Below are 111,166 nucleotides of genomic sequence, written 5' to 3' on the forward strand. Positions count from 1 at the left end.
CCCGGCGCCGGCGCGGTGGTCGACGAGTACGTCGAGCCGCAAGGCGTGACCGAGCAGATTGTTGCGGGCGTGCTCGCTGAGGCCCTGGGCATCGACCGGGTGGGCCGCACGGATAGCTTCCTGCGCCTCGGTGGAAACTCCCTGGTCGCGGTGCGGGTGGCCGGCCTGCTCACCGACGCCATGGGCAAGCCCGTGGAGCTTCGGGATGTACTGCTGGCGGAATCCGTTGCCGATCTCGCCGTGCGGATCGAGGAGGGCGGGACCGCCACCGCCGCCGACCCGATGTCGGTCATCTACCCGATCCGCCCCGAGGGCGACCAGGCCCCGGTGTTCGCGATCCACCCGATCGTGGGTCTCGCCTGGTGCTACACCGGGCTCGGCGGCCTGCTGCCCGAGGGAGTGCCGGTCTACGGCGTGCAGTCCCCTGCCGCGTCGGAACCCGGTCTTGTGCCTCCCGCGTCGATCGACGAGCTCGCGGCGCGCTACGTGGAGGAGATCCGCAGGATCCGCCCCGAGGGGCCCTACCGCCTGCTGGGCTGGTCACTGGGTGGCGTGATCGCGCACGCGATGGCCGTGCAGCTGCAGGAGGCTGGGCAGCAGGTCGAGCTACTGGCCATGCTGGACTCCTTCGCCGGAGACGCCGGTGCCGCCGTGGAGTCCGGTGAGGTCACTGTCGCTGACGTCGTTGGAGGATTCGGAGTATCCGGAGGCGACATCGACGCCGCGGGGATCGGCTCGGTGGCAGAGCTGATCGATGCCGTGGACGGGCACGTTCCGGTTCCCCGCCAAGCGATCGAGAAGCTGATCGAGGTCGCGGAGGCATCAGCGGCAGCGATGCGCCGCTATGAGCCGCGCCAGTTCCAGGGCGATCTGATCCTCTTCACCGCCGACAAGGATCGGTCCGATCGCGATGCGGCAGCAAGGTCGTGGCAGGCGGCGATCTCGGGCGCGATATTCGCCTCGGGAGTGGACGCAACGCACTGGGAGATGACCTCCGCGCCCGTTCTCGAGATCGTCGCGAGGAAGGTCGCGGAACACCTCTGAGCGTTCCGCAAGAACAGCGGCGCCAGCGCGAGAATCGCGCTGGCACCGCTGTTCTTGCTGTTCAGGAGCACGATAACAACGCGTCGCTGGATCGTGACCTGTTCGTGCAGTGGAAGACAGCCTCCCGAGACACTGCCGCACTACTGTTCACCACAGATGGTTCACAGGCGATCCGAGCAGAAAGCGGCGAGCGGCAGGCAGTCATCATTTTCAGTGCGAGCAGGGTGCTGATCCGAGCAACAAATAGGTAGGTTAGCGAGTGGAAGACGAAGCGCGAGCGCGGCAGCGTCCTTGCCTCCAGCCTGCCCGGGGCGTGCCCGCAAACCGCGAAGCCACCAGGGAGAGGCCGGCCAGCCGCGCGAGCAATCGCCAGGATGCCAACGGAATGCTGCGCAAGGCGATCGACGGCTACGGGCTCGACGACGAGACCGTGGTGCTGCTTGCGGCTGCGGTCGAGGCGCTGCTCGATGAAGGCGCGAAGGGGCATGTGCTCGCCATGCGGCTCCGGTCCATGCTGGCCCAGCTCCTCGCCCGCGGCGCCGATGAGCCCGCGCCCGCGCACGCCCCTGGCTCGCTGACCCATGTCGTGGTGCAGCTCTTCGAGGAGCGTGCCCGGGTCCATGCTGCAGGGGAGAGCTACGATCACTCGGGCTCGCGCGCCGCGGCCTCGATGTAGCCAGCCTCGGGATGGACTCGGGTTCCTATCCGGGGTGTGATTCTAGGGCGCGCGAGACAGCGCCCGGTACTTCCGCGAGCGAGCCACATAGCTCGATCCCCTCGAGCTCATGCATGTAGTCGTCGTAGATGGCCGAGATCTTTCCGTTGGCGTTGTCGAGAGCCACGACGCGCTTTCCCATCAGGAGCCCGAGCACGGCCGCATGGAGGCGATCAGTCACGATGACGCGCCCCTTGGCTAGTTTTCGGGCAGCTCCATGGAGGAGAACGTCTGCCTGCCTATCGAAGAGGAACGGCTGCGCGCTGTTGGTGAGCTTGCGGGCCGCGTGGTTCCAGGTAGAGGCGTTGTTCGAATCCGCGAGCGTCGCGAATCATGATCGTGAGGTTCGGATGGCCGGAGTATATCTCTTGGGTGGCGCGCAAGGCATCTCCTGGTAGCCATGCCATGCTCTGTGGTAGTTGCACGATGGCCGGTCGGGAAAATCGCGGATAACCCGTTCCCGCAACTTCTGAAATATTGGCCACCTGTCTCCGAAGTTCCCACCGCCCTGGCACAGGATGGGTCCGTCGGGGACCTTCGCGCGCAGTACGTCCGCATCGTAGTTCGTGACAGTGCAGCCGTATCCGATCCTTGCGACCATGGCGCTCAATAGATTGCGTTGGCTTCGGTAGATGAGGAGATCCCCCGCATTGATGTGCTGGGGGAAGTCGACGAAGGCAACGGTGCTGCCAGCAGTGATGGCCTGCTGGTGCGCGCTGAGGCTCCGGGCACTGATCCGGGCGATCGCGTCGGCCATGGCGCTGCTGCTGGAGGTCACGGAATCACCCGCTCGTGGCGCTGGGTAGCAATATTCCCTAGGCTGAACCTCTGCCGCTCCGCGTCCCACGCTCGCACTGGAAAATGGTAGGCCAGATAGAACGCGCGCCTGAGCCACACCGCCGCGTAGTGGGCCGCTGGGACTCTGTCGTAGCCACGTTGGCGCATCGTGAGAACTGAGCCTTTCGAGTACTTCCAATAGCTTGCAGGGCTCGAGAGCATGCTTCGTCCCGAAATTCCGGCTCGCATTCCAGGGACAAGGGCGACCGTCACCCCTGCTTCGCGAAGCGCGAGTGATAGATCGACGTCCTCCCAGATCCCCGGTGTGGAGTTGACGGCCCCCTTGATGGTGTTCCAGGCTTCTTTGGTCAGGGCCATGTTGGCGCCAAAAACATTGCGCACAGTGCGATAGGAGTGCAGGAACGGGCGTGGTCAAAGCCCTTGTTGCGGGCCGGGACAAGGCCTTGCCGCTCTTCATGGATCAGGACTATCCGCTCGTCGTGCTTGGCAAGTTCTTCGACGACCGTTCCTGTTTGATCGGTGCTGTTAGTGTCGACCACGACGAGTTCTGCGATGTGATCGCCTTGGCGCTGAAGGTGCTCGATGCACCGGCGAATCGCCTCGCGCTCATTCAAGACGGGGGCAACAACACTTATTGGCTTGGGCGTAGCGGACGGTTGCGGGTGACTTCTTGCCAATGGTTGATCCAGTAGTTGGGATTTCTTGGATTGGTCGACCAAAAGCTGTGGCGATATTTCTACTTGAAAGTCGGTGAATGGCCTACAACGGATCTCGCTGGGAAGCATTGCGGTGGTCGTCCGGAACTTCGTGGACTGCTTGCAGCGTGGCGTTAGTGACAGCGAGTAGCTTCGGTGCTCTACTGGACCGATGAATCTAAGCGTTGTCGTTCCGGCGTTCAATGAGGAAGACGCCATCGAGCCATGCCTTGAAGCGCTGGTATCGCAGCGCGAGCTACCTCACGAGATCATCGTTGTCGACAACGCCTCCACCGACGGCACGGCTGCCGCGGTCAGCAGGTTCCGCGAACGCAGCCCTGTTCCGATCAAGCTCGTCCACGAGCCTGCTCCGGGGGTCGCTGCTGCACGAAACCGCGGATTCGCGGAAGTCACCGGCGAGATCATTGCCCGCATCGATGCGGATACCCGCGTCGAGCCTGAATGGTCCAGCGCGATCGTCGATTTCTTCGCCGGCAAAGGGGCTGGGTTTGACGCAGCGGTCGGACCGATCAGCAAGTACGATGCTCCGCTGCGGGGCCTCGACAGGGCCGGAATGGCACTGATCACGCGGGTAGCAACGATGCGGGGCAGCGAGAACACAGAGGTGCGCCGGGTGAACAGCCTCGTCGGCAGCAATATGGCGATCACGCCGCAGGCCTGGCGCGACATCAAGGACGACGTCAGCCTTTCCCGCGAGAAGTGGGATGACACGGATGTCTCGCTGCTCCTGGGCAAAGCGGGCAAGCAGATCGCCTTCGTGCCGGGGATGAGGGCCGGGATCTCTGGCCGCCGGGGGCGCACCTCCCGGCAGGCATTCTGGCGCTACAGCGCGAGCCTGCCGCGCACGTTGCGCATGCACGGCAGGCTGTGGGAAGCCCGGGCCAGCTGGATCACCGTGTGGATCATGCGGACGATGTACCTGCTCGTGTGGGTTCCCAATCGTGCCTATGACCCCGAGACGGAGCGGTACTCATGGTCGCGCCTGCGAACCGGTTCGGAGCACCGCGCCCACCCTGGGGGAGACGCTGCCCGCTAGAACCCTCTCGGCCCGTGGGCCCGGCGACTAGCCCGCCGCGGACCTCCGGTATCCCCGGATCGCGGGGAAAGCAAAGAGGACCACGAAGCCGCCGGACCACAGCGCGCACAACATCAGCGGTGTCATGTAGTCACCACCGGTGGCCAGCGCCCGCATGGTATCCACAGCGTGGGTGATCGGCTGGTTCTCCACGAATGGATGAGCCCAGCTGGGAAACGCATCGACCTCAGTGAATCCGGTGCTGAAGAACATGCCGATCATCATGAACAGGCTCAGGGCCGCGACGATCGCCTGGCTTGTCGTCGCCAGCGCGGCTGCGGTCGCCAATGTCGCGAACCCTATGCCGAACAGCAAGGGGATGGCTAGGAACGCGAAGAACGTCCCTACGCTCTGGAACGTCAATCCCAGTGGCAAGGCGACCGCGATGATGAGCAGCGTGGTCAGAATGATCCGGGCGCTCTCGGCGAGCAAGCGCCCCGTCAGGTCGGCTGCCCGGTGGATCGGCAGTGCCCAGTACCGGCTGAGGATTCCCTTCTCGCGCTCCTGCATCACCAGCACAACCCCGGCGAGCGCCCCCGACATCGCCGCGACCAGCGCCATCAGCGGCGCGAAGCGGAATACTGCAGCTTGCCCCGAGAAGCGCTCGATCGTGTCGCCCATCACGAGTCTGAGCATCAGCAGCATGATCGCCGGATAGATCACGGCCTGCACCATCGTGAACGGGTCCCGCGACCAGACGATCAGCAGGCGCTTCGCCATGAGCAGGCTCTGCCTCGCCCAGGACGACAACGACGACTCGGGCGCGGAATGGGAGAGCTCGGGGAAGAGAACGATGGGGGACGTGGCTGTATTCTCCACAGCGGGAGCGGTCATGGTCGGATCACTTCCTTCTCGCGCTAGCCCAGATCGCGAAGGCGGCGAACAGGACTAGCAGCCCGCCGCCCCACAATGCTGTCGGCACCATGATGTCGCGGGTCGCCTCGCCATCCGCGAGTTGCCGCAGGGCCTCGGCGAAGATCGAGACTGGCTGGTTGCGAACAAAGGGTCGCACGAACTCGGGGAAGCCGCTCTCGGGAATGAACCCGGTGGACATCATGCCGAAGATCAAGGTGGGCAGCGTCAGCGCCTGGGTGACCGCGCGCGGGTTCTCCGACCAGGTGCCGAGGCCATCCGCGGCCAGCATGAGAGCGAGGCTGACCAGCAGCGCGAGCCCGAGGAAGCCCGCGGTCTCGGCCCACGTGCCCTCGAACCGGAAGTTGACCAGGTGGCCGTAGGAGAGGGCTGCCGCCAGGGTCACTATGGAACGGACCATGTTCGCGGACATGCGGGACCAGAGCGGTACCAGTCGAGGAATGGGCATCGTGGCGAACCGCGTGGTGATGCCATCCGCCGCGTCCCTCGCAGCGCGCAATGCTGCCTGGGTCATGGTCAGTGCCACCGCGCCGAGCGCGATGAGCGGGACCACGAACTGGCCGTAGTTGTCCAGGCCGCCACCGCCGAAGTAGGTGGCGGTCTCCATCATCTTGCGCAGCGGCACATAGTAGGCCAGCGTGAATAGCGCGGGCGTCACGAGAGCGACGATGAAATCGCCATTGCGAGTCATCTCGCGCAGCGCCCGGCTGTTGAGCGCCGCCCACTGCTGCAGCTGGCTTGGTTTGGCCAGCGCGGTGCTCGATGACTCGAGCGGGATATCGATAGTACCGACCGTCATGGGCGCGCGTCCTCCTTGCTACCATGCCCGGTCAGTGAGAGGAACACATCGTCGAGCGAAGGCCGCCGCAGCGCGACATCGGCGAGCTGGATGTTCTCCATGTCGAGGCGGCGCAATACCTCGCTGAGCGTGGCCGGGCCGTCGATCGCTGGCAGCGAGAGCCGATCGGCATCGGGCTTGATCTCGGGCAGCGGCGCATCCTGTGGATAGAGGTCAGCGAGCAATGCCTGGATCTTCTGCAGATGCGTCGGGTTGAGCGGCACGACCTCGCAGTATGAACCTCCCGTCCGCTGCTTGAGCTGGTCGGCGGTGCCCTCGGCGATGACGGTGCCCTTGTCGATCACGATGATGTTGTCGCTGAGGATGTCGGCCTCCTCGAGGTACTGCGTGGTCAGCAGCACGGTGATGCCCTCGTTCTTCAACGACTTGACCAGCGACCACACCGCCTGGCGGCTCCGGGGATCGAGCCCCGTGGTGGGCTCGTCGAGGAAGACGACCTCGGGCCGGGTGACGAGTCCACAGGCGATGTCGATCCGCCTGCGCATGCCACCGGAGTAGCCGCCCACGCGGCGGTTGCCTGCATAGACGAGGTCGAATGCCTCGAGGAGCTGCTGGGCGCGGGTCTTGGAGTCTCGTCGGTTGAGCCCCATCAGCCGTCCGAACAACTGCAGGTTCTCCCGGCCGGTGAGCGTCGCGTCGAGCGCGGCGTACTGCCCGGTCAGCATGATCGAGCGGCGCACGTCGGCTGCCTGCTCGACAACATCGAATCCCGCGACCCAGGCCTTGCCGAAATCGGGTTGCTGCAACGTTGACAGCACGCTCACCATGGTGGTCTTGCCCGCGCCATTAGGGCCGAGCACCCCCAGCACGGTGCCCTTGGGCACGGAGAAACTGATGCCACTCAAGGCAGTAACGTCGCCGAAAGTCTTGACAACATCGTCGACAACCACCGCAGTCTCCGGCGATGAGCGCATCCAAACTCCTGTAAATGTCAGGTGCGGTACGGAACGGCACCCGGTTCGGGGTCGTCCTCGCACCATCACCAGGGTTTCCGGCTGGTGCACGCCTTGGTCCAACCTACCGCGCTACGCGACGGGGTTAGCCAGGGAGCGCGCTGCACAGTAATTTGATCGAACAGGCCCGGGCCAATCGTAGCCCTTTACCAACACGCTACCCGTAGAGAGCGCCGGAATCCCCGAGAAGAAAGGCAAGCATGCCCAGCGTCACACTTAATGGCATCACGCTGAACTATCGACTCCACGGCCAGGGCCCGCTGGTGCTGATGATCATGGGCACGGCAAGCCCTGGGAGGGTATGGGAGATGTACCAGGTCCCGGCCCTCGTGAGCGCCGGATTCTCCGTGGCGACCTTCGAGAACCGGGGCATAGCGCCCAGCAGCGAGTGCCCTGGGGGCTTCAGCATCGACGACATGGTGGGCGATGCCGCGGCCTTGATCGAGCATCTCGGGACCGGTCCCGCGCACGTGGTGGGAACATCGCTGGGCGCCCGGATCGCCCAGGAGCTGTGCCTGGCTCGCCCAGGCCTCGTGCGCAGCGCAGTCCTTCTCACCGCGCATGGCCGGGTCGATCCCGTCATCAAGGCGCTGTCCCGGGGCGAGGCGGAGCTGCACGATCGCGGGATCGAGCTGCCCGCCGCGTACTTCTCCGCGGTGAACGCCATCATGAACCTCTCGCCCGCGACGCTGCGCAAGGACATGGATGCGGCCGACTGGCTGGCCATCATCGAGTACTCCCATGCGCCCGCCACGGCAGGGGTGCGGGCGCAGATCGCCCTGTCGGAGTTCCCGGACCGGCTGGGGGCCTACCGCGCGATCACGACGCCGGTGCTCGCGGTCGGGTACCAGGACGACCGGCTGATACCGCCGCACCTCGCGCGGGAGGTAGCGAACGCCATACCTGGGGCGCGATACCTGGAGGTGCCGGATGCCGGGCACTACGGGGCCCTCGAGCGGCCTGATGCGGTGAACAAGATCCTCCTGGAGTGGTTGCGCGCCTCCTGAGGGCGCGAGCTGCGCTCCCACGGTCCCGGGCCTGGCTAGGCCGTTGGAAAATGCGGTACTGTCCAGCGGCGGGGAAGGGGACGTCGCTCGTCGTGGCGCGCCATCGATCCCGAGGCGAATCCGGATATTGATGACAAGGGTGGCAACCATGACCGAACCCCGTGCGCTCGCGCTGTGGAACAAGCTCAACAAGAACGTTGTCGGTCGACTTGCGTTCTCGGCGGGCGTGTGGGCGAAGGCTCCCTATTTCGTGACGGTCGTGCCCGTCGTGCGCAGCGCCGAGCCGGGCCGGGTCGTGATGTCCGCGCCGAAGTGGCCGGGCGTGCACAATCACATCGGCACGTTCCATGCGATCGCTGCGTGCAACCTCGCGGAGGCGGCCATGGGTGTCCTGATGGAGGTGACCGTGCCCTCCACGCACCAGTGGATCCCTAAGGGCATGTCGGTCGAGTACCTGCGCAAGGCGCCGTCGGGGCTGACCGCGACGGCCCAGATCGAGGTCCCGGACTTCAGCGGTATCACCGATGGGCTGGATGTCGTGGTCCCGGTGTCCCTGACCGACAAGAACGGCAACGAGGTCGTCCGTGCCGATATCACCACCTGGGTGCGGCCGCGGAGCTGACCGGCGGTGGCCGTGTTCGCGCCGAGGCGGGAGCCCTGGCCCGCGATTTGGCCACGACGAGGATTTGATGCATACTATTCGGGTTGCCTTGGCCAGGTACGAATCCGCAGGTGCCCTGCACTCGCGGTAACTTCTCGGCCTAGGCATGCCTCATGCCTGGTAGCAGGAAGCGAGCTCGCAGCGACATCACTGTCATCGCGAGAACGCCGATCGCCACTGGGAGCAATAGCAAACCAAGACCATGTGCCCACTTGGGCGCGACTGGTCCGGCATGCGGTCGCCCAGCGACCGCATGAGAAGCGAGAGGGCGACACGCCCGACCGCGTGGACCGGAGAACCATGACAGGTGAACAGCGGCGACGGATCGGCTTTGATCCTGTTGCGGGCTGCGACTTCGCATGTCATGGCCGTTTGCGCGAAGGCTAGGCAGCTTCGCGCAAGCATCGAAGGGGTGGCGGAAGCAGCCACAACATCGAAGGTGTGGTCGACAGGCCACAGCGACAGCGGCAAGAAAAGGACACAAGCGTGGCGGGACAAAAGATCCGCATCAGGCTCAAGGCCTACGACCATGAGGCGATCGACGCGTCAGCGCGAAAGATCGTCGAGACGGTGACCCGGACGGGCGCTCGGGTCGTCGGCCCGGTGCCGTTGCCGACCGAGAAGAACGTATATTGCGTCATCCGCTCGCCGCACAAGTACAAGGACTCGCGCGAGCACTTCGAGATGCGCACACACAAGCGTCTCATTGACATCCTCGACCCGACGCCGAAGACCGTCGACGCACTCATGCGCATCGACCTCCCGGCAAGCGTCGACGTCAACATTCAGTGATCGCGGCGGAGACAGGACCGATGGCTAAGCAGAATGAAGCAACGAACAAGGGCATCCTGGGCAACAAGCTCGGCATGACCCAGGTCTTCGACGACCGCAACCGGGTTGTGCCCGTGACGGTCGTCAAGGCCGGGCCATGCGTCGTCGCCGGGGTGCGGACCGAAGAGCGCGATGGCTACAACGCCGTGCAGCTCGCGTACGGGGCGATCGATCCCCGCAAGGTGAGCAAGCCGGTCGCCGGCCAGTTCACCAAGGCCGGCGCCACGCCGCGCCGTCACATCGTGGAGCTCCGCGTCGCCGATCCCTCGCAGTTCGAGATCGGCCAGGAAGTCACCGCTGATGTCTTCGCGGACGGCGCGTTCGTCGACGTGACCGGGATCAGCAAGGGCAAGGGCTACGCGGGCGTCATGAAGCGCCACGGCTTCCGCGGCCAGGGCGCCTCCCACGGCACCCAGGCAGTGCACCGCCGCCCCGGCTCGATCGGTGGCTGCGCCACGCCAGGTCGCGTGTTCAAGGGCATGCGCATGGCGGGCCGGATGGGCAATGAGAAGGTGACGACCCAGAACCTCAAGGTCCACAAGGTGGACTCCGAGGCCGGGCTGCTCCTCATCAAGGGCGCCATCCCCGGACGCAAGGGCGGGCTCGTTGTTGTGAAGACCGCAGTGAAGGGCGGCGAGTGATCATGACAAGCGCAACCAACACCGGAACGACCAAGCTGACCCTCGACGTGCGCACCCCTGACGGTGCCACGAAGGGGACCGTTGACCTGCCCGCCGAGATCTTCGACGCGCCGATCAACATGCCGCTGATGCACCAGGTAGTCATCGCGCAGCTCGCGGCGGCCCGCCAGGGCACGCACTCGACCAAGACTCGTGCCGAGGTCAGCGGTGGCGGCAAGAAGCCCTACCGCCAGAAGGGCACCGGCCGCGCGCGCCAGGGCTCGACCCGCGCCCCGCAGTTCGTCGGCGGTGGCACGGTCCACGGCCCGAAGCCACGCGACTACAGCCAGCGCACCCCCAAGAAGATGATCGCGGGCGCACTGCGCAGCGCGCTCTCCGATCGCGCGCGCAACGAGCGCATCCAGGTCGTCACCGAGCTGGTCCCCGGCCAGAAGCCCTCCACCAGGGCGGTGAAGGACCTGCTCGCCAGCCTCAGCAGCCGGAACAAGTTCCTGGTTGTTCTCGGGCGCGACGATCTGGCCGCATGGAAGAGCATTGGCAACCTTGACAATGCCCACCCCATCGCGCCCGATCAGCTCAACACCTACGACGTGCTCAACAGCGAGGACCTGATCTTCACTGTCGAGGCACTGCACACGTTCATCGCCGCCCGCACGGGTGCCAGCACAGGGGAGGAGTCGAAGTGAACGTCTCGCAGACACTCACCGATCCGCGTGACATCATCCTCGCGCCGGTGATCTCCGAGAAGTCCTACGGACTGATCGAGGAGGCGACCTACACCTTCCTGGTGCATCCCGATGCGAACAAGACGCAGATCAAGATCGCCATCGAGAAGATCTTTGGCGTCAAGGTCGTCAGCGTGAACACCGCCAATCGCCAGGGCAAGCGCAAGCGCACCCGCCTCGGCTTCGGCAAGCGAAAGAACACCAAGCGGGCCTTCGTCACCCTGACGGCCGACAGCAAGCCCATCGAGCTCTTCGGAGGTCCGGTCGTCTAGCGCGCAGCTCGACAATCGGAACTGACGAAACAAAGAGGACGAGAGACTCATGGCAATCCGCAAGTACAAGCCCACATCCCCGGGCCGCCGGGGATCGAGTGTGGCTGACTTCTCCGAGATCACCCGATCCACCCCAGAGAAGTCCCTGATCAAGCCGCTGCATGGTCATGGAGGCCGCAACGCGCACGGACGCATCACCACCCGCCACAAGGGTGGTGGCCACAAGCGCGCCTACCGTGTCATCGATTTCCGCCGCGCGGACAAGGATGGCGTCAACGCCAAGGTCGCGCACATCGAGTACGACCCCAACCGCACTGCGCGCATCGCGCTGCTGCACTACCTCGACGGTGAGAAGCGCTACATCATCGCTCCCGCCAAGCTCAAGCAGGGCGACATCGTCGAATCAGGACCAGGTGCCGACATCAAGCCCGGCAACAACCTGCCGCTGCGCAACATCCCCACGGGTACCGTTGTGCACGCAATCGAGCTCCGCCCCGGTGGCGGCGCGAAGATCGCCCGCAGCGCAGGCTCCTCGGTCCAGCTCGTCGCCAAGGACGGCCCCGACGCGCAGCTGCGCATGCCATCCGGCGAGATCCGCAACGTCGATGCGCGATGCCGCGCTTCGGTCGGCGAGGTCGGCAATGCCGAGCACGCCAACATCAACTGGGGCAAGGCTGGCCGAATGCGATGGAAGGGCAAGCGCCCGACCGTCCGAGGCGTCGTCATGAACCCGGTAGACCACCCACACGGTGGTGGCGAGGGCAAGACCAGCGGTGGGCGCCACCCGGTCAGCCCATGGGGCAAGCCCGAAGGGCGGACCCGTCGTCGCAAGGAGAGCGATCGCCTGATCGTTCGTCGTCGCCGCACAGGCAAGAAGCGCTAGGAGGGAGTGAAAGATGCCGCGCAGCCTAAAGAAGGGCCCGTTCGTCGATGACCACCTCCTCGCAAAGGTGGACGTACAGAACGAAAAGGGTACCAAGCAGGTCATCAAGACCTGGTCCCGTCGCTCGACCATCCGTCCAGACTTCATCGGACACACGTTTGCCGTCCACGATGGTCGCAAGCACGTCCCGGTGTTCGTCTCGGAGAACATGGTTGGCCACAAGCTCGGAGAGTTCGCGCCGACCCGGACGTTCAAGAGCCACATCAAGGAAGACCGGAAGAGCAAGCGCCGATGAGCAACAACAACACCGCGACCGCGAACCCGACCGCTCGGGCGACGGCTCGCTACGTGCGCGTGACACCGATGAAGGCCCGGCGAGTCGTCGACCTCATCCGTGGCCGTGACGCTGCTGACGCACTCGCCGTGCTGAAGTTCGCGCCCCAGGCCGCCAGCGAGCCGGTCGCGAAGGTGCTCGCTAGCGCAGTAGCCAACGCCGAGAACAACCTGAGCCTTGATCCACGCACCCTGGTGGTCTCCGAGGCCTACGTCAACGAGGGCCCCACCCTGAAGCGGTTCCAGCCGCGTGCCCAGGGCCGGGCCTTCCGGATCCGCAAGCGCACCAGCCACATCACCATCGTTGTGGAGAGCCTGCCGTCCAAGGCCGAAGGAAACCGTAACCGCCGGAAGGGAGCTCAGTAGTGGGCCAGAAGATCAACCCGCACGGCTTCCGCCTCGGCATCACCACCGACTGGAAGTCGCGCTGGTACGCCGACAAGCAGTACGCCGAGTACGTCAAGGAAGATGTCGCGATCCGCAAGCTCCTCAAGTCGGGGCTCGAGCGCGCTGGCATCTCCAAGGTCGAGATCGAGCGCACTCGTGACCGCGTCCGCGTCGACATCCACACCGCGCGCCCCGGCATCGTGATCGGTCGCCGCGGAACCGAGGCCGACCGCATCCGCGCCCAGCTCGAGAAGCTGACCAGCAAGCAGGTCCAGCTCAACATCCTCGAGGTCAAGAACGCTGATGCCGACGCGCAGCTCGTCGCTCAGGGAATCGCGGAGCAGCTGTCCAACCGCGTCGCGTTCCGTCGTGCCATGCGCAAGGCGATCCAGTCCGCGATGCGCAATCCCAGCGTCAAGGGCATCCGGGTGCAGTGCTCGGGCCGCCTTGGCGGCGCGGAGATGTCCCGCTCGGAGTTCTACCGCGAGGGCCGCGTGCCCCTGCACACCCTCCGTGCCGACATCGACTACGGCCTGCACGAGGCGAAGACCACCTTCGGCCGCATCGGCGTGAAGGTCTGGATCTACAAGGGCGATGTTGTTGGCGGACGCCGCGAGGCCGACGTCGTCATCCCCGGCAGCGATGACCGCCGGCCCCGTCGCGAGCGTCCCGCACGTCCCCGCCGCAGCGGGGGAGCGGGCAGCGCGCCTGACGCGGGCAAGCAGACCGCCGATGCCACCGCGACGGCCACAGCCGCAGCGGGCGAGCAGAACAAGGAGGCCTGACGATGTTGATCCCACGTAGGGTGAAGCACCGCAAGCAGCACAAGCCGAAGCGTACCGGCCTCGCCAAGGGCGGCACCCAGGTCGTGTTCGGTGACTACGGTATCCAGGCCCTCGAGCCCGCTGACCTCACGAACAGGCAGATCGAGTCCGCGCGTATCGCCATCAACCGGCACATCCGCCGTGGCGGTCGCGTCTGGATCAACGTCTTCCCGGACCGGCCACTCACCAAGAAGCCAGCCGAGACCCGCATGGGTTCCGGCAAGGGTTCTCCCGAGTGGTGGGTCGCGAACATCAAGCCAGGTCGCGTGATGTTCGAAATGACTTACCCCAACGAGGAGGTGGCTCGCGAGGCCCTGCGCCGCGCGATCCACAAGCTCCCCATGAAATGCAGGATCGTGACGAGGGAGGGACAGTTCTGATGGCTACCGGGACAAAAGCCTCAGAGCTTCGTGAACTCAACCAGGAAGAGCTCGTTGAGCGGCTCCGCGAAGCTAAGGAAGAGCTCTTCAACCTGCGTTTCCAGATGGCAACCGGCCAGCTCGACAACAACCGCCGACTGGGCACGGTGCGCAAGGAGATCGCGCGGATCTACACCGTGCTCCGCGAGCGCGAGCTCGGACTTGCCGCCGGACCAGAGGCCGACACGGCTGGTGACGCAGCATGAGTGAGGACAAGGCAGTGGAAGCAACCGCCGCAGAAGCACAGCAGGAGCGCAACCAGCGCAAGACGCGCATCGGTTACGTCGTCTCCGACAAGATGCAGAAGACCATCGTCGTGGAGCTCGAGGATCGCGTAAAGCACCCTCTCTACGGTAAGGTCATCCGGCGCACCAGCAGGGTAAAGGCCCACGATGAGCAGGGGACCGCCGGCATCGGCGACCGCGTGCTCCTCATGGAGACCCGCCCGCTGTCCGCCACCAAGCGCTGGCGCCTCGTGGAGATCCTCGAGAAGGCCAAGTGATGTATCGGCGGGTCCCCGTGGACAACACGGGGGCCCGCCGTGGACCAGGCGTGCACAGGTCGGAAATCTGGCACGCATCAATCCAGGTTCAGGAGTGAACAACAGTGATCCAGCAGGAATCGCGACTCCGCGTCGCCGATAACACCGGGGCCAGGGAAATCCTGTGCATCCGTGTGCTCGGTGGCTCGGGTCGCCGCTACGCGGGGATCGGCGACGTCATCGTCGCCACCGTGAAGGAAGCCATCCCCGGCGGCAACGTCAAGCGTGGTGACGTGGTCAAGGCCGTCATCGTCCGCACCAGCAAGGAGCGGCGGCGCTCCGACGGCTCGTACATCCGGTTCGACGAGAACGCGGCCGTGATCCTCAAGAACGCCACGGACCCCCGCGGCACGCGCATCTTTGGCCCGGTCGGCCGCGAGCTCCGCGACAAGAAGTTCATGAAGATCGTCTCGCTGGCGCCGGAGGTGCTGTGATGAAGGTACGCAAGGGCGACACAGTCCTGGTCGTGTCCGGCAAGGACAAGGGAGCCAAGGGCAAGGTCATCGAGGCCTACCCGAAGCGCCAGAAGGTCCTCGTCGAGGGCGTCAACCGGATGAAGAAGCACACTCCCATCTCCGCCAACCAGCGGGGCGCGCAGTCCGGCGGCATCGTGACCCAGGAAGCGCCGATCCATGTCTCCAACGTCATGGTCATCGATGCGGACGGAAGCCCCTCCCGCATCGGCTACCGGCGTGACGAGGAGTCCGGCAAGAAGGTCCGGATCTCCCGCAAGACCGGGAAGGACATCTGAACATGACCTCTGTGGAGAACAAGATCCAGCCGCGCCTCAAGACCCGCTACCGGGCAGAGATCCGCGATGCTCTCAACCAGCAGTTCGACTACGCCAACGTCATGCAGATCCCCGGCGTCGTCAAGGTCGTCGTCAACATGGGCGTCGGTGACGCGGCGCGCGACGGCAAGCTCATCAACGGCGCCGTCCGCGACCTCGCGCTGATCACCGGGCAGAAGCCCGAGGTCCGCAAGGCGCGCAAGTCGATCGCTCAGTTCAAGCTCCGCGAGGGCATGCCCATCGGTGCGCGCGCGACGCTGCGCGGCGACCGCATGTGGGAGTTCCTCGATCGGCTGGTCACTATCGCGCTGCCCCGCATCCGCGACTTCCGTGGCCTGTCGCCGAAGCAGTTCGACGGCAACGGCAACTACACCTTCGGTCTCAACGAGCAGTCCATGTTCCACGAGATCGACATCGACTCCATCGATCGTCCCCGCGGCATGAACATCACCGTGGTCACGACGGCCACCAACGATGAGGAAGGGCGCGCGCTCCTGCGCCAGCTCGGCTTCCCGTTCAAGGAAAACTGATACCGCATGATGCGCAGGGGCTCCGGCCCGGGCGCGCATAGGGCCTCGCGGTGATCCTCGGGGCGGCGAGAGCCGCCCCGAGGATCCACAAGGCTTATTCCTCATCACTTATCCACTTCCACTTCGCCGTAGGCCCAGAGGGAACCGCAGCGAGAAAGGTGAACAGGTCACCTCCATGACCATGACCGATCCGGTCGCAGACATGCTGACACGTCTGCGCAACGCAAACTCGGCATTCCACGAAACCGTGGCCATGCCGCATTCCAAGCTCAAGGCGAACATCGCCGAGATCCTCAAGCGCGAGGGCTACATCGCTGACTACCGGAGCGAGCCTGCTCGCATCGGCCAGACCCTCGTGCTCGAGCTGAAGTTCGGCCCGAGCCGGGAGCGCTCCATCGCGGGCCTCCGTCGCGTGTCCAAGCCAGGGCTGCGCGTGTACGCGAAGTCCACCAACCTGCCGAAGGTGCTGGGCGGCCTGGGCGTGGCGATCATCTCCACGTCCTCGGGCCTGGTCACCGACCGTCAGGCTGCGACTCAAAAGGTAGGCGGGGAAGTCCTCGCCTACGTCTGGTGAGGGAGGCCACGTCATGTCACGCATTGGAAAGCACCCAGTTCCCGTCCCCTCCGGCGTCGATGTCACCATCGATGGCCAGGACGTCGTAGTCAAGGGCCCCAAGGGGACCCTGTCGCTCAGCGTCAGCCAGCCGATCTCGGTGGCGCGCGGCGAGAACGGCACCATCGAGGTCTCGCGCCCCGATGAGGAGCGCAAGAGCCGCTCCCTGCACGGCCTGTCCCGCACCTTGATCAAGAACATGGTCGTGGGCGCCACCGAGGGCTACACCGCCAACATGGAGATCCATGGTGTCGGTTACCGCGTGCAGCAGAAGGGCCAGAACCTCGAGTTCGCGCTCGGCTACAGCCACCCGGTCCCGATCGAGGCTCCCGAGGGCATCACGTTCAAGGTCGAGACCCCCACCAAGTTCTCGATCTCCGGCATCGACAAGCAGCAGGTCGGGCAGATCGCCGCGAACATCCGCCGCTTGCGTCGCCCCGATCCCTACAAGGGCAAGGGAATCCGCTACGCCGGCGAGCAGATCCGTCGCAAGGAAGGAAAGACGGGTAAGTGACCATGAGCCAGACAACGAGTTCACCATCCGACAAGCCCATCAAGCGCACCCCGCTTGGCACCGACGCCTCCACCCAGCGGCGCATCTCCCGGGCACGCCGTCACTTCCGGCTCCGCAAGAAGGTCTCCGGCACGCCGGACCGGCCTCGCCTCGCTGTGCACCGCTCCGCGCGGCACATCCACGTCCAGGTCATCAACGACATCGACGGCCGCACCCTGGCCGCGGCCTCCAGCATGGAGGCAGATGTCCGCGCGATCGAGGGCGACAAGTCAGCACGAAGCGCCAAGGTTGGTGCCCTCATCGCTGAGCGCGCCAAGGAAGCCGGCATCGACGCTGTGGTGTTCGATCGCGGTGGCCACGACTACCACGGCAGGATTGCCGCGCTAGCCGACGCAGCACGTGAAGGTGGCCTGAACTTCTGATGATGACCACCACCAGCAACACCCCAGAACGTACGAACGGAAGGAAAGCCTGATGCCGGGACGTGGTCGGCGCGACGGCGGAAGCGGACCCGCCGGAACCAACAACCCAAGCGGTGGGGACAACGAACGCCGCGACCGCCGCGATCGCCGCGATAACAGCCGCGGTGGCGCAGCGGCGGAGAAGTCCAACCACCTCGAGCGCGTGGTCACCATCAACCGCGTCGCCAAGGTCGTCAAGGGCGGACGGCGGTTCAGCTTCACCGCGCTCGTCGTCGTCGGTGACGGCAACGGCGTCGTCGGAGTGGGCTACGGCAAGGCCAAGGAAGTTCCCGCGGCCATCCAGAAGGGCGTCGAGGAAGCGCGCAAGAACTTCTTCCGCGTTCCCCTCATCGGCGGCACCATCACTCACCCCGTCCAGGGAGAGGCCGCTGCGGGAGTCGTCCTGCTGCGTCCTGCCAGCCCTGGTACCGGTGTGATCGCTGGTGGCGCGGTGCGCGCGGTCCTCGAGTGCGCGGGCATCCACGACATCCTGTCCAAGTCGCTTGGCAGCGACAACGCCATCAACGTCGTGCACGCGACCGTTGCCGCGCTCAAGCAGCTGCAGCGTCCCGAGGAAGTCGCTGCTCGCCGCGGCCTCCCCATCGAGGACGTTGCTCCTGCTGGCATGCTCCGTGCACGCGCAGCGCAGGAGGCATAGCAATGGCCGAACTGAAGATCACCCAGGTGCGCAGCACCATCGGTGCCAACCACAAGCAGCGCGAGAGCATCCGCACGCTCGGTCTCAAGCGGATCCGCCACTCGGTCGTCCGCGAGGACAGCCCGCAGGTCAAGGGTCTTGTCCATCGGGTGCGGCACCTCGTCACCGTTGAGGAGGTCTAGGACCCATGACCATCAAACTGCACCATCTTCGTCCCGCCGAAGGGTCGAAGAAGGACAAGATGCGCGTCGGTCGCGGCGAAGGCTCCAAGGGCAAGACCGCGGGCCGTGGCACCAAGGGCACCAAGGCGCGCAAGCAGGTTCCCGTGACCTTCGAGGGCGGGCAGATGCCGCTGCACATGCGGCTGCCCAAGCTGAAGGGCTTCAAGAACCGCTTCCGCACCGAGTACCAGCCCGTCAACGTCGGTGACATCGCGCGCCTCTTCCCCGAGGGCGGCGCCATTGGTGTCGACGATCTCGTCAATGCCGGGCTCGTCCGCAAGAACGAGCTCGTCAAGGTTCTCGGCGAGGGCGACCTTGCGGTGGCCGTTCAGGTCACCGCGAACAAGTTCTCTGGCTCCGCCAAGGAGAAGATCACCGCAGCTGGTGGCACCGCTACCGAGCTGTGACGGTCGAGAAACCGCACTGCATGCCCGAGAGGCCGTGAAGGATATTCCTTGACGGCCTCTCGGCGTGTCCGTGCCTGGCGCCACCCCATCGGGCCAGCGCGGTGCACGGCCTCGCGCGTCCGGGGGGAGATCCCCGGAAGCTGTTAGAGTTGACCAGAATCGACAGGCCAAGCCGGACTTGTGCCTGCCCTATCCCGCCAAGCCAGGAGGATCGTTGCTCTCCGCCTTCGTAACGGCCATCAGGACACCAGACCTGAGGCGGAAGATTCTCTTCACGCTGTGGATCATTGTCCTCTATCGCCTCGGCGCACAGGTCCCGTCCCCGGGCGTGGACTTCGCCAACATCAGGGTCTGCGTCGAGCAGGCCACCGGAGGGGACGCGGCGGGACTGTACTCGCTCGTCAACCTGTTCTCCGGTGGCGCGCTGCTCCAGCTATCGGTCTTCGCGATCGGCGTGATCCCCTACATCACCGCCAGCATCATCGTGCAGCTGTTGACCGTGGTGATCCCCAAGTTCGAGCAGCTGCGCAAGGAAGGCCCTTCCGGGCAGGCCAAGATGACGCAGTACACGCGCTATCTCTCCGTCGCGCTCGCGCTGCTGCAGGCCACCGGCATCGCCGCGCTCGCCCGGAGCGGGCAGCTCCTCCAGTGCGAGCTGCCCATCATCGCGGACGACAGCGTCTTCGGCCTCTTCGTGCTGGTGCTCACCATGACCGCGGGCGCCACGCTGCTCATGTGGTTCGGCGAGCTCGTCACCGAGAAGGGCATCGGCAATGGCATGTCCTTGCTGATCTTCGCCGGCATCGCAGCAATGCTGCCGGTGGAGGGCCGCAACATCCTGCAGAGCCGCGGTGGGGTCACCTTCACGCTGGTCTGCATCGCGGCAGCGGTCATCATCACGGGCGTCGTCTTCGTCGAGCAGGGCCAGCGCCGCATCCCGGTGCAGTACGCCAAGCGCATGGTGGGTCGTCGCATGTATGGCGGTACCTCGACCTATCTGCCGCTGAAGGTCAACCAGGCCGGCGTCATCCCAGTGATCTTCGCGTCCTCGCTGCTGTACATGCCGTTCCTTGTCGTCCAGCTCACTGTGGGCGAGGATGAGCCGCCGGTGTGGCAGCGATTCATGACCGAGCACCTGATGAATCCGAGCAGCCCGGTCTACATCGTCGTGTACTTCGCGCTGATCATGTTCTTCACGTTCTTCTACGTGTCGATCACCTTCAACCCGGAGGACCGGGCCGAGGAGATGAAGAAGTACGGCGGCTTCATCCCTGGGATCCGCCCGGGCCGCCCGACCGCGGAATACTTGCAGTACGTGCTCAACCGCATCACCCTCCCTGGCTCGATCTACCTCGGTACGATTGCAGTCTTGCCGAACGTGTTCCTCAATGCGGGCAGTGGTGGCGACTTGCAGAGCATTCCATTCGGTGGCTCCGCTGTCCTCATCATGGTCGTCGTGGCGCTCGATACGGTGAGGCAGATCGAAAGCCAGTTGATGCAGCGAAACTACGAAGGGTTCTTGAAGTGAGAATTGTCCTGCTAGGCCCCCCCGGAGCGGGCAAGGGAACGCAAGCCGCCATCCTGTCCGAGAAGCTCGGAGTGCCGCATATCTCCACAGGTGATCTGTTCCGCGCGAACATCGGCCAGGGGACCCCGCTCGGGCTCGAGGCCAAGGCCTACACCGATTCGGGCAAGCTGGTCCCCAGCGATATCACCAACCGGATGGTCGAGCAGCGCATTGAGGAGCCGGATGCGGCCAACGGGTTCCTCCTCGATGGCTACCCCCGCACCGTGGACCAGGCCGAGGCGCTCGAGCGCATCCTCGCCGACCATGGCACCAAGCTCGACGCTGTTGTCTCCTTCGTCGTCGATGAGGAGGTCGTTGTCGCACGGATGCTCGAGCGCGGCCGCGCCGATGACAACGAGGACGTCATCCGGACCCGCCTGCACGTGTACCGCGATGAGACCGCGCCGCTGCTCGAGCACTACGCCGATATCGTCAAGACGGTCGATGGCATCGGCGAGATCGAGGAGATCAACGCTCGCGCGCTGAAGGCACTTGGCAAGTGATCGCGTGAGGCTGCGGCGACGCAAGGTCGTGCCGTTCCGCACGGCCGGCGAGCTCGAGGCAATGGAGGCGGCGGGCGCTGTTGTAGGTCGCGCGCTCGTCGCCGTCCGCGCGGCTGCCCGGCCGGGCGTGACGACCCAGGAGCTCAATGAGGTCGCGGACACCGTGATCCGCGAGGCCGGAGCCGTGCCTTCCTTCCTCGGCTACCACGGCTTCACCGGATCGATCTGCGCATCCGTCAATGAAGAGGTCGTCCACGGGATCCCGGGGGAGCGCGTGCTCAAGCCCGGCGACCTCGTGTCGATCGATTGCGGCGCGATCCTCGACGGTTGGCACGGGGACTCCGCCTGGACCTTCGGCGTGGGCGAGCTCGCGAAGCAGGACGCGGACCTCAGTGAGGCTACTCGGCTCACGCTCGAAGCAGGCATGGCTGCCATGGTGCCCGGCAACAAGCTCACGGATGTCTCCCACGCGCTCGAGCTTGGCACGCGCGCGATGGAGCGCAAGCACGGCCGCCACTACGGCATCGTTGATGGCTATGGCGGCCACGCCATCGGGCGCGAGATGCACCTCGACCCGTTCCTGCCCAACGAGGGACCGGGAGGGAAGGGGCCCGAGCTGGTGGTCGGATCGGTGCTCGCGATCGAGCCGATGCTTACTCTGGGGACCGTCGATACCCTTGTCCTTGATGATGACTGGACGGTCGTGACCGCGGATGGCACGCGCGCTGCCCATTGGGAGCACTCCGTAGCGGTGACCGAGGACGGCCCGCGGATCCTTACCAAGCGCCCCGAATAGGCGGTCGCAAGGCCTGCCGACGCTGGTCGTGAGTGCTTCCCCGTGGCCAGGATTTTGATGTGTGACGAACTGTTGCGTACTATTGTCCGTTGGTGCCTCGCGCACTGTCGAAGATCGCACAACTAGGTAGACGAATGGGCCGGGGTGAGCTCTGCCCGGGAACGCGGAGGATATGGCTAAGAAAGACGGCGCCATCGAGGTCGAGGGGCGTGTGATCGAACCACTTCCCAACGCGATGTTCCGCGTGGAGCTCGAGAACGGTCACAAGGTACTCGCGCACATCAGCGGGAAGATGCGCCAGCACTACATCAGGATCCTCCCCGAGGACCGTGTCGTGGTGGAGCTTTCTCCCTACGACCTGTCGCGGGGACGGATCGTCTACCGCTACAAGTAGCTTCCGGCGATCCAGCGGAGCAGTCCGCTGGATGCGGGTCGGAATTCCCGCACGCCCTCGTCGTCACGGCCTCGCGGCCGGAACGTCCTGGGCATGCGGGCACCAATGAAGAAGGCCTCCCAGCACCACGTGCCTGATACGCGGGCACGCTCCCCCGGTACGGAGGCCGGGGCCTGGTCTCCATCCATTCGGGTGGCTGACCGGGACGGGCTGGGAGAAGACCTCCGCGACCGAGAGGAAAACGCCGCATGGCACGGCTCGTAGGCGTCGATCTACCGCGCGACAAGCGCATGGAGATCGCGCTCACCTATATCTACGGCATTGGCCGTACGAGCTCGCAGAAGATCCTGGAGGGAACCGGCATCAGCCCGGACCTGCGCACCAAGGATCTCACTGATGAGCACATCGCAACTCTCCGCGAGTACATCGAGCGGGAGTTCAAGATCGAGGGCGATCTGCGCCGCGAGGTGCAGGCAAGCATTCGCCGCAAGATGGAGATCGGCTGCTACCAGGGGCTTCGTCACCGGCGCGGCCTTCCGGTCCGCGGTCAGCGCACCAAGACCAACGCGCGCACCCGGAAGGGTCCCAAGAAGACGATCGCCGGCAAGAAGAAGGCAAGGTAAGACATGCCCCCCAAGTCACGAGTCACCGGCGGCAAGAAGGGCCACAAGACCCGCCGCCGCGAAAAGAAGAACATCGCGCACGGACACGCTCACATCAAGAGCACGTTCAACAACACCATCGTGTCCATCACCGATCCCATGGGCAACGTTGTGTCCTGGGCCTCGTCGGGCCACGTCGGGTTCAAGGGCTCCCGCAAGTCCACCCCGTTCGCCGCGCAGCTCGCTGCGGAGAATGCTGCCCGCAAGGCGCAGGAGCACGGCATGAAGAAGGTCGACGTGTTCGTCAAGGGCCCCGGATCCGGCCGTGAGACCGCGATCCGCTCGCTGCAGGCAGCGGGCCTCGAGGTCGGGACGATCTCCGATGTCACTCCGCAGCCGCACAACGGCTGCCGTCCGCCCAAGCGCCGCCGGGTCTAGCAGGAAAGGGAAGGTCAGAAAATGGCACGTTATACCGGTCCTGTAACCCGCAAGTCGCGTCGGCTCAGGGTGGATCTTGTTGGTGGCGACCAGGCGTTCGAGCGTCGCCCGTACCCGCCCGGCCAGCATGGCCGCGCGCGGATCAAGGAGAGCGAGTACCTGCTCCAGCTGCAGGAGAAGCAGAAGGCACGCTTCACCTACGGTGTGATGGAGAAGCAGTTCCGCCGCTACTACCAGGAAGCAGTGCGCAAGTCCGGCAAGACCGGCGAGAACCTGCTGCGCATCCTGGAGACCCGCCTCGACAGCGTCGTGTACCGCGCAGGATTCGCGCGTACCCGCCGCCAGGCGCGCCAGCTCGTGACCCACGGTCACTTCCTGGTGAACAACCAGCGCGTGGACGTTCCGAGCTACCGCGTCTCGCAGTACGACATCATCGATGTTCGTCCGCAGTCGCGGGAGACCGTTCCGTTCCAGCTCGCCAAGGAACTCATCGCCGAGCGCCAGGCCCCGGCCTGGATGCAGGTTGTCCCGTCGCGTCTTCGCATCCTGGTCCACAAGGAACCTGATCGCGAGCAGATCGATGTGGCCCTGCAGGAACAGCTCATCGTCGAGTACTACTCGAAGTAATCACTGCCGAGGGTGCCCGGTCATCGGGCACCCTCGCTTCCCCGTCGCTGGCATCAAATAGCGGATGCCCTAGGAGGACTACGCACACATGCTCATCTCACAGCGCCCCGAGCTCGACGAAGAATTCGTTGCCGAGAACCGCTCGCGATTCGTCATCGAGCCTCTCGAGCCGGGCTTCGGCTACACCCTCGGCAACTCGCTGCGTCGTACGCTGCTCTCGTCCATTCCGGGCGCGGCCGTCACGAGCATCCGGATCGAGGGCGTGCTCCACGAGTTCACCACGGTTCCCGGGGTCAAGGAAGATGTCACCGAGATCATCCTGAACCTGAAGAACCTCGTGGTCAGCTCCGAGGAGGACGAGCCAGTCACGATGTACGTGCGCAAGCAGGGACCCGGCGCGGTCACTGCTGGCGATATCGTCCCGCCGGCCGGGGTCGAGGTGCACAACCCCGACCTGCACATCGCGACGCTGAATGACAAGGGCCACCTGGAGATCGAGCTGATCGTCGAGCGCGGACGCGGCTACGTGCCCGCGCTGCAGAACAAGCTCACCGGAGCCGAGATCGGCCGCATCCCGATGGATGCCATCTACTCGCCCGTGCTCAAGGTGACCTACAAGGTCGAGGCAACACGTGTGGAGCAGCGCACCGACTTCGACAGGCTCGTCGTCGACGTCGAGACGAAGAACTCCATTAGCCCCCGCGATGCCGTTGCCTCCGCAGGCACGACACTCGTGGAGCTGTTCGGCCTGTGCCGCGAGCTCAACATCGAGTCCGAAGGCATCGAGATCGGCCCCTCCCCGCAGGAAGCCGACCACATCGCCGCCTACGCGATGCCGATCGAGCAGCTCGACCTGACCGTGCGTTCGTACAACTGCCTCAAGCGCGAGGGCGTCCACACCGTGGGCGAGCTCGTCAGTCGTACCGAGTCAGACCTCCTTGACATCCGCAACTTTGGCCAGAAGTCCATTGACGAGGTCAAGGTCAAGCTCCACACCCTCGGCCTGTCCCTCAAGGACAGCCCCGGACCGTTCGACCCGTCCGCAGTGCAAGGCTACGACGCGGCGACCGGAACGTGGAGCGACAGCGACGCCGACGGTGACTACACCGAGCAGGACTACGTCGAACCGGAAACCGAACAGCTTTAATCACACCTTTCACCCGGCCTTGGTGGACATGCCAGGACGGGCGATCCCAGAGGAGCATCACCATGCCCAAGCCCACCAAGGGGCCGCGCCTTGGCGGCTCTGCGTCGCATCAGAAGCTGATGCTGGCGAACCTCGCCACGTCACTGTTCGAGCACGGCCGCATCACGACCACCGAGGCCAAGGCTCGTCGGCTTCGCCCGCTCGCCGAGAAGCTCGTCACCCACGCCAGGAAGGGTGACCTGCACAACCGTCGCGAGGTCCTCAAGACCATCCGCGACAAGGACGTCGTCCACAAGCTCTTCGCCGAGATCGGTCCCCACTTCGCCGAGCGCGAGGGCGGCTACACCCGCATCGTCAAGACGCTGCCGCGCAAGGGCGACAACGCCCCCATGGCCGTGATCGAGCTGATCCAGGAGCAGACCGTCACCTCCGAGGCTGACCGCGCCCGCCGCGTCGCTGCCTCGCAGGCCGCTGCCCCTGCCGCGGCGGAGTCTCCCGCCGAGGAAGCCGCTACCGAGGAGAACCCGGTGGCCGAGGTTGTTGACTCCGCTAGCGATGCCGCGGAGGACAACGCCGAGGACATCGTCGACGCAGTGGAGGACCAGAACGCCACTGCCGCCGATGCCACCGAAGCCGATGAGGCCAAGAAAGACTGACCTGCATGTCATCTGGCACGCACCAGGACGCAGAGCCCGCCAGCCCCACTGGGGACGGCGGGCTCTCGCCTATCACCCGGATCCGGCTCGGCGTCGCCTATGACGGCACCGATTTTTCCGGCTGGGCACCACAACGGGACCAGCGCACCGTCGCCGGGGTCATCGAGGATGCGCTCAGCACGATCCACCGGACGCCCGTCGTGCTCACCTGCGCTGGACGGACCGACGCGGGAGTGCACGCCACCGGCCAGGTCGCCCACGCTGACCTGCCCACCGAGAAGCTGCCAGATGAACCCGCGAGGCTCGTGCGGCGGCTAGCACGCATGCTGCCCCGCGACGTTCGCGTCACCAGCATCACGACCGCGCCGGACGGCTTCGACGCCAGGTTCTCCGCCCTGCGCCGCCACTACGTGTATCGCATCACTACCGCGCCGCATGGAGCGAGCCCCCTGGCGCGCGATGTCCTCGCCTGGCCCCGCGAACTCGATACTGCGCTCATTGCCGAAGCTGCGAGCAGCCTCGAGGGCCTGCACGACTTCGCCGCGTTCTGCCGGCGCAGGGAGGGCGCGACCACGGTGCGGCACCTGCAGCGCCTCGAATGGCGCCACGTCGCGCCGCAGCACCACGAGGTGCACGTCACCGCGGATGCGTTCTGCTGGTCGATGGTGCGCAGCCTCGTCGGTGCGCTCCTCGCGGTGGGGGAAGCGCGGCGCGACCCCTCCTGGGCGACGGGCCTCCTCGAGCTCCGGGAACGCTCGAGCTCCGTGGCCGTGGCGCCAGCGCACGGGCTGACGCTCGTGGGCGTGGACTATCCCCCCGATAGCGAGATGCGGGCGCGCGCGGAGCTCACCCGGCAGGCGCGGGAGCCGCTCGGGCGCCGATGCTGCGAGTGACGTAGTCCGTTTCCTCCGGGATCGCCACCGCCGTGAGATCGACATGGCGGGAGCCCACCACCAAGCGCAAGCGCTGGGGTGCTTGCGGTGACTGCACGAGGTGCACGTCAGGCTCGCCCAGTGCTTCCGCCGCGCTGTCCTGCCGCGCGGTGTCATCCACAGCGACGATCGCGGTACCCACAGGGGGAGTGGCCGCGGCATCGAGGCCATCGAGGACGAGGAGCAGCGGGTCGCTCGGGCGAGGCTCCCGCCACTCCTGGTCGGCGAACCCGATTTGGCCCGCGGGCCCCAGGCCGACGAGAGCCTGCCATGAATGGGGGCGATCGGTGGCGATGCGTACCTGCGCGCCGGTGGCGGCGGACCGAAGAACGACCTGCTGGGCGAGCGAGAACTGGCCCGTCACGCGCACATGGGTCCCGGTGCGGGAAGCCACCGGGATGCTGATGGCACGGTCATGCTGGTCGACGCCGATGAGCTGCCCGCAGCCGGTCACGGGCACGCGCAGCGCGGCGAGGTCGGCGCGGTTGGCGTGCATGATCCCGTCGCGGCCGACGATGTCCTTCGCGGAGTAGCCGCTGCCGGGTACGAGCGCGAGGGCGGCGAGCGGGCGCTGGCCCACGGTCGAGATGGTCCTGGGGAACCGGGGCATGCCGTCAGCGGGCATGGCGTGGCCGACGACCCCGTAGATCTCGAAGAGCGGGCTTCCCGCAGCGGGATTGCTGGTCGGCTCGCTGGGGCACAGCGAGAGCGCTAGGGCGGAGTCGATGGCGGCGGGCTGCCAGGCGCGCAGCAGGTGGTCGGTGGTGAGGGCGCCGGGCTGGATGCCCGCCGTGCGGTTGATCGGCTCAAGATCGGAGCGCAGCCCTGCGAGGGAGGTGCCCGTGCAGCGCACGGTGCCGAGGCCCTCGGCGCGCAGCATCCGCTGCAGGCGCCGTGCGGCGATGTCCAGTGCCTGCCTGGTGCCGCGCGCGCCACCGCCCCGGCGCGCGACGGCATCGCGCTGCGCGAACGGATCGAGCCGCAGCACGATCCATGCACGGCGCTGCGCGGCGACGGGCAGCGCGCTCAGGATGCGGGAGTAGGCGGTGCCGAGCGGATGGCCGGGGGCGCTGGAGCTTCCACGGACGATGATGTCGATGCCGCTCAGCGCGATGTCGTACTGGATCAGCGCATCAGCGAGCACCGCGAGCGGGACCGGGGCGGCTCCGGCGTGGGATCCGGGGCTCGCCGCAGTGGGCGAAAGTGGCGCGCTGGTGATCTCGAGCGCCGCGCATGCGTCCCCGCCCGGGTAGAGCACCACGTCGTGGCCGAGCAGCGTCGGCGCCTCGGGGCTCGTGGGTCGCTGGCCGACCAGCAGGGACAGCCAGGTGGTGATGTGGCGGCCGCGCGCTCGCAGGAGCAGCAGGGCAGTGGTCAGCGCAGCAGCGATCGCGATGGCGAGTGGTGGCCCGCCAAGCAGGAGCCCTGCCGCAGCGACGGCGAGGGCACTGGCTTGGGCCAGGATGATCGTATCGATCGGCCATCGTTGCATGGCGCGCTTGATGATGGAATCCATTATCCCCCCGGTAAATGCATCGTGTGGCGGGGCGCGCGTCGTGCTAGTTGTTCCGGATCGGATCCGCATGCGCGAACCCGTAATGGAAATTCGCCCCCCAGCGATCTATTATCAGGAGCGCGCGCCCTCACGGGGGAATTATCGGGGGTCGCGCATGATTCGCGCAAGTCCAGGGGGGAATTATGGCGGGTCACGTGACCACGCGTACGCAAGTGAGTGGTTATCGATTTCATCTCAAGCGGATGGATCACGCGCTGGTCCGCGGTGATGCACGGATGCTGGCCGACCCCATCCGATCGCAGAACCGCGCGCTCGGAGTCGGGCTGGTCCTCGCGGTGCTCGGCATCGCGGCGTGCGGAGTCCTCGCCGTGCTCAATCCGCTCGACAGGCTGACGGGCTCGCTGATCGTCGTGGGCCGGGATACCCAAGGCGTCTACGTGCGGATCGATGAGGCGTTCCATCCGGTGACCAACCTCGCTTCGGCCCGCCTCGCCGTGGGCGAGCCAGCGGAGGCCGCGGTGATCAACGAGGACGAGCTCGCCGAGCATCCTCGTGGCCCGCTGCTCGGCATCCTCGGGGTGCCGGCGGTGCGCGCGGCCAACTCGGGCGGGGAAGCCTGGGCGGTGTGCGACACCACGACCGGCAAAGGAAGCGCCTCAGTGGCGCGTACCTCGGTCATCGTCGGCGCCGCGGACCAGGCGATGGTCCAGCACGGCACGCGGCATGCGGTTCTCGTGCGGGCCGATGGGAAGGACTACCTCGTGCATTCGGGTCGCCGATCCCTCGTGGATCTCCGCGACCGGGAGGTCGTTCTCGCGCTCGGCCTCGACGGGGCGAGGCCACGCGTGATCAGCGCGGCGCTGCTCGCCAGCATCCCCGAGGCGCCACCGCTCGCCTCGCCCGAGATCGAGGAGCGGGGAGGGCAGCCTGGCTTTGGCGTGGCGGGACGCAAGGTCGGGGAGGTGTTCAAGGTGCATCAAGCAGGGCAGACGCAGTACCACCTCGTGCTGCGCGACGGCGTGCAGCAGATCGGGGAGGCGGTGGCTGACATGGTGCGGTTCACGGATTCCCTGGGGGCGGGCGCGATCCCGGTATTGACGCCCGATGTGCTGAGCGGGCTGCCCTCGGCGCGAGGGATCCCGGTCGAGGACTATCCGCGGTCCGCGCCGGAGCTTGTCGACGGCGATGACGTGCTGTGCGCTGTGTGGTCGGTGGGGACCGAGGGCGACCGCGCGCGGATCGTCTCGGGCGCCGAGGTCCCGGTCGCTGCCGGCGCGACGATGATCGCGCGCGTCGGCGCGGCTGAGCCCGGACAGCTCCGTGCCGACGAGGTCTATGTGCCGCCGGGCGCGGGGCGATATGTCTACCCCGTTGTCGCGGCGGGCAGCGAGCTTCCCCACGGCGCGCGGGCCGCTTTGCCGCACTATGTGGCCGATACCGGTGTTCGGTACGGCATTCCCACCGCGGCGGACGCGGACGCTCTCGGCGTGGAGGTCGAGCCCTCCCCGGTGCCGTGGACCGTGCTGCGCCTCCTTGAGCCAGGCCCCGCTCTGTCGCGGGCGAACGCGTTGATGGCGCATGGCAGTGTTCCTGCCGCGACCGTGCGATAGGCGCGGGGGACGGCGCGCGAGAATTGCCGGCCGGGATGATTCCTGGTCGGCAATTCTTGCATTGAGCTTTCATTGCCCGCGTTCCTCAGGAATGGCGAGGGAACCAGGCATCTGTTTATCGGCTCTAGCGGGGCATGCCGCGTATTGATCGAATCCGGGCGAGCCTATTCGCGGCGCCGCCCAGTGACCAGAAGCGCGATCGTGGTAGCCATGGCAAGGCCGAAAGCAACGACCACAGCAATGGTTGCGGCCAGGCCATCGGCATCACCGCTCATGCGCGGGGCGTCGATGGGCTGGGCAGCCTTTCCTGGATACGCGGCCTTGTCGACCGCGGGCGACAGGGCGCCGGGGCCGGCGGTGACGGCCGCGACAGGATCCACGATCCCGTGCCCGAGGGTCGGGTTCCATCCCTCGGCGGGCGCGTGCGCGGTCGCCACGATGCGTTCGACCACCTCGCGCGCCGAGAGCTCGGGGAACCGTTCCCGGACCAACGCCGCGGTGCCAGCCACGAAGGGCGCCGCGTAGCTGGTCCCCGCGATCCTGGAGAGCTGCACGGCGCCCGTCTCGTCCTGGTGGGCGAGCGCATCGGCGAGGCTGTCGGAAGCTGGGTCGAGGGAGACGATGCCGGTTCCGGGCGCAGCGATGTCCACCCAGGGCCCATTGAGGGTGAACTCCGCGGGCGCGCCGCGGGCATCGACAGCCGCGACACTCAGCACAAGATCGTCATACCACGCCGGTGTGGCGATGGTGAGGGGAGCATCCCAGTCCGGCAGGCCACCATCGCGCGGGCTCGCGCCAGGGTTCTGCCGGCACATCCCCTGTGCCGCAGCATTGCCCGCAGCCGCGACGACCACCACATCCCTGGTTTCGACGGCGTAGCGCAGCGCGGCCCCAAGCGATCGGTCCTCGAGGGCCAGGCGTGCCGGGACGCAGGCCACCTCCGAGATATTGATGACGGTGGCACCGAGGTCAGCGGCGCGCCGCACGGCCATGGCGAGGGTCGTCACGGTGCCCGTGGAGTTCTCGGACTGGTAGCTGTTCTCGTCGGCGCGGGCGGACTGCCCGAACTTGAGGCTGGACTGGCGGATCGACAGGATCCGGGCGTCGGGCGCGACCCCCGAGAAAGCGTCGGTCGGGCTGCTGGTCGCCGCGATGATCCCAGCGACGAGCGTGCCATGCGCATCGCAGTCCGAGGTGCCATCCCCGGTGCCCACGAAATCACCGCCCGCGATCAGGCCCGGTAGGCGCGGATGCGGGGCGACGCCGGTGTCGATGACCGCGACGACCTGGCCGCGGCCACGGGCGAACGGCCACGCGGTCTCGTAGCGGAGCGACTGGGCTGCCTGGGGCACGGCGGCGGGATCGAGCTCCTCGCTCGCAGCTCCCGCCGTGCACGCTTGGCGCTGCGTGGTCGGCTCGAGCGGAGCAGCAGGCCCGCCCGGTGGCAGGAACGTGTCATCGATCGGCGGCGGCTGTGCCGCCACGGTGCTGGTGCCGGCGATGAGCGCGAGCCCGAGGGCGGCGAGGCAGGCGCTGAGCCTGCCGCGGGTTGCTGGCGAGGACGTCATCACAGGCCCCGGACGTAGCTGAACAGCTCGAGTGCCCATAGCCCGGTGGGGACGGCCAGCGCGAGCATGAGGTATTCCAGCAGCTCGACGAGGCGGTACTGCACGGGCGTGTAGGTTCCCCCGGGCAGCACGACACCCACGATGAATGTGCCGAGCAGCATGGCGAGCGCCACCGCGACCGTGGCGGGGGCGGGCACCAGCGGGGACCACGCCGCCCCCAGCATCGCGGCGGTGGCCACCACGGCGCCGGTGCTCGCGATGATCACGGCCGGCGCGGTGCGCGCGATCCCGCGGCCGCGCAGCAGGAACGCGGCTGCGATCACGGCGAGCAGCGCGAGCACCGCGTACCCGTGCGGATCGTCGGTGGTGGCGAGGTGGATGGCCGTCACGGTGGCAGCGCCGCCGCTGAGCACGAGCACCGCGGCAAGCAGGCCGTCGAGGTAGCGGTAGGCGACCACGGTTCGGCTCTCGACCTCGGCCGTAGCCGTGGCGGGATCACTTGTCGGCCCCGGCGCCTCGCCTGCTGGGTCCGCCAGCGACAGAGACATCCCGGGCGAGGGCACCGGCGGCAGCGGCAGCCGGGCCAGCGCCACGGCGAGGCGCGGGGCGAGGGCCGCGGCGAACGGGCTGGCGGCGAGAAAAGCCATCGCGGCGTGGACCGGGGTCATCGGGGCCACCATCAGCATGATCGTGCCGAGCGCGACGACCACCGCGATGGTCGCGAGCGAGGTGTGGAGGTGCGCGGTCTCCGGGGACCGGCGGGCCGCGAGGACCATCAGGCACAGCGTGTAGATCGCGACGACGAGCGCGTGGGGAGCGCCGGGGCCGCCAGGGATGAACTGCCCGAGCACCCCCGTTGCCAGCGGGACCGTCGCGATGAGCAGGCTTGTTGTCGCCCAGGGCGAGCGGGCGGGCCTGCCCAGCAGGGCGAGGGTGATCAGCGCGGGAATCGCGAGCAGCACGATGCTGGCGAGCGCGAGGTGCGTTCCCGCGGGCGCGCGCAGCATCGTCACGGCGGCCACGAGGGCGGTGAGGACGAGCAGGAGGCAGGTGATGGGCTGGGCCCGGCCGGTGGCCCACAGCGACGATTGGCTGCTCGAGTAGCTCGCGACCGCGTCGATGACATCGTCGGAGAGCACTGCTGGTGGCGCTTGCTCGGCGGGGCTGAGCAGGAGCAGCTCACCGTTGCGGATGCCCAGGCGCCCGAGCGAGTGGTTGAGGTCGAGCGGCTCGCCACCGATGCGCGCGACGGTCCATCCTGGGCCGGGTTGCCGCGCGCTCTCCGTGCTGGCGGCAGTGAGCTCGACGAGCCGTGGCATGAGCAGGATCAGCGGAACGGCATCGGGCAGGGCGATGTCGATCTGCCGCGTGGGCGAGACCACGCAGATGTGGCACAGCGATGGCGCGTCGCTGGAATCAAGATCGTCGTGCAACAGATCGTTCACGCGAGTTCCCCCCGGAATTCGTGGTGCTTGATAGCGCCGCGAGCGGGCCACCGAGCGTGCTTGTGCTGGTGCGCTTCCCGGTTCCCATGCCGGGGGCGCGAAGAGGTCGCGGGCACTGGGATTCCCCCATCGTCAGTGCTCGGCCCCTTCCCAGTATGTGCTGGATCGAGGAGTTTGAAAAGTCGTAGCCAGGGTTCGCGATGCTAGAGTGCTGGTGCATCCTGGGTCTTCCCGGGAGCGATCTGGCGCGGTGCAGGCTTGCCGCGCCACGTGCCCGCTTGGGGGAGTGGGGCACGTAAAGACCTGTTCACAGGGGGGAAACGCGATGAGCGTCGTGCATGTCGTTCGTGGTCGCCGAAGCGAGGCGCCACTCATGCCGGGTGGTGAGCTCGGCCTCAGTACTCCGCCGGAGCTGCCCCGGTCGATACCCGGGAACATGGTGCAGAAGCTGCTGCCCGTGGTGATGATCCTCGCGATGATCGGCATGGTGGCGCTCATGTTCACCTCGGGCATGGCGCGCAACCCGATGATGCTGATGTTCCCGGTCATGATGGCGGTATCGATGGTCGGGATGCTCGCGAGCACGGGCGGGCGCGGCGGCACGAGCACCGCGGAGCTCAACGAGCAGCGCAAGGACTACCTCCGCTATCTCGGTGACACCCGCTCCGATGTGCTGGAGGCCGCTGCCCGGCAGCGCGCGGCCGTCGAGTGGCATCACCCCGCGCCCGACGCGCTGTGGTGCCTCGCGGGAAGCGGCCGCATGTGGGAGCGCTCCGTCGATGATGACGAGTACCTCTCCGCGCGCATCGGTATCGGCGCGCAGCGCCTCGCGCTGTCCCTGGTACCACCGGAGACCGGCCCCACCGAGGATCTCGAGCCCATCTCGGTCATCGCGCTGCGTCGATTCGTCCGAACCCATTCCATCGTGCCGGACCTGCCGATCGCCCTCTCCATGCGGGGGTTCGCCGCCATCACCATGCGCGGCACCGCAGGCAGTGGCAATGATGGCGCGCGCGCCGTCGTCCGGGCGCTCGCGTGCCAGCTCGCTGTGTTCCACGGCCCCGACGACCTGCGCGTGGTGGTCATCTGCAGTGATACCGAGCTGCCCGGGTGGGAGTGGGCCAAGTGGCTGCCCCACACCGAGCATCCGCGCCGCCGCGACATCGCCGGTCCCGAGCGGATGATCTATCCCAGCCTGCACGACGCCTCGGCGCGGCTCGCTCCGCTCCTCGAGGGCCGATCACGGTTCGTGCGCGGGGCCCCGGCGACCGCGGGCCAGCCGCACGTGCTGATCATGATCGATGGTGGCATCGTTGACGGCGACGAGCCGCTCGTCGCCGGTGATGGCGTCGACGGGGTGACCATCATCGACCTCGACGGCGCAGCGGCCGCCCTCTCCGATCGCCGCGGGATCTCGCTGCTCGTGGAGGGCGGAAAGATCGGTGCCGAGGGCGCGGCGGGGCCCGAGATGTTCGCCCGCGCCGACCAGCTAGGGCTCGGCGTGGCGCGCATGACCTCGATGGCGCTGTCGCCTTATCGCATCGCGGCGCCCGGCACGGTGAGCAGCACGCGGGATCCCTCGGCCGCGGGAATGCCGGACTGGGCCACCATGATCGGTGCCGGGGATGTTGCCCGCTTCGATCCCGCCGCCCTGTGGCGGCCGCGGCGGGGGCGCGAGCGCCTGCGCGTGCCGGTGGGGCATGCCGAGGACGGCAGCGTCATCGAGATCGACCTGAAGGAATCCGCGGAGAACGGCATGGGCCCGCACGGCTTGTGCGTCGGCGCCACAGGATCCGGCAAGTCGGAATTCCTCCGCACCCTCGTCCTGGGACTGATCGCCACGCATTCCCCCGAGGCGCTCAACCTCGTCCTCGTCGACTTCAAGGGCGGTGCCACGTTCCTCGGCCTCGAAGGCGCTCCGCATGTCGCCGCCATCATCACCAACCTCGCCGACGAGATCACCATGGTCGACCGGATGCGCGATGCGCTCGAGGGCGAGATGAATCGCCGGCAGCAGGTGCTGCGCTCGGCGGGCAACTTCGCCAGCGTCGCCGAGTACGAGCGTGCCCGGCACAGCGGGGCCGCGCTCGAACCGATGCCAGCGTTGTTCATCGTCGTCGACGAGTTCTCCGAGCTGCTCAGCCAGAAGCCCGACTTCGCCGACCTCTTCGTGATGATCGGCAGGCTCGGGCGATCGCTGCACATGCATCTGCTGCTCGCCAGCCAGCGGCTCGAGGAAGGCCGGCTGCGGGGCCTCGAGAGCCACCTGTCCTACCGGATCGGCCTGAAGACGTTCTCCGCGCAGGAGTCGCGCTCGGTGCTCGGCGTCCCCGATGCCTACCACCTGCCACCCGTGCCCGGCGCCGGCTACCTCAAGGTCGATTCCGCGGATCCGCTGCGCTTCAACGCCTCCTACGTGTCCGGCGGCTATGTGCCGCCCGCCACGACCGAGCACATCGCGGTCGCGAGCGGAACAGGGGAACTGCGCGTGGTCCCGTTCACCGCGAGGCCGTCCGAGCCGGAGCCATCGCTGCAGAGAGCAGAGGCCCCCGCGCGGCCGCGCCCCGAGCCGACCGCGATGCAACGCACCGTGCTCGACCTAGTGCTTTCCGCTGTCCGTGGTCGCGGGCCGCGCGCCCACGAGGTGTGGCTGCCCCCGCTGAACACTTCCCCGACGGTGGGGCAGCTCGTCCCGCCCGCCCAGCGCATCCCGCTCGAGGGCACCGCGGGTGGCCCGCTGCGCGTGCCCATCGGCATCATCGATCGCCCCTATGACCAGCGGCGCGACCCACTCGTCATCGACGTCTCGTCCGGACAGGGAAACATCGTTGTCGTGGGCGGCCCGCAGAGCGGCAAGTCCACGACGATCCGCACCATCATCATGGCCCTCGCCGCGACGCATTCGCCGCGCGAGGCGCAGTTCTACTGCCTGGACTTCGGTGGCGGCTCGCTGGCCGGTCTCGCCCAGTTGCCGCATGTCGGCACCGTCGCGAGCAGGCTGGAACCCGACCGGATCCGCCGCACCGTCGCCGAGGTCACCACCGTGATGCGGCACCGCGAGAAGCTGTTCCAGCGGATCGGCATCTCCTCGATGACCGAGTACCGCCGCGCCCGCAACCAGCAGCGCGACACCGACTGGCACAGCGTCGATGACGCGCCGTTCGGAGATGTGTTCCTCGTCGTCGACGGCTGGCAGACCATCCGCCAGGAGTTCGAGGAGCTCGAGGCAGCGATCGGGGCGCTCGCCACGCAGGGACTGTCCTTCGGCGTGCATGTCATTGCCAGCGCCTCCCGGTGGACCGACTTCCGGGCCGGGACCAAGGACCAGCTCGGCACGCGCATCGAGCTGCGGCTCGGCGACGCCAACGATTCAGAGATGAACCGCAAGGCCGCCATGCTCGTGCCCGAGGGGCAGCCTGGTCGCGGCATCACCAAGGAGGGCCTGCACATGCTGATCGCGGTGCCCACGTTCCTTCCCCCGGCGGACCCGCGCGACCTCACCGATGGCGTCGGCGCAGCGGTGCGGGAACTGCGCGAGCGGGCGGGCGACCAGGCTGCTCCACCGGTGCGGATGCTGCCCGCCCAGTTCGCCCGGACCGAGCTCGACCTGCAAGCGCGCGCGAGCAACCCGCTCTCGATCCCGATCGGCATCAACGAGGCAGAGCTGCGCACCGTCTCGGTGGACTTCTCCTCGCAGTCGCACCTCGTGGTGTTCGCCGATTCCGAATCCGGCAAGACCGCCCTCCTGCGCTCGATCTGCGAGGGCATCATGGAGCGCAACACCCCCCAGCAGGCAAAGATCCTGCTCGCGGACTTCCGGCGCACCATGCTCGGGGTGGTCGAGACGAACCATCTGGCCGGATACGCGGTGTCGGCCGCGAACCTGCAGGACCTGATCGCTGAGCTCGGCGCGTTCCTGCGTGATCGCCTGCCCGGGCCGGGCACGACCCAGCAGCAGCTACGGGAGCGCTCGTGGTGGTCCGGCCCGGAGGTATTCGTCATCGTCGACGACTACGATCTCGTCGCGACGAACGGCGGCAATCCGCTGTCGGGCCTGCTCGATTTGCTTCCCCAGGCGAAGGACGTGGGCCTGCACCTGATCATCGCCCGGCGCACCGGCGGCGCCTCGCGGGCATTGTTCGAGCCCGTCATGGCCTCGCTGCGCGATCTGAGCCCGATGGGGCTGGTCATGAACGGCAGCCGCGACGAGGGGGCGTTGATCGGCTCGGTGCGGCCCAGCGAGCAGCCCCCGGGCCGCGGCGTGCTGGTCACGCGGACGGGCGGCGAGCAGCGGGTCCAGCTCGCATGGATGCCGCCGCTGTGACGGATCCCGGGATCGTCGCGGGCCAGCGCTGCATCGTGATCGGGCCCGGGCGCATCGCCTGGCGGGAGCATGGCAGGATCGTGCAGCGCCCGGCCGTGGTGAGCTTGCGCGGCGGCACCCTCGTGGTCGGCGCCGAGCGAGAGATCGAGGGCGTCCCGGGCGCAGTGCTGACCGAGGCCGAGCTGCTGGACTCGGAGCCCGACCCGTTCGAGTTCCTCGACGACCCGGTGCTGGCGTTCTCCACGGGGGCCATACCGATGCCAATGGTCATCGATGCGCTCGCGCGGCACGCCCGGCTCGATGCCGGAGAGCCGACGGAAACCCTGGTCATCGTGCATCCGACGTGGTGGCCACCGGCGCATCGCCGTGCCCTTGCTGCGGTGATGCGCCGCTACGCCGGCACAGTTCAGCTCGTGAGCACCGCGGTGGCGTGCGCGGCCGCGCACGCGCGGCGCTACCCGGGCCAGGATCGTCTAGTGGTGATCGAGCAGGATCCGGTCCGGCGCGTGGAGACGATCCTCGGCATCGGCGAGTTCCCGCCACGAGTTCTCGCGACGAGCATCAACGATCCGGACGCCGAGTTGGACCGCGCAGACGGGGCGGAGCCGCGGGTGGATGCCTCGGTGGCGGCGATGGACGAATGCCTGCTCGATGGCGCTGCTGGCCTGCTGCCCGGGATCCCGCTGCCGCGTCCACCGGCAGCGTGGGGCAGCGAGGCCAGCGATGCACCGCCGGGGCGGCCGGAGCAACCGCGGTCTTGGGCGCGCGGGCTGCCCGGCGCCACCGCGGTCGTGCTCCTCGGCGGTGCCTTGCTGGTTGCTGGCTTGCTACTGACCGCCATGCTCGGCGGCAGTGATGCCCACGCGCCAGGCTCCGCGCCCGCTGCCCACGCGCCAGGCTCCGCGATTCCCGCCCCGGAGCAGCCATCCGGGCATGGCGCCGAGGCCACCATCGGCGATCTTGTGATCCCCATGCCCGCGGGCTGGGGCATGGGCTGGAGCGATTTCGCGGACGCGCGGGATCCTGACGGGTTCCTGGCGGAGCTGCTGCCCTACGACCACGCTGATGAGCGGCGGATCCTCATCGCGCGGCGCGGCCCAGCCTCCGGTGGCGAGCAGCCCGGGATCGCTGCGGCGGTAGCGCGGCTGGTGGAGGCTGACCCGCGGCTCGCCATGGCCCCGGTGGCCGGGACCGCCGCGGAGGCTGCATACCGGGAGGAGCTCGTGGGAGCGAGCGGTGCCCTGCGGGGCAGCGTGGCGTGGTTCGTCATCCTGGTCGGCGGCAAGCAGGCCAATATCGGGTGCGAGTCGCGGGCGGCGGCCACCACGGGGGAGGGCACGTTCCCGGAATGCCTGGAAGTCCTCGGGGCGGTCCGGGCCGCGGGCTGACGCCATGGCATCACTGCATGTGACGCAGCTCACAAAGCAGTATCAATGCTGTTCAGGGCATGCTTCCTCGTCGGCGAGGGCGGCGCGGGCAGCTTTTTCGCAGGTTTTTACGCCCGGGCGGAACCAAACCGGGATCCGTCGCGTCAGACATTAGCGAACCCGGAGTATGCGACCGCGGCAGTGCTTGGGCCCGGTATCGATCACGCCGGGTCCATCGGAACTAGGGGAGGGAACCCATGAGCAACAACTTGACGACCACCACCGCGGACATGAACGCCGCTGCCAACCATGTCAAGCAGGTCAGCGAGGACGTGAGCGCCCAGCTCAATGCCCTTCACGCCAAGATCGCCAACGTCGAGGGGGCATGGCGGGGACAGGCCAAGGGGGCGTTCGGCTCGCTCATCAGCCGCTGGGACACCGAAGCGGTCAAGCTCAACAACGCGCTCTCGGCGATCAGCGATGCCATCCGCGAGAGCGGTCGCAAGTACGAGGGTGCCGAGGTCGCCAACGCGAGCTCGCTCAACAACGTCGGCGGTCTCCTCAACATGTCCTAGGCGCGGGGATCACCCGGGGCCGACCGCGCCCCGCCCTGCCGTGAACCACCTCTGCGACCTCACTTAAGGAAGAACGTCATGTCTGATCAGATCAAGTACAACTTCGGGCAGATCGAGGCGCTCCGCGCCGACCTCGCGGCCTCCGCGGCCAACCTCGATAGCACCCTCAACGATCTCAAGGGGTATGTGTCGAGCCTCGCCGCCTCCTGGGACAGCAACGCCTCGGCGAACTACCAGGCGCAGCAGCGCCGCTGGGACGATGCCGCGCTGAACCTCAAGCTCATCCTCGATGCGGTCGGCCGGGCCGTGGGCGAGGGCAACGACCAGATGCGGGACGCCGAGCGTGCCGCCGCGCAGCAGTGGGCCTGACTCCCCGGTAGCGGCCCGCTGCCAGCAGCCCCGATGGAAGGAGAGGCCCATCGGGGCTGCTTTCATATTTGACCAGCGGAAACAATTCGCGGTAAGGTGCCTCTTCGGCATGTAGCACAGACAGGTCCCCGGGTCTCAACCGGCCGCCGGGTTCGGCCCCGCTACACCGCCTGGCCGGCAGCAATACGAATAAGACGAGGTAGAACCGTGCCTACGTACAGCCCCAAGGCTGGCGACGTCTCGCGCACCTGGTACGTCATTGACGCTACCGACCTGGTGCTCGGGCGGCTCGCAGTCCAGGCCGCGAACATTCTCCGCGGCAAGCACAAGCCCACATTCGCCCCGAACTTCGACGGTGGTGACTACGTCATCATCGTCAACGCCGACAAGGTCGCCCTCACCGGCAACAAGCGCGAGAGCAAGCGGATCTACCGCCACTCCGGCTTCCCCGGTGGCCTGAAGTCCCGCACCATCGGCGAGGCGCTCGCGACCCGCCCCGAGCGTGTGGGGGAGAAGGCCATCGTCGGCATGATCCCGAAGAACAAGCTGGGCAGCCAGATCGCGACGAAGCTCAAGGTCTACGCGGGCCCCGAGCATCCGCACTCCGGCCAGAACCCCATCCCGTTCGAGATCAAGCAGGTGGCCCAGTGACCACACCGGAGGAGCAGGACGTGACCACGCCTGAATACGAGAACGTCGACGAAGGCATCGTCGCCGAGGAGTCCGCGGAGATGGTCGTGACCGAGGACGTCGCCGAGGATCTCGCCGACGCCGGTTTCACCCCCGAGTCCGAGCCGGAGGCCGCGGCCCCCATCATCCTTGACCGCCCCGTGCAGACCGTGGGCCGGCGCAAGGAAGCCGTCGTCCGGGTGCGCCTGAGCCCCGGTGACGGCCAGTTCACGCTGAACGGACGCAGCCTGGAGGAGTACTTCCCCAACAAGGTGCACCAGCAGCTCATCAAGGCGCCACTGGTGCTCGTCGAGCGTGATGGCGCGTTCAACATCCACGCCCGCCTCCACGGCGGCGGCCCCTCGGGCCAGGCAGGCGCCCTGCGCCTCGCCATCGCTCGCGCCCTGATCGACGTCACCCCGGATGACCGGCCCGCCCTGAAGAAGGCTGGCTTCCTCACCCGTGACGCGCGTGCCACCGAGCGCAAGAAGTACGGCCTGAAGAAGGCCCGCAAGGCGCCTCAGTACTCGAAGCGCTGATCCAGCGGTGCGTGCGGCTTGCTAGTGCCGTACGCGATCGCGAGCAGGCCCGGACCACACAGGTCCGGGCCTGCTCCCGTTTGGCGAGCCCCCTGCGTCGGCCAGCCGCGTCCAGGCGGGCCGTGTAACCGCGCCGTGGTGGAGCCCAACCGGCCCAGATAATGCGATAGTTGACGTCGACGACGTGGAAGGGAAGTGAACGGGCGGATGAGTCGACTATTCGGAACCGACGGAGTGCGGGGGCTCGCCAACGCTGATCTCACCGTGGAGCTCGCCGTATCAGTGGCCAGCGCCGCCGCCGGAATCCTCGCGCGCGGCGCGGAAGCCACCTCCGGCGCGCGGTCGATCGCCATCGTGGGACGCGATCCCCGCGCCAGCGGCGAGATGCTCGAGGCTGCCGTCACCGCGGGACTCACCGCAGCGGGCGTGGATGTGGTGCGCGTCGGTGTGCTGCCCACCCCTGCGGTGGCCTACTTGACCGCGGAATACGATGCCGCGCTGGGCATCATGATCTCTGCCTCGCACAATCCCATGCCGGACAACGGCATCAAGCTCTTCGGGCCCGGCGGGCACAAGCTGCCTGACGATATCGAGGACCAGATCGAGACCGCCATGGCCGAGGGCACGATCGAGCGGCCCACCGGCGGGCTTATTGGTCGCGTCACCGATGCGCCCGACGCGGAGGATCGCTACATCGCGCATCTCGCCACCACGATCTCCACGCGCCTCGAGGGCATCACGGTCGTGGTCGATTGCGCGCACGGCGCCGCGTCGAGCACCGCGCCCGCCGCGTACGCCGCCGCCGGTGCCACCGTTATCGCGATCAACAACGAGCCCACCGGGCTGAACATCAACGACGGCTGCGGCTCCACCCACTTGACGATGCTCCAGGACGCCGTCGTGCAGCACCAGGCCGATATCGGGCTCGCCCACGACGGGGACGCTGACCGCTGCCTGGCCGTGGATGGCCACGGCCACATCGTCGATGGCGATGCAATCATGGCAGTGCTCGCCATGGCGATGCGCGACGCGGGCGAGCTCAAGGAGGACACCCTCGTTGCGACGGTGATGAGCAATCTCGGTCTGCACATCGCCATGCAGGGCGAGGGCATCACCGTTCGCACCACGGCCGTGGGTGACCGCTACGTGCTCGAGGAGCTCAAGTCCGGTGACTACAGCCTCGGCGGCGAGCAATCCGGCCACATCGTTATGCCTGGCCACGGCACCACGGGCGATGGCCTCCTCACCGGCCTGCGCCTGATGGCCCGCATAGCCGAGACGGGCAAGCCCCTCAGCGAGCTCGCCGGGGTCATGGAGATCCTTCCGCAGGTCCTGATCAACGTGCGCGTCCGCGACAAGAACGCCGCAACGCGCGACATCCTCGTCCAGGCCGCTGTGGCAGACGCCGAGCAGGACCTCGGTGAGCGCGGGAGGGTCCTGCTGCGCCCCTCGGGCACCGAGCAACTCGTTCGCGTCATGGTGGAATCGACCACGGCAGAGCACGCGCAGCGCGTCGCGGAGCAGCTCGCGGAGGTTGTTTCCAGCGTGTAGGCCTGGGGGCGCGCTCGCGCCGGGCCTGGGCTGGCCCGCGCCGGGCCTGGGCTGGCCGCACGTTCGCGCCGGGCCCGGGCCTTGCCTGGCCGCACGTTAGCGCCGCGCCGGGCCTTGCTCGCGCCGGGCCCGGGCCTTGCCGCAAACGCGATAGAAACCCCGGAAATTCCAGGTCGGTTTCTATCGCGTTTGACGTCTTCCGGTGCTTTTGCCACCCGCCGCCGTCGGCCAGCCGCACCCGCCGCCGTCGGCCAGCCGCACCCGCCGCCGTCGGCCAGCCGCACCCGCCGCCGTCAGCCAGCCGCACCCGCCGCCCAAAGCCAGGGAAAAACTTGGGTGGCAGGGGAACCTCGCGTGCATTCGCTGCGTCCTACTCACTGGGCCGGTGCTACCGGCCTCCATGAGTCAAGGAGCAGCAGATGCAGCAACCAGGCATGATCGATGGGCTGGGCAACGATGCCCCGTTGCGCGGGCACATCGCAAGCACGGCACGGCTGGCCTCGGGCGCGGCCGCTCTGGCACGTGGGATCGAGCCACGATGCGCACCGCTCGACGAGGCATGGGAATCCTGGACCGAAGCACTCGGAGCCTGGGCGCGACGGCGGGAGATGGCGGTGGCACGCGTGGACGCGGCCGTGTCGCGCATCGAGGAAGCGGACGCGGACTGGGCGCGCAGCATTCACCGGTGCGCTCCGCAGCTCAACTGGGGCACATCGTGATGGACGTGCCCGCGGGCGCAGCGGTCTCCGCGGTCGCGCTCCGGCAGGCCAACCACATGCCGATCACCGTGCTCTGGGCACTGCTGGGCCTGCTGCGCGAGACCGCGGGGGCTGTATCGGATTCCGGGCTCGTCGCCAGTATCGACGAGGTCTGGCCAGGGGTGCTCCATGATGCGGACGATCTGGATCTCGCGGCCTGGGCGGCGTGCGCTGTTGTTGCCGGGCGCGTGGCTGGCATCGGTACCGACGCGGCGGAGGAGGAGAGCAGGGCCGGTAGCTTGCCGGACACCACGGTCGAGGCGCAGGACTGGCTGCTCGCATCTCATCGGGAATCCGAGGCGATCTCCGACCACGCGCGCAGGGTTGCTGAAGAATTCTCCTCGGCTACGGGGAGCATCAGCGAGGCCTTGGAGCGACTGTTCGGCACCATCGCTGCGATTGCCGGGGCCTGGCCTGCCGAGATCATGGAGGAGCACGTCCCCGAGGCGATCGCTCGCCTGCTGCAGGGCGAGGCGGTCGAGCCGACAGGCGGGATGCGTGAGCACCTGTTGTCGCGGGGTGCTGAGGTGGTGGAGCAACTGCGTCATGCGCGCCAGCGATTCCACGAGGAGCGCGAGCAAGGCACTCTTGGGATCAGAGCCACGCTGCTGGACGTGCCCCAAGCGCCGCCGGCACGCCAGACCGAACAACCCCAGACCGAACAACCGCAGACCGAACAACCGCAGCCCGAAAAGCCCCAGCCCCAAGCGCCGCCGGTGCTGCCTGCGCCTCCTGCGGCGGACTCCGCGCCTCCTTCGGGGGAGCCGCGGCGGACCGCCGATGAGCAGCTAGCCCAGGATCCCGGCCCGGCGGGGCTGCTCAGCAGGGCTAGCGAGTTCGGTTCGCGACGGCGCGCCCGCTAGCTCGGCGGGAGGCAGGGACAGCAACTCGTCGAACTCGTCCTCGGGGAGGGCGCGCTGGTAGGGATCGACCACGAGAGTTCGCTTGAACTCGGCTGCGGGGTCGGCGAAGGCCGCGTAGGTCTTGTCCCCGTCCACCTGGTGCAGGAGGAAGCCGGTGAGCAGGGCCCGGCTGATCGACTGGGTCTTCTTCTCGCTCTTGCCGAGACCGAACCAGGTGGAGATGCGGTGCCCCTCGATCAGGCCTGCGGTGGAGGAGTGCTCGATGGTGCGGAGGATCGTGTCGCCCGCGAGGTTCTCGGCGAGGGCGCGGGCGTTGCTCGTCAGGGACTTCAGCTCGGCAGCGAGGACGAGCGCGGGCATCGTGAGCTGCCGGGCGGCCTTCTCCGCGCTGGGGCTGACCGGGGTGGGGAACAGCGCTGAGACGGCTGCGACCGGGCGGTCCTTGCGACGCTGTGCCGCGAGCATCGCGGCGCCCGCCCCGAAGCCATGGCCGACGAAGGCGAGCTTGCTGGGCTTGACGCTGAGCCGGCCCGGGCCGAGGCGCACGTCGGTGGCGATAGCGAGGGCGGTGTCGAGGTCCGCGGCGAAGTTCAGGGCGGAGGGCACCACGCCACGCTCCGTCGATGGAGCGACCACGACGAACCCCCACGATGCGAGGTGCTTGAGCGTTGTGAGGTACCGCTCCGGGCTGGTCAGCCAATGGTGCCCGAATGCTATGGCGGGAAGGTTGAATCCCTCCTCCGGGGCTAGCACCAGGCCAGGCATGCCCGCGATGGCGAGATCGCCGCGCAGCACGCGGTGCGGTCCGCGGCGCGATAGCTGGGCTACGAGCTTCTTCGGATTAGGGGCCACGCCCACGACGTTAGCGGATGGCCGCGCTGTCGTCGCGCAATCCGATGCCAAACCGCTCGCAGGGGCGCGTGTGGCGCGGGTCATAGGCATTTTCCTGCGGAAACGCCGGAGGTGCGGAAGTCGCGGTGATTCATCAGTAGGCTGTGTTCCTATGTGTGGGATTGTCGGGTATGTCGGTCACCGGCAGGCGCTGGACGTTGTCGTCGAGGCGCTTCGCCGGATGGAGTACCGCGGTTATGATTCGTCGGGCGTCGCTGTCCTGGATGGCAGCGGGGGGCTGGCGATCGAGAAGCGAGCGGGTCGGCTCGCGAACCTCGAGGCAGCGCTGGACGAGGACGGGCGGGATTCCTTCAAGGGAACCGCAGGCATGGGGCATACCCGTTGGGCAACGCATGGCCGCCCAACTGATCGCAATGCCCATCCCCATCGGGATGTGGAGCAGCGCATCGCCGTCGTCCACAACGGCATCATCGAGAACTTCGGGCCGCTGCGCGCCGAGCTCGAGGATGCTGGCGTGGACCTCCTCAGCGATACCGACACCGAGGTCACGGTGCACCTCGTCGCCCGCGCCTATGCCGAGGGCGACACCGCTGGTGATTTCGAGGCGAGCACGCTGAAGGTGCTGCGCCGACTCGAGGGCGCCTTCACGCTGCTGTTCACCCATGCTGATCATCCGGGCACGATCATCGCGGCCCGCCGTTCCACACCGCTGGTGGTGGGCGTGGGCAAGGACGAGATGTTCCTCGGCTCGGATGTCGCCGCGTTCATCGAGCACACGCGGGAGGCGATCGAGCTCGGGCAGGACAATGTCGTCATCATCACCGCGGACGACTACCGCATCCTTGACTTCGATGGCGAGACCGTGGAGGGGCGCCCGTTCCACATCGACTGGGATCTCGCGGCAGCGGAGAAGGGCGGGCATGACTTCTTCATGCTCAAGGAGATCGAGGAGCAGCCGCTCGCGGTCGCCGACACACTGCGCGGTCACTTCACCAACGGCCGAATCGTGCTCGATGAGCAGCGCCTGACGGATCAGGATCTCCGTGATATCGACAAGGTCTTCGTAGTGGCCTGCGGTTCCGCCTACCACTCGGGCCTGGTCGCGAAGTACGCCATCGAGCATTGGGCGCGCCTGCCCGTCGAGGTGGAGCTCGCGAGCGAGTTCCGCTACCGGGATCCGGTGCTTGATCGCTCGACGCTGGTCGTGGCGATCTCGCAGTCCGGCGAGACCGCGGACACGCTCGAAGCGGTGCGGCACGCGCGGGAGCAGAAGGCACGGGTGCTTGCGGTCTGCAATACCAATGGCTCGCAGATTCCGCGGGAATCCGACGCCGTCCTCTACACCCGGGCCGGGCCAGAGATCGGTGTGGCGTCAACGAAGGCCTTCCTCGCGCAGGTCGCGGCCAACTACCTGGTTGGCCTCGCTCTCGCGCAGGCGCGCGGCACCAAGTACCCCGATGAGGTGGCGCGCGAGTTCGCCGAGCTCGCGGCGATGCCGGATCTGATCGAGAAGCTGATCGGCCGCGCCGAGGCGGTGCGCGACCTCGCCCGTGACCTGGCCAGCAAGTCCACGATCCTGTTCCTCGGCCGCCACGTGGGCTACCCGGTGGCGCTCGAGGGCGCCCTGAAGCTCAAGGAGCTGGCGTACATCCATGCCGAGGGCTTCGCGGCCGGCGAGCTCAAGCACGGGCCCATCGCGCTGATCGAGGACGAGCTGCCCGTGATCGTGGTGATGCCGTCGCCGAAGGGCCGAGCGGTACTGCACTCGAAGATGCTGTCGAACATCCGTGAGATCCAGGCCCGCGGCGCGCGGACCATTGTCATCGCGGAGGAGGGCGACGAGACGGTGAAGCCGTTCGCGGATCACCTCATCGAGATCCCCGCCTCCCCGACGTTGCTGCAGCCGCTGCTGTCGACGATCCCGCTGCAGATCTTCGCCGCGCAGGTGGCGCAGACGCGTGGCTACGACGTGGACAAGCCCCGCAACCTCGCCAAGTCCGTCACTGTCGAGTAGCTGCTCGTGCCGCTCGGTTACTACACGGTCGCCGAGATCCGCGTCGCGGAGTCGGCATTGTTCGCGCGCGTCGCGGACGGGGTCCCCATGCGGCGTGCCGCGTGGGGGCTCGCTGCGGTAGTGGCGCGTGAACTTCGTGCGCGTACCGGTGCGATCACGGGCCGCCGGGTTGGCCTGCTCGTGGGCAGTGGCGACAATGGCGGTGATGCCTTGTGGGCGGGGGCTTTCCTGCGGAGGCGCGGCGTGGCCGTGGATGCGGTTCTGCTCTCGCCGGACCGCGCGCACCCGGCTGGTCTCGCGGCGCTGCGCGCGGCGGGTGGCCGGATCGTGCCGAGGCTCGGGGAGCCCGATCTGGTGCTCGACGGCATCGTCGGCATCTCCGGGCACGGGCCCCTTCGCCCCGCCGCGGCCGAGCATGTGGCGGGAATCGGCGCGCCGATCATCGCGGTGGACCTGCCTAGCGGCGTGGACCCCGGCAGCGGTGCCGTGCAGGGACCTGCTGTGCGGGCAGCGCTGACCGTGACGTTCGGCGCGCGCAAGCCGGTCCATGCCCTCGCCGGGGAATCGTGCGGCGACATCGAGGTCGTCGACATCGGGCTGGAGCTGCTCTCTCCGTCGCTGGCCGAGCTCACCGATGCCGAGGTGGCCGCCCGCTGGCCAGTGCCCGGACCACGCGATCACAAGTACACCCTCGGCGTCACCGGGGTGGTTGCCGGATCAGCCCGCTACCGGGGCGCGGCCGTCCTCGCGGCCGGTGGCGCGATCAGCAGCAAGTCCGGCATGGTCCGTTGCTTCGGCGGGGCCGCGGGCGCCGTCGTGGAACGCTACCCGGAGGCCCTCGTCGCCGATGACCTGCCCGATCCCGGATCCGGGAGCTCCCCGCGCGTCGATGGCTGGGTGGCAGGCCCTGGGATGGGCACCAGCGAGCAGGCCCGGTCCTGGCTGGAGGCGGTGCTGCAGCGCGATGCGCCCACCGTTGTCGATGCCGATGGCCTCACGTTGCTCGCCGCCGATCCCAGCCTCCTTCGAGGCCGGCAAGCCCCGCTCGTGCTGACGCCCCATGACGGCGAGCTCGCTCGGCTCACCGGGGAGCCGGTGGGGGATGACCGCATCGCCGCGGCGGCCGGGGCATCACGGCGCTACGGGGCAACGGTCCTGCTGAAGGGGCATGCCACCATCATTGCCTCGCCAGGATCCGCGCCCATGGTGGTGCGCGCGCGCTCGTCCTGGGCAGCCACGCCCGGCACGGGAGACATCCTTGCGGGAATGACAGGCGCGCTGCTCTCGGCGGGGCTGCCAGCGCGCGAGGCCGCCGCGATGGCCGCTCACGCGCATGCGCGTGCTGCGCGCATCGCAGCAGGTGGCGGGCCTGCTGACGGTGGGCCGATCTCGGCGAGCCAGTTGCTCGCCGCGGTGCCGGCCGCGATCCGGGCCCTGCGCTCGACGCAGTGACGCACCCGCCAGCCGTCATGGCGCGGTGAGCGGCACGATACGCGGGAGCGGTGACCAGCACGGCGCGAAGTGGCAGGATCAGTGCCGTGAGCACTCCACAGTTCGAAGCTGCGGTCGACCTCGGCGCGATCGCGCACAATACCCAGATCCTGCGTGACTGCGCCGGCCCGGCCGATGTGATGGTCGTGGTCAAGGCGGACGGCTATGGGCACGGCGCGATACCGGTGGCGCGGGCCGCCCTCGCCGCGGGCGCCACCGAACTGGGAGTGGCTACGGTCACGGAGGCGGTCGCGCTGCGCGGGGCTGGGATCAGCGCTCCGATCCACTGCTGGCTGCATGCCCCGGATGCTGATTTCGCGCCAGCGCTGGCGCACGGCATCACCATCGGGGTGGCGTCGTCGCGGCATCTTGCCGCCGTGCTTGCCGCCGCGGATGCCGCGGGCACCCAGGCCAAGGTGGCGGTGAAGGTCGACTCGGGCCTCAACCGCAATGGAGTGTCCCCCGGCGAGTGGCCGGCGCTGCGTGACCTGCTGGCCAAGGCCGTGGTGGACGAGAGCGCGGCGGTGCAGTCGTTCTTCACGCACCTCGCGCACGCCGATGAGCCCGATCACCCCGTGATCGACACTCAGGCCGATCGGTTCCGCGCGACCGTGGCTGATGCCCGGGCGAGCGGCATCGATCCGGGCCGCCTGCACGTGGCCAACTCGGCCGCCACGATGACCAGGCCCGACTTGCGATTCGACATGGTGCGCCCGGGGATCGCCCTGTACGGGCTGGCGCCGGTGGCCGGCCGGGGCCATATGGGCCTGCGGCCCGCGATGACCGTCAAGGCGCGGATCGCGCTGGTCAAGGACGTCGCCGCGGGCGAGGGCGTGTCCTACGGCCATGTGTGGACCGCGCCGGGCGATACGACGGTGGCGTTGATCCCGGCTGGCTATGCCGACGGTATTCCCCGCAACCTGACGGGACGCTTCGAGGTCCTCGTGGGCGGGCGGCGTCGTCCCGCGGTGGGGCGGGTCTGCATGGACCAGTTCGTGGTCGATCTCGGGCATGGGGAGACGTCGGTCACCGAGGGCGATGAGGTGGTGCTGTTCGGCACGGGCGACGACGGCGCGCCGATCGCGCAGGACTGGGCCGATGCGCTCGGAACGATTCATTATGAAGTGGTGACTGGAATCAAGGGGCGGGTGGCGCGCACGTATCGCGATCCGGAAGGCGTGGGTACCGATGGCAGCGCCTGAGCGGCAGGAGATCTCGGTGGAGCGGCGTCCGCGCAGGCGGCAGCCCGCGGCATCGCGGAGGCGCGCGGCGGTGACGCCTCGGCCGGTTCGTGGCGGGGATGCTCCCGTGGCGGCCGCGAGCGCTCCCGCGGGCCCGGCGCGGCGCTCGCTCGATCAGGACTTCCGGCTGATGCAGACCGATCGTGCCAGTTTTGTCGTCACCGATGATCAGTTGCTGCTCAACGTGCGCGAGGTCGGCCCGGCCAATGCGCCGTTGACGGTGGTGTTCGCTCACGGCTTCTGCCTGCACATGGGTGCCTGGCATTTCCAGCGGGTGGATCTCGAGCGCACGTTTGGCACGCGGGTGCGCATGGTCTTCTACGATCAGCGCGGGCATGGGCAGTCGGGCATGCCGTCCTCGGAGTCCTCGACCATCCCGCAGCTCGGACGTGATCTCGCGGCAGTGCTTCGCTCCAAGGCGCCCGAGGGGCCTGTTGTCCTTGTTGGCCATTCGATGGGCGGCATGACCGTTCTCGCCTTCGCGCGGCAGTTCCCCGAGATCGTCCGCGAGCGCGTCGTCGGGGTGGGGCTCGTCGCGACAGCGGCGAGCGGACTCTCGGAGGCTGGTGTCGCGAGGATGCTTGACACTCCCGCGGTCAAGGCTGCCCAGCTCGCGGTCAAGGCCGCGCCAGCGATGATCCAGCAGAGCCGCGACGCCATCCGGCCCTTGCTGTCGCCGATCCTGAAGGTGACCTCGTATGGCGATCGGCGCGTTCCCCCAGAGGTGGCCCGGTTCTCCGAGCAGATGACCAATGAGACGAACCTGCTCACGATGGTCAACTTCCTCGTGGCCCTCGAGAAGCATGATGAGGCCCTCGCGCTGCCGATCCTCAAGCCCGTCCCGGCCGCGGTGGTCTGTGGCGATGGCGATATGGTGACGCCGTTCCGCAACTCGGTGGCGATCGCGGAGGCGCTGCCGCACGCCGAGCTGCTCCGTGTGCCGAAGGCGGGCCACATGGTGGAGATGGAGCGACCCCAGGTGGTCAGCGAGGCGCTGGAGCGCCTGATCCACCGGTCCCTCGAGCATGCCCGATCCGAAAGGTCCCTTGCCGGTGTATTCAGAGCAGTTGCCGACCGTTCAGGACACCGAGGCGTTTGGTCGGCGGTTGGCGGATGGGCTCGCCGCCGGTGATGTGGTGCTCGTGTCGGGCCCGCTCGGTGCGGGCAAGACCGCGCTGGCCAGGGGGATCGCCGCGGGGCTAGGCGTGCAGGGCACGGTGAGCTCGCCGACGTTCATCATCGCCCGCGAGCATCGGGCAGGCGCAAGCCGGCCCGGGGGCCTTGCGCCGGTCGCGCTGGTGCACGCGGACCTGTATCGGCTGGTGGGGGACGCTGAGCGCGCCCACGATGCGCACCTGGCGCTCGATGAGCTCGATGCCCTCGATCTTGACACTGAGCTCGAGGACGCGGTGCTCGTTGTCGAGTGGGGCGAGGGGCTCGTCGAGCGGCTCGTCGATCGCTATCTGTGGGTGCGGCTCGACCGCGACCGCGAGGACGAGACGAGGGTAGCTCGCTGGGAGTGGGTGGACGGAGCCTGAGCGGCGGGCGCCCGTCGCGGGATGGGCGGGTCGGCAATGCCCGGCTTGGTGGGTATCCTCGGTAATCGTGCTTGTTCTCGCCGTTGATACCTCCACGCCCGCTGTCACCGCGGGCGTGGTGCAGCTCGACCCGCAGCGATCAGAGCTGACCGAGCTGTCGCGCCGCGTGACGGTCAACGCGCGCGCGCATGCTGAGGTGCTCACTCCGAGCATCGTGGAATGCCTGGAGGCAGCGGGCCGCGCGCTCCCCGCTCTCGATGCCGTGGTGGTGGGGACCGGCCCCGGGCCCTTCACTGGCCTGCGGGTCGGCATGGTTACCGGTGCCGCACTGGCTGATGCCCTCGGCATTCCCGTGCATGGCGCGTGCAGCCTCGATGCCATCGAGGCGCAGTGCCGGAGGGACGCTGGCGCGGCCCGGCGCGACGGAGGGGACGGCGCGGCGCCGGCCGATGCCGGTGAGCTGCTGGTGGTCACCGATGCGCGGCGCCGCGAGATCTACTGGGCCCGCTACCGCGCGGGCGAGCGCATCGATGGTCCCGCCGTGAGCAAGCCTGCCGACGTGCAGCTCGGCGGCGCGACCCATGTCGCTGGATCGCCGTCGCACACCGTCTTGTTCGATGCCCCCGATCGCGGCGTCGCTAGCCCGACGCCGATCGGGCTGGTCGCTGCCGCCGCCTCCCTCCGCGCGGGGGCGGAGCCGGGACCGCTGGTCCCGCTGTACCTGCGCCGCCCGGACGCCACCGAGCCGAGCGCGATGAGGAACCCGCCGGGGACGTGGCGCTATGGTGCCTGAGCCCGCGACCGCGGCGGTTGATCTGCGGCCGCTTGCCACTGCCGATGCGCCCGCGTGCGCGCGGCTGGAGAAGCTGCTGTTCGCCTACGACAATCCCTGGCCGGCCTGGGCGTTCGCGCAGGAGCTCCGGGACCGGAACAACCACTATGTAGCGGCCGAGATCGACGGCGAGCTGGTGGGCTACGCGGGGATCGCGCTGCTCGGCGCGAGCCGGGATCCGGAGAACGAGGTCCACACCATCGGGGTAGCCCCCGAGCACCAGGGCAAGGGCATCGGCCGATTGCTCATCGCGGATCTCCTCGCTGTCGCGGACGTGCATGGCGGCCCGGTATTCCTCGATGTGCGCACGGACAATGCCGCGGCGCAGGGCCTGTACCGCAGCGTGGGCTTCGAGATCATCGGCCTGCGCAAGCGCTACTACCAGCCGAGCGGCGCCGATGCTTTCGTGATGAAGCGGGAAGGTGGGGGTCATGCCTGATTGGGGCGACCGGGACACGATCACGGTGCTGGGGCTCGAGAGCTCCTGCGACGAGACGGGAGTGGGCATCGCGTCGGTGGTGCCGCGGGGCGAGAACGCGGGCACGGTGACGTTGCTGGCCGATGAGGTCGCGTCGAGCGTGGACGAGCATGCGCGGTTCGGTGGCGTGGTGCCGGAGATCGCGTCGCGGGCGCACCTCGAGGCCGTGGTGCCGACGATGCGGCGGGCGCTGGCAGCCGCGGGCATCGAGCGTCCCGATGCGGTGGCCGTGACGATCGGGCCGGGCCTCGCGGGCGCGCTGCTCGTGGGTGCCGCTGCGGCGAAGGCGTACGCGGCAGCCTGGAACGTGCCGTTCTATGCGATCAACCACCTGGGCGGGCATGTCGCGGTCGATGCGCTGGAGCATGGCCCGCTGCCCTCGTGCGTGGCGCTGCTCGTCTCGGGCGGGCATACGAGCCTGCTGCAAGTGCAGTCGCTGGCCGAGCCGATGGTCGAGCTGGGCTCGACCGTTGATGATGCGGCGGGGGAGGCGTACGACAAGGTCGCGCGCCTGCTTGGGCTCGGATACCCGGGCGGTCCCGTCGTCGATGAGCTCGCGCGCGGTGGCGATCCGCGGGCGATCGCCTTCCCCCGGGGGATGACCGGGCCGCGGGATGCGCGGCACGGGTTCTCGTTCTCGGGCCTGAAGACCGCGGTGGCCCGGCATCTCGAGTCGGCGCACCGGCGTGGCGAGCAGATCGATCGGGCGGATGTAGCGGCGTCCTTCCAGGAGGCGGTGGCGGACGTGCTGTCGATGAAGCTGGTGCGAGCGGCGCGCGACGCCGGTGTTGGCACGGTGGTCATCAGTGGGGGAGTGGCGGCGAACTCCCGCTTGCGCGCGCTCGCCGAGGAGCGGTGCGCGGCGGCGGGCCTGGAGCTCCGGGTGCCGCGGCCGCGATTGTGTACCGACAACGGTGCGATGATCGCGTCGCTAGGAGCTCACCTGATCGCGGCGGGAGCCCGGCCTTCGAGCTTGCTGGTGGCCACCGATCCGGCGCTTTCGGTGCAGGTGAGCCAGGTGTCCGGACCTGTTCCCGGGCTATCGGTGCCGGTCTAGCAGGTGGCGTTCGCTGCAAGCTAACGACATTCCCAGCCGCCCGCTTGAGTGCTAGCACTCTCCTGTATAGAGTGCTAGGTGACGCAGAATTGGTCCCGGCACCCGCGACGACGGGGCTCGAAGACGTGTCGCGAATCGTAGATCGAACCGAGCTGCCCGCAACGGGCGGGCATCACACCCAATAACGTGGAGGGTTCAACGTGGCGAGCGTGAACATCAAGCCGCTCGAGGACAAGATCCTCGTCCAGACGAACGAGGCGGAGACCACTACTGCTTCCGGTCTGGTCATCCCAGATACCGCCAAGGAGAAGCCTCAGGAAGGCACCGTCATCGCAGTGGGCCCCGGCCGCTGGGACGATGCCGGCGCCAAGCGCATCCCGCTGGATGTGCAGGAAGGCGATGTCGTCATCTACAGCAAGTACGGTGGCACCGAGATCAAGTACGCCGGCGAGGAGTACCTCATCCTCTCGGCCCGCGACATCCTCGCTGTCGTGTCCAAGTGACGCGTCCCCTGTAGATGTGACCCCCTTGTGCGAGCCCCGGAGGCGAGGCCAGTCAGGCCCTGGCCACCGGGGTTTCGCATTTTCCCAAGAGCTGGCAAGCGCGGGCATCGTGCCGACGCGCAGCCGGCCAGTTGAGGAGCATTGAGACCAACTATGTCCAAGCAGATCAAGTTCCATGATGACGCTCGTCGCGCGCTCGAGCGCGGCGTCGATGCGCTCGCTGACGCCGTCAAGGTCACCCTCGGGCCGCGCGGCCGCAATGTCGTTCTCGCCAAGGCCTTCGGCGGCCCGGTGGTCACCAACGACGGTGTGACCATCGCCAAGGAGATCGACCTCGAGGATCCCTTCGAGAACCTCGGCGCCCAGCTCGTCAAGGCCGTCGCGATCAAGACCAACGATGTCGCCGGCGACGGGACCACCACCGCGACCGTTCTCGCGCAGGCCATCATCAGCGCCGGCATCCGCAACGTCGCTGCCGGCGCCGGGCCCATGGCCCTTGGCAAGGGCATCGCGAAGGCCGCGGAGGCCGTCGCCGAGCACCTCGTCAAGGTCGCGACCCCGGTCGAGGGCGAGTCCGCCATCGCGCAGGTCGCCACCGTCTCGTCGCGCGACGAGGAGATCGGCGATCTCGTGGCGCGCGCGATGACCCGGGTTGGCGTGGATGGCGTCGTCACCGTCGAGGAGTCCTCCTCGCTGCTCACCGACCTCCACGTCACCGAGGGCGTGCAGTTCGACAAGGGCTACCTGTCGCCTTACTTCCTCACCGATGTCGAGGCGCAGGAAGCCGTGCTCGAAGACGTTCAGATCCTGCTTAGCCGGGAGAAGATCAGCTCGCTGCCCGACTTCCTCCCGCTGCTCGAGAAGATCGCGGAATCCGGCAAGCCGGTCCTGATCATCGCGGAGGATGTCGATGGCGAGCCGCTGTCGACCCTCGTGGTCAACTCGGTGCGCAAGACGCTGAAGGCTGTGGCGGTCAAGGCGCCGTTCTTCGGTGATCGCCGCAAGGCATTCCTCGACGATCTCGCGATCGTCACCGGCGCGCAGGTCATCAACCCCGAGGTAGGCCTCACGCTCAAGGATGCCGGTCTCGACGTCCTTGGCCGCGCCCGCCGCGTGGTGGTGACCAAGGACAACACCACCATCGTTGATGGCGCGGGCTCCGACGAGGCTATCGCCGATCGCGCGGTGCAGCTCCGCCGCGAGATCGAGCAGGCGGATTCCGACTGGGACCGCGAGAAGCTCGAGGAGCGTCTCGCCAAGCTTGCCGGAGGCATCGCTGTCATCCGCGTGGGCGCGGCGACCGAGACCGAGCTGCGCGAGCGCAAGCATCGCGTCGACGATGCTGTCCATGCCGCGAAGGCTGCCGTCGAGGAAGGCATCGTGCCTGGCGGCGGCAGTGCCCTCGTCCAGGCGCGCGTGGCCCTCGCCAATGACCTCGGGCTCGTGGGCGACGAGGCAACCGGTGTGCGGGTCGTCCGCGAGGCGCTCAGTGCCCCGCTGTACTGGATCGCTCGCAACGCGGGCCTCGATGGTGCTGTCGTCAGCGCGAAGGTCGAGGAGCTCGGGGTCGGCGAGGGCTTCAACGCCGCCACCCTGACCTACGGCAATCTCGTCGAGCAGGGTGTCATCGATCCGGTCAAGGTCACCCGCAGCGCGGTCATCAACGCGGCATCCGTCTCGCGGATGGTCCTCACCACCGAGAGCGCCGTGGTGGACAAGCCGGAGGAGACCGAGGACGATCACGGGCACGGCCACGCCCACTGATCGGCTCCACAGCACGTAATGGGTGCCAGCACCATGCGAGGTGCTGGCACCCTTTACGTTGCAGCGGTGCGTTCTAGGCGATGTCGCGGGATTGCTTCATCCTGAGGTGATGGAGGCGCTCGGACTCTGACATGCCGCCCCAGATCCCGTAGGGCTCGCCGACGGTCAGGGCGTGCTCCCGGCACTGCGCGAGCACGGGGCACCGGTAGCACAGCGCCTTGGCCCGGAGCTCGCGCTCGTGGCGCGCTCGCCCGCGCTCCCCATCGGGGTGGAAGAAGACCGACGAGTCCACCCCGCGGCAGAGGCCGTGCCGCTGCCAATCCCAATGATCAATGATCGGCCCTGGGAGCTGGTGGGGCTGCGGCATATCTTCTCCTTTGTCCTGCATGTCCGAATTAAGATCGGAAAGAAATCCCCTATGGAGCAACGAGAACAATTTGGGGTCGATCAAGCATCACCTTATGTGCTGGAAAGAAAAGCCGTCAACCCTCTGGGTCGCGCCACGTGGCCGAGGCTGGTACCGCGGGCTGGCGAACCGTGGTCGCCGTGCAAGGGGTGGTCCGGCGACAGTCCGGTAGTGGCGTATAATCCCAGTTCAAACGTGTTCCGCATGATTCGTTCCCCATCGTCTCGACGGATGGCTGCGCGGCCTCGTGCCCGCGTGATGAAAAATTTTTGACCAAAATCACACGGCCCAGCGAGTATTCAACCATGGCAATAGTTTCATCTAGTTTAAAATTTGTTAACCGGAGCGTGAACGGAAGGCCGGGGCGTGGCCTGGAGGCGCATTCGGGACCAGTGGGAAGGAGCGAGGCATGCAGCCATGCGAGCGCGCGGGCGGCGGAGGCCTCGAGGAGTGGACGCGGGCAGTGAGCCTCGGTGCCAGTGGTTCCTACGCGGCTGCCTGGAGCCTGCTCGAGGACATCGAGCGCGCTTCCGCTTCAGCCGGGGAGGGAGCGCTGCGATCGCTCGCGCTGAGCACCGCGGCATCGCTCGACCGCCAGCTCGGTCACTACCGGCGCGCAGCGGTGCGCGATGGCGCCGCCGTGCAAGTGGCGCTGATCGCGGGCGGTGAGACGGTCCGCCCAGGGCTTGCTGACGAGGCGTGGTGCGATGCGATGACCGGGCTCGCGGCCGACATGCTCGGTTCCTTCCGGATCGGCGCGGCCGATGCCCTGCTCGGTCGCGTGCAGCAGCGGCTGGGCGCGGCCCCGGCCGGCACGATGTGGCGGCAGCGCGTGCGGCTCTCCTGGGTGCGGGCCGAGCGGGCACTGTTCACCGGGGCAGGAGCATCCATGATCGCCGTGGCGCGGGGCGCGGTGAGCGCCTCGGTGAAGGCAGGATCGGAGCGGCATCGGATCAAGTCGGAGCTCATCCTGGCTGCCACGCTTGGTGCCGACGGGCACATTGGCGACTCGTTCGATATCGGCGCGCGATGCCATCGCGATGCCACGAGCGCTGGCCTGATGCCGCTTGCCTGGGCATCGGCGATGCTGTTGTCAAGCGATCCGTCCCCCGAGCAGTCACGATGGTGGCAGGAGCGGGCCAATGCGGCCAGGCAGGCCATCGAGCGGAGAGGCGGGAGGTTCGCATGAGCGGGCTGCAGTTGGCTCACCGGGAGCCCGGAGTCAGTGGCTGCCGGTATTGTCGTATGGATACCAATCACACGCTGGCAACCCAAGGGCGCGACCTCGACGTATGACTGAAGCACACAAGCTGGCCCCCGGTGGGGACACACCTGGAGATGGTGCGCGCGACCCTCGGGACCCGCGTGTAACACCTGCTCCTCATCATGCGATGAAACTGACAGATGAGGAGCTCACGCTTGCCGTCGCTGCAGCCAGCAAAGGCGACAGGAGGGCTCTCTCGACTGTTTTGGAGTCGATCCGCCCCCCGTTGTTCCGCTATTGCCGGGCTCGGATCGGTTTGGGAGAGCGCGGGAACGTTTCCGCCGACGATGTGGCTCAGGAGGTGTGCATGGCCGTCATGACAGCCCTGCCCCGGTATCGGGACCAGGGGCGCCCGTTCATGTCGTTCGTCTATGGCATCGCCGCCCACAAGGTCGCGGACGCGCACCGCGGTACAGCGCGGAATCGGCAGGACCCGACAGCCGATATGCCAGATTTCGCCTCGTCCGAACAGGGGCCCGAGGACCACGCGTTGCTCGGTGAATCCTCCCGACGGGTGCAGGAGCTCCTGGACTCTCTCTCGCCGGAGCAGCGGGAAATACTCATCCTCCGCGTCATCGAGGGGGTCTCGGCCGCCGAGGCCGCGGAGATCGTTGGCAGTACCGCTGGTGCCGTGCGCGTGGCACAGCACCGGGCTCTGGCAAAGCTGAAGAAATCAATGGGGAGAGTAGGTGAAATCGATGGCTAGGCGCAATGACGACGGCGAGACCGGCGACCGCGTCGGCCGCGATCCAGGGGACCTGTCGCAGGGGGTTGGCCAGGGCGAGGATGCCTCGATTCCTGACATCGGGGAATTGCTCGCGGACGACGCGTTCCTCGACGCGCTCGCGCAAGGCACCGAGCAGGATGCTGCGTCCGAGGACGCCGCCATGCTCGCGAGCCTTCTCGGGGACTGGCGGAACGACATCATGTCGGCACCACTTCCGCCCGCCCCGTCGCTCGATGAGGTGGAGGCCGCGATCCAGCACGCCTCCGCTCCCGTAGCCGTGGCCCCGCTCGCGGGCCGGCAGAGCGGCCATGATCGGCGCAGCAGGTGGCTATCGAGCGTCGCTGGTGTCGCTGCGGCCGCAGCGGTGGTCCTCGGTGGGCTTGCCGTGGTGTCGCAGGACGCGCAGCCCGGAGATCCGCTCTGGGGCTTCCGCGAGCAAATCCACGGCTCGAACGAGACGACGGTAATGGTCGCGGGCTTGTGGGATGAGCTCGAGCAGGCCGAGAGCGCGCTCGAATCGGGGGACGTGGCACAGGTGCAACGCATCCTCAGCGAGGTGGCGCCCCGGATCAGTCAGCTCCAAGGGTCCGACCAGGACACGCTGAACAGCAAGTTCCAGCAGCTGAGCGAGGATCTCCAGCAGAACTCGGGCGATCGTGGCCAGGTGCTCGATATGCCTCGCCCCGAGGTTCCCGTTGTCACCTCGGACGAGGTGACGCGAGCGCCCATAGAGGATTTGCTGCCCACTAACGTCGTGATCCCAGGCCTGCCTACTGACCTGCCGACACAGCTCCCCACTGGGTTGCCAGTGCCGGATTTCACGATTGACCCGGAGGTCCTCTCGTCCTTCCCGTGGTTCCCGGGCACGAACGACCCGGTGGCGACCGGTGCGAGCCAGCCGCCGGCGACGACGACCGGGCAGAACGGCACGAGCACTGCGCCGACAACCACCACCACGGGAGCTGCTCCAACGACCACCGGGTCGTCCACCACGACCACGGGCGCGAGCCCGACCACCAGTAGCGCGCGCCCGACCTCTCCCCGGGCGTCCGCTACCACCGCTTCGGCACCGGTCACCGATGACGTCAAGGAAGAGCTCGCCGACGTCACGAACCCGACCAGCGACGCGGCGACCGAGATGCCAGGGGAGGCGACCGAGGTGCCCCGGCCGCCGATCACGATCCCCGGCTTCCCCGGTTCCTAGCTGATCAGCAATAGCCAGGCCCCTGCTCGGGTTCATCCGGGCAGGGGCCTGGCTATTGTGCTGGTGGAAGAAGGACCGCCATCGTGTGCGCGGCGCATCCAGCAAGTCCCACGGGACCAAAATGGACAGCGGGCCGCGCGCTCCGGGCAGCCTGCTGGGGTCACATGTCGCTGCCGCCCTGGATCCAGGAACGGTAGATGCCGCGATGCTGCGGCGAAACGTCGCTCATCACGCCATCGGCATAGCCGCGGCAGTAGTCCCACGTGACGTAGGCATCGGGATTTGGATCGAAGGCAGGCTCATGAGGGCGGACGGTTCCGTCCTCGAGCAGCTGCAGCAGGTTCGCGCGCAGCATGTCCCAGTCATGGAAGTGATCGCGCTGGCAGTCCTCGCACAGCACCACGAGCCCGCGGATTCCCCGATGCGCTAGCAATGCCTCGTACACGGCGAGGTCCTGCAGGTCTTCCTCGATGGCCATGCGTTCGTGCGGGTCGAGTGGCTGCCCCGGCTCGAGCGAGTCGAGGGCCGAAGCAGGGTCTTGCGGATCGTCGGCGAACGGATCCGGCGGTAAACCAGGTGGTAGATGATCGCGCACGAGTCCTACCGTACTGAGTGTGGGGTGCTCTTCGCCACCGGTTCGCCCGCCAAACCACGATTTTGGGTGCAAAAACTTGACGATCCCCGGTCCGGAGCATGCCGCGGAAGGGCTCCCGGTCATTGAGGGGTTGATCACCGGGCTGGGCTGTGTGCGCTGGGATGCCCAGCCCGGCAATCGCCATCCTGCCAGGCATCCCATGGGCCGGGGCCGTGCATGCGCTGGGAATACGCTGTGGATTCCCTGAGTTGACCTGATGCGTAGCCGTCGCCCTGGCGGCACCCTCATGGCCGCGGGGCTGGACCTGGTTAGCTTCCAGGCCGCGTATTGCCTACGCTGTGAGGATTCGGTGGGGAACCAGCAAATTAGGAAGGGCGCTCGGCATGACCAGCTCTGCACCACGTGCTTTCACGGGCGGGGATGATCCCGGCAAGATCGCGATGCTAGGGCTCACGTATGACGATGTGCTGCTGCTGCCCGCGGCGTCGGACGTCATCCCCAGCCAGGTCGATACCTCGAGCCAGCTGACCAAGCGGATCCGGTTGAACGTGCCGCTCGTCAGCTCGGCGATGGATACCGTGACCGAGGCCCGCATGGCCATCGCCATGGCCCGCGCGGGAGGGATGGGCGTGCTGCATCGCAACCTCTCCGCCGAGGCCCAGGCCGCCCAGGTCGAGACGGTGAAGCGATCCGAGGCAGGGATGGTGACCGATCCGGTTACCTGTGGCCCCGATGACACGCTTGCAGAGGTCGACGCCAAGTGCGCGCGGTTCCGTATCTCGGGGTTGCCGGTGGTCGACGCCAACGGCATGCTGCTGGGCATCGTGACGAATCGCGATATGCGGTTCGAGGTCGACATGTCGCAGCGGGCGGCCGATGTCATGACCCGGATGCCCCTGGTCACCGCGCGCGAAGGCGTCACCGCGGAGGCCGCGCTCGGGCTGCTGCGCCGCCACAAGGTGGAGAAGCTGCCGATCGTCGACGGGCAGGGCAAGCTGCGCGGGCTGATCACCGTGAAGGACTTCGTCAAGACGGAGCAGTACCCCTATGCCACCAAGGACACTGATGGCCGCTTGCTCGTCGGTGCCGCGGTGGGCGTGGGCGATGACTCCTGGTCACGATCGATGCAGCTCGTCGATGCCGGGGTGGATGTGCTCGTCGTCGATACCGCGCACGCGCACAACCAGCGCGTGCTCGACATGGTCTCGCGCTTGAAGAAGGAAGTGGGCGAGAACGTTGACGTCATCGGCGGCAACGTCGCCACTCGCGAGGCTGCCCAGGCCCTGGTGGATGCGGGCGCGGACGCGGTGAAGGTTGGTGTTGGCCCCGGCTCGATCTGCACGACCCGCGTGGTGGCAGGCGTCGGCGCGCCCCAGGTCACCGCGATCCTCGAAGCCGTATCGGTGTGCCGCCCGGCCGGTATCCCCGTGATCGCCGATGGCGGTCTCCAGTACTCCGGTGATATCGCGAAGGCGCTCGCGGCCGGCGCCTCGACCGCGATGCTGGGCTCGTTGCTAGCTGGCACGGCAGAATCCCCGGGCGAGCTGATCTTCATCAACGGCAAGCAGTTCAAGAGCTACCGCGGCATGGGCTCGCTCTCCGCCATGCAGGGCCGTGGCCAGTCCGGGGAGGCCCGCAGCTTCTCGAAGGACCGCTACTTCCAGGACGATGTGCTCTCCGAGGACAAGCTCGTCCCCGAGGGCATCGAGGGGCGCGTTCCCTACCGCGGGCCGCTCGGGACGGTCATCCATCAGCTCGTGGGTGGATTGCGCGCCGCGATGGGCTACACCGGATCGGGCACGATCGAGCACCTGCAGGATGCGCGATTCGTGCAGATCACTGCGGCGGGCCTGAAGGAAAGCCACCCGCATGACATCACCATGACCGTCGAGGCGCCGAACTACACTGCTCGCTAGTGCCTACTCCGGGCCGTTACACCCCTGCAGCGGCCCGGTCATGGGGGCGCAGCGCGCCCATTATTGCGGGCAACGAGCAGGGACACAGCAGAGAAGGGAACGCGGGTGCAGGACCACGTAGAGATCGGCATGGGGCGTTCCGCGCGACGTACCTACGAGCTCGCGGACATCAATATTGTTCCTTCCCGCCGGACCCGGTCCGCCAAGGAGGTGTCCACGGCATGGCAGCTCGATGCCTACAAGTTCGAGATGCCTGTCCTGGCGCACCCGACGGATGCTGTGGTCTCCCCCAGCATGGCCATCGAGCTGGGCAAGCGCGGCGGGCTCGGTGTGCTCAACGCCGAAGGGCTCTGGGGCCGCCACGCGGACGTCGATGCGCGCCTGGCGGAGGTTGTCGGCCTCGCTGACGATGAGGTCCATCCGACCGAGGCGATCCGCAGGCTCCAGGAGCTGCACGCGGCGCCCATCAAGACGGGCTTGCTCGGCGCAGCGGTCGCGCAGGTCCGCGATGCCGGGGTCACCACGGCGGTCCGGGTGAGCCCGCAGAACGCCCGGTGGCTCACCCCCGTGCTGCTCGAGGCCGGGATCGACCTGCTCGTCATCCAGGGCACCATCATCTCGGCCGAGCATGTGTCCACCAATGAGCCGCTGAACCTGAAGCGGTTCATCGCGGAGCTCGACATCCCGGTGGTTGCTGGCGGTGTCAGTGATCACCGCACTGCCCTGCACCTGATGCGCACTGGCGCTGCTGGCGTCATCGTGGGCTACGGCGCGTCGGCGGCCACCACGACGCGCGAGGTCCTCGGTATCGGCGTGCCGATGGCCACCGCGATCGCGGATGCCGCCGCTGCCCGGCGCGAGTACCTCGACGAGACCGGCGGCCGCTACGTGCATGTCATCGCTGACGGTGACCTGCATTCCTCCAGCGATGTCGCCAAAGCCATCGCCTGCGGCGCGGACGCGGTCTCGCTGGGATCGCTGCTCGCGGCGGCGCGGGAGGCGCCCGGCATGGGGTGGTACTGGCCGTCCGTCGCGGCCCATCCCTCGATGCCGCGCGGGACCATCGCCCGGTTCTACGACAAGAACGAGCAAGCGCCGCTCGACAATGTCCTCAACGGCCCCTCGCACGATCCGTTCGGGTCCACCAACATCGTGGGTGGATTGCGCCGGGCCATGGCCAAGGCCGGGTACTCGGACCTGAAGGAGTTCCAGAAGGTCGGGCTGTCGGTCCGGGGCTGATCCCGCGACAGGCCCCCGGGGTGAACGACGAGCTGGCAGACCGGGCCCGGGTTTCCTGGGTCCGGGACGATGAGAGGGGCGCGGAGTACCCTAGGCCGTGGAGAGCTTTTCGACGACCCTTCAGGGGGAGATCCTTGATCGCGAGAAACACCAGCAGCGCGCAGCGCGGAATCTCGGTCGACATTTCGATCCGTGCCGATATTCACTACCTCCCCGTCTTCCGCGAGGTGGTCAAGTCCGTGGCGCAGGCGTCGGGATTCGATGCGGACGGCATCGACGACGTGCAGCTCGCGGTGGATGAGGTGGCGGCCACCCTCATCGAGATCACTGCCGATGGCTCAGAGGTCAGTTGCTCCCTCGAGGACAATGGCGGAGAGCTCTGCGTCACCATGACCTCGGAGTGCGCTGCCGCGCCGCTGCCCAGGAGCAACAGCTTCCGCTGGCATGTGGTGCGCACTCTTGCCGACGACCTTGATTGGCACCAGGATGCGGTCTCTGAGAAACATTCGCTTCGCAATGAGAAGTGCCCCACCACGACGGTACAGATTGTGAAGCGAAAGGCCTTGCCGACCTGTGAGTGATCCTGACTACTCGGATATCCCGCGGCGTATCGCCCGGTTGCGGGAGCTCAACGATTGCGAGGACGCGGCGATCACGCTCCGTGAGGAGATCATCGCTCACTGCGTGCCTCTCGCCGAGCACATCTCCTGGCGCTTCGCGCACCGGGGCGAGCCCATCGATGATCTCCAGCAGGTGGCCCTCGTCGGGCTGATCCACTCGATCGATCGCTTCGACCCCTCCGTGGGCGGTGATTTCCTCGCCTTCGCCGTGCCCACCATCATGGGGGAGGTCCGGCGGCATTTCCGTGACACCCGGTGGGCCGTGCGGGTGCCCCGGCGGCTCCAGGAAACCCATCTCGCCATCGGCTCGGCCAGCGCGGAACTCGCTCAGGACCTTGGCCGCGAGCCCACTCCGGCCGAGATCGCGGCGGAACTCGATGTCACCGTCGCGCAGGTCGAGCAGGGCCAGATGGCGGGCAGGGCCTTCGTCGCGCAGTCCGCCGATGCTGGACAGGGCCACGGCGAGGATGACCGGTCAGTCCTTGACACCCTGGGCTCGGTCGATGCTGCGCTCGAGCAGCTCGAGGATCATGAGGCCCTGCAGGAGGCGCTCGACCAGCTTCCCTCTCGGGAGCGCAGCATCATCATCATGCGCTTCTTCGGCAACAAGACCCAGGCGCAGATCGCCGAGCAGCTCGGTATCTCGCAGATGCATGTGTCCCGGCTGCTCGCGCGCACCCTGGCCCAGTTGCGGGCACGAATGGTCGGCGAGTAGCTCGAGTCCACCGGTGCGCCGCCCTGCCCGCTTGGGCGGGCCGCAGGTTTGGTGTGCTGGGGGTCGGGTATCCGACGCTCATTGCACTCGACGGGCTCGATGCCCCATTGCCAGCGCGTGAGGAGATGAGCGCTAGCCATGTCTTACACCGTATTGGTACCGGGGATCACACGGGAGCAGCACGACGCGCTCGGACAGATCGAGCGTGATCGGGATGTGCGCTTCTATCCGTTGCTCGAGCATGAGCGCCTGGTCGCGGCCAAGCAAATCGAGCTGGCGCCGCTGTTGAAGGCAGCACGCGAACAGGTCGCGGCATTCGAGCATCCGATCGATGGGATCATCCCGCACTGGGATTTCCCCACGAGCGTGCTGGCGCCCATCCTGGCGAACGAGCTCGGATTGCGGTCGCCGACCCTCGGTTCCGTTCTGCGCTGCGAGCACAAGTACTGGAGCCGGGTGGAGCAGCACGCGAGCATCCCCGCTTATGTCCCCCGCTTCGAGCTCGTGGATCCATGGGATGAGAACGCCGCGAGCGAGGTCGGCCTTGAGTATCCGTTCTGGCTCAAGCCCGTCAAGTCGCACTCCTCGATGCTGGGCTTCCGCATCGACGATCAGGAGCAGCTCGAAGCGGCCCTCGCCGCGATGCGCTCCTCCCTCGGCAACATGGCCGAGGCGTTCGACGAGGCACTTGAACGCGTCGATATCCCGGATGGGATAACTGACGCTGCCGCTTTTCGATGCCTCGCGGAGGAGTTGCTGACCGGCCAGGAGTTTGCGATCGAGGGGTCGGTGGCGGGCGACGTGATGCGGGTGCATGGTGTCTTCGACATGCAGGTCGAGCGCGGAACGCATTCGATCGACTCGTTCCTCTATCCCGCAGCCCGGATTCCCGCGCAGGTGCAGGAGGAAGCAATCGGGGCGGCCCGCGATTTCCTCGCGCACGTGGGGTTCTTGGATGGCTGCTTCAACGCGGAGTTCTTCTGGAACCCAGAACGGCAGCTCCTCCGCTTGGTCGAGGTCAATACCCGGATCTCGCAGTCTCATACAGAGATGTTCATGAAGGTCGATGGAGCCCCCAATCACCTCGTGGCGCTCGATGTTGCGCTCGGCAGGGAGCCCAGCATGCCGCATCGGCGCGGGCCATTCCCCTTCGCGGCCTTGTTCTACGTGACCACGGAGGAGGATGGCGTGGTCGAGGGGGTTCCCGGGCCCGCGGACCTCGAGGCGCTCGCGCGGACCTGCCCGGGCGCGAAGCTCCACTTAGCAGTGGGCCCTGGCGACCGGCTATCCGGGATGGCGAACCAGGACGAATATCGCTTCCGGCTCGGCACCCTGGTCATTGGCCTCGATGATCCCGATGAGCTCGAGAGGCTCTTCCGCAAATGCCGGGACTGCCTGCCGTTCGCTATCAAGCGATCCTCGGAGGAGGACAACCATGGAGTACGTGACTGAGCTACCGCACGAGGTCATGGACCGGGAGAACGAGTTCATCCCGCTGCCCGACGGGACCCGGCTCGCAGCGCGACTCTGGATGCCCCGAGACGCTGCCGCCTCGCCCGTGCCTGCGGTGCTCGAGTACATCCCCTACCGCAAGCGGGACGTGACCCGGGGCCGCGATGCTCTGAACCACCCCTACATCGCCGGGCATGGCTATGCCTGCGTACGGGTGGACCTGCGCGGCAGCGGGGACTCGGACGGTGTCCTCCGGGACGAGTACCTGGCGACCGAGCACGAGGACGCCCTCGACGTCATCGACTGGATAGCACGACAGCCCTGGTGCGACGGCAACGTGGGAATGATGGGCATCTCCTGGGGTGGCTTCAACAGCCTGCAGGTCGCGGCCAAGCGCCCGCCCGCGCTGAAGGCGATCATCAGTGCCTCGGCCACCGAGGATCTCTACTTCGACAACATGCACTACATGGGCGGTTGCCTCTTGTCGGACAATCTCTCCGAGGCCACGGTGATGTTCGCGTTCAACAGCTTGCCGCCGGACCCGGCGATCGTGGGCGAGCAGTGGCGCGAGATGTGGCACGAGCGCCTTCGCGGCAGCGGGCTGTGGATCGAGAACGGGCTCAGGCACCAGCATCGCGACGACTACTGGAAGCGCGTAGCGATCAACGAGGACTACGGGATGATCCAGTGCCCCGTGTTCGCGGTCGGCGGCTGGGCCGATGGATACACCAACTCCATCTTCCGGCTCCTGGAGCATCTTGAGGTTCCCTGCAGGGCGTTGATCGGGCCGTGGGGCCACAAGTACCCGCATACGGGCGTGCCAGGGCCCGCGATCGGGTTCCTCGACGAGGTGGTGCGCTGGTGGGATCAATGGTTGAAGGGCAAGGACACCGGCTTGCTCGACGAGCCAGCCCTACGGGTGTGGATGCAGGATGCTGTACCGCCGCAGACCTCCTACGACGAGAGGCCCGGCCGCTGGGTGGCGGAGCAGGGCTGGCCGTCGAGCTCCATCGAGGAGCTGCGCCTCGAGCTGGGCGAGGGCTCGTTGCTCGGCCTCAGGGGTGCGGAGCGGGGCATTGGCTGTGCGGTGGGGCGGGACAACCACGTCGTGAACTCCCTGCTGAGCGTAGGCATGTTTGCCGGCAAGTGGGCATCCTATGCAGCGCCTCCCGACCTGCCCTCGGACCAGCGCGAGGAGGACGGCGGCTCGCTCGTCTACGAGACGGGCGAGCTGACCGATCCGATCGAGATCCTGGGAATGCCGCTGTTGCGGCTTGCCGTGGTCGCGGACAAGCCCGTCGCCATGGTCGCGGTCCGGATCTCGGATGTCGCGCGCACGGGCGAGGCAACCAGGGTCACCTACGGCCTGCTTAACCTCGCGCACCGCGAGAGCAGCGCGCGGCCGAGCCCGCTCGTCCCGGGCACCTGCTATGTCGTCGATGTTCCCCTCAACGGGGTCGCGCAATCGTTCCCGGTGGGGCACAGGATCAGGCTCGCGATCTCGAGCTCGTACTGGCCGCTCGCCTGGCCTCCGCCCGAGGCCGCGACGCTATCCATTGATCCCGCGCGCAGCGAGCTGGTGCTGCCAATCCGGGCACCGCGGGCCGAGGATGATCTGCTCAGGCCATTTGGGAAGCCCACGGCTGCGCCGCCGCTCGAGACCACGCGACTGGAACCGACCCAGCACCATTGGAAGCTCATCCGTGACCTGGCATCGGGGGAGTCGACCCTGGAGATCGTGAACGACCAGGGCGAGCTCCGCCTCGACGATACGAATACCGTGCTGCGCCGTGCCACCACGGAGTGGTTCTCCAGCGTGCAGAACGATGTGGGCTCGGTGCGGGGCGAGACCAGGACCGTGCGTCGCATATCGCGGGACGATTGGCAGATCGAGGTCTCCACGCGCACCGTGATGACGTCCACTGCCGCGGAGTTCTTCCTGACCGCGGAGCTCGATGCCTGGGAGTTCGACGAGCAGCACGGTGATTCACGGGTGTACTCGCAGAACTGGAGCACCCGCATCCCGCGGGATCTCGTGTGACGCCCCGAGCGAGGCCAAGGTTTCGGAGGCGCGAGCGGGGGTATCCCATCCTCCATCCGATCAAGCGCGACAGTGGAGGTGCAGGGTGACCCTTGAGATCGAAGGCGTTCCCCCGCAGGAGGTACCCCCGAGGGAAACGGTGCCGGAGAACGGCGCGGCACTCGATGCGCGGCCACCCAAGGTGTTCCGCCTGCCCGGCGTCTATCGCCCGCAGGAGGACAGCATGCTGCTCGCGCGCGAGTACCTGCGCAGCGGGTTGGCTGGCCGCGGCGCGGTCCTCGATGCGTGCTGCGGGACCGGGTACCTGGCGCTCACGGCGGCTAGGAGCGGCTGCCCATCGGTGACGGCAGTCGATTCCTCGGTGCGAGCGGTGCTGTCGGCAAGGATCAACGCTGCGCTTCTCAAGGCCCGTGTCGATGTCCTCCACAGCGATCTCGCGACGCTAGTCGGGGCGCGCTCGTTCGACACCATCCTGACCAACCCTCCCTACGTGCCCTGGCGGGCAAGCGACTCCGCGCGGCCCTGCCCGAACTGGGACGCGGGCGCGAACGGCCGGAGCGTGATCGATGTCTTGTGCCTCGCCGCCGACCGGCTCCTTCGCCCTGGGGGATCGATGCTGATGGTGCACTCCGGGATCAGCGGAGTCGAGGAGACGCTTTCCCTGCTCCGCAGCAATGGCCTCGTGGCTTCCGTCGTTGCCCGCCAGGGAATCCCCTTCGGCCCGGTGATGCGGCAACGGCGGAACGCGCTGGTCAAGGCAGGCTACCTGTCGCCCTCCCAGGTCCTCGAGGAGATCGTCGTTGTCCGAGCCGATAAGCGATAAGCCAGCAAGCGACAAGCCCCTGCCGTCCATGCGCTACACCGCCGACGGACCCCTCCTAGTTCCGGGACCGGTTCGCATCGAGCTTCCGGACGGGACGTTCGCCGAGTCCCACCGGGTGATGGTGGCGCTCTGCTTGTGCCGCCGGAGCCGCATCTTCCCCTTCTGCGATACGAGCCATCGGAAAAGGCGCAAGCAACGACGGGCCAGTGCTCTGGACAGCTGCGCCGCCCGGGGCGAGGACGACGGGGACGGCCAGGTCGATCGCTAGAGCTCGCCAGCCTCTCGCAGGCTCGTGCGCCCGTGCTCCCACGAGCCAAGCAGCCTCGCCGACGAGCGCTCCTCGAGGAAGCTGCTCGCCCCGATGCCGAAGCTGACATCGTCGCGCATATCCGGTCGAGCCCGCAGCAGCTCGCCCACGACATCGGTGCGCATGAGTTGCTCGTGTACGGCATCGGCCTCGATGTGCTCGCGGTAGAAGTGCACGCAGGCCTCGCGGGCGCCAAGCCGCTCGAGGGCATCCCTCATCACGCGCGCGCCCGGGCCGTTGGAGATCTCCGCTGCGGCGAACATGCCCACGTGCGCGCCGAGCCTCGATCGATGCAACCCGCACAGGGACATCAGGTTCACCGTCGCCAGGGTCTCCGCTGGCACCTGATCGAGATAGGCGAGGTATCGCGAGTCGAGGTCCGCGGCGTCCATCAGATCGGCGAAGAGGCGGGAGTGCATGCGCCAATGCTGCCCGCCGCCATACTCGTCGAACTCCACCGCCACGAGCGCCGCCTTGGGTCGGCCCGTGAGGCGCGGGATCGCCCATGCTTGCGGGTCGGCTTCCTTCAACTGATAGATGGATCGATGGATGAATAGCTCGCGCATCTGTGCCCACGTGCCTGAATCACGCATGAACGTGCCCACCGTTCCGGTGCTCGGGGGCGGGGCGCAGAGGTCCTCGAGCGCGAGCACGGGATCCTCGATGTGCACGTGCTCGCGCAGGACGTCGAGGAACAGCGGCTCGAGCGCGGCCCGCACGCCGAGCAGTGCCGGATGCCACTCCCAGGCGGGATCGGTATTGGCGAACCCCTGGTAGTGGAGCTCGTAGCACACGGTGAGCGCGAGCTGCGCGTCCTCGCCCAGCGCATCGCAGCCCCGCGCGAGCCCGGCGAGATCGCGCAGGCCATCGTTCGGCACCTCCGCCGCTTCCCGGGACAACGCTTCGAGGATGCCCGCGGAAACGGGTCCTCGCGGGCGGGGCAGCGATGGCCCCGGGATGCCCTGCTCGCTGGCTAGCTGGTGCTCGACGACGGGGGAGGCCTGGCGGGAGCTCATGGCGCGAGGGTTCCCCACGGCAGCGTGCGGTAAACGTTGCGGGACTGCCCCCATGAATAGTCGGCGCTCGTCTGGGTATGCCCTCAGGGCAACCGCACCACGGAGAAGACCGATCCGGTCACGCGCCGCCCACGAGAGGAGGAACCACTCATGGCTGACGACGACCTCGACCGCCAGGATGTGACCCCGCCGCAGGATACTGGCGAGCCTGATCCGGTGGAGACCGATCCAGCCTCGCTCAGCAGTGCCGAGTACCTCGATGAGGAGCGCCTCGGCGAGAATCCGCTCACAGGGGCCATGGCACCGCCGGACGACTGGTCCGAGGCGGACGCCCGAGGGACCACTCCCGAAGAGGCACGAGAGGGAGAGACGCTCGACGAGAAGCTCGAGCAGGAGGAGCCAGACATCCTGCCGGGCGAATCACCGCCCTAGCGCGCGCATGGCGTGCTCCACGCAGCTCGCGCCCCCAGGCATGCCCGGGGGCGCGAGCTGCGTCACGCGCGGGCTCAGATTGGGGCGGGCAGAACGTGCACGTCGCAGCCTTGTCGGTCCTTGGTATCGGGGTGGGTCCTGAGCTTGCGCCGCGCCTGCCACCGCCACGAGACAACCGCAGCGATCAGGAGCACCGCGCAGCTCGTGCCGGCGAACCACGCTGGCACGGCGTGCCCCGAGGCCGCGGCGACCAGGGCGAGCGGGAGCGCGATGAGCGCCAGCACGATGAAGGCATACGCGAGCCGTGCCAGGGCGCGCCCCGTCTTGTCGGGGAACGACGAACCCTGGCCCGGGCTGCCGAGGGCATTCATGAGGAGGCCCCCGTGTCGCTCATCGCGAGAGCCGGGGCTCGCAGGATCGCGCCCATCCCGTCCTGGAAGCGCACGTCGTCCTTGGCGCAGACGAAGACCTTCCCGCCCTGGCGGATGGTAGTGGCGACCACGGCATCAGCCTCCCGGGTGTCGGTGACTTCGGAGGATGGATCCTCGCCTGCCAGTGGGCGCGCGACCAGCAACGTGTCGACGTTTCCTTGCTGCAAGTTCGCCGCGATGGAGGAGAGGCCATCGACGGCATAGCCCGAGGACCGGCCGGACTCGATGCGGAAGCGCTCGAGAGCCTCCGCGACCTTCTCGGCCTGGCGCTGCCGCACGAGGTCGGTGATGGCCTCGTGGAGCCCGTCCTCGCTGGCTCCATCGGCGCGGCCTCCCTCGGGCACGGGGTGAGCGAGGGCCCGCACGTCGTTAGGCAGCATGTTCTCGATGCTCGTGCGTGCCTGCACCTCGCCACCCAGGACGAGCATGGACGGATGGGCCTTGCGCACCGCGGCAGCGAGATGCTCGGCCGTCTCGCGATGATTCCGCTCGATCATCTCCTCCGTGCGCTCCTCGACCCGGGCCCAGCTGAAGCGGTCACCGGCGTTCGCCTTGTGCACGGGGTGGTGGTCCTGGTCCTCGGACCTGGTGTCGATCGTGTGGCCGTACTCATCGATGTAGCTCACGTCCACGCCGGTGCGGTCCACCTCAGCGACCATGATGGTCTGCCGCGGCACGCCATGCTCGAACAGTGGAAGCAGGTGCGGCACGGGCGAGAAGCGGGCAGCGGGCTGATCGGGCACCATGGGCAGTTCCTCGTCAACGATGACGGTGTCCTCGGAGAACACCAGCGCCCGTCCGCGGCGGCCGATGGGGGGCTGCTCCCAGTCGCCCAGCGCCGGGATTCGCTCGATGAGGGCTTCCGGCGCGCCCTGCTCGCGCGCTCGATCAGCGATATCGCGCCAGCGCAGCTCGCGTGCCTTCGCCGCGTCCTCGGTGTTGTGGGAGTCATCGACGTAGATCGAGAGGAACGGCCCGTGTGCTTCCTCCAGGCGGTTTCTCAAATCACTCATGTCCATTTCAGGATCTACTTCCTTTCCATTGCAGGGATTGGCAGGGCGCGAGGTCCCGGGTGGCCGGGCCCTCGATCAGGGCGCCGTCCGGCTCGAAGCGAGAGCCGTGCAGGGGGCAGTCCCAGGTGCGTTCGGCGGGGTTCCAGGCGAGCAACCCCTTGAGGTGCGGGCAGATCGCGGAGACCGTTTGCGTCGAGCCGTCCACCGTGCTCGAGGCGACCGGCCGCAATCGGTGACAGTGCACGAATCCCTCGCCCTCGCGGGGCGGCTCGCGGTGGAGCCGTGCTAGGCGCGGCAGGCTCGCGGTCGCTGCGGTGCCCACCTGCGCGTTCTGCGCCACGAACCGCGGCAGCCGGCGCGCCACGAGCGAGCGCTGGCTGTCGAAGAGCTCCATGCCGGGCACGTTGGCGCCGGTCAGCCGGGCAGCGAGCATGCGTCCCGCGGCGATCCCGTTGGTCATTCCCCATTTCGCATAGCCACTCGCCATCAGGATGCGGGTGCCACCGGGCAGGAGCCGGCCGACGAGCGGCAGGCCGTCGAGGCTGCGGTAGTCCTGGGCAGACCATTGGTGCGTGGGCGCGAGGGCGGGAAAGTACTGGGCCGTCCAGTCCCGGAGGTCGCGCTCCCGCTCCTGCGTGTCGCTTGCCCGGCCCGTGACATGGCCATTGCCACCGACGAGCAGGTGCCCCGGGGCGGAGCGCACGGATCGCGGGGGCGCGGCGTCGGGGGGATCGATCGACACGTACATGCCTTCCGGGCGCAGCGCGTCCGGGGCGAGCGGGAAAGCCGCGAGGTAGGAGCGCTGGGCCTCGAGCTTGGTGAAGAACCCGCCACGATCGAGGATCGGGGTTCCCGTCGCGAGCACGACCCGAGCGGTGATGATATCGCCGTGGGAAGTGTGCACCGTGGTGGGGCCCGCGGTCGAGACCCCGCGCGCGGTGATGCCTTCGATGATCGTGCCGCCGAGCGTGATGATCTCCTCCGCGAGCGCCACCGAGAGCTCCACGGGATCGCACTGGAGCTGCCCCTCGAGGCCCACGAACCCCGCGATGGGGAACGGCACGTAGTCGATGGGGGCGCCTTGGCCCCAGCCGATATCGAGCCCGGCGGCGCGGGCGGCGTCGGCCTCGCGGTGCAGCGCGGGGAGCGTGGAGCTGGCCTGTGCGATCGAGTAGGCGGCGCGCTCCTGCACGGGCACGCCGGATCGGGCGCAGAACTCGCGCAGCCACTTCAGCGCTGCTTGGTTGACCTCGACGTACTCTCGGGCCTTCTCGGCGCCGTGGGAGCGGGTGATCTCGCTGATCCGGGCGCCCTGGAGGCAGGTGGCCTTGGCGGTGGTCTTGCCCGTGGTGAGCCCGGCGACGCCGTGCCGGTCGAGCACTGTCACCTCGAGCCCGGCGCGCGCGCATTCGAGGCCGCACACCAGGCCGGTGAGGCCCGCCCCGACGATCAGCACCTCCGCCGCCGGTGGCACCGCGATGGAGCGGGGCCCGGGGTGCGGTTGCGTGTTCCTCGTATCGAGCCAGAGCGATCCCATGGGGGGTGGGTACCACTTCGAGCGCGGTCCTAATCATTCCTGGGTCGATTCCCTGGCTTGGGGCGCGAGGTATGGAATGCAGTGGCTGCGGGTAGCACTCCGGCGCAGCACATGCGTGGCAGGGAAGGCGTGAAATGCGAATCGCTATGGTCTCCGAGCATGCGAGCCCCCTCGCATCTCCTGGCACGGGCAACTGGGGCGGGCAGAACGTGCACGTCGCAGCCTTGTCCGCGGCGCTGGCTCGCCGTGGCCACGAGGTCACGGTCTATGCGCGGCGCGATGACGCGGACCTGCCCGAGGGAATGATCAGCGGGGACGGCTACCAGGTGGTGCATGTGGCGGCGGGGCCGCCACGGCGCTTGCCCAAGGACGCGGTCATGCCGCATATGACCGAGTTCGCCCGGTTCCTGCGCACCGAGTGGTCGCGGGAGGCCCCCGATGTGGCGCACGCGCACTTCTGGACATCGGGCATCGCTACCCAGCTGGTCTCGCGCGTCCTGGGCACCCGGACCATCCAGACGTTCCATGTCCTCGGCTCGCTCGAGCACAGCGCCGGAGCAACCTCGGGCGCGAGCCCGGACGGGCGGATCCGCACGGAGCGTGCCATCGCGCGGGCGGCCTCCCGGATCATCGCCGCCAGCTCGGAGGAAGCGTTCGAGCTCGCTCGCATGGGCGTGCCGGGAACGCGCATCTCGCGGGTGCCCTGTGGTGTCGATCTTGACCTGTTCACGCCCTCGGGGCAGCGCGAGCGCCCCGCCGGGCGGCGGAAGCGCGTTGTTTCCGTGGGCCGCTTGGCTCCCGGGAAGGGGTTCGATATCGCTATCGAGGCGGTCGCGAGGATTCCGGCCGCCGAGCTGGTGATCGCCGGCGGCCCGGACGGCGCGGGGGCCAAGGGCAGCGGCGAGGCCCGGCGATTGCGCGCGCTCGCGCGGAATCTGGGCTGCGAGCAGCGCGTGCATCTGCTGGGCCAGGTGCCGCGGGATCGCATGCCGGAGCTGCTGCGCACGGCGGATGCGGTCCTGTGCACTCCGCGCTATGAGTCGTTCGGCATGGTGCCGCTCGAGGCGATGGCGTGCGGGGTCCCGGTGGTGGCGCACGCGGTGGGCGGGGTGCTCGATACCGTGATCGATGGGGTGACTGGTGTGCTGGTGCCGCCGCACCGGCCCCGTTTGCTGGTCAGCGCGCTGCGCGAGGTGCTGTCCCGGCCCGCGTTCGCGGAGGGGCTGGGCATTGCTGGCCGCGATCGGGCGGTCGCGAGGTACTCGTGGGACCAGATCGCCACGGAGACCGAGCACGCCTACCAGCGTGCCGCGCTTGCCCCGGCGGGGAGCCTCGATCGAAGCTCCTGACCGGGTGGGGCCCCGGGCTTTCCCCGACTGGCCGGGCCGCTGATGAAGGCTGGAAGCAGGCAGTCAGCGATAAATTCCATTGTGTAATTATTTTCGGAGCGGGCGGTAGTGATAATTGACCAGAAAATCCGTGATTCCTGAATGAGGTTTAACATTCAATGTGCATGCGTAAGATATTAAAGAAATGGTAAAGCAGATTCAAAATAGCTGCGAAATAGTTGCGATTCGCGCCATGAGCAGGGAGTGTGGAAGAGAGAATTAACTTCTAGGTAACAGGTGAGGAGTCACCATGGGGTCGATAGGAACAGGTCAGCAGGACCATGCGGCGGGCTGGGAACGGCGCGGCCATGGCCCGCGCGAGCCCGTGCGATTAGCAGTATTCCAGGGCGAGCTCGATGCGACGAGCCACGACGAGCTCGCAAGCACGATGCGCGAGCTCCTGAAAGCTCCGGACCCGATAATTGTCGATCTTTCCGGATCGAGATTCTGCAGCGCCTCGTGCATCGAGCGCATCGCGGAATGGGCGCAGCGCGCCAAGACCATGGGCATCGACTTCTCGATCATGGCACCACGATCCATCGCCCAGTGCTTCGAGCTCTTCGAGCCCGCTCCGCACGTCATTCCCGGCCATCGCCCCCTCACGGCTGGCCCGGAAAGGCGCTTCGTCCACATCTACACGGTTTAGAGGGCCCGCTGGGAGCCAGGGTGCCGCGATAGTTTGCCGCCCCTGCCCCGGGGTAGCCAGCCAGGGCCGGACCAGGCGCCCCTCGCAGGCCAGGTCCTCGTTGCAGCCGAGAGGACCATCATGCTCACGACCAGCCCCGCGCCAGGCCCCGAGGAATCCGCGCCAGGCACACGACGGCGCACCCCCGCGCGGATCGGCGTGGAGGAGGAGTTCCTGCTCCACGATCACCAGGCCGGCCAGGCCACGCCGCGCGCGGCCGAGGTCATCGCGGCGCTCGGAACCAGCCGCGACCACGCGCGGACCGAGATGCATGGCACCCAGCTCGAGCTGGTCACAGAGCCGGCGACCGATCTCCGGGCGCTCACCGCCGATCTCCTGCGCAATCGGAAGCAAGCGATCGCGGCCGCCGACGAGCTCGGCATGCGCCTGCTCGCCACAGGGCTCCACCCCCTCGCGGAACCAGGCCCCGCGCCGCCGTCCGAGCAGCGCTACCAGGAGATGATCGCGCACTATGGCGCGGCAGCGGCCACCTACCAGGGCTGCGGCACCCATGTCCACGTCGAGGTGACGGACCGGGATGCGGCCGCGCTCGTCCTCGGGCACATTGCCCCCTGGATCCCCGTGCTCGTGGCGCTCGCGGGGAACTCCTCCTACTGCGCGGGCACCGATACGGGATTCTCGAGCTGGAGGATCGCCCTGCAGCGCCGGTTCCCGCTCGCCGGGCTGCCACCGGCGTTTTGCTCCGCCGCTCACTACGACGAGACCATCGACAACCTCGTCGACCGCGGCGTGCTCAAGGACCAGCACACCAGCTTCTGGCTGGCCCGCCTATCCGACCGCTATCCCACTGTGGAGCTCCGCGCCGCCGATGTCGGGCTCACCGCGGACGACTCTGCGCTGCAAGCAGCCCTGAGCCGCGCGCTCGTCATGACGGCGCTGGCGGACCTCGAGCGGGGCATCGAGCCGGTAGCGCTCGACCCGGCATGGGCGGATGCGGCCGTATGGATGGCGGCGCGGCACGGGATCGAGGGCCCGGCCATCGATCCCGTCGCGCAAATCCAGGTGCCGCTCGCCCATCGGCTGGCCTCGCTTCTCGAGACCACTACCGATGCGCTGTGCGAAGCAGGGGACTACCAGAGAGCCCGCGCCATGCTGGCCGGGCTCCAGCGCCGCGGAACCGGGGCCGAGGTCCAGCGGCGAGCTGGCTGCTCGGGAACCGATCACGTGATCACCGTCGCCGAGCAAGCGGCCGGGCAATCCGAGGGCCTCGGGCATGGTGGGCGCAGGCTCCTCGCGTGCGCGCGGGAGGACACTGCCGCGCAGGCTACCCCGATGATCGCTAGCACTGATCCGGGCGCCTGCCAGGACGCCGCGCCCGAATCAAGCCCCGCTAGCCGCTCCATCACTGGGGCCCAGAGCACTGGGGCCCAGAGCACTGGGGCCCAGAGCATCCTGCTGGCTATCGGCCTGCTCGTGATGCTTCTCGCGGCCGTAGTAGGAGTGGCGGCGATCCTGTAGCCACAATTTGCGTGGAATCAGCATGGTCAATGATCTCGAGCAGCGATTCCATGACCCGCGGGCCTTCCGCTGACAAGCAGTGCGAGGTTGTTTAACCCCGCGCCGGACGGGTAGGGACACAGCAGCCAACGCCCCCGGCACGAAGTGGACATCATGGCATCGACCCTCCGCACGAGCGCAACCCCCCACGCGATCTGGAACGTGCTGAATGACGCCTGGCTCTACGCTGGCTGGGTAGTGGGATCCTCGCGAATCCGGGACGTGGACCCGCAATGGCCCCGCCCGGGCACGCGCTTCCATCACTCTTTCGGGGCCTGGCCACTGGTCAACAACGACTTCACCGAGGTCGTCTCGCAGGTGCCAGGAAAGTCCCTCGAGCTCGTGGCGCGGACCTGGCCCCTGGGCAAGGCTCGCGTGCGGGTCACCATCAACGAGCTGGACCATGGATCTGAGATCACCCTCGAGGAATGGATTATCACAGCCCCGGCCAAGTGGATCCCCCGCCGCGTGCAGGAGGAGCTCGCGGCACCGAGGAACAAGGAATGCCTGCGGCGGCTCGCGCTCATCGCGGAAGGCCGGGGCGCATGACCCCTGTAGCGGACGCGGTGATCATCGGCTCGGGGCCCAACGGGCTCGTTGCCGCCAATGTGCTCGCCGACCACGGCTGGACCGTGCAGGTGCTCGAAGCAGCGTCCGAGCCCGGCGGCGCCGTGCGATCTGTCCTCCGGGAGCCCGGCATAACCTGGGATCTCTTCAGCTCCTTCTACCCCTTCGCGCGCGCCACGCCTGCCCTGCCCAGCCTGGGGCTGGAGGAGTTCGGCCTCCGCTGGCGCCACGCGCCGTCGCCGCTCGCGCACATCTACGGCGAGGATCTCGAGGATGCGATCTGCATCGAGCCGACGTCGGCCGGCACCGCTGCCGCGATCGCGAGGACGAGCATGCGCGACGCGCGGACGTGGCTCGAGCTGTGCGACGAGTGGCACGTCATCGGGCCCCACCTGCTACGGATGATGTTCAATCCATTTCCTCCTGTCCGGGGCGCTGCAGGATTGCTGCGCGCGCTCGGCGCGGCCGGGGCCTTGCGCTTCGCCCGCTTCCTTGCCCTGCCCGTGCAGAGGATGGAGGCCGAGCTCTTCGACAGCGAGCCGGCGCGGGCGCTGCTGCGCGGAAACGCCATGCACGCAGATGTGCCGCCCGACGCCCCCGTGAGCGGGGTAATTGGCTATGTGATGTCGATGCTCGCCCAGGAGCACGGCTTCCCCACGCCGGAAGGGGGCGCTGGAGCGCTGACCAGCGCGCTCGCCCGCAGGCTGGAGGAAGCCGGAGGCCGGATCACCTGCGACTCGCCAGTCGACCAGATCATCGTCGAGAACGGTCGCGCCACCGGCGTGACCACCGCCATCGGGAAGGTGTTCCGTGCCCGGCGGGCCGTGATCGCCGATACCAGCGCGCCTGCGCTCTACGAGGAGCTCTTGCCGCGCGAGGTCGTGCCCGAGCAGGTAGCGCGCGACATTCGTGCATTTGCATGGGACCCGCCGGTCGTCAAGGTCAACTATGCGATTCGCGGGGCGATTCCCTGGACCGCGGCGAGCGCGCACCACGCCGGCACCGTCCATCTTGGTTCGATCAACGACAGCACAGCGCCCTTGGTCATCGTGGGGCAGATGAGCGTGGCTGATCCGAGCCGCTCCTCGCGCGGCACCACCAGCGCGTGGGCGTACGCCAAGGCGCCAGCGCAAAGCTCCGAGGAGGAGCAGCAGCAGTTCGCCGAATGGATCACCAGCGTCATCGAGGCGCACGCCCCGGGCTTCGGTGCCCAGTTAATCGGCAGCGAGGTGCAGACCGGGAAGGACATGGAGCGGGAGAACCCGAACTTGCGCGGCGGAGCCGTCAACGCGGGAACTTTCGAGCTTCATCAGCAGTACATCTTCCGCCCCATTCCCGGTTTGGCGGACAACCATACCCCCGTCGCGGGCCTCTATCTCGGTAGCGCCTCAGCGCACCCAGGGGGAGGCGTGCACGGCATGTGCGGATGGAACGCGGCGCACGCCGCGCTCGGCGCGCGCTGGCCCCGCCAGCGCATCCGAGCCGCGATCAATCGAAAGCTCATGAGCTGAAGTAGCGGGCATGAGGGCAGGGACATGGCAGGGACGCCGCTCGGTCTCGGTGGAATCCGTACCGCACCCGCGAATCGAGGAGGCGCCGCAGGCCTGCTACATGTTTCAGGCCCAGGCAGACGGGATGGTCAAGATCCTGCTTGCTCCCTGAGAGCAGCGCCACGCGCCGCGCGGCTGCCCCGGTAGGCGCCCGCCCGGACCGACGCCAGCCATCCCGGCGCCAGCGCGCATCCCGCCCCCGTATTGAGCACGGGATCGAATGACCACTCAGCGCTCACTGGTCGGGTGAGGATCAGGGAGCCGAGGCCGTGGCTGCCGGAGCCCCGCCCGCTGCCGTGCAGCATGAGCTCGAGGGGGCGCTCCGCCACTGCTTCGGTGAGCGCGCCCCGCCGGCAGGAGATCCAGCGGTCATCCGCCGCACGGGCGTGGAACCACGTGAGATCGCCGCCCTCGCATCTGTACGGCATGACGGTGCTGAAGCTTGCCGCCGTCCAGGCCGTCGAAGGCGCGGGGACCATGCGCCCTAGGACCCCCGGGCTGGCGCTGCTGATGAGCAGCAGGTCCCAGGGCCTGTCGCCCAGGAACCGGACGGAGATGCCTAGCGCATCGGGCAGGGCGCCACCAAGTCCCAAGCCCTTGGATAGTCGAACTTGGCAGGTGCTGGCCCCGACCGCGGCGAGGGGCCCGTCGCCGCTCGGCCGGACCTCGGCAACGAAGCATTCGCCCCGCGGGTGAAACAGTCGCTCGCCCCGCGCGCGGGCCGCGGCCCGCGCGCCCTTGCCTGACCATCGATCAAGCTGCTCGCGCAGCGCCCGTGCGTTCATCCCGGACAGGCCTCCTCGCTCCGATTAGCGTTGCTGGACAACCATGAAAACCCCCGGGGGCAGGGAAGATCGTCCCTGCCCCCGGGGTGCCATGCCGACAGCGGGGTCGCTGACTGCCGGCATGGGGTCTTTGGCCTACGGCGCCGGTGGCTCGACATTGCCGCGCCAGCCGCCGCTGGCAGCTCCTTGTTGCTCGATGAAGGTCTTGAAGCGCTTCATATCTGCCTTGATCTGCATATCGACGATGTTGAGCGCGTCGCCGATGTCTTCGGCGATGCCCTGGGGATCGATATCGATCTGGCTGGTCACCCTGGATTTCCCCTCGTCGAGGCGGTGGAACGTCACCACCCCGGCATGGTTCGGGCCCCCGATCGAGTGCCACGCGACGCGCTCGTCCGGATGCTGCTCATCGACCACGGCATCGAACTCGCGGGAGACGGGCCCGAAGCGGACGTGGAACCGCAGGTGGGTATCGTCGATCTGCTCGACCTGCTGCATGTGCTCCATGAAGTGCGGCCATTCCTCGAACTGGGTCCACTGGTTGTAGGCCACGGTGACTGGTACGTCGACGTCGATCGATTTCTCGACAGTTCCCATTGCTGCATTCCTTCCGTGGTGGTTCGAGCGTTCACCAGGTGCCTACCCGAGTCCTCCGCGGCTAAACAGCACGACTCGACGGATCGACGATTCGAGAGCCTTCGCGCGCTGGCCGCATTGTGCGCGGGACGCGCGGGGGTTGTGCGCGGGAAAGGGTTACGGGGGCGCGCGCGCGGGTAGACCGGCTTTATGAAGGAACCCATGATCGCCTATCCAGGCCGCACGCGGGAGATGCCGTCGAAGCCGCAGGACGAGATGCGCGATTATGCGGGGCGGGATCTGCTCGCCGGGCAGACGGCACTGGTCACCGGTGGTGACTCGGGAATCGGTCGCGCGGTCGCCATCGCGCTCGCCAAGGAGGGCGCCGATGTCGCTATCGGCTATCTCTCCGAGAACGATGATGCCCGCCATACCGTCGAGCTGATCGAGGCCGAGGGGCGCAAGGCCTGGGCCAAGGCTGCGGACCTGACGGATGCCGATGCGTGCCGCCAGCTCGTCGAGGAAGCCGCGGGCGAGCTCGGGGGCATCTCGATCCTGGTGAACAACGCCGCCTACCAGCAGCCGGTGGACCGGTTCGAGGACATCAGCGATGAGCAATGGCGCCACACCTTCGCCGTGAACCTCGATGCCATCTTCTACATCACCAAGGCCGCCCTGCCCCACATTCCCGATGGTGGGGCCATCATCAACACGTCCTCGATCAATGGCTTGCGCGGCAACAAGCACCTCATCGACTACGCGGCCACCAAGGGTGGCATCCTTGCCCTCACCTATTCGCTGGCGCAGTCACTGATGGACCGGCGCATCCGGGTCAACTGCGTTGCCCCGGGCCCCGTGTGGACCCCGCTGATCCCAGCCACGTTCCCGGAGGGAGCGGTCGAGGACTTCGGCGAGCAAGCCCCCTTCGGGCGGGCCGCGCAGCCCGATGAGATCGCGCCCTCTTTCGTGTTCTTTGCCGCGAACCAACTGTCCTCGTACTACTCGGGAGAGGTGCTCGCCCCGATCGGTGGCGAGACGCTGCCCGGATAGCGACCCCCAGGAGGTGGAGCCCCATGCCGAAGACCACGCGATCGGGAAGCGCGCGAAAGAGCGAGCTCCCGAGCACCCTCAAGCGCTCGAGCGCTAAGGCTCAGCGAACATTTGCCAAGGCGTACGACTCAGCGATGGACGAATACGGCAGCGAGGAGCGCGCGCATCGCGTGGCATACGACGCGCTGAAGCGCACCTTCCAGAAGGTGGGCGACAGGTGGGAGGCGAAGGAGGCGCGCGGGCCCTCCGATGAGCGCGCCCGCGACAGCAGCGATCCTGACGCTCCCACGCGCGGGGGAGTCGATGCGTACGCCACCAAGGACGAGTTGCTCCGCATCGCACGTCGGCTCGATGTGCGCGGGCGATCCACCATGCGCAAGGCGGAGCTTGTCAAAGCCATCGAGAAGGCAAACGACCGCGAGACGCGCGCCGCCCGCGAGGGCACGAGTTCTCGCCACGACTAGGCAGGAGCATCATGAAACACGGTTCAAAGCGGGAGAGCGAAGTCCCGGCCTCCCGCGTGCGCCAGTTCTTCGCGCTCGCGGTGGGCATCGCGTTCGTCGCTGCGGGAATCCTCGGCGTCGTCCCGTGGGCCACCACGGGCGCTTCCGAGCTATCAGCGGCGGGCCCGCACAGCGAGACCTACCTCTTCGGCATCTTCGCGGTGTCGATCCTGCACAACGTCCTGCACCTGGCGTTCGGCGTCGCCGGAATCGTGCTGGCGATGCGAGCGATCGGTGCCCGCATCTACCTCGTCGGAGGGGGCATCGCATACCTTGCCCTGACCGTCTACGGGCTGGTCATCGATCTGGACAGCGAGGCAAATGTCATCCCGCCCAATCAAGCGGACAACTGGCTGCACCTCGGCGTCGGTCTCGCCTTGGTTGTGCTCGGCCTGGTGCCGCTGCGCGGTCCGCGGTAGCTCTCCCCGGTCGCTAGGCAGCGCCCTCTTGTGCCATTAGCTGGGCACAAGAGGGCGTCATCATCGCGGCAGGCGCCGCGCTCCCGGCCATCCGGTGCCTCGTCGTGCTGCTCGCGCGCCAAATCGGCCCAGCACCTGGCACCGTCGCCCGTGCCTGCAAGGTGCTCGAGGGCGAGGGCTACGTCACAACCCGGCGCGGAGCGGGAACACGCATCGCGCCCGGAGAGGTTGAACCCCTCGGCATCGAACCGCGCGGGGATCAGGCTACCGAGCGCCTTTCCCGCGCGGCCCACGACGACGCCGCCATAGCCGCCGCCAGCGGGCATGTCCTTGCCGGCGCCATCGCGGCGCTCGTGCAGGCATGGGAGGCGCCCGCGGGACCGAGGGAGCGCCACGAGGACGAGAGGCAGCCATGAGCCGAGGACTGCTCGCCGACGTGACGCCGCTGCGCAACCAGCACTACCGCCGGCTGTGGACAGCAGGAGTCATCACCGTCATCGGCGCGCAGCTCAGCATCGTCGCGGTGCCGGTGCAGATCTACCAGATCACCCAGAGCTCCGCCTACGTCGGCCTCGCCGGGATCTTCGCGCTCGTCCCGCTCATCGTCTTCGGGCTCTGGGGCGGGGCGCTCGCCGACGTCATGGACCGGCGGCTGCTCATGATCCTCGCCACCAGCGGACTAGTCCTCACCGCCATCGCCTTCTGGGCACAGGCCGCCGCCGGCCTCGACAACGTCTGGCTCATCCTCGGCCTGCTCGCGGTCCAGCAGGCATTCTTCGCCATCAACCAGCCCACCAGGGCCGCGATCATCCCGCGCCTGCTGCCCGGCAACCAGCTCCCCGCCGCCAACGCGCTGAACATGATGGTGTTCAATTTCGGCGCCATCGCCGGCCCCCTCATGGCCGGCGCCATGATCCCGGTGCTCGGGCTGCCCACCCTCTACCTGCTCGACGCCATCGCTCTGCTCGCCACCCTGTGGGCCGCCTTCATGCTGCCGCGGCTGCCACCCACCGGAACCTCGCGCCGGGCCGGGTTCGCGCAGGTATTCGAGGGCTTCGCGTTCCTCGCCACCCAGCGGATCCTGCTCGCCTCGTTCGTCGTCGACATCATCGCGATGGTGGCCGGGATGCCGCGCGCGCTGTTCCCGCAGATCGCCCACGAGACCTTCGGCGATCCCGTGAGCGGCGGCCTCGTGCTGGGCATGCTGTTCGCCGCGATCTCCGCGGGAGCCGTGCTCGGCGGCGTATTCTCCGGCTGGCTCTCCCGCATCGAGAGGCAAGGCCGCGCGGTGCTGCTCTGCATCCTCGTGTGGGGCGTCGCCATGACCGGGTTCGGGCTCATGATCGCCTTCGCGCCCCTCGGCGGGGCGCGCCTGTTCCTCTGGCTGGCGCTGGGCTTCCTGGCCCTCGGTGGTGCCGCCGATATGTTCTCCGCCGCCCTGCGCTCGACCATGCTGCAGGAGATCGCCTCCGACGAGATGCGCGGGCGGCTGCAGGGCGTGTTCATCGTCGTCGTGGCGGGCGGGCCACGCATCGGTGATGCCCTGCACGGTGCTGCCGCCGCGATGGTCGGCACCGCGGCCGCCGCCGCCGGGGGAGGGGTACTCGTGATCATCGGCACCATCGCCGCCACGCTCGCGTTCCCCGCGTTCGTGCGCTACCGCGTCCGTCGCAGCTGAGCGGCCCCGCCACGGCGGTACGGAGCACCCACCGGGTCCGCTTACACGGTTCGAGTGACTGATGCTGTCCAGGAACACCCCGTCCTTGTCATCGACTTCGGTGCCCAGTACGCGCAACTCATCGCGCGCCGCGTGCGCGAGGCCCGCGTCTACTCCGAGGTGCTGCCCCACACCGCCACCATCGCGGAGATCGCGGCCAAGCAGCCCCGCGCCGTCGTGCTCTCGGGCGGGCCCTCCAGCGTGTACGAGGACGGGGCGCCCGCGCTCGACGCCGCCCTGTTCGACCTCGGCGTGCCCGTGTTCGGCATCTGCTACGGGTTCCAGGCCATGGCGCAGGCGCTCGGCGGAACCGTGTCCCGCACCGGCACCCGCGAGTACGGCCGCACCGATCTCACCGTGCGCGGTGGCCTGCTCCATGACGGGCTCCCCGGGGTGCAGCCTGTGTGGATGAGCCACGGCGATGCCGTCCCCGAGGCCCCCGCCGGCTTCGAAGTCACCGCCGCGAGCGAGGGCGCTCCCGTCGCCGCGTTCGAGGACCGCGACCGCAAGCTCGCCGGCGTGCAGTACCACCCCGAGGTGCTCCACTCGCCGCACGGGCAGCAGGTCCTGTCCCGGTTCCTCCACGAGATCGCCGGCATCCCTGGCGCCTGGACCGCCGCGAACATCGCCGAGGCGCTCGTCGAGCAGGTGCGGGAGCAGGTCGGTGACGGGCGCGCGATCTGCGGCCTCTCCGGCGGCGTCGACTCCGCGGTCGCGGCGGCGCTGGTGCAGCGCGCCATCGGTGACCGGCTGACCTGCGTGTTCGTCGACCACGGGCTGCTGCGGGCAGGGGAGCGGCAGCAGGTGGAGCAGGACTTCGTCGCCGCCACCGGCGCCCGGCTCGTCACCATCGAGGCGGAGCAGACCTTCCTGCGCGAGCTCGCCGGGGTGTCCGACCCCGAGGCCAAGCGCAAGACCATCGGCCGCGAGTTCATCCGCTCCTTCGAGGGCGCGATCTCCGAGGTCCTCGGCGACAACGCCTCCCACGGCGACACCGTCGAGTTCCTCGTCCAGGGCACCCTCTACCCCGACGTCGTGGAATCCGGTGGCGGCAGCGGCACCGCCAACATCAAGAGCCACCACAACGTCGGCGGCCTTCCCGAGGACCTGCAATTCTCCCTTGTCGAGCCACTCCGGCTGCTGTTCAAGGACGAGGTGCGCGCCGTGGGCCGCGAGCTCGGCCTCCCCGAGGAGATCGTGCAGCGCCAGCCCTTCCCCGGCCCCGGCCTCGCCATCCGCATCGTCGGCGAGGTCACCGCCGACCGGCTCGCCACCCTCCGCCACGCCGATGCGATCGTCCGCGAGGAACTGACCAGCGCTGGGCTCGACAAGCAGATCTGGCAGTGTCCCGTCGTGCTCCTCGCCGACGTGCGCAGTGTTGGCGTGCAAGGCGACGGCCGAACCTACGGCCATCCCATCGTGCTGCGCCCCGTCAGCAGCGAGGACGCCATGACTGCCGACTGGACGCGCGTGCCCTACGACGTGCTCGAGCGAGTGTCCACCCGCATCACCAATGAGGTCGCCGAGGTCAACCGAGTCGTGCTCGACATCACCAGCAAGCCCCCGGGCACCATCGAATGGGAATGACGGACTCCACGCGGGCGGCACCAGCGCTAGGGTAGCGCCCATGACATCAGCGACCCTGGCGGTGCCCCCTGCCCGCAACCGCGACGTCACCGGGCCGCCTGTCGCCAGCGCCCTCCGCTGGTGGCTGCTCGGCCTGCTTGCCCTCGCCGGGGCCGCGACAGCGTTCGTCACGCTCGTGCTCACCACCACGGGGCACCGCATCGAGAACGCTGCACTGCGCGGCGCTGATCAGGTGGATGCCGCGCTCGTCGCCGAATCTGACGCCGCCCTCGACGCCATCACCGTCACCTCGCTCGCGGTGGCCTCCGTGCTCGTGGTGCTCATCGCGCTCGCCCGCAAGCGCCCCGATCTCGCCATCGCCGCGAGCACCATCATCGTGGTCTCCTCGCTGATCACCCAGGTGCTCAAGCGGATCGTGCTCCAGTGCCCCGAGCTCATCGAAGTGACCGGACCCTACGCCAGCAACAGCTTTCCCAGCGGCCACACCACCATCGCCGCATCGATCCTCTTCGCGCTGCTCATCGTTGTCCCCTTCCGATGGCGCGGAATCGCCATGTTCGTCGCCGCCACCTACGCCGTCGCGATGGGCGCGCACACACTCACCTCCAAATGGCACCGCTTCAGCGATGTGCTCGGCGCCAACCTCCTCACGCTCGGTGTCGCCTGCCTCGTCACCGCGGCCCTCGTCCACCGCGGCTCCCTCATGCACGTCACCGCCGGGCGCTACCCGCTGCGCATCATCTTCGTCGTCATCCCCATCGCCCTCTCCACCATCGCGACCATCCTCATTGGTGCGCTGCTCCTCGTCCTGAGCGATATCCCCGCGGTCCCCGACGCCACCCTCGACTACAACATGTACCTCGCCCTGCACGGGCTCGCCGCCGGGAGCTCCGGGCTCGTCTTCCTCCTCTTCTGGTGGACCTGGCGGCGCGTGGATATCGCCGAGAAGTGATCGTCGATCGGCTGGCGGGGTGGCTCGGCTGGCGGGGTGGCGGCGCGGGGGTGGCTCGGCTGGCGGGGTGGCGGTGCGGGGGTGGCTCGGCTGGCGGGGTGGCTCGGCTGGCGGGGTGGCTCGGCTGGCGAGCGGCGGTGCGGCGGCCAAAAGCACCGGAAACTGCTAAACGCGATAGAAATCGACCTGGGATCTTCGCGGTTTCTATCGCGTTTGCGGCGAGAGGCGGGCGGCGAGCGGCGAGAGGCGAGCCCCTGACCGGCGGCGAGCCTCTGAGCGGCGGCGAGCCTCTGAGTGGCGAGCGGCAGAGGGGGCACCGCGGGGCGGCCGGTAGCAGGCGGCGCTGGCGCGGGCGACTACGACGGGAGCCACGTTCCCCGAGGCGGGGGCAACTCGCAGGCCCTTTCGAGAGCTCTGCGCACCCGCTCCCCGAGCCGAGCCGGATCCGCGAGATCAGCCCACGTCCAGCGGACCACGGTCCACCCAGCATCGCGGATGGCGTCCTCGCGCAGCTTCTCGCGGAACACCACATCACCAGGATGATCGCCCGCCCGGATGAGCGCGCCGTACTTGATGCGCCCGTCGAACTCGCCGACCACCTGTCCCTCGAGCAAGAAATCTGCTCGGCCGATCAGCGAGCCCCCTTCGTCGAAGAGCAGCGGCTGCAGCACCGGAATCGGCAGCCCCTCGGTCCTGAGGACGAGCCTGCTGCGTGATTCACCCACGCTCTCGCTGCGCCCGTCGATCAGCCTGACCGCATCGCGAGCCTGTTGGATGCCCTTGCGGCGCGGCAACCGGTCTAGGCACTCACGCACCTGGGCCATGGTCGCGAGCCCCTGATGGATGGCAGCATCTCCCGTGACCACGCCTGGCTCGACTCCGCAAATCCGCGCCATATCGAGAACGGCGCGGGCGGGCGTGGTCACCGCGATGCCATGACGGGACGTGACATCCCGCGGGTCGAGCGCATCGATATGCAGGTGGCGGGACTGCTCGATGCGACCACCGCTGCTGCCCGCGCGCGTCACATGCACCCGCGACAGCGTGCTGCCCCAGGTGGGCAATCCCCACAGCGCGGCGGCCGAGGAGTGACTGATCACGCTGTCGCCGCCGCGCAGCGACCGGTGCACATCCACGACTCGGGCGAGGTGCTGGTCCTCGGGCGAGAGCTTGTCCCAGGCGTGCGTCTCGACGAAGCAGTCGCGCCGTAGCCGCACGAGTCGCCGCGTGTCCGGGCCGCGTGGCGAGCGGATGAGCAGGTGCCGATGCGGGTGGGTGTTCCTCATGCGGGCATCATGCCGTCGGACGGCGGCACTGCGTTGGCAGAAACTTCTCGCCTGTGGATATCGCGAAACCATCCACAGGGCGGGCGGCTCGCCTTGGCAGGTTCGGCAGGATCTTGGCGGCTAGGCCAGGTAGCAGAAGCACTAGAAACCGCCAAACGCGATAGAAATCGACCTGCGATCTCTGCGGCTTCTATCGCGTTTGCGGCACCCACCGGCAGGGGCGGCACCCACCGGCAGGGGCGGCACCCACCGCGGCACCCACCGCGGAACCCACCGGCACCGCGGCACCGCCCGCCACCGCACCGCGACCGCCCGGCCTACCGCGGTTCGGCGTGCATCTCGGGCACCCACTGGCGGGTGCGCAGCGCGGGCGGGGGAGTCACGTCGTGCCGCAGCGCGCGCCAGAGGTTGTACATCATCAGGAAGGCGATGATGAAGAATGGCAGGCCGACGACGATGATCACCTGTTGCAGCGCGTCGAGTCCGCTGCCGCCGGCGGAGGCGAGGAGCGTCCCGGCGATCACTCCGGTGGTGATGGCCCAGAACACGCGTTGCCGGGTGGGACCGACCTCGTCCGCGCCGGTGCACAGCATGTCGGTGACAAGCGCTGCGGAGTCCATGGACGTGGTGAAGAAGATGACCACGATGAGGATCGCGAAGAGAGACGTCAGCGTGGACAGAGGGTAGTTGGAGAGGAAGGCGAACAGCGCGCCGGGGATGTCTCCCTGGTCGACGACTTCCTCGACAAGCCCCCCGCCCCGGTTGAACTCGATGTCGAAGGAGGCGAGGCCGAAGATGCCGAACCAGATAACGCTGAAGGTGGTGGGCAGGCCGAGCACACCGAGCACGAACTGCCGGATGGTGCGGCCCTGCGAGATGCGGGCGACGAAGATGCCGACGAAGGGTGCCCAGGTGATGGTCCAGGCCCAGTAGAAGACGGTCCAGCCGCCTTGCCAGCCGGTGTCGCCGAAGGCATCGTTCCAGAACGCGAGCTCGACGACGGAGCTGAGGTAGGAGCCGGCGGATTCGATGGTGCCCCGCATGAGGAACAGGGTCGGTCCGAGCACAAGCACGAATAGCAGCAGGCTGATGGCCATCACGATGTTGATGTTGGACAGCCACTTGATGCCCTTGTCGAGGCCCAGGGATACCGATGTCACGGCGATGGTGGTGATGATCGCGAGGATAGCGAGCTGGGTGAAGGTGTTCGAGGGCAATCCGACGAGCCGCGCGAGGCCACTGTTGACCTGGAGGGTGCCCAGGCCGATGGAGACGGAGACACCAAAGATGGTGCCGATGACGGCGAGGATGTCGATGGCGCGGCCGATGGGACCGTTGATCCTGTCGCCAAGCATGGGGTGGAAGATCGAGCTGACGCGCAGTGGCAGCTTGCGCTTGAAGGCGAAGTAGGCGAACGCCAGCGCGGGCAGGCAGAAGATCGCCCAGGTGTGCAGGGCGAAGTGGTACATGGTGAACGACAGTGCCTCGCGGGCCGCCTCGGTGCTCTCGGGCTCGACGTCGCGCATCGGCGGATTGGCGAAGTGGCTGATCGGCTCGGCGACGCCCCAGAACATGAGGATGGTGCCGATGCCGGCGGCGAACAGCATCGCGAACCACACGGGCGTCGAGTACCGGGGCTGCTCGTCGTCGTCGCCCAGGCGCACCGAGCCGAAATGGCTCAATGCCATCCAGAGCAGGAAGACCACGAACGAGGTCACGCCGAAGATGTAGAACCAGCCCAGGTTGGTGAGGATCCAATCGGACCCCGTCGCGAAGAAGTTTTCCACCGGACCAGGGAAGGCGATCGTTGCGGTGACGAAGACGGCAAGGATCGCCGCGGACAGGAAGAAGATGACGGGGTTGGTGCGCAGCCCTAGCCTGTCGTGTAGTCGGTGCATGCGCGCAACCCTAGGGATCCGTGGCGGCAAAAGCCATGGGGCAGGACACGTCGAGCGCTCAATTCACACGGCCGTGACGAGGTTTGTGGCGCGCATCACTCGTTCCGGGGCGGATTGTCAGTCCTCGTCCCATTGGGGGCAATGATGAGGATCAGGCCCACGAGGATGGCGAGGCCGATCAGCAGCCAGGGGACCAGGGCGAGGGGGCCGGCCCCGGAGTCGGGATTGATCATCGCCCAGATGGCGAGCGCGATCACGGTGACGCCGGCGAGCAGGAGCCCGGGCGAGAACCGGTTGCGGGGGCGTGTGCTGGAACGGTGCTCATTCATTGCGGACCTCGATGCTTCCGGCGAGCAGTGACGCGTCGATAGTGAGGATGGGGGAGTCGTCGGGGGGCCCGTCGCGCGAGAGCCCGGGTGGCGGGCACGTGGCCTCGCCCATGCGGACCGAGCAGGTGACCCGGCTAGCAGTGTCGGGTGGCAGCATCACGACTACCTCCGCGAACAGCGCGCTGACCAGCACTGTGGCATCACGCTCGAGCTCGACCTGGCGCAGGTCCACCACGAGCTCGCCGGCGCCGAGGCGGAACTCGGTCACGGGAGCCGTGAGGGCGGTGACCACATGGTTGCGCTCGCCCGCGCCGTCCTGGAAGCGGCTCCAGTCGACGGGCCCGAGCAGCGTGGCGAGGATGACGAATACCGATAGCGGCGCCGCGACGACGAGCAGGCCATGCCCGGTGCCACGCAGGGATCCAGCTACCAGGCCGAGGCCGATGATGGCGAGCGCGATGGCGCCGATCCGTCCCGGGGTGAGCCAGTCCGCGCCGGTTCCCAGCGAGATGGCCGTGAGGATGCCCGTCACGATGATGGCCAGGCCCAGGGCCAGCGGTGCGATGCGGGATCGTGGCCGTGGCGCGACCGGTGCCGCGGCGCTGCGGGGCTCGGGCAGGTCCCAGGCGAACGGTGCGACGCCCAGCGGATCCCACGAGGGTGGCTCGGTGCGCTCGGCCGCCACCGTTCCCGCTGCGGGGTCCGTCGGCCGGTAGGGGACCTGCGGGCGCGGGCCCGGCGGTGGAGCGATCGGCATCCCGCTCGGGCCTTGCGCCTGGGCCGGGGGCATCCAGGGAGCGGCGGTCCCCGCGGCCGGGGGCGGCGGGAACATGCCTGGGGCAGGCCGTTGCGTCGCGGGAGCCACGGGCGGGGGCGTGCCGGCCGGGGGACGGATCGCGGACGGCGGGAGCGGCGGGGCAACAGGAGTGCGCTGGTAGAGCATCCACCAGCCCAGCAGCATCAGCGCCAGGCTCACCATGCCCGATCCGCTCATCGCGATCCCGATAGGGGTGAACACGCTGACCGCGACCGCGAGAGCGGCCACCAGCACCAGCGAGCTGCCCGAGGACTGCGACGATCGGCCACGACCGAGCAGGGACTCGCCGCCCGAGACCTCATCATTGTCCTGCGGGAAAAGCAGCCATGCCAGCAGGTACAGCACGATGCCGGTGCCGCTGAAGAATGCTGACACCACGAACGCGACCCGCACGAGCGCGGGATCCACCTGGTAGCGGTGCGCCATGCCCGCGCACACTCCACCGATCTTTCCCTCGGCGGAGAGCCGGGCAGGGCGGGTCCGCCACAGGTCATGCAGCTGATCGCCGAAACTTGTCGTTGCCATGGAACCATCATCGGCCGGGCGGAGCGGCCCGCGCATCAGGGGATGTCCCTGATCTTTTCCTGGCGGCCCCCGCTATCCCCAGGGATATCCCTGATGTGCGGCACAGCGGATCCGTGCCAGGATCGGGGTGTGCCCCCTATGCTCCAGCCCGGCCCCTCCACGCCCGTCCTGTACCGGCGTGGACGCGGTCGCGTCATCGGCGGGGTAGCGGGCGGGCTCGCGGACCACCTGGGCGTCGATGAGCAAAAGGTACGCATCGCGTTCGTCCTCACCAGTGCCGCGGCCGGGATCGGTGTCATGTTCTACGGCCTGCTGTGGATCGTCACCAGGCCCGGCGGCGCCGACGTGGACATGTCCAGCGCCACGAGGCGCCGCGCCCTCGGCCTCGCCACCATCGGAGGGGCGCTCGCCGTGCTCTTCGGCATGCTCTCCAGCGGTCCCCTCGGATCGGTGCTGGTACCGATCCTCGTGGCCATCGCGGGCGCCGGGCTGGTGTGGCGCGAGCTCGATACCACCGCCCCGCGCGCCCCGCGCCGCTTCTCCGCGACCACCTGGGCCCGGGTGATCGGCGGCATCAGCCTCGTCGTGCTCGGCCTTGCCGTCATCTGGATCGGCCAGGTCGATCTGGGCGCGCTGCGCTCCTCCCTGATGGCCGTCGTGGTGACCCTCGTGGGGGTGGCCCTGCTCACCGTGCCGCTGTGGGTGCGGCTATGGCATGAGCTCAACGCGGAGCGAGCTGCTCGCATCCGTACTGAGGAACGCGATGAGATCGCCTCCCACCTGCATGATTCGGTGCTGCAGACGCTGGCGCTGATCCAGAAGCAAGCGCACAGCCCGCAAGAGGTGCAGCGTCTCGCGCGCAGCCAGGAGCGGGAGCTGCGACGCTGGCTGTTCCACGCGGAGGAGGCCAGCCACGATAGCCTCGCTGCCGCGCTGAAATCCATTGCCGGGCACGTCGAGGACCACTACGGCATTACTATCGAGACCGTCACCGTCGGGGATGTCCCCCTTCGCGATTCGCCCGTCTACGCGGCACTGCTCGGCGCGGCCAAGGAGGCGCTGGTCAATGCTGCCAAGCATTCCGGGGAAAGCGCGGTCGATGTATATGCCGAGGTCGAGGAGGAGCGCGTGAGCGTCTTCGTCCGGGACCGCGGCACGGGATTCGACCCCAGCGCGGTCCCCGCGGACAGGCAAGGGCTCGTCCGCTCCATCCAGCAACGCATCGAGCGCAAGGGCGGCACCGTGGAGATCCGCACCCGCCCGGGCCGGGGCACCGAGATCCGGCTGTTCGTTCCCCGGGAGGACCTCTCCGCCGGCACGGATGACCTAGCCGTCGGCGAGGGCACCGGCGTCCAGCCGCAAGCAGCTCCCGGCAGCGGGCAGAACAAGGAGAAGCAACCATGACCCTGCGGGTATTCCTCGTCGATGACCATGCCGTCTTCCGGTCGGGAGTGCGCGCCGAGCTCGCCACCCAGCCAGACATCGAGATCGTCGGCGAGGCTGGCACCGTGGCCGATGCGGTCCGCGGCATCAACACCACCCGTCCCGATGTCGTCCTGCTTGATGTGCACATGCCCGACGGCGGTGGCATCACCGTGCTGCGGGATATCGACGAGGGGCCGGTATGCCTTGCCCTGAGCGTCTCCGATGCGGCCGAGGACGTCATCGCCGTCATCCGCGCCGGTGCGCGCGGCTATGTCACCAAGACGATCTCCGGCAGCGAGCTCGCTGATGCCGCGCGCCGGGTCGCGGGCGGCGATGCGGTGTTCAGCCCTCGGCTCGCCGGCTTCGTGCTCGCCTCGTTCACCGGCCGCTCTCCCTTGCCGGAGCCGCCACTGGACCCCGAGCTCGACTCGCTCACCCCCCGCGAGCTCGAGGTGCTGCGCCTGCTCGCCCGCGGATACACCTACCGGGAGATCGCCGAGGAACTGTTCATCTCCATCAAGACCGTGGAGACCCACGCCTCCAACGTGCTGCGCAAGACCCAGCAATCCAACCGCAACGCCCTGACCCGCTGGGCGCACCGCCGGCACATCGTCGGATAGGTGCGCCCGGGGGGTGCTGCTGGGCTTGGGGGCGCTAGATCTGGCTGACGATGAGCCCCACGATGATCGATGCCCCGAGCCCGAGGGTGAGGAGCATCAGCGCGACGATCAGCGACAGCTTGCGGGTGCTCATCAGGTCCGCGAGCTCGTTCTCGTCGTACTCCTGGTACTCGACGATCTCGGGCTCGGGGATGAACGGGCGAGGCTTGAAGCGCGGCTCGGCAGCGGGGGAGCCGGTGTTGCTCGACCAGAGTGGTGCTGACTGGGGAGCGCGCCGCGCCGCGGCAACGCTGGAGGAGCTTCCCGTGGCTGGGCTGGAGGGGCTGCGCCGCTGCCACGGGGGGATCTCGCCGGGAGCGATCTGCAGCGGGGCGGTCAGCACGAATCGCGTGTTGTTGTCGTCCCCGGCGCCGATCCGGGCCAGCGCGTCGCGCGACTCGCTCATCGTGGGCCGGTGCGCGGCATCGGGATCGAGCATGCGACGGACCACTGCTGCCACCGCGCCATCGCGGCGCGGGGCGCGGATGGTGCCGCTGACAGCATGATTGAGCTGGCCCACGGGATCGTTGTCGGGACCGAACGGGGAGCAGCCCTCGAGCGTGGCGTACAAGGTGGCGCCGAGCGAGAAAACATCGGAAGCGGGGGAAGCATCCTCGCCGCGAGCGATCTCGGGAGCGAGATAGCCGGGCGTGCCAATGACGTTGAGGTGCCCGAACCCAGCATCGGCGGGGTGGGCGAGGCCGAACCCGGCGAGCTTGACCCGTCCCGGATGGCGTCCATTGGTGATGAGCACATTGCCCGGATGGACATCGCGATGCAGCAACCCGGTGCGGTGCGCGGTCGCGAGCGCGTCCGCGAGCTGCGCGCCGAGCTGCGCGACCATCAAGGAGGTGAGCCGCGTGCTCAGCTCCAGCGCCTGCGACAGGCCGATGGACGGGATGTGCTCCATCACCATCCAGGGCTCGTCGTTATCGAGGGCCACGTCGTAGAGGGTGACGATGCTGGCATGGGAGAGCCTGGCCGCGGCACTGCCATCGCGGAGCGCGCGCTGCCGGGCAGCCGCGATCATCTGGGGTGGCAGGCCAGGGATGCTCACGGCTGGCTTGAGCACCACGTCGCGGTCAAGGAGCTGGTCCTTCGCGAGCCACGGCGAGGAGAGGCTGGATCCGCCCAGCCTGGAACGGAGGCGGTAGCGACCAGCTATGAGAGAGCCGGACCCAGCGCCGCGTCGAGCTTGTTCCAGGTTCGTCATTCTCCCGAAGGTAGTGGTGCCGGGGCTTTCTGCGAAGACCCAGGGCCAAACCGTGATCAAGATAGTGCCGGCTCGTGACGGTGCCGGGGTGGTGGACATCTGGTAGGCTCGCGCGATAATGATCGAACAAGTGTTCGATATGGCACATGCTTGATGTGGTTGCGCCTTCCCCCAGCAGCGACTGGCAACCCGTGTCGCGTGGTGCTGTGCCATGTGGTCCTTGTTGCCGCGATCTGGATGGAGGGGAGCCATGGGAGCTAGTCCGCTGGAGGTGCCCGGGCTTGGCGTCGGAGCGACCGTGCAGCACGTGCCCGCGCCGGACATGCCTGCACCCGCTACGCCGGGGCTGGGTCCAGTGGCCCGGGCCCACGGCGTATCTCCTAGCGCGCGCCGACTGGCCCTGCTGCGCGAGCAGGTTCCGGGAATGGCCGAGCAGGGAACGCTGCCGGTGCCCGCGCCCCTGCGGGAAGCGATCCCGGGAGGGGGGCTCGCTCACGGCACGGCCTGCCTCTTCTCCGGCACGCCCCTGGTCCTGATGGGGGTCCTCGCCGAAGTGACCCGGGCAGGTGGCCATGCCGCGCTGCTGGGCCTGCCCGAGCTCGGCCTGGTCGCGGCCGCCGAGATGGGGGCGGACCTGCGCCGCATCGCCCTGGTCCCGCACCCGGGGCAGGATCCCGCCCAGATCATCTCCGTCCTGCTCGAGGGCATGGACCTGGTGGTGATCGGCCCGGGCAGCCAGGGCGTCGCGCCAGCCCGGGCGCGAGCGATCAATGCCCGGCTGCGCGGGAAGAAGACCGTCCTCGCGGTGCTCGGCACGGAATGGCCGGGGGCGCGCACGACCATCGCGGGGCACGTGCGCCGGTACGCGGGCGTCAGCCGCGGCAGGGGACGGCTGCGCTCCCACGAGCTGCTCATCACGGTCCAGGGGCGCGGCTCGCCACCGAGCTCGGTGCCGGCCTGCCTCTCCGCGGCGGCGCGAGGCACTGCCCAGGACCGACTGGTCAGGTGGGATAGCGCGGATGAATGAGGCCGGGAACGCGGTGCCGGGCGCCGCCGCGCCGATGGGACGGATCGTGGCGATCTGGTTCCCCGACTGGCCCGCGCTGGCGGCTCTCGCGGACGCGGGGCTGGCTGCCGATGAACCCCTGGCCGTGGTGGCGGGCAACCGGGTGACCGCATGCACCGCCCCGGCCCGCGCGCAAGGGGTACGCCGTGGCATCCGTCGCCGCGAGGCCCAGTCCCGATGCCCTGGGGTGCGGATCGTTGCCGAGGACGCCCAGCGGGACGCGCGCGCCTTCGAGCCAGTCCTCGCCGGGCTCGACGAGATCGCTCCCCGCGGTGAGATCCTGCGCCCCGGGCTGCTCGTGCTCTCCCTGCATGGCATCGCCCGGTACTACGGCAGCGAGCCCGCAGCGGCCGAGGCGCTCGTTGATGCCGCGGCCCGGGCCGGGCACGAGTGCCAGACCGGCATCGCCGACCGGATCCTCACCGCCGTCCTCGCCGCGCGCCAAGGCCGGATCGTGCCCCCGGGGGCCGACCGTGACTACCTCGCCGGCCTGCCCATCGCCGACCTTGCCGCGGAGCCCTCGCTCTCCGCCCCCGACCGGCGCGAGCTCGTCCACCTGCTGCACCGCCTCGGGATCCGCACCATCGGTGACTACGCGGCGCTATCGGCCAGGCACGTGGCATCCCGGTTCGGCAACGACGCGATCACCGCCCACCGCCGCGCCCGGGGCGAACCGGACCGCCCGCCATCAGGCCTGCCCACGCCGCCCGGGCTCGAGATCGAGCACGACTACGACCCACCGATCGATCGGGTCGACGCGGCCGCCTTCGCCGGGCGGGCCCTCGCCGCTGAGCTGCACGGAAAGCTCTCCGCCATCGGAGTCGCCTGCACCAGGCTGCGCGTGCAAGCCCGCGCCGCGGAAGGCGCCAGCCATGAGCGCACCTGGCATTGCGCGCAGCCCCTCACTCCCGAGAGCACGGCGGACCGGATCCGCTGGCAGCTCGACGGCTGGCTCTCCCGCCGCGATGCCGGGCGCGCCACCGGCCCTGACGGAGGAATCATCACCCTGCGCCTCGAACCGGTGGAAGTCGTCACCGCCAGCGGCCTCCAGCTCGGGCTATGGGGACAGGCCGGGGCGCGCGAGGAACGCGCCCGCCGCGCCGTCGTGCGCGTCCAGGCACTGCTCGGCGGCGATGCCGTCCAGGCCCCCGCCACACAGGGCGGGCGCGCGCCCCGGGCACGCATCACCACCAGTCCGCACGGAGAGCACCAGCTCATCATCCGGCCGCCGGGAGCGCCCTGGCCAGGAGCGCTGCCCCCGCCTGCTCCCGCATGGCTGCCCGACCCTCCGAGGCCGGTGCGGCTGCTCGACGGCGCGGGCGCAGCGATCCAGGTCTCCGGGCGGGGGATCCTCACCGCCGTGCCCTGCATCCTCCACGACCAAGGGATATCGTCCCGGATCATTGCCTGGGCGGGACCCTGGTGCCTCGACGAGGAATGGTGGGACCCGGAGGCGGGGCAGCGCGCCGCCCGGCTGCAGGTGATCACCCATCCCGGCCGCGCCTACCTGCTGGTGAGCAACCGGCAGCAATGGGCGATCGAAGGCATCTGGGACTGACCGGCGCTCGCGGGGTTGTCGCGCCGGGGGCGTCGCGCCGGGGACGTCGCGCCGGGGGCGTCGGCGCGGCAAACGCACCTGAAAATGGCAAACGCGATAGAAAATAACCTGGTTCTGAGGCAGCTTCTATCGCGTTTGGCGCTGAACGGACTAGCCGGCCGCGAGGCCTGCCCAGCCGCGAGGATCAGGGGATGTTCGGGAACAGCTGGAGAGCCTCGAGGGTCAGGCCCAGGTTGTTGTAGACCCAGTCGCGTACCAGTGCATCGATCTGTGTGATGTCGGGGAGCATGGTGGTGTCCTCTCGTTGGTGTCCCTGCCGGGTGTCGGCAGGGGATCGTGTCCGGTGGTGCCAGTATGGCCACCAAAGGCCACGTTGTCCTAGGAAGAGATGACAATTCTCAGCGAGCGCTAAGGAGTCGCGGAGGCGGGAGCCTCGCCGCGGCCCTTGCATGATCCGCCCCTATCGAACGTATGTTCTAGTATTCTTGTGGTGCGTCGCCTTCCCCGCGCACGAGCACCTGCTTGCCAGCCGACCGAGCCAGCCGACCGAACCAGCAGGTGCGCAAGCAGGTACGCCAGTCGAGCAAGCCAGCTAGACGGGCTCGATGAGCCTGGTCATGGCCAGGCCCCGAGGGAAGGGGGGACGCGCATGGGATGGTCCGATGGCCCGCCCTCGTGGCCGGAGCTGGAGCGGATCCTCTCGGGCCGCCCGGCCCCGCGGGAGGAGGCGCATCCAGGGGATGGGAACGATAGCCCCGCCTGGTCCCGCGTCCGCGAGCCCTACACGGCGCATCCTCGTGGCGAGGAACCACGCCCTGCCACGGTTCCGTACGCGGAGCTGCATGCCCACACGGCTTTCAGCTTCCTCGATGGCGCGAGCCATCCGGAGGAGATGGCGGAGCAGGCGGCCCAGCTGCGGCTCGAGGCGCTGGCCATCACGGATCACAACGGCCTCTACGGGGTGGTGCGCTTCGCGGAGGCCGCCCGCGAGCTGGGCCTGCGCACCATCTATGGCGCTGAGCTGACCGTGGGCACGAGCGAGCCCCGCACAGGAAGCCCGGATCCGCCGGGGGCGCACGTGCTGGTCCTCGCGCGGGGCGCGGAGGGCTACCGCAGGCTCTCCCGCTGCATCGCCGACGCGCATCTCGAGGGCGAGCACAAGGGCACTCCGCGCTTTGATCTCGCGGGCCTCGCGGATGCTGCCGGGGGGCATTGGCAGATCCTCACGGGTTGCCGCAAGGGGCATGTGCGGGCGGCGCTGGAGCGGGGCGGGCCCTCGGCCGCGGAGGCCGCGCTGCGCGAGCTCGTCGAGCTGTTCGGCCGCGACAACGTGGCCGTCGAGCTGACCTGCCATGGCCTGCCGGATGACGATGAGCGCAATGATGCCCTGTACCGGCTTGCCCGCGCGCACGGCCTGCGGGTGGTCGCCACCACGGCCGCGCACCACGCCACTCCGGCCGGGGGGCGGCTGGCGCACGCGATGGCGGCGATCCGATCCCGGGCGAGCCTCGATGAGGTCTCCGGCTGGCTGCCCCCGGTGGGGCAGGGTTTCCTGCGGCCGGGCGAGGAGATGGCGCACCTGTTCGCGCACTATCCGGAGGCGGTGCCCACGGCCGCCGAGATCGGTCGCGAATGCGCGTTCGACCTGCGACTGATAGCACCGAGGCTGCCCCCGTTCGCCGTGCCGGACGGCCACGACGAGGACAGCTGGCTGCGCGAGCTCGTCATAGCCGGTGCGCGCGAGCGGTATGGGTCGCCCGCCGATCATCCGGGTGCCTATCAGCAGATCGAGCATGAGCTCCGGGTGATCAAGCAGCTTGGCTTTCCCGGCTACTTCCTCACCGTGCATGACATCGTCGGGTTCTGCCGCGGCCACGGCATCCTCTGCCAGGGCCGGGGCTCGGCCGCGAACTCCGCGGTGTGCTACGCGATGGGCATCACGAATGTCGATGCGGTGGCCAATGGGCTGCTGTTCGAGAGGTTCCTGGCCCCCGAGCGTGATGGGCCTCCCGATATCGACCTCGATATCGAGTCGGACCGCCGGGAGGAAGCGATCCAGTACGTCTACACCCGCTATGGCCGGACCCACGCTGCCCAGGTCGCCAATGTGATCACCTACCGGGGCAAGTCCGCGGTGCGCGACGCGGCGCGGGCGCTGGGCTTCCCGCAGGGGTCCCAGGATGCGTGGAGCAAGCAGGTGGATCGCTGGCATGGCGTGCGCGTGGACGCGGATTCCAGCATCCCGCGCCCGGTGCTGGAACTGGCCGCGCAGCTCGAGGGCTATCCGCGCCACCTGGGCATCCACTCCGGCGGCATGGTGATCTGCGACCGTCCCATCGCCGAGGTGTGCCCGGTGGAGTGGGCACGCATGCCCGGCCGCAGCGTCCTGCAGTGGGACAAGGACGATTGCGCTGCCGCTGGGCTGGTCAAGTTCGATCTGCTGGGGCTGGGCATGCTCTCGGCGCTGCACTACGCCATCGATCTCGTGGCCGAGCACAAGGGCATCGCGGTCGATCTGGCCCGCCTCGACCTCGCCGAGCCCGCCGTCTACGACATGCTGTGCGAGGGCGACTCGGTGGGGGTGTTCCAGGTGGAGTCCCGCGCCCAGATGGCTACCTTGCCGAGGCTGCGGCCGCGTGCCTTCTTCGACCTGGCCGTGGAGGTGGCGCTCATCCGCCCTGGCCCCATCCAGGGAGGTTCGGTGCATCCATACATCCGGCGCCGCAACGGTGCCGAGCCGGTCTCCTATGATCATCCGGCCCTGGAGAAAGCCCTCGGCAAGACACTGGGCATCCCGCTGTTCCAGGAGCAACTGATGCAGATCGCGGTGGACATCGCGGGGTTCAGTGCTGCCGAGGCCGATCAGTTGCGCCGCGCGATGGGGTCCAAGCGGTCCCCGGAGAAGATGGAGCGCCTGCGTGCCCGCTTCTACGACGGCATGCGCGAGCTGCATGGCATCACGGGCGCCACCGCGGACCGCATCTACGAGAAGCTGCGGGCCTTCGCCAACTTCGGCTTCCCCGAGAGCCATTCCCAGAGCTTCGCCGCCCTGGTCTTCTACTCGGCATGGTTCAAGCTGCACCATCCCGCGGCGTTCTGCGCGGCGTTGCTGCGCGCCCAGCCGATGGGCTTCTACTCGCCGCAGTCCCTCGGCGCGGATGCCCGGCGCCATGGCGTGCGCGTGCACCGTCCCGATATCAACGCCAGCCTCGAGCACGCGACCCTCGAGGAGCAGGGCACCGAGGTGCGGCTCGGGCTTGCCGCGGTCCGGGGGATCGGCACCGCCACCGCGGCCACGCTGGTGCGGGAGCGGCAGCAGCACGGTCCCTACCAGGATCTGGAGGAACTGTCCCGCCGCGCGGGCCTGTCCACCGCGGAGCTGGAGGCCCTCGCCACGGCCGGGGCGTTCACGAGCCTGGGGCTGGATCGTCGGGAAGCCCTCTGGGGTGCTGGCGCGGCCGCGCGCGCGACGGGCGGACACCTGCCGGGGACGGTTGTCGCCACTACTCCGTCGCTGCCGGGCATGAGCGCGCTCGAGCTGGCCGCTGCCGATGCCTGGGCCACGAGCATCACCCCGGACCAGTACCCGACCGAGTTCCTGCGCCAGCATCTCGACGCGCTCGGCGTCACGCCCGCCGACAAGCTGCTCGCGGTGCCGGATGGGCAGCGCATCCTCGTCGCGGGGGCGGTCACCCACCGGCAGCGCCCGGCCACGGCGCGGGGCGTGACATTCCTCAGCCTCGAGGACGAGACGGGCCTGGTGAACGTGCTGTGCTCGCCGGGATTGTGGAAGCGCTACCGCGTCCTCGCCCGTACCGCGACGGCCTTGCTCGTACGGGGCATCATCCAGAACGCCGAGGGGACCGCGACCATCATCGCTGACCAGCTCAATGCCCTGGACCTGCGCATGGCGGCCACGCGCTCACGGGACTTCCAGTGAGGCGACCTGACGCCCGTGGTCGAGGACCGTCGTCAGGGAAGGATCAGGGGAACGGGAACGGCACGAACGGCACCGGCCCCGAGCAGGGCTGGAACAGCGCTGGGCCGATCTCGCACATGAACCAGGCAAGATGCTGGCCGAGCTGGAATGCCTGGTCCAGGGTCAAGGGAAAGAACACGAGCGCCCCCTATGTCGATGTTGCCGCTATCAATGCTGGCCGGGCAACTGCTGCTGCCGGAATGATCCGTGGAATGCCCGGAATTCTAGCGCTGCGCCCGGCCCGGCAGGAGCGGAACACCACCCACCGATGATTATCGACGCGTATTTCAAGCCCCAGAGTGCCCGGCAGCCACTCGTCGCGGGGATCCTCGCCCTGCTCAAGGGTGCCACCTCGCGTCGCAAGCGCTTTGCTATCGACCTTCCCGGGCCCCGCTAGAGTGGTGCCGGATAGACCCATACCAGCACGACCCACCCCGAGGACACCGCATGGCATTCGCGAGCTCCCCCTGGCTGCGTACCTTCAAGACCACGCCCGGCACGCCCCGCACCGACCTGGTGTGCTTCCCGCCCGCCGGCGGGTCCGCCAGCGCCTACCACGGCCTTGCCAAGGAGCTCGCGCCCGGCATCGCGGTGGCGGCGGTGCAATACCCAGGACGGCAGGACCGCCTCGATGACCCCATGATCGACACCATCGAGGGCACGGCCAGCGCCATCGCCGAGGCGATCACAGCTTCCCGCAGCGCTGGTCGGCCGCTCGCGCTGTTCGGGCACAGCATGGGGGCGAGCGTGGCCTTCGAGACCGCCCGCGCGCTCCACGAGCGTGGCGCCGCGCCCGCCCACCTCATCATCTCTGGTCGGATCCCACCGCATCATCCGCGCGACACCGCGTTCCACAAGGCCACTGATGCGGATCTCATCACCGAGCTCGAGCGGCTCGCCAACAACCCCGCCAGCGTGCAGATCCTTCGCGAGGTGCCCGAGATCGCCGAGATGGTGCTGCCCTCGGTGCGTAATGACTACAAGGCTGTCGAGACCTACCACTACCAGTCAGCTACCCCATCGCTCGACTGCCCGCTGACCGTCTTCGTCGCGGACGACGATCCCACCGTCACCGTCGAGCAATCCCGCGAATGGGCCCGCCACACCACCGGTCCGTTCGACCTCGTCACTTTCCCCGGGCGGCACTTCTACCTCGATGAGCAGACCGAGGCCGTCGCCAAGAACATCGCCACCGTCATCGGCGGATAGGCGCTGGCCGCTGCCCGCGTGGCCTACACAGCTCCGTGGAAGCCGTGCTGCCGCCAGGCCTCGTACACCGCCACGGCCGCGGAGTTGGCGAGGTTCAGCGAGCGACGCCCCGCGAGCATGGGGATCCGCACCCTGTTGGTGACGTGGGGATCATCGAGCACCTCGGCGGACAGGCCCGTCGGCTCGGGGCCGAACAGCAGCACGTCGCCCGGATCGTAGGTGATCTCGGTGTGCGGGGTGGTGGCGTGCGCGGTGAAGGCATGAACGCGCTCCGGGCGCAGCGCTGCCCAGGCTGCCTCGAGGTCCTCGTGCACGGTGACGGAGGCAAGGTCGTGGTAGTCGAGCCCGGCGCGGCGCAGCTTCGGCTCGCTCAGGTCGAACCCGAGCGGACCGACGAGATGCAGCTCGCTGCCCGTGGCGGCGGCCAGCCGGATGGCGTTGCCGGTATTGGGCGGGATGCGGGGCTCGTGGAACATCACTCGGAACACAACACCCATTCTCCGGGGTCGGGGCGGCCAGTCCCAACCCGGGATGGGTATCCCGCCGCCGTTCCCGTCACAGCTGCCCGTCCGCTGCACCGGCCGAACCTGCCCCGCTACCCCCGCTGCACCGGCCGAACCTGCCTCGGTTGTGTGATGCTTTGCACCCAGGAAGGCGCGATCGAGGGTGCATTTGGTAACACAACCGGCGGCCCCGGGCGGCCGACGCGCGCAACCGGCGGTAGTCCGCCAGCTCGCGAAACCCGCTACAGCACCGAAGGCCGGTGCTCGCCAGTCCGGGCGATCGAGCTCATGATGTCGCGGACGGTCGCGAAATAGCGCGCCAGGACCTCCTGCGCCCGCGGGGTGCTGGGGGTCTGGGAGCTGAGGAACAGCCCATCCTCGGTGCGGACGAGCCACATGTTGGCGTTGCTGGTGCGGCCCTCGCCGGTGAAGATGAGCCCGTTGCGGTGGGCCTCGGTGCCCGCGCCGGGCATGTGCCGGGTATCGAGGTAGTTCACCATCTGCGGAGTGCTGGTCGGCGGCGCGAGGCGCCCCTCGGCGATGAACCGCGCGAGCACGGCGTGCACGGGCGTGGGCGCGAGGTCCTTCGCGGTGTCGAAGCTGGCCTGGGCGCGGGGGAGCAGCGCGGTGAAGGACAGGTCCGAAGGGAGCGGGAACGCGACGGGCACGAAGTTGCAGAACCAGCCCTGCGCGAGGGCATGCTCGGGGGAGCGGGTGGAGAGCACGGTGAGCCCGAAGTAGGTGGTGGAGCCGGTGAGCTGGTGCTCGGCGAGCGCGAGGACCGCGAAGATCGCTCCGCTGGGCCGTGCTCCATCCCGCGCGCACGCCTGCTCGAAAGCCGTGGCCCCGGCATCGTCGAGCAGGTGGTGGGAGATGATGCGCACGGGCGCGGTCTCGCCGGGCGGGAGTCCGAGATCGAGCGGGAAGCGCGGGATGCGCCAGTCGCCGAGCGCGAAGATCCCTGCCCATCGCTGGTGCAGGCCAGGATCGCTAGCGAAGCGGCGGGCCGCCTCGGACTCGCGCAGGGGGTAGGCGGTGTGGGGCTGGGCGAGCTCGGCGGGGAAGGTAAAAGCCGCATCGTCGGCATGGGCGAGGTAGCGCTGGGCGAGCTCGCCCAGGGCGAGGCCGTGAGAGATGCCATCGGTGAGGGCATGATCGGCGCCGTAGTACAGCGTGAACGAGCCGCCGTGGTCGATGGCACCGAAAGCGCAGCCCGGCGCGCTCCACGGGACGCACTGTCTAGCGAGATGCTCGGCGATGTGGCGGGCCGCATCGGCGCTGCAGACGGGGTTGTCCGCGCTCAGCATGGTCTCGATGCCATCCGGGGGATGGACCAAGCGGGCGTAGCTTCCGTCGCGTTCCTCGAAGACGGTGCGGGTGTTCTCGTGGGTGATGCTGAAGCCGGTGACGGCCGCGGCGAGGGCAGCGCGGTCGAGCGGCCGGTCGATGCGCGTGAGGCCCCCGATGAATGCCCGGTAGGGCTGGCCCGCTGCCCGGCTGGCGCTCGCGGCGCGCAGGTGATCGAGCTGCAGGAAGCTGGCCGGGTGCTCGTGCGGCGCGGATCCGGGGCGCGGCGCGGGCGCGACGATCACGGGTATTCCTCCGGTGGCGTTCCACTCGGAGAGGGCGGTGCGGATCAAGCGGTCCTCCTGTTGATCGGGGATCGTTCGTCGGAGGCTCGAGCGGCAAGCTCAGGCGGCGATGGGCGTGGTGCTGGCGCTGCGCAGCACCGTGGCGAGCTCGCTGAGGAACATCTCGATCGCCAGGTGCGCTTGGGGCGTATCGGGATAGCGGGTCGAGACGTTGAGCCCGTGGGGAGTGCGGTTGATCCAGAAGTAGACCTCGTTGCTGCTGTAGCTGTTGGAGCGCAGCGCGCGGCCCTGGATGTCGGGCATGCGGTCGGCCTCGGGAAGGTAGCGGATGTCGACGTAGGAGACGACGAACCGGGGTGTCGCGGTGGTGCCGAGCAACTCGGCGACGCGGGCGAACGGGGCGAGCGCGAGGGGCTTGGTGGCGGCGAGCGCACGGGTGGCGGACTGGAGCGCGCCAGGGAGGTCGTTGCCGTGGGCGACGGTGAGCTCGAGGGGGACGATGTTGACGAACCATCCCATCGACTCGGCCCAGCTCTCGTGGACGCGGGTGTGCACGGGCATGATCGTGGAGAACCTGGTGCCGCCGCCTGTGCGGGCCTGTGCCAGCGCGAGCGCGGCGAGGATGCCGGCCTGCGAGCTGAAGCCGTGGGCGCGGCAGGCGGTGTTGAGGGCTTGCGCCTCGTCGAGGTCGAGGAGCCATCGGGAGAGGCTGGCTTGCCTGCTGGTAGCGGTAGCTGGCTCGACGGGGCCGAAGGCGGGGAACTGGTGGTCGTGCTGGGCGAGGAAGTCGCGCCAGGCCTGCACGGCGGGGGCCTCGGTGGTCAGCGCCTCGCAGGCCTTCTGCTCGACGACAGCGAAGTCGAGATGGCTTCCGTATGCCTTCGCGGTGGTGTGGTGGGTGCCGTCAACGATGTCGTTGTAGAGCGCTCGCAGCTCGCTGATGGCGATGACCTGGCTGTAGGCGTCCATCACGGAGTGGTCCGCGCCGAAGATGCAGAGGAACGATCCGTCGTCGCTGCCGGGCTCGAGGGGGCCGGGCTCAACGGTGGCGAGGATGCAGTGCGGCCAGGACAGCGGCGAGAGGGCGGTCTCGAACTGCTCAGTGAGGAAGTCGCGGGCCTCGGCCCCGGTGCGGGCGCGGAGAACGGGCACGGGCACGGCGTCGATGGCGTCGACAGGGAGCGTCTGGCGGGCCCAGCCGGCAGGCGTGGGGAGGACCGTGGTGCGCAGCGCCTCGTGGCGGGCGAACCAGGTAGTGATGAGGGCGCGCATGGCCTCGGGGGAGTAGGGGCGCTCGATACGGAAGGCGGAGCCGATCCAGCTACCGCGCCCGGGGCGGTCGGTGGTGCGATCAGCGCGGTCGCAGTGCTCGCGGTGCGCGGAGGAGAGCGGGCGGGCGTCCGGGGCCCAGGCGCCGCGGGCGACCACGGGTGTCCAGGTGGTGAGGCGACCGTCGGGGAGCGGGTATTGATCGAGCTCGGTGTATTCCATCGTGGCCCCTTCGCCAATCTCCGGGTTTATTTTCTGGTGGCTTGCGATGGATTGATCGTAAGGAGCTCCCGGTCCTGGTGGCGGTCGCGCCGTGGGGTGGGGCGGATCACGCTTGAAATAGTTCCGCGGATGTGAATAATCCTGCGGTGCCCGGTATTTCGCTTCATCCCAGTACGCTTGTTGTCTCGTCACGGAATGGGCTGGGTAAATTGTTTCCGCCGCGAGCAAGGTGCGAATGCGTCGTGATTGTCGCCTTCATCGTTTTTCGGGCGCCGTGGCGCTCGTTATTGTTCTCGGCGCGGTTAAGGCGATTGCATCCATGTTTCGCGGCGTTGCGCGGCGCCCAACGCGGGGTGAACGGGGCGTGCTGTGACGACTCCTCCGCCGCGAGCGCCCCGTGGGAGCCATCACAGCAGGCATGGCCGAGCGTGATATCTCACTTGCGCGCGCGCGGCGGCGTGGCAGGCGCGCGCAGTGCCTCGCGCCATTCGGTCCACAGCGCCTGCATGACGTGCCCCGAGGCGTCGGTGCGCGGGTAGCGGGAGCGGAGGAAGATGCCGCGCTCGTCCCGCCAGATCCAGAACTGGGCGTCGTCGGCGACGGTGGAGTTGCTGATGTGCACGGGATCGGTGCAGGTGGCGGCGCCGTTTCCAGGGGCGATGCCGGGCAGCGCGCGGTAGTCGATGTAGGACAGCATGTAGACGTCCTGGCGAGTGCGCTGGAACTCGTCGGCGAGCGCGGTGAGCACGTGCGCGTGGGGGACCGGCGCGAGCTCGAGGGCGCTGCGGAAGGCGGCGTGGTTGGCGGCCAGATTCGTGGCGAAGCTCGCGCTGGGCACGTTGATGGTCAGCGCGACCGTGTTGGTGTACCACCCGAACGTGCGGTCGGAGAGTGGCCGGTGCCGGGTGTGGACGGGCATGAGGATGTCCTGCCGGATCGGGCCGCCGCAGGCCTTGGTGGCCATGCCCAGCGAGGTCGCGAGCCCGCTGAACATGCTGCCGCCGTGGGTGCGGACCCATTTCTCGAAGTGGCGGGCCTGGTGGGCATCGAGGAGCTGCCGGGAGTCGTCGGCCTGCGGGTGCAGCGTGCCGGGCTCGCCCACGCCGAGCGGCAGGGGGAACGAGGGCGCGGTGCCGCCGGAGGAGCGCAGGTAGTGCAGCCAGCGCTGGATGCGCCAGTCCTCGCGGGGGGTGGGGGCAATGGCGGTCTCGTGGGCGGTGTCGGCGACGAAGTCCCCGGCGTCCCCGGTGTCGATCGGGGTGCCGTGGCGCGCGGCGAGGTAGTCGCGGGAGAGCTCGTGGATGGCGAGCGCGATCGAGTAGGCGTCGGCGTGGCCATGGTCGAACGCGGCGATGATGGTGGCGGTGCTGCCGTGCTCGATGGCGAGGAAGCGCATGGCGGGGTAGCGGGTGGGCCTGCAGTGCTCGCCGAGCAGGCGGGCGAGCAGCTGTTGCATCTGGCGGGGCGTGGCGGCGTCGTGGGGGAGTTGCTGGGGCTCGGCGATGGTGGTGCTGGCGTGGATGTGCCGGGTGATGGTGCCGTCCTGCTCACGGAACTCGCTGCGCAGGGTGGGGTGGCGGCGCAGGAACGCGGCGAGCGCGGTGGCGAGCGCGGCGCGGTCGAGGGCGTGGGTGACGGTGAACGCCGCGGCGAGCCAGACGCTGCGACCGTCGGGGTCGGCCGCGGCCCCGGCGAGGTGGAACTGCTGGTTGAACGAGGGGGCGATGGGGGAGCGGGCTATGGGCCCGGTGGTGGTGACGGGCCATTCCCAGATCGTGCCGGGCTGCGGCTGGTAGCGGCTGATCGTGGTGAGCTCCATGCCGATAGGAGCTTAATCGGCGCGCTCGCCTGCTGCAGCGTAAGCGCGGTCCATGGTGGTCTGCAGCGGGATGTGCGGGTCGAAGGCGACGCCGAGGGCTTCCATGTTGCTGCTGATCAGTTGCAGCGTCCAGCCGCAGAGGAGGCTCTCGAGCTGCGCGGCCTCGGGGACGCGGCTGCGGCGCCAGCGGTTGACCGTGGCGTCGACGAGGCCGACGAGCGCGAAGGCGAGGGGCCCGGCGCTGGAGGTGTCGGCGTCGAGCGCATCGAGCACCGCGGTGAAGAGGTCGGCGATCTGGGTGGCGATCGTGGTCTTGGCGGTGGTGGCGACGTCGGGGCCGGCGGTGCCGTTGCGGGATGCGCGGGAGCCCACGAAGTGGTGCAGGTGGGGGTGCTCGGTGGTCCAGGAGATGTAGGCGTGGACGCTGTCGTGGATGAGCTCGGTGGGGGTCCGGGAGAGGTCGAGGCGGGGCGCGAGATCGGCAAGGACCTTGTCGGCGATGTGCGCGCGGATCTGGTAGTCGAGATCGGCGCGGTCGCGGAAGAACCGATAGATGCCCGCCCGGGTGACGTGGGCGTGCTCAGCGATGCGGGAGACACCGACGGCGGGCCCGTCCACCTCGATGGCCGTCAGCGCGGAGTCGAGGATGAGCTGGCGGCGGGCTGCCTTGTGGTCCTCCCAGCGCACGGCGCGGCGGTCCGTGGGGCGTTCGTCCGGGCGAGGAGGGCGGTGAGTTGTCCTGGGCACGCCGAAAAGATTATCGAACAAACCCCTTGTGTGTAACACGTTGGATCACATAGATTGCTGATACACGATGACTCAGGTACCTGGGCTCGACTCTCCAGAGGAGCAAGAACCATGGCCCGCAACAGCATCCGCGGCACGAACCACAACAAGGTCTACGTCGTCGGCGTCGGCATGACGAAGTTCGAGAAGCCCGGCTCCCGCGACTGGGACTACCCCGACATGGCCCGCGAGGCCGGCATCAACGCCATCGACGACGCCGGGATCGCCTACCACGAGATCGGCCAGGCCTACGCCGGCTACGTCTACGGCGAATCAACCTCGGGCCAGCGCGCGATCTATGAGCTGGGCATGTCCGGCATCCCCATCGTCAACGTCAACAACAACTGCTCCACCGGGTCCGCGGCACTGTTCCTCGCCGCGCAGGCCATTCGCGGCGGATCCACTGACTGCGCCCTTGCCCTCGGCTTCGAGAAGATGCAGCCCGGCTCCCTCGGCTCCACGTTCGACGACCGCGAGCAACCCATGATGCGTCACCTCCTCGCCCTCGCCGAGCTGCAGGAGTTCGCCATGCCCCCGGCGCCCTACATGTTCGGCGCGGCCGGGCGGGAGCACATGGAGCGCTACGGCACCACCGCCGAGCACTTCGCGAAGATCGGCGTCAAGAACCACCGCCACTCCCGCAACAACCCCTACGCGCAGTTCCAGGACGAGTACACGCTCGACGAGGTGCTCGGCGCCAAGCAGATCTACGCGCCCCTGACCAAGCTGCAATGCTCCCCGACCTCCGACGGCGCCGGGGCGGCCATCCTCGCCAGCGAGCGCTTCGTCGAGGAGCACGGGCTCTCCCGCCAAGCCGTGGAGATCGTCGGCCAGTCCATGGTCACCGACATGCGCTCCACCTTCGATGACAACAGCGCCATCAGCCTCGTCGGTGGCGACATGACCCGCGTCGCCGCCCAGCAGGTCTACCGGCAGGCCGGCATCACGGCCGACGACATCGACGTCATCGAGCTGCACGATTGCTTCTCCACCAACGAGCTCATCACCTACGAGGCCCTTGAGCTGTGCGGGCCCGGCGAGGGCGGCAAGCTCATCGACAACGACGACACCACCTACGGCGGGCGCTGGGTCGTCAACCCCTCCGGTGGCCTCATCTCCAAGGGCCACCCCCTCGGCGCGACCGGTCTCGCCCAGTGCGCCGAGCTGACCTGGCAGCTGCGTGGCACCGCCGGGGCCCGCCAGGTCTACAGCGCCGCCACCCCAAGCGGCGTGGCGCTGCAGCACAACATCGGCCTCGGCGGCGCGGTGGTCGTCACCGCGTACCGGCCCGCCGAGCGCTAGCCCGCCCACCCCAGCAACCCCTTCAACGGCAACCCCTCGATCAAAGGAAACCCTCATGGCATCCGTCTCCGTCTCCGCCCACGTCCCCGCCGCTCCCGAGAAGGCCTGGGACCTGCTCTGCGACCTCTCCCGCTGGGACGAGTGGCTCACCATGCACGTCAAGTGGAAGGGCGAGATCCCCGCCGAGATCGGCGCCGGCACCACCATCACGCAGGTCGTCTCGGTCATGGGCATGGCCAACAAGATCGAATGGAACGTCGACGAGTACGACGCCCCCCGCCTCGTGCGGATCTCGGGCACCGGCATGGCCGGGGTGCAGGTGGAGTTCGTCCTCTCGGTCGCTCCCGACGGCGCTGGCTCCAACGTCACCATCGACGCCTCCTTCACCGGCACGATGATCGTCGGGCCGATCGGCAAGGCCGTCGCCAAGAACGCCCGGGCTGATCTCGAGACGTCCATCGCGAAGTTCACCGAACTGCTTGGCTGAGCCCGCCATGACGCCTCCCGCCAGCCCCCCAGCCTCGCTGACCGTCGCGTTCACCTCCTCTGGCCTCGGCGAATGGACCGAGCCCGAGGTCTTCGACGTCACCGCGGAGCGCATCGCCGCCTATGCCGCGGCCACCAACGACCCCATCGCCCGGCACCGCGACGGCACCGTCGCGCCACCCGTGTTCGCGGTCGTGCCGGTCTTTTTCTCGATGGCACCGGCCGCGCTGTCGGTCGCGCCACCGGAGCTGCTGATGAAGCTCGTCCACGGCGAGCAGGACTTCCGCTTCCACCGGCCCATCCTCGCCGGGGACCAGCTCACCGTGCGATCGCGGCCCATTGGCTTCACGGGCCGGCCCAACGGCCCCACCGTGGTCGTCCACGCCGAATCCAGGGATCGCGGCGGCGAGCTCGTCAACGAGCAATGGATGACCGCCTTCTTCCGCAACGTCGATGCCGGCGAAGCACGCGGGGAGCAAGCCCCGGAGCACCGGTTCGATGACACGCTGCGCGAGCAAGCACCCATGGCGACGGTCGAGCAGCATATCGACGAGGACCAGACCTACCGCTACTCGCCGGCCTCGGGCGATCCCATGCCCATCCACCTCGATGACGAGATCGCCCGCATGGCCGGGCTGCCCGGGATCATCAACCACGGGCTCTGCACCATGGCCTTCGCCTCGTGGGCAGCGCTCACCGGGCTCGCCGACGACCAGACCGAGCGGCTCCTGCGCTTCGCGGTCCGCTTCGCCAAGCCCGTCCTGCCCGGGCAGGACATCACCACGCGCATGTGGGCGAGCCCGCAGCGAGCAAGCACTTATCACTTCGAGACCAGCGTGGCCGACACCCCC

Annotated in this window: 117 protein-coding genes and 1 pseudogene (1 of these 118 cut by a window edge); 90 read left to right on the forward strand and 28 right to left on the reverse strand. The window is 68.4% G+C overall.

What is annotated here, in order from left to right; all coding sequences use genetic code 11:
* A partial coding sequence (locus tag HT102_RS07745) for a thioesterase domain-containing protein (RefSeq protein WP_192038856.1) occupies positions 1–1,044 on the forward strand: 1,044 nt, incomplete at its 5' end.
* Positions 1,045–1,429: 385 nt separating this feature from the next.
* A complete protein-coding gene (locus HT102_RS07750; protein ID WP_192038857.1) occupies positions 1,430–1,720 on the forward strand; it encodes a hypothetical protein in 291 nt (96 codons plus the stop codon).
* A gap of 25 nt (positions 1,721–1,745) precedes the next feature.
* Here HT102_RS07750 and HT102_RS07755 read toward each other — a convergent pair.
* A pseudogene (locus HT102_RS07755) lies at positions 1,746–1,961 on the reverse strand (polysaccharide pyruvyl transferase family protein); the annotation flags it as partial.
* A 430-nt stretch (positions 1,962–2,391) separates the two neighbouring features.
* Between HT102_RS07755 and HT102_RS07760 the strand changes: the two are divergent.
* Complete coding sequence (locus HT102_RS07760; RefSeq protein ID WP_192038859.1) at positions 2,392–2,565, forward strand: hypothetical protein; 174 nt, start codon at positions 2,392–2,394, stop codon at positions 2,563–2,565.
* Between the two features lie 339 nt (positions 2,566–2,904).
* Here the strand turns inward: HT102_RS07760 and HT102_RS16420 are convergent, their stop codons facing one another.
* Positions 2,905–3,471, reverse strand: coding sequence for a glycosyltransferase family 2 protein (locus HT102_RS16420; RefSeq protein WP_408611331.1), 567 nt, complete (start codon positions 3,469–3,471; stop codon positions 2,905–2,907).
* Between HT102_RS16420 and HT102_RS07770 the strand changes: the two genes are divergently transcribed.
* A complete protein-coding gene (locus tag HT102_RS07770; RefSeq protein WP_192038861.1) occupies positions 3,425–4,309 on the forward strand; it encodes a glycosyltransferase family 2 protein in 885 nt (294 codons plus the stop codon). The genes HT102_RS16420 and HT102_RS07770 overlap by 47 nt on opposite strands.
* Positions 4,310–4,336: 27 nt before the next feature.
* Here the strand turns inward: HT102_RS07770 and HT102_RS07775 are convergent, their stop codons facing one another.
* From HT102_RS07775 to HT102_RS07785, 3 genes are read right to left on the reverse strand one after another with little or no spacing between them, the layout of a single operon-like run.
* The gene (locus tag HT102_RS07775) at positions 4,337–5,182 is read right to left on the reverse strand and encodes an ABC transporter permease (protein WP_192038862.1); all 846 of its coding nucleotides are present in this window, start codon (positions 5,180–5,182) and stop codon (positions 4,337–4,339) included.
* A 7-nt stretch (positions 5,183–5,189) separates the two neighbouring features.
* The gene (locus tag HT102_RS07780; RefSeq protein ID WP_192038863.1) at positions 5,190–6,020 is read right to left on the reverse strand and encodes an ABC transporter permease; all 831 of its coding nucleotides are present in this window, start codon (positions 6,018–6,020) and stop codon (positions 5,190–5,192) included.
* A complete protein-coding gene (locus HT102_RS07785; protein WP_192038864.1) occupies positions 6,017–6,994 on the reverse strand; it encodes an ATP-binding cassette domain-containing protein in 978 nt (325 codons plus the stop codon). Before HT102_RS07785 ends, HT102_RS07780 begins: the two co-directional genes overlap by 4 nt.
* A gap of 239 nt (positions 6,995–7,233) precedes the next feature.
* On the opposite strand from HT102_RS07785, the gene HT102_RS07790 reads away from it, so the two are divergent.
* The 32 genes from HT102_RS07790 (at position 7,234) to truA (ending at position 26,374) form a co-directional block, all read left to right on the forward strand.
* Positions 7,234–8,040, forward strand: a complete 807-nt coding sequence (locus tag HT102_RS07790) for an alpha/beta fold hydrolase (RefSeq protein ID WP_192038865.1) — start codon at positions 7,234–7,236, stop codon at positions 8,038–8,040.
* A 148-nt stretch (positions 8,041–8,188) separates the two neighbouring features.
* Entirely contained in the window at positions 8,189–8,662 is a 474-nt protein-coding gene (locus HT102_RS07795; protein ID WP_192038866.1) for a hotdog fold domain-containing protein, read from the forward strand.
* A 525-nt stretch (positions 8,663–9,187) separates the two neighbouring features.
* Entirely contained in the window at positions 9,188–9,493 is a 306-nt protein-coding gene (gene rpsJ / locus HT102_RS07800) for a 30S ribosomal protein S10 (RefSeq protein WP_003938093.1), read from the forward strand.
* A 20-nt stretch (positions 9,494–9,513) separates the two neighbouring features.
* On the forward strand, positions 9,514–10,173 hold the full coding sequence (gene rplC / locus HT102_RS07805) for a 50S ribosomal protein L3 (protein ID WP_149360553.1): 660 nt from the start codon (positions 9,514–9,516) through the stop codon (positions 10,171–10,173).
* A 2-nt stretch (positions 10,174–10,175) separates the two neighbouring features.
* On the forward strand, positions 10,176–10,859 hold the full coding sequence (gene rplD / locus HT102_RS07810) for a 50S ribosomal protein L4 (protein WP_192038867.1): 684 nt from the start codon (positions 10,176–10,178) through the stop codon (positions 10,857–10,859).
* Positions 10,856–11,170 (forward strand): 50S ribosomal protein L23, encoded by a 315-nt coding sequence (gene rplW, locus HT102_RS07815; RefSeq protein ID WP_192038868.1) that lies wholly within the window; start codon positions 10,856–10,858, stop codon positions 11,168–11,170. The genes rplD and rplW overlap by 4 nt, the downstream gene beginning before the upstream one ends.
* A 49-nt stretch (positions 11,171–11,219) precedes the next feature.
* Complete coding sequence (gene rplB, locus HT102_RS07820) at positions 11,220–12,053, forward strand: 50S ribosomal protein L2 (RefSeq protein ID WP_192038869.1); 834 nt, start codon at positions 11,220–11,222, stop codon at positions 12,051–12,053.
* Between the two features lie 13 nt (positions 12,054–12,066).
* Positions 12,067–12,348 (forward strand): 30S ribosomal protein S19, encoded by a 282-nt coding sequence (gene rpsS / locus HT102_RS07825; protein WP_192038870.1) that lies wholly within the window; start codon positions 12,067–12,069, stop codon positions 12,346–12,348.
* On the forward strand, positions 12,345–12,752 hold the full coding sequence (rplV, locus tag HT102_RS07830; RefSeq protein ID WP_192038871.1) for a 50S ribosomal protein L22: 408 nt from the start codon (positions 12,345–12,347) through the stop codon (positions 12,750–12,752). The genes rpsS and rplV overlap by 4 nt, the downstream gene beginning before the upstream one ends.
* Complete coding sequence (rpsC, locus tag HT102_RS07835) at positions 12,752–13,558, forward strand: 30S ribosomal protein S3 (RefSeq protein ID WP_192038872.1); 807 nt, start codon at positions 12,752–12,754, stop codon at positions 13,556–13,558. Before rplV ends, rpsC begins: the two co-directional genes overlap by 1 nt.
* Before the next feature lie 2 nt (positions 13,559–13,560).
* Positions 13,561–13,977 (forward strand): 50S ribosomal protein L16, encoded by a 417-nt coding sequence (gene rplP, locus HT102_RS07840; RefSeq protein ID WP_192038873.1) that lies wholly within the window; start codon positions 13,561–13,563, stop codon positions 13,975–13,977.
* A complete protein-coding gene (gene rpmC / locus HT102_RS07845; protein WP_192038874.1) occupies positions 13,977–14,222 on the forward strand; it encodes a 50S ribosomal protein L29 in 246 nt (81 codons plus the stop codon). The genes rplP and rpmC overlap by 1 nt, the downstream gene beginning before the upstream one ends.
* Complete coding sequence (gene rpsQ, locus HT102_RS07850) at positions 14,219–14,518, forward strand: 30S ribosomal protein S17 (protein WP_192038875.1); 300 nt, start codon at positions 14,219–14,221, stop codon at positions 14,516–14,518. Before rpmC ends, rpsQ begins: the two co-directional genes overlap by 4 nt.
* 104 nt (positions 14,519–14,622) lie before the next feature.
* A complete protein-coding gene (gene rplN, locus HT102_RS07855) occupies positions 14,623–14,991 on the forward strand; it encodes a 50S ribosomal protein L14 (RefSeq protein ID WP_192038876.1) in 369 nt (122 codons plus the stop codon).
* The gene (rplX, locus tag HT102_RS07860; protein ID WP_192038877.1) at positions 14,991–15,308 is read left to right on the forward strand and encodes a 50S ribosomal protein L24; all 318 of its coding nucleotides are present in this window, start codon (positions 14,991–14,993) and stop codon (positions 15,306–15,308) included. Before rplN ends, rplX begins: the two co-directional genes overlap by 1 nt.
* A gap of 2 nt (positions 15,309–15,310) precedes the next feature.
* Positions 15,311–15,877 carry a 50S ribosomal protein L5 gene (rplE, locus tag HT102_RS07865; RefSeq protein ID WP_192038878.1) on the forward strand — a complete coding sequence of 189 codons (567 nt, stop codon included), beginning with the start codon at positions 15,311–15,313 and terminating at the stop codon, positions 15,875–15,877.
* Positions 15,878–16,052: 175 nt separating this feature from the next.
* Positions 16,053–16,451: a 30S ribosomal protein S8 gene (rpsH, locus tag HT102_RS07870; protein WP_192038879.1), complete on the forward strand. Its 399-nt coding sequence runs from the start codon at positions 16,053–16,055 to the stop codon at positions 16,449–16,451.
* 13 nt (positions 16,452–16,464) lie between these two features.
* Positions 16,465–17,004: a 50S ribosomal protein L6 gene (gene rplF, locus HT102_RS07875; protein WP_192038880.1), complete on the forward strand. Its 540-nt coding sequence runs from the start codon at positions 16,465–16,467 to the stop codon at positions 17,002–17,004.
* A gap of 2 nt (positions 17,005–17,006) precedes the next feature.
* Positions 17,007–17,426 (forward strand): 50S ribosomal protein L18, encoded by a 420-nt coding sequence (rplR, locus tag HT102_RS07880; protein WP_192039114.1) that lies wholly within the window; start codon positions 17,007–17,009, stop codon positions 17,424–17,426.
* A 52-nt stretch (positions 17,427–17,478) separates the two neighbouring features.
* Complete coding sequence (rpsE, locus tag HT102_RS07885) at positions 17,479–18,123, forward strand: 30S ribosomal protein S5 (protein ID WP_192038881.1); 645 nt, start codon at positions 17,479–17,481, stop codon at positions 18,121–18,123.
* A gap of 2 nt (positions 18,124–18,125) precedes the next feature.
* Complete coding sequence (gene rpmD / locus HT102_RS07890) at positions 18,126–18,305, forward strand: 50S ribosomal protein L30 (RefSeq protein WP_192038882.1); 180 nt, start codon at positions 18,126–18,128, stop codon at positions 18,303–18,305.
* Between the two features lie 5 nt (positions 18,306–18,310).
* Positions 18,311–18,751: a 50S ribosomal protein L15 gene (gene rplO, locus HT102_RS07895; RefSeq protein ID WP_192038883.1), complete on the forward strand. Its 441-nt coding sequence runs from the start codon at positions 18,311–18,313 to the stop codon at positions 18,749–18,751.
* A 214-nt stretch (positions 18,752–18,965) separates the two neighbouring features.
* Complete coding sequence (secY, locus tag HT102_RS07900; protein WP_192038884.1) at positions 18,966–20,279, forward strand: preprotein translocase subunit SecY; 1,314 nt, start codon at positions 18,966–18,968, stop codon at positions 20,277–20,279.
* A complete protein-coding gene (locus tag HT102_RS07905) occupies positions 20,276–20,821 on the forward strand; it encodes an adenylate kinase (protein WP_192038885.1) in 546 nt (181 codons plus the stop codon). The genes secY and HT102_RS07905 overlap by 4 nt, the downstream gene beginning before the upstream one ends.
* A 4-nt stretch (positions 20,822–20,825) precedes the next feature.
* The gene (map, locus tag HT102_RS07910) at positions 20,826–21,617 is read left to right on the forward strand and encodes a type I methionyl aminopeptidase (protein ID WP_192038886.1); all 792 of its coding nucleotides are present in this window, start codon (positions 20,826–20,828) and stop codon (positions 21,615–21,617) included.
* 172 nt (positions 21,618–21,789) lie between these two features.
* A complete protein-coding gene (gene infA, locus HT102_RS07915) occupies positions 21,790–22,011 on the forward strand; it encodes a translation initiation factor IF-1 (RefSeq protein WP_005443304.1) in 222 nt (73 codons plus the stop codon).
* Between the two features lie 248 nt (positions 22,012–22,259).
* Positions 22,260–22,634 carry a 30S ribosomal protein S13 gene (gene rpsM, locus HT102_RS07920; RefSeq protein ID WP_192038887.1) on the forward strand — a complete coding sequence of 125 codons (375 nt, stop codon included), beginning with the start codon at positions 22,260–22,262 and terminating at the stop codon, positions 22,632–22,634.
* Positions 22,635–22,637: 3 nt separating this feature from the next.
* Complete coding sequence (gene rpsK / locus HT102_RS07925) at positions 22,638–23,051, forward strand: 30S ribosomal protein S11 (protein WP_192038888.1); 414 nt, start codon at positions 22,638–22,640, stop codon at positions 23,049–23,051.
* 21 nt (positions 23,052–23,072) lie between these two features.
* The gene (gene rpsD, locus HT102_RS07930; RefSeq protein WP_192038889.1) at positions 23,073–23,678 is read left to right on the forward strand and encodes a 30S ribosomal protein S4; all 606 of its coding nucleotides are present in this window, start codon (positions 23,073–23,075) and stop codon (positions 23,676–23,678) included.
* Between the two features lie 88 nt (positions 23,679–23,766).
* Positions 23,767–24,825 carry a DNA-directed RNA polymerase subunit alpha gene (locus HT102_RS07935; protein WP_192038890.1) on the forward strand — a complete coding sequence of 353 codons (1,059 nt, stop codon included), beginning with the start codon at positions 23,767–23,769 and terminating at the stop codon, positions 24,823–24,825.
* A 62-nt stretch (positions 24,826–24,887) separates the two neighbouring features.
* Complete coding sequence (gene rplQ / locus HT102_RS07940) at positions 24,888–25,481, forward strand: 50S ribosomal protein L17 (RefSeq protein ID WP_192038891.1); 594 nt, start codon at positions 24,888–24,890, stop codon at positions 25,479–25,481.
* Positions 25,482–25,486: 5 nt separating this feature from the next.
* Positions 25,487–26,374 (forward strand): tRNA pseudouridine(38-40) synthase TruA, encoded by an 888-nt coding sequence (gene truA / locus HT102_RS07945; RefSeq protein ID WP_192038892.1) that lies wholly within the window; start codon positions 25,487–25,489, stop codon positions 26,372–26,374.
* Here truA and eccE read toward each other — a convergent pair.
* Positions 26,328–27,929: a type VII secretion protein EccE gene (gene eccE / locus HT102_RS07950; protein WP_192038893.1), complete on the reverse strand. Its 1,602-nt coding sequence runs from the start codon at positions 27,927–27,929 to the stop codon at positions 26,328–26,330. The two genes, truA and eccE, sit on opposite strands and share 47 nt — an antisense overlap.
* A gap of 182 nt (positions 27,930–28,111) precedes the next feature.
* On the opposite strand from eccE, the gene eccB reads away from it, so the two are divergent.
* The gene (gene eccB / locus HT102_RS07955; protein ID WP_225443409.1) at positions 28,112–29,539 is read left to right on the forward strand and encodes a type VII secretion protein EccB; all 1,428 of its coding nucleotides are present in this window, start codon (positions 28,112–28,114) and stop codon (positions 29,537–29,539) included.
* Between the two features lie 164 nt (positions 29,540–29,703).
* Here the strand turns inward: eccB and mycP are convergent, their stop codons facing one another.
* Both mycP and eccD read right to left on the reverse strand, forming a co-directional pair.
* Positions 29,704–31,107, reverse strand: a complete 1,404-nt coding sequence (mycP, locus tag HT102_RS07960) for a type VII secretion-associated serine protease mycosin (protein WP_192038895.1) — start codon at positions 31,105–31,107, stop codon at positions 29,704–29,706.
* Entirely contained in the window at positions 31,107–32,552 is a 1,446-nt protein-coding gene (gene eccD / locus HT102_RS07965; RefSeq protein ID WP_192038896.1) for a type VII secretion integral membrane protein EccD, read from the reverse strand. Before eccD ends, mycP begins: the two co-directional genes overlap by 1 nt.
* A 325-nt stretch (positions 32,553–32,877) precedes the next feature.
* Here eccD and eccCa point away from each other — a divergent pair, with 325 nt between their 5' ends.
* From eccCa to HT102_RS08010, 9 genes are all read left to right on the forward strand, one after another.
* The gene (gene eccCa, locus HT102_RS07970; RefSeq protein ID WP_192038897.1) at positions 32,878–36,876 is read left to right on the forward strand and encodes a type VII secretion protein EccCa; all 3,999 of its coding nucleotides are present in this window, start codon (positions 32,878–32,880) and stop codon (positions 36,874–36,876) included.
* Positions 36,873–38,264, forward strand: a complete 1,392-nt coding sequence (locus HT102_RS07975; protein ID WP_192038898.1) for a hypothetical protein — start codon at positions 36,873–36,875, stop codon at positions 38,262–38,264. The genes eccCa and HT102_RS07975 overlap by 4 nt, the downstream gene beginning before the upstream one ends.
* Before the next feature lie 236 nt (positions 38,265–38,500).
* Positions 38,501–38,818 (forward strand): WXG100 family type VII secretion target, encoded by a 318-nt coding sequence (locus HT102_RS07980; RefSeq protein WP_192038899.1) that lies wholly within the window; start codon positions 38,501–38,503, stop codon positions 38,816–38,818.
* A gap of 78 nt (positions 38,819–38,896) precedes the next feature.
* Positions 38,897–39,187 carry a WXG100 family type VII secretion target gene (locus HT102_RS07985; RefSeq protein WP_192038900.1) on the forward strand — a complete coding sequence of 97 codons (291 nt, stop codon included), beginning with the start codon at positions 38,897–38,899 and terminating at the stop codon, positions 39,185–39,187.
* Positions 39,188–39,394: 207 nt separating this feature from the next.
* The gene (gene rplM, locus HT102_RS07990; RefSeq protein WP_192038901.1) at positions 39,395–39,838 is read left to right on the forward strand and encodes a 50S ribosomal protein L13; all 444 of its coding nucleotides are present in this window, start codon (positions 39,395–39,397) and stop codon (positions 39,836–39,838) included.
* Positions 39,835–40,395, forward strand: a complete 561-nt coding sequence (rpsI, locus tag HT102_RS07995) for a 30S ribosomal protein S9 (protein WP_192038902.1) — start codon at positions 39,835–39,837, stop codon at positions 40,393–40,395. Before rplM ends, rpsI begins: the two co-directional genes overlap by 4 nt.
* A 207-nt stretch (positions 40,396–40,602) precedes the next feature.
* On the forward strand, positions 40,603–41,946 hold the full coding sequence (glmM, locus tag HT102_RS08000) for a phosphoglucosamine mutase (RefSeq protein ID WP_192038903.1): 1,344 nt from the start codon (positions 40,603–40,605) through the stop codon (positions 41,944–41,946).
* Positions 41,947–42,365: 419 nt separating this feature from the next.
* A complete protein-coding gene (locus HT102_RS08005) occupies positions 42,366–42,665 on the forward strand; it encodes a hypothetical protein (RefSeq protein WP_192038904.1) in 300 nt (99 codons plus the stop codon).
* The gene (locus HT102_RS08010) at positions 42,632–43,567 is read left to right on the forward strand and encodes a hypothetical protein (RefSeq protein ID WP_192038905.1); all 936 of its coding nucleotides are present in this window, start codon (positions 42,632–42,634) and stop codon (positions 43,565–43,567) included. The genes HT102_RS08005 and HT102_RS08010 overlap by 34 nt, the downstream gene beginning before the upstream one ends.
* On the opposite strand, the gene HT102_RS08015 is transcribed toward HT102_RS08010, so the two are convergent.
* Entirely contained in the window at positions 43,493–44,419 is a 927-nt protein-coding gene (locus HT102_RS08015) for a dienelactone hydrolase family protein (RefSeq protein WP_192038906.1), read from the reverse strand. The genes HT102_RS08010 and HT102_RS08015 overlap by 75 nt on opposite strands.
* A 151-nt stretch (positions 44,420–44,570) precedes the next feature.
* Here HT102_RS08015 and glmS point away from each other — a divergent pair, with 151 nt between their 5' ends.
* The 10 genes from glmS (at position 44,571) to groL (ending at position 55,337) form a co-directional block, all read left to right on the forward strand.
* Positions 44,571–46,433: a glutamine--fructose-6-phosphate transaminase (isomerizing) gene (gene glmS, locus HT102_RS08020; RefSeq protein ID WP_192038907.1), complete on the forward strand. Its 1,863-nt coding sequence runs from the start codon at positions 44,571–44,573 to the stop codon at positions 46,431–46,433.
* Positions 46,434–46,439: 6 nt separating this feature from the next.
* Positions 46,440–47,885 carry an NAD(P)H-hydrate dehydratase gene (locus HT102_RS08025; protein WP_333473343.1) on the forward strand — a complete coding sequence of 482 codons (1,446 nt, stop codon included), beginning with the start codon at positions 46,440–46,442 and terminating at the stop codon, positions 47,883–47,885.
* Positions 47,886–47,935: 50 nt separating this feature from the next.
* Positions 47,936–49,126: an alanine racemase gene (alr, locus tag HT102_RS08030; RefSeq protein WP_192038908.1), complete on the forward strand. Its 1,191-nt coding sequence runs from the start codon at positions 47,936–47,938 to the stop codon at positions 49,124–49,126.
* On the forward strand, positions 49,113–50,297 hold the full coding sequence (locus tag HT102_RS08035; RefSeq protein ID WP_225443410.1) for an alpha/beta fold hydrolase: 1,185 nt from the start codon (positions 49,113–49,115) through the stop codon (positions 50,295–50,297). The genes alr and HT102_RS08035 overlap by 14 nt, the downstream gene beginning before the upstream one ends.
* Positions 50,191–50,703 carry a tRNA (adenosine(37)-N6)-threonylcarbamoyltransferase complex ATPase subunit type 1 TsaE gene (tsaE, locus tag HT102_RS08040; RefSeq protein WP_192038909.1) on the forward strand — a complete coding sequence of 171 codons (513 nt, stop codon included), beginning with the start codon at positions 50,191–50,193 and terminating at the stop codon, positions 50,701–50,703. The genes HT102_RS08035 and tsaE overlap by 107 nt, the downstream gene beginning before the upstream one ends.
* Positions 50,704–50,770: 67 nt before the next feature.
* A complete protein-coding gene (gene tsaB / locus HT102_RS08045) occupies positions 50,771–51,496 on the forward strand; it encodes a tRNA (adenosine(37)-N6)-threonylcarbamoyltransferase complex dimerization subunit type 1 TsaB (RefSeq protein WP_192038910.1) in 726 nt (241 codons plus the stop codon).
* The gene (gene rimI / locus HT102_RS08050; RefSeq protein ID WP_192038911.1) at positions 51,486–51,974 is read left to right on the forward strand and encodes a ribosomal protein S18-alanine N-acetyltransferase; all 489 of its coding nucleotides are present in this window, start codon (positions 51,486–51,488) and stop codon (positions 51,972–51,974) included. Before tsaB ends, rimI begins: the two co-directional genes overlap by 11 nt.
* Before the next feature lie 19 nt (positions 51,975–51,993).
* Positions 51,994–53,070: a tRNA (adenosine(37)-N6)-threonylcarbamoyltransferase complex transferase subunit TsaD gene (gene tsaD / locus HT102_RS08055; protein ID WP_192039117.1), complete on the forward strand. Its 1,077-nt coding sequence runs from the start codon at positions 51,994–51,996 to the stop codon at positions 53,068–53,070.
* Positions 53,071–53,270: 200 nt separating this feature from the next.
* On the forward strand, positions 53,271–53,573 hold the full coding sequence (gene groES / locus HT102_RS08060) for a co-chaperone GroES (protein ID WP_149360598.1): 303 nt from the start codon (positions 53,271–53,273) through the stop codon (positions 53,571–53,573).
* Between the two features lie 153 nt (positions 53,574–53,726).
* Positions 53,727–55,337, forward strand: a complete 1,611-nt coding sequence (gene groL / locus HT102_RS08065; RefSeq protein WP_192038912.1) for a chaperonin GroEL — start codon at positions 53,727–53,729, stop codon at positions 55,335–55,337.
* 73 nt (positions 55,338–55,410) lie between these two features.
* Here groL and HT102_RS08070 read toward each other — a convergent pair whose 3' ends face one another.
* The gene (locus tag HT102_RS08070; RefSeq protein WP_192038913.1) at positions 55,411–55,704 is read right to left on the reverse strand and encodes a WhiB family transcriptional regulator; all 294 of its coding nucleotides are present in this window, start codon (positions 55,702–55,704) and stop codon (positions 55,411–55,413) included.
* Between the two features lie 448 nt (positions 55,705–56,152).
* Here HT102_RS08070 and HT102_RS08075 point away from each other — a divergent pair, with 448 nt between their 5' ends.
* From HT102_RS08075 to HT102_RS08085, 3 genes are all read left to right on the forward strand, one after another.
* Positions 56,153–56,932, forward strand: a complete 780-nt coding sequence (locus tag HT102_RS08075; RefSeq protein WP_192038914.1) for a hypothetical protein — start codon at positions 56,153–56,155, stop codon at positions 56,930–56,932.
* A gap of 202 nt (positions 56,933–57,134) precedes the next feature.
* Positions 57,135–57,713, forward strand: coding sequence for a sigma-70 family RNA polymerase sigma factor (locus HT102_RS08080; RefSeq protein WP_192038915.1), 579 nt, complete (start codon positions 57,135–57,137; stop codon positions 57,711–57,713).
* The gene (locus tag HT102_RS08085) at positions 57,706–58,938 is read left to right on the forward strand and encodes an anti-sigma-D factor RsdA (RefSeq protein ID WP_192038916.1); all 1,233 of its coding nucleotides are present in this window, start codon (positions 57,706–57,708) and stop codon (positions 58,936–58,938) included. The genes HT102_RS08080 and HT102_RS08085 overlap by 8 nt, the downstream gene beginning before the upstream one ends.
* Before the next feature lie 160 nt (positions 58,939–59,098).
* Here the strand turns inward: HT102_RS08085 and HT102_RS08090 are convergent, their stop codons facing one another.
* Positions 59,099–59,533: a DUF5319 domain-containing protein gene (locus HT102_RS08090; protein WP_192038917.1), complete on the reverse strand. Its 435-nt coding sequence runs from the start codon at positions 59,531–59,533 to the stop codon at positions 59,099–59,101.
* Between the two features lie 383 nt (positions 59,534–59,916).
* On the opposite strand from HT102_RS08090, the gene guaB reads away from it, so the two are divergent.
* From guaB to HT102_RS08130, 8 genes are all read left to right on the forward strand, one after another.
* Entirely contained in the window at positions 59,917–61,449 is a 1,533-nt protein-coding gene (gene guaB / locus HT102_RS08095; protein WP_192038918.1) for an IMP dehydrogenase, read from the forward strand.
* Positions 61,450–61,554: 105 nt separating this feature from the next.
* Positions 61,555–62,688, forward strand: coding sequence for a GuaB3 family IMP dehydrogenase-related protein (locus tag HT102_RS08100; protein WP_192038919.1), 1,134 nt, complete (start codon positions 61,555–61,557; stop codon positions 62,686–62,688).
* A gap of 134 nt (positions 62,689–62,822) precedes the next feature.
* Positions 62,823–63,269, forward strand: coding sequence for an ATP-binding protein (locus tag HT102_RS08105; RefSeq protein ID WP_192038920.1), 447 nt, complete (start codon positions 62,823–62,825; stop codon positions 63,267–63,269).
* On the forward strand, positions 63,262–64,023 hold the full coding sequence (locus tag HT102_RS08110; protein WP_192038921.1) for a SigB/SigF/SigG family RNA polymerase sigma factor: 762 nt from the start codon (positions 63,262–63,264) through the stop codon (positions 64,021–64,023). The genes HT102_RS08105 and HT102_RS08110 overlap by 8 nt, the downstream gene beginning before the upstream one ends.
* A 138-nt stretch (positions 64,024–64,161) precedes the next feature.
* Positions 64,162–65,475: an ATP-grasp domain-containing protein gene (locus HT102_RS08115; protein WP_192038922.1), complete on the forward strand. Its 1,314-nt coding sequence runs from the start codon at positions 64,162–64,164 to the stop codon at positions 65,473–65,475.
* Positions 65,459–67,516, forward strand: a complete 2,058-nt coding sequence (locus HT102_RS08120; RefSeq protein ID WP_192038923.1) for a CocE/NonD family hydrolase — start codon at positions 65,459–65,461, stop codon at positions 67,514–67,516. The genes HT102_RS08115 and HT102_RS08120 overlap by 17 nt, the downstream gene beginning before the upstream one ends.
* An 85-nt stretch (positions 67,517–67,601) precedes the next feature.
* On the forward strand, positions 67,602–68,339 hold the full coding sequence (locus tag HT102_RS08125) for a HemK2/MTQ2 family protein methyltransferase (RefSeq protein ID WP_333473345.1): 738 nt from the start codon (positions 67,602–67,604) through the stop codon (positions 68,337–68,339).
* Positions 68,340–68,367: 28 nt separating this feature from the next.
* Entirely contained in the window at positions 68,368–68,607 is a 240-nt protein-coding gene (locus HT102_RS08130; RefSeq protein WP_192039118.1) for a CDGSH iron-sulfur domain-containing protein, read from the forward strand.
* Here HT102_RS08130 and HT102_RS08135 read toward each other — a convergent pair.
* On the reverse strand, positions 68,604–69,662 hold the full coding sequence (locus HT102_RS08135) for an iron-containing redox enzyme family protein (protein ID WP_192038925.1): 1,059 nt from the start codon (positions 69,660–69,662) through the stop codon (positions 68,604–68,606). The genes HT102_RS08130 and HT102_RS08135 overlap by 4 nt on opposite strands.
* Positions 69,663–69,812: 150 nt before the next feature.
* On the opposite strand from HT102_RS08135, the gene HT102_RS08140 reads away from it, so the two are divergent.
* Positions 69,813–70,094: a hypothetical protein gene (locus HT102_RS08140; RefSeq protein ID WP_192038926.1), complete on the forward strand. Its 282-nt coding sequence runs from the start codon at positions 69,813–69,815 to the stop codon at positions 70,092–70,094.
* A gap of 74 nt (positions 70,095–70,168) precedes the next feature.
* On the opposite strand, the gene HT102_RS08145 is transcribed toward HT102_RS08140, so the two are convergent.
* Genes HT102_RS08145 through HT102_RS08155 form a run of 3 tightly spaced genes read right to left on the reverse strand, consistent with a single transcriptional unit; the run spans position 70,169 to position 73,075 of the window.
* On the reverse strand, positions 70,169–70,465 hold the full coding sequence (locus HT102_RS08145; protein ID WP_192038927.1) for a hypothetical protein: 297 nt from the start codon (positions 70,463–70,465) through the stop codon (positions 70,169–70,171).
* Positions 70,462–71,538, reverse strand: coding sequence for a baeRF2 domain-containing protein (locus HT102_RS08150; RefSeq protein WP_192038928.1), 1,077 nt, complete (start codon positions 71,536–71,538; stop codon positions 70,462–70,464). The genes HT102_RS08145 and HT102_RS08150 overlap by 4 nt, the downstream gene beginning before the upstream one ends.
* A 7-nt stretch (positions 71,539–71,545) precedes the next feature.
* Positions 71,546–73,075, reverse strand: a complete 1,530-nt coding sequence (locus HT102_RS08155; RefSeq protein ID WP_192038929.1) for an FAD-dependent oxidoreductase — start codon at positions 73,073–73,075, stop codon at positions 71,546–71,548.
* Between the two features lie 134 nt (positions 73,076–73,209).
* On the opposite strand from HT102_RS08155, the gene HT102_RS08160 reads away from it, so the two are divergent.
* The 5 genes from HT102_RS08160 to HT102_RS08180 all read left to right on the forward strand — a co-directional run bounded on the left by HT102_RS08160 (position 73,210) and on the right by HT102_RS08180 (position 78,744).
* Complete coding sequence (locus tag HT102_RS08160) at positions 73,210–74,424, forward strand: glycosyltransferase (RefSeq protein WP_192038930.1); 1,215 nt, start codon at positions 73,210–73,212, stop codon at positions 74,422–74,424.
* A gap of 289 nt (positions 74,425–74,713) precedes the next feature.
* The gene (locus HT102_RS08165; protein ID WP_192038931.1) at positions 74,714–75,109 is read left to right on the forward strand and encodes an STAS domain-containing protein; all 396 of its coding nucleotides are present in this window, start codon (positions 74,714–74,716) and stop codon (positions 75,107–75,109) included.
* Positions 75,110–75,229: 120 nt separating this feature from the next.
* Positions 75,230–76,627, forward strand: a complete 1,398-nt coding sequence (locus HT102_RS08170; RefSeq protein ID WP_192038932.1) for a carboxylate-amine ligase — start codon at positions 75,230–75,232, stop codon at positions 76,625–76,627.
* A gap of 153 nt (positions 76,628–76,780) precedes the next feature.
* The gene (locus tag HT102_RS08175; RefSeq protein ID WP_192038933.1) at positions 76,781–77,215 is read left to right on the forward strand and encodes an SRPBCC family protein; all 435 of its coding nucleotides are present in this window, start codon (positions 76,781–76,783) and stop codon (positions 77,213–77,215) included.
* Entirely contained in the window at positions 77,212–78,744 is a 1,533-nt protein-coding gene (locus HT102_RS08180) for a phytoene desaturase family protein (RefSeq protein ID WP_192038934.1), read from the forward strand. Before HT102_RS08175 ends, HT102_RS08180 begins: the two co-directional genes overlap by 4 nt.
* Before the next feature lie 128 nt (positions 78,745–78,872).
* Here HT102_RS08180 and HT102_RS08190 read toward each other — a convergent pair whose 3' ends face one another.
* Entirely contained in the window at positions 78,873–79,568 is a 696-nt protein-coding gene (locus HT102_RS08190) for a hypothetical protein (RefSeq protein ID WP_192038936.1), read from the reverse strand.
* A gap of 135 nt (positions 79,569–79,703) precedes the next feature.
* On the reverse strand, positions 79,704–80,165 hold the full coding sequence (locus HT102_RS08195; RefSeq protein WP_192038937.1) for an SRPBCC family protein: 462 nt from the start codon (positions 80,163–80,165) through the stop codon (positions 79,704–79,706).
* A gap of 201 nt (positions 80,166–80,366) precedes the next feature.
* Here HT102_RS08195 and HT102_RS08200 point away from each other — a divergent pair, with 201 nt between their 5' ends.
* The 7 genes from HT102_RS08200 to HT102_RS08230 all read left to right on the forward strand — a co-directional run bounded on the left by HT102_RS08200 (position 80,367) and on the right by HT102_RS08230 (position 86,372).
* On the forward strand, positions 80,367–81,194 hold the full coding sequence (locus HT102_RS08200) for an SDR family oxidoreductase (RefSeq protein ID WP_225443412.1): 828 nt from the start codon (positions 80,367–80,369) through the stop codon (positions 81,192–81,194).
* A 23-nt stretch (positions 81,195–81,217) separates the two neighbouring features.
* The gene (locus HT102_RS08205; RefSeq protein ID WP_192038939.1) at positions 81,218–81,658 is read left to right on the forward strand and encodes a ChaB family protein; all 441 of its coding nucleotides are present in this window, start codon (positions 81,218–81,220) and stop codon (positions 81,656–81,658) included.
* Positions 81,659–81,669: 11 nt separating this feature from the next.
* Positions 81,670–82,116, forward strand: a complete 447-nt coding sequence (locus HT102_RS08210; RefSeq protein ID WP_192038940.1) for a DUF4383 domain-containing protein — start codon at positions 81,670–81,672, stop codon at positions 82,114–82,116.
* Positions 82,117–82,220: 104 nt separating this feature from the next.
* On the forward strand, positions 82,221–82,532 hold the full coding sequence (locus tag HT102_RS08215) for a GntR family transcriptional regulator (RefSeq protein WP_192038941.1): 312 nt from the start codon (positions 82,221–82,223) through the stop codon (positions 82,530–82,532).
* The gene (locus tag HT102_RS08220; RefSeq protein ID WP_192038942.1) at positions 82,529–83,794 is read left to right on the forward strand and encodes an MFS transporter; all 1,266 of its coding nucleotides are present in this window, start codon (positions 82,529–82,531) and stop codon (positions 83,792–83,794) included. The genes HT102_RS08215 and HT102_RS08220 overlap by 4 nt, the downstream gene beginning before the upstream one ends.
* 54 nt (positions 83,795–83,848) lie before the next feature.
* The gene (gene guaA / locus HT102_RS08225) at positions 83,849–85,420 is read left to right on the forward strand and encodes a glutamine-hydrolyzing GMP synthase (RefSeq protein WP_192038943.1); all 1,572 of its coding nucleotides are present in this window, start codon (positions 83,849–83,851) and stop codon (positions 85,418–85,420) included.
* Positions 85,421–85,460: 40 nt separating this feature from the next.
* Positions 85,461–86,372, forward strand: coding sequence for a phosphatase PAP2 family protein (locus HT102_RS08230; protein WP_192038944.1), 912 nt, complete (start codon positions 85,461–85,463; stop codon positions 86,370–86,372).
* 356 nt (positions 86,373–86,728) lie between these two features.
* Here the strand turns inward: HT102_RS08230 and HT102_RS08235 are convergent, their stop codons facing one another.
* The 4 genes from HT102_RS08235 to HT102_RS08250 form a co-directional block, all read right to left on the reverse strand.
* Positions 86,729–87,658 carry a hypothetical protein gene (locus tag HT102_RS08235; RefSeq protein ID WP_192038945.1) on the reverse strand — a complete coding sequence of 310 codons (930 nt, stop codon included), beginning with the start codon at positions 87,656–87,658 and terminating at the stop codon, positions 86,729–86,731.
* Positions 87,659–87,975: 317 nt separating this feature from the next.
* Complete coding sequence (locus tag HT102_RS08240; RefSeq protein WP_192038946.1) at positions 87,976–89,556, reverse strand: BCCT family transporter; 1,581 nt, start codon at positions 89,554–89,556, stop codon at positions 87,976–87,978.
* A gap of 95 nt (positions 89,557–89,651) precedes the next feature.
* Positions 89,652–89,885: a hypothetical protein gene (locus HT102_RS08245; protein ID WP_192038947.1), complete on the reverse strand. Its 234-nt coding sequence runs from the start codon at positions 89,883–89,885 to the stop codon at positions 89,652–89,654.
* On the reverse strand, positions 89,878–91,227 hold the full coding sequence (locus tag HT102_RS08250; RefSeq protein ID WP_192038948.1) for a PspC domain-containing protein: 1,350 nt from the start codon (positions 91,225–91,227) through the stop codon (positions 89,878–89,880). The genes HT102_RS08245 and HT102_RS08250 overlap by 8 nt, the downstream gene beginning before the upstream one ends.
* A 138-nt stretch (positions 91,228–91,365) precedes the next feature.
* Between HT102_RS08250 and HT102_RS08255 the strand changes: the two genes are divergently transcribed.
* Together HT102_RS08255 and HT102_RS08260 are read left to right on the forward strand one after the other, a co-directional pair.
* Positions 91,366–92,631, forward strand: a complete 1,266-nt coding sequence (locus HT102_RS08255) for a PspC domain-containing protein (protein WP_225443436.1) — start codon at positions 91,366–91,368, stop codon at positions 92,629–92,631.
* A complete protein-coding gene (locus HT102_RS08260) occupies positions 92,628–93,272 on the forward strand; it encodes a response regulator (protein ID WP_192038950.1) in 645 nt (214 codons plus the stop codon). Before HT102_RS08255 ends, HT102_RS08260 begins: the two co-directional genes overlap by 4 nt.
* Before the next feature lie 34 nt (positions 93,273–93,306).
* Here HT102_RS08260 and HT102_RS08265 read toward each other — a convergent pair whose 3' ends face one another.
* Positions 93,307–94,524, reverse strand: a complete 1,218-nt coding sequence (locus HT102_RS08265; RefSeq protein ID WP_192038951.1) for a serine/threonine-protein kinase — start codon at positions 94,522–94,524, stop codon at positions 93,307–93,309.
* A 250-nt stretch (positions 94,525–94,774) separates the two neighbouring features.
* Between HT102_RS08265 and HT102_RS08270 the strand changes: the two genes are divergently transcribed.
* The 3 genes from HT102_RS08270 to HT102_RS08280 all read left to right on the forward strand — a co-directional run bounded on the left by HT102_RS08270 (position 94,775) and on the right by HT102_RS08280 (position 101,088).
* A complete protein-coding gene (locus tag HT102_RS08270) occupies positions 94,775–95,551 on the forward strand; it encodes a hypothetical protein (RefSeq protein WP_192038952.1) in 777 nt (258 codons plus the stop codon).
* A 34-nt stretch (positions 95,552–95,585) separates the two neighbouring features.
* Positions 95,586–97,148, forward strand: coding sequence for a DNA polymerase Y family protein (locus HT102_RS08275; protein ID WP_192039119.1), 1,563 nt, complete (start codon positions 95,586–95,588; stop codon positions 97,146–97,148).
* A gap of 649 nt (positions 97,149–97,797) precedes the next feature.
* Positions 97,798–101,088, forward strand: a complete 3,291-nt coding sequence (locus tag HT102_RS08280; RefSeq protein WP_192038953.1) for an error-prone DNA polymerase — start codon at positions 97,798–97,800, stop codon at positions 101,086–101,088.
* 43 nt (positions 101,089–101,131) lie between these two features.
* Here the strand turns inward: HT102_RS08280 and HT102_RS16160 are convergent, their stop codons facing one another.
* The gene (locus tag HT102_RS16160) at positions 101,132–101,266 is read right to left on the reverse strand and encodes a hypothetical protein (protein ID WP_269902751.1); all 135 of its coding nucleotides are present in this window, start codon (positions 101,264–101,266) and stop codon (positions 101,132–101,134) included.
* A gap of 129 nt (positions 101,267–101,395) precedes the next feature.
* Between HT102_RS16160 and HT102_RS16165 the strand changes: the two genes are divergently transcribed.
* Both HT102_RS16165 and HT102_RS08285 read left to right on the forward strand, forming a co-directional pair.
* Positions 101,396–101,524, forward strand: a complete 129-nt coding sequence (locus HT102_RS16165; protein ID WP_269902752.1) for a hypothetical protein — start codon at positions 101,396–101,398, stop codon at positions 101,522–101,524.
* 50 nt (positions 101,525–101,574) lie between these two features.
* Positions 101,575–102,336, forward strand: a complete 762-nt coding sequence (locus tag HT102_RS08285) for a thioesterase II family protein (protein ID WP_192038954.1) — start codon at positions 101,575–101,577, stop codon at positions 102,334–102,336.
* A gap of 23 nt (positions 102,337–102,359) precedes the next feature.
* On the opposite strand, the gene HT102_RS08290 is transcribed toward HT102_RS08285, so the two are convergent.
* The 5 genes from HT102_RS08290 to HT102_RS08310 all read right to left on the reverse strand — a co-directional run bounded on the left by HT102_RS08290 (position 102,360) and on the right by HT102_RS08310 (position 108,488).
* Entirely contained in the window at positions 102,360–102,824 is a 465-nt protein-coding gene (locus tag HT102_RS08290; RefSeq protein ID WP_192038955.1) for a tRNA (cytidine(34)-2'-O)-methyltransferase, read from the reverse strand.
* Between the two features lie 257 nt (positions 102,825–103,081).
* Positions 103,082–104,479, reverse strand: a complete 1,398-nt coding sequence (locus HT102_RS08295) for a non-ribosomal peptide synthetase family protein (protein WP_192038956.1) — start codon at positions 104,477–104,479, stop codon at positions 103,082–103,084.
* Positions 104,480–104,530: 51 nt separating this feature from the next.
* Complete coding sequence (locus tag HT102_RS08300; RefSeq protein ID WP_192038957.1) at positions 104,531–105,922, reverse strand: condensation domain-containing protein; 1,392 nt, start codon at positions 105,920–105,922, stop codon at positions 104,531–104,533.
* A 436-nt stretch (positions 105,923–106,358) separates the two neighbouring features.
* Positions 106,359–107,741 carry a condensation domain-containing protein gene (locus HT102_RS08305; RefSeq protein WP_192038958.1) on the reverse strand — a complete coding sequence of 461 codons (1,383 nt, stop codon included), beginning with the start codon at positions 107,739–107,741 and terminating at the stop codon, positions 106,359–106,361.
* Positions 107,742–107,753: 12 nt separating this feature from the next.
* Entirely contained in the window at positions 107,754–108,488 is a 735-nt protein-coding gene (locus tag HT102_RS08310) for a TetR/AcrR family transcriptional regulator (RefSeq protein WP_192038959.1), read from the reverse strand.
* Positions 108,489–108,599: 111 nt separating this feature from the next.
* Here HT102_RS08310 and HT102_RS08315 point away from each other — a divergent pair, with 111 nt between their 5' ends.
* The 3 genes in view from HT102_RS08315 to HT102_RS08325 are tightly spaced (at most 55 nt apart) and all read left to right on the forward strand, a layout consistent with a single transcriptional unit that may run on beyond the window.
* Complete coding sequence (locus HT102_RS08315; RefSeq protein WP_192038960.1) at positions 108,600–109,829, forward strand: lipid-transfer protein; 1,230 nt, start codon at positions 108,600–108,602, stop codon at positions 109,827–109,829.
* A 55-nt stretch (positions 109,830–109,884) separates the two neighbouring features.
* Positions 109,885–110,316, forward strand: a complete 432-nt coding sequence (locus tag HT102_RS08320; RefSeq protein ID WP_192038961.1) for a type II toxin-antitoxin system Rv0910 family toxin — start codon at positions 109,885–109,887, stop codon at positions 110,314–110,316.
* Between the two features lie 7 nt (positions 110,317–110,323).
* Positions 110,324–111,166: the 5' portion of a MaoC/PaaZ C-terminal domain-containing protein gene (locus tag HT102_RS08325; RefSeq protein ID WP_192038962.1), read on the forward strand. The gene runs 33 nt beyond the window's last position; the window shows 843 of its 876 coding nt (coding positions 1–843); its start codon is at positions 110,324–110,326; its stop codon lies beyond the right edge, outside the window.

The organism is Lolliginicoccus lacisalsi (assembly GCF_014841105.1).
GTDB classification, from domain to species: Bacteria; Actinomycetota; Actinomycetes; order Mycobacteriales; family Mycobacteriaceae; genus Lolliginicoccus; species Lolliginicoccus lacisalsi.

Coding starts and splice junctions, on each gene's coding strand:
- HT102_RS07750 (WP_192038857.1), top strand. CDS start 1,430: ATGCTGCGCAAGGCGATCGACGGCTACGGGCTCGACGACGAGACCGTG.
- HT102_RS07760 (WP_192038859.1), top strand. CDS start 2,392: ATGAGGAGATCCCCCGCATTGATGTGCTGGGGGAAGTCGACGAAGGCA.
- HT102_RS07770 (WP_192038861.1), top strand. CDS start 3,425: ATGAATCTAAGCGTTGTCGTTCCGGCGTTCAATGAGGAAGACGCCATC.
- HT102_RS16420 (WP_408611331.1), bottom strand. CDS start 3,471: ATGGCGTCTTCCTCATTGAACGCCGGAACGACAACGCTTAGATTCATC.
- HT102_RS07775 (WP_192038862.1), bottom strand. CDS start 5,182: ATGACCGCTCCCGCTGTGGAGAATACAGCCACGTCCCCCATCGTTCTC.
- HT102_RS07780 (WP_192038863.1), bottom strand. CDS start 6,020: ATGACGGTCGGTACTATCGATATCCCGCTCGAGTCATCGAGCACCGCG.
- HT102_RS07785 (WP_192038864.1), bottom strand. CDS start 6,994: ATGCGCTCATCGCCGGAGACTGCGGTGGTTGTCGACGATGTTGTCAAG.
- HT102_RS07790 (WP_192038865.1), top strand. CDS start 7,234: ATGCCCAGCGTCACACTTAATGGCATCACGCTGAACTATCGACTCCAC.
- HT102_RS07795 (WP_192038866.1), top strand. CDS start 8,189: ATGACCGAACCCCGTGCGCTCGCGCTGTGGAACAAGCTCAACAAGAAC.
- rplC (WP_149360553.1), top strand. CDS start 9,514: ATGGCTAAGCAGAATGAAGCAACGAACAAGGGCATCCTGGGCAACAAG.
- rplD (WP_192038867.1), top strand. CDS start 10,176: ATGACAAGCGCAACCAACACCGGAACGACCAAGCTGACCCTCGACGTG.
- rplB (WP_192038869.1), top strand. CDS start 11,220: ATGGCAATCCGCAAGTACAAGCCCACATCCCCGGGCCGCCGGGGATCG.
- rpsS (WP_192038870.1), top strand. CDS start 12,067: ATGCCGCGCAGCCTAAAGAAGGGCCCGTTCGTCGATGACCACCTCCTC.
- rplV (WP_192038871.1), top strand. CDS start 12,345: ATGAGCAACAACAACACCGCGACCGCGAACCCGACCGCTCGGGCGACG.
- rplP (WP_192038873.1), top strand. CDS start 13,561: ATGTTGATCCCACGTAGGGTGAAGCACCGCAAGCAGCACAAGCCGAAG.
- rpmC (WP_192038874.1), top strand. CDS start 13,977: ATGGCTACCGGGACAAAAGCCTCAGAGCTTCGTGAACTCAACCAGGAA.
- rpsQ (WP_192038875.1), top strand. CDS start 14,219: ATGAGTGAGGACAAGGCAGTGGAAGCAACCGCCGCAGAAGCACAGCAG.
- rplX (WP_192038877.1), top strand. CDS start 14,991: ATGAAGGTACGCAAGGGCGACACAGTCCTGGTCGTGTCCGGCAAGGAC.
- rplE (WP_192038878.1), top strand. CDS start 15,311: ATGACCTCTGTGGAGAACAAGATCCAGCCGCGCCTCAAGACCCGCTAC.
- rpsH (WP_192038879.1), top strand. CDS start 16,053: ATGACCATGACCGATCCGGTCGCAGACATGCTGACACGTCTGCGCAAC.
- rplF (WP_192038880.1), top strand. CDS start 16,465: ATGTCACGCATTGGAAAGCACCCAGTTCCCGTCCCCTCCGGCGTCGAT.
- rplR (WP_192039114.1), top strand. CDS start 17,007: ATGAGCCAGACAACGAGTTCACCATCCGACAAGCCCATCAAGCGCACC.
- rpsE (WP_192038881.1), top strand. CDS start 17,479: ATGCCGGGACGTGGTCGGCGCGACGGCGGAAGCGGACCCGCCGGAACC.
- rpmD (WP_192038882.1), top strand. CDS start 18,126: ATGGCCGAACTGAAGATCACCCAGGTGCGCAGCACCATCGGTGCCAAC.
- rplO (WP_192038883.1), top strand. CDS start 18,311: ATGACCATCAAACTGCACCATCTTCGTCCCGCCGAAGGGTCGAAGAAG.
- infA (WP_005443304.1), top strand. CDS start 21,790: ATGGCTAAGAAAGACGGCGCCATCGAGGTCGAGGGGCGTGTGATCGAA.
- rpsM (WP_192038887.1), top strand. CDS start 22,260: ATGGCACGGCTCGTAGGCGTCGATCTACCGCGCGACAAGCGCATGGAG.
- rpsK (WP_192038888.1), top strand. CDS start 22,638: ATGCCCCCCAAGTCACGAGTCACCGGCGGCAAGAAGGGCCACAAGACC.
- rpsD (WP_192038889.1), top strand. CDS start 23,073: ATGGCACGTTATACCGGTCCTGTAACCCGCAAGTCGCGTCGGCTCAGG.
- HT102_RS07935 (WP_192038890.1), top strand. CDS start 23,767: ATGCTCATCTCACAGCGCCCCGAGCTCGACGAAGAATTCGTTGCCGAG.
- rplQ (WP_192038891.1), top strand. CDS start 24,888: ATGCCCAAGCCCACCAAGGGGCCGCGCCTTGGCGGCTCTGCGTCGCAT.
- truA (WP_192038892.1), top strand. CDS start 25,487: ATGTCATCTGGCACGCACCAGGACGCAGAGCCCGCCAGCCCCACTGGG.
- eccE (WP_192038893.1), bottom strand. CDS start 27,929: ATGGATTCCATCATCAAGCGCGCCATGCAACGATGGCCGATCGATACG.
- eccB (WP_225443409.1), top strand. CDS start 28,112: ATGGCGGGTCACGTGACCACGCGTACGCAAGTGAGTGGTTATCGATTT.
- mycP (WP_192038895.1), bottom strand. CDS start 31,107: ATGACGTCCTCGCCAGCAACCCGCGGCAGGCTCAGCGCCTGCCTCGCC.
- eccCa (WP_192038897.1), top strand. CDS start 32,878: ATGAGCGTCGTGCATGTCGTTCGTGGTCGCCGAAGCGAGGCGCCACTC.
- HT102_RS07980 (WP_192038899.1), top strand. CDS start 38,501: ATGAGCAACAACTTGACGACCACCACCGCGGACATGAACGCCGCTGCC.
- HT102_RS07985 (WP_192038900.1), top strand. CDS start 38,897: ATGTCTGATCAGATCAAGTACAACTTCGGGCAGATCGAGGCGCTCCGC.
- glmM (WP_192038903.1), top strand. CDS start 40,603: ATGAGTCGACTATTCGGAACCGACGGAGTGCGGGGGCTCGCCAACGCT.
- HT102_RS08005 (WP_192038904.1), top strand. CDS start 42,366: ATGCAGCAACCAGGCATGATCGATGGGCTGGGCAACGATGCCCCGTTG.
- glmS (WP_192038907.1), top strand. CDS start 44,571: ATGTGTGGGATTGTCGGGTATGTCGGTCACCGGCAGGCGCTGGACGTT.
- HT102_RS08035 (WP_225443410.1), top strand. CDS start 49,113: ATGGCAGCGCCTGAGCGGCAGGAGATCTCGGTGGAGCGGCGTCCGCGC.
- tsaE (WP_192038909.1), top strand. CDS start 50,191: ATGCCCGATCCGAAAGGTCCCTTGCCGGTGTATTCAGAGCAGTTGCCG.
- rimI (WP_192038911.1), top strand. CDS start 51,486: ATGGTGCCTGAGCCCGCGACCGCGGCGGTTGATCTGCGGCCGCTTGCC.
- groL (WP_192038912.1), top strand. CDS start 53,727: ATGTCCAAGCAGATCAAGTTCCATGATGACGCTCGTCGCGCGCTCGAG.
- HT102_RS08070 (WP_192038913.1), bottom strand. CDS start 55,704: ATGCCGCAGCCCCACCAGCTCCCAGGGCCGATCATTGATCATTGGGAT.
- HT102_RS08075 (WP_192038914.1), top strand. CDS start 56,153: ATGCAGCCATGCGAGCGCGCGGGCGGCGGAGGCCTCGAGGAGTGGACG.
- HT102_RS08080 (WP_192038915.1), top strand. CDS start 57,135: ATGAAACTGACAGATGAGGAGCTCACGCTTGCCGTCGCTGCAGCCAGC.
- HT102_RS08085 (WP_192038916.1), top strand. CDS start 57,706: ATGGCTAGGCGCAATGACGACGGCGAGACCGGCGACCGCGTCGGCCGC.
- guaB (WP_192038918.1), top strand. CDS start 59,917: ATGACCAGCTCTGCACCACGTGCTTTCACGGGCGGGGATGATCCCGGC.
- HT102_RS08115 (WP_192038922.1), top strand. CDS start 64,162: ATGTCTTACACCGTATTGGTACCGGGGATCACACGGGAGCAGCACGAC.
- HT102_RS08120 (WP_192038923.1), top strand. CDS start 65,459: ATGGAGTACGTGACTGAGCTACCGCACGAGGTCATGGACCGGGAGAAC.
- HT102_RS08130 (WP_192039118.1), top strand. CDS start 68,368: ATGCGCTACACCGCCGACGGACCCCTCCTAGTTCCGGGACCGGTTCGC.
- HT102_RS08135 (WP_192038925.1), bottom strand. CDS start 69,662: ATGAGCTCCCGCCAGGCCTCCCCCGTCGTCGAGCACCAGCTAGCCAGC.
- HT102_RS08140 (WP_192038926.1), top strand. CDS start 69,813: ATGGCTGACGACGACCTCGACCGCCAGGATGTGACCCCGCCGCAGGAT.
- HT102_RS08145 (WP_192038927.1), bottom strand. CDS start 70,465: ATGAATGCCCTCGGCAGCCCGGGCCAGGGTTCGTCGTTCCCCGACAAG.
- HT102_RS08150 (WP_192038928.1), bottom strand. CDS start 71,538: ATGAGTGATTTGAGAAACCGCCTGGAGGAAGCACACGGGCCGTTCCTC.
- HT102_RS08155 (WP_192038929.1), bottom strand. CDS start 73,075: ATGGGATCGCTCTGGCTCGATACGAGGAACACGCAACCGCACCCCGGG.
- HT102_RS08160 (WP_192038930.1), top strand. CDS start 73,210: ATGCGAATCGCTATGGTCTCCGAGCATGCGAGCCCCCTCGCATCTCCT.
- HT102_RS08165 (WP_192038931.1), top strand. CDS start 74,714: ATGGGGTCGATAGGAACAGGTCAGCAGGACCATGCGGCGGGCTGGGAA.
- HT102_RS08170 (WP_192038932.1), top strand. CDS start 75,230: ATGCTCACGACCAGCCCCGCGCCAGGCCCCGAGGAATCCGCGCCAGGC.
- HT102_RS08175 (WP_192038933.1), top strand. CDS start 76,781: ATGGCATCGACCCTCCGCACGAGCGCAACCCCCCACGCGATCTGGAAC.
- HT102_RS08180 (WP_192038934.1), top strand. CDS start 77,212: ATGACCCCTGTAGCGGACGCGGTGATCATCGGCTCGGGGCCCAACGGG.
- HT102_RS08190 (WP_192038936.1), bottom strand. CDS start 79,568: ATGAACGCACGGGCGCTGCGCGAGCAGCTTGATCGATGGTCAGGCAAG.
- HT102_RS08195 (WP_192038937.1), bottom strand. CDS start 80,165: ATGGGAACTGTCGAGAAATCGATCGACGTCGACGTACCAGTCACCGTG.
- HT102_RS08200 (WP_225443412.1), top strand. CDS start 80,367: ATGATCGCCTATCCAGGCCGCACGCGGGAGATGCCGTCGAAGCCGCAG.
- HT102_RS08205 (WP_192038939.1), top strand. CDS start 81,218: ATGCCGAAGACCACGCGATCGGGAAGCGCGCGAAAGAGCGAGCTCCCG.
- HT102_RS08210 (WP_192038940.1), top strand. CDS start 81,670: ATGAAACACGGTTCAAAGCGGGAGAGCGAAGTCCCGGCCTCCCGCGTG.
- HT102_RS08220 (WP_192038942.1), top strand. CDS start 82,529: ATGAGCCGAGGACTGCTCGCCGACGTGACGCCGCTGCGCAACCAGCAC.
- HT102_RS08230 (WP_192038944.1), top strand. CDS start 85,461: ATGACATCAGCGACCCTGGCGGTGCCCCCTGCCCGCAACCGCGACGTC.
- HT102_RS08235 (WP_192038945.1), bottom strand. CDS start 87,658: ATGAGGAACACCCACCCGCATCGGCACCTGCTCATCCGCTCGCCACGC.
- HT102_RS08240 (WP_192038946.1), bottom strand. CDS start 89,556: ATGCACCGACTACACGACAGGCTAGGGCTGCGCACCAACCCCGTCATC.
- HT102_RS08245 (WP_192038947.1), bottom strand. CDS start 89,885: ATGAATGAGCACCGTTCCAGCACACGCCCCCGCAACCGGTTCTCGCCC.
- HT102_RS08250 (WP_192038948.1), bottom strand. CDS start 91,227: ATGGCAACGACAAGTTTCGGCGATCAGCTGCATGACCTGTGGCGGACC.
- HT102_RS08255 (WP_225443436.1), top strand. CDS start 91,366: ATGCTCCAGCCCGGCCCCTCCACGCCCGTCCTGTACCGGCGTGGACGC.
- HT102_RS08260 (WP_192038950.1), top strand. CDS start 92,628: ATGACCCTGCGGGTATTCCTCGTCGATGACCATGCCGTCTTCCGGTCG.
- HT102_RS08265 (WP_192038951.1), bottom strand. CDS start 94,524: ATGACGAACCTGGAACAAGCTCGACGCGGCGCTGGGTCCGGCTCTCTC.
- HT102_RS08270 (WP_192038952.1), top strand. CDS start 94,775: ATGGGAGCTAGTCCGCTGGAGGTGCCCGGGCTTGGCGTCGGAGCGACC.
- HT102_RS08275 (WP_192039119.1), top strand. CDS start 95,586: ATGGGACGGATCGTGGCGATCTGGTTCCCCGACTGGCCCGCGCTGGCG.
- HT102_RS08280 (WP_192038953.1), top strand. CDS start 97,798: ATGGGATGGTCCGATGGCCCGCCCTCGTGGCCGGAGCTGGAGCGGATC.
- HT102_RS16165 (WP_269902752.1), top strand. CDS start 101,396: ATGATTATCGACGCGTATTTCAAGCCCCAGAGTGCCCGGCAGCCACTC.
- HT102_RS08285 (WP_192038954.1), top strand. CDS start 101,575: ATGGCATTCGCGAGCTCCCCCTGGCTGCGTACCTTCAAGACCACGCCC.
- HT102_RS08300 (WP_192038957.1), bottom strand. CDS start 105,922: ATGGAATACACCGAGCTCGATCAATACCCGCTCCCCGACGGTCGCCTC.
- HT102_RS08305 (WP_192038958.1), bottom strand. CDS start 107,741: ATGGAGCTCACCACGATCAGCCGCTACCAGCCGCAGCCCGGCACGATC.
- HT102_RS08315 (WP_192038960.1), top strand. CDS start 108,600: ATGGCCCGCAACAGCATCCGCGGCACGAACCACAACAAGGTCTACGTC.
- HT102_RS08320 (WP_192038961.1), top strand. CDS start 109,885: ATGGCATCCGTCTCCGTCTCCGCCCACGTCCCCGCCGCTCCCGAGAAG.